Origin of the sequence: Paenisporosarcina sp. FSL H8-0542, assembly GCF_038632915.1 — a bacterium.
Lineage (GTDB): Bacteria > Bacillota > Bacilli > Bacillales_A > Planococcaceae > Paenisporosarcina.
Map to the genome: position 1 here is coordinate 1,833,226 of NZ_CP152050.1, position 115,343 is coordinate 1,948,568.

Genomic DNA, 115,343 nt, shown 5'->3' on the forward strand with positions numbered 1-115,343 from the left:
GAAGGCCATTGTTAAAACGTTGAAAGAAGGGAAAGTCACACCAAAAGTGATTATTCCTGTTGATTTATTTGGGTTACCTGCTGATCATCTTGAAATCGAGCGTATCGCAAAGAAATATCATTTACTTGTATTAGAAGACGCTGCCCAAGGCTTTGGGGGCAATATTCATGGGAAACGAGCATGCAGTTTTGGTGATGCCGCAACAACTTCTTTCTTCCCAGCGAAGCCTTTAGGTTGTTATGGAGATGGTGGGGCAATTTTTACGGATGATGATGAATTAGCAGAGTTGTTAAAGTCTTTGAAGGTTCATGGAAAAGGCGAAAGTAAGTACGACAATATTCGCATTGGGTTGAATTCGCGACTTGATACGATCCAAGCAGCCATTTTACAAGTCAAGCTTGACGCGTTCATCCAGCATGAATTGGATGACGTAAACCGAATTTATCAACTTTATAATGAAAAATTGAGCGGAATGGTTGATACACCTGCCATCCCCGATGGATTTTTTTCTAGCTTTGCCCAGTATACTATTAAGCTTAAGAATAGGGAGCAACGGGATCAGTTACAACAACATCTCAATAAGAACGGGATTCCAAGTATGGTGTATTACGTGAATCCAATGCATAAACAGAAAGCATTTGTACATTTACAATTTAATGAAGAAGATTTTCAAGTTACTAACGAGCATTGTGATTGTGTTCTGTCGTTACCAATGCATCCATATTTGAAGGAAACGGATGTAGAACTTGTGGCAAAAGTGGTTTCAGACTATATCAAGAAGAGCAACTTATAGAAGAGACAAATAGTGGAATATGTAATGAACGGATATTGGAGGGACCATCATCAAAAAAGTATGTCATATAACGAGTGCTCATGAACGTTATGATATTCGCATATTTGAAAAGGAATGTAAATCATTAGCAAGTCATGGCTATGATGTCTCCTTAATTGTAAATGATCAATTACCTAATGAAACAGTGGATCAAGTAAAGATCATCTCGACCAATTTTAAGCCAAAGAGCCGACTTGATCGGATGTTGAACTCCAAGAAAAAGATATTTAAAAAAGCTGTGGAAGTAGATGCCGATATCTATCATTATCATGATCCTGAATTAATGCCAATCGGGAATAAGTTAAAAAAACGAGGAAAGAAAGTCATCTTTGATTCCCACGAAAATTATCCGATGCAAATTAAAGAAAAAGAATATATTCCAAAGTTTTTACGGAAGGTCATCGCAAAAATATATTTCATGTATGAAACCTATTCGATTAAACGAATTGATGCGGTTGTCTTTCCATGTACGTATAGTTTGAAAAATCCTTTTGAAAACCGGGCGAAAAAAACGGCATTTATCGATAACTTTCCCATAGTACACGAATTGTACGATCGTTTTAATGAAAAGGAAGAAAAACTAAAAAATACGATTTGTCATATTGGCACGCTAACCCATGATCGGGGTATTACTTATAACATTCAAGCTGCCTATAAAGCGAAGGTTAACTTGATATTGGGGGGCGTCTTATCCCCTGATCGTTATCTTCAAGACGTTCGTGGAATGAAAGAGTTTGCGTGTGTGGATTATAGAGGTCATGTAAATCGAGAAGAAGTAACGGATATTTTGCGAAAAAGTAGGATTGGTCTATGTACAGTTTTAAATGTTGGCCAATATAACAAAGGCGATCATTTTGCAACAAAAGTCTATGAATATATGGCGATGGGATTGCCCGTCATTATAACCGATTTTCCATATGCCAGGGAAGAATTGAAAAGATACAAATTTGGCATCCCAGTTGACCCCGAAAATGTTGATGAAATCGCAGAGGCTATTTTGTATTTATTGAAAAACCCTGACATTGCAAAAGAAATGGGGAAAAATGGCCGCTTAGCGGTGAAAGAAAAATACAATTGGAGTATCGAAGAACAAAAATTAATCCGTTTATATAAGAATCTATAATACGTAAACCATCTGCCATCGAACACGTTAGTCTTGTGTGTACACACAAAAAAATGGTTAAGTAGGGAATGACTTCGTGGCTACAATCTAGAAAGCCGTTTTGGCACATCAATATTTAGTAGGGAGTACGCCATTTGAGTAAGAAAAAGTTTTTGATTGATTCACTATTAAATATTGTCGCTACAGCCATACCGATTATTATTCTTCAATTATTCACTTTACCGATTATTGGGGATCGATTAGGTGAAGAGCAATACGGTTTGGTCGTTACTTTAATCAGTCTCTTTACTGTATTGAGTTTTCCGTTCGGCAATGTGTTAAACAATATTCGATTATTAGTAGATGATGAATATAGTAAAAAGCGAATTTCTGGTGATTTCAATATTTTATTAATCAGCAGTATCGTGTTAAGCACGATTATGATGATCATTGGAACAATCTATTATGATGGTAAGTTTTCTTTCATCAGTATTAGTTTAATCGTCCTCATCTCCTGTTTAAATTTATTAAGAGAATATTTAGGCGCCAGTTTTCGGCTACAGTTAAACTATAAAAAGATTGTAATCAATAATGTGATCTTAACCATTGGCTATATTTTGGGCACTTTTTTATTTAGTTTGATGGGATACTGGCAATTCATCTTTATTTTTGGATACGGATTTAGTGTTCTCTATATCATCAAAAATTCAACTCTATTGAAAGAACCAGTTGTACGCACAGACATATTTAACTCCACTACTTATAAAAGTATCGTTCTCCTCGGCTCCTCTCTACTAACAAACGTAATAAATTATGCAGATAAACTATTAATTTTCCCATTACTTGGCCCAGCTGCGGTAACGATTTATTATACGGCGACCATCATCGGTAAAATCATGTCCATGGCCATCACGCCGATTAATGGGGTGATTTTGAGTTATATAGCGAGAATGGAAAAATTCAATCACAAAACATTCGGTTCGATTATGCTACTGACAGGGATTGTTTGCATCATTGGATATGTTTTTACGATTTGGATCAGTCCGTTTGTTCTAGGTTTTTTATATCCTGATTGGGCAAATGAGTCGTTAAAATATATTTATATTACAACCGCAACGGCTATTGTCGGTGTGATTAGTTCGGTCATCCAACCTTTTATTCTGAAATTTAACCATATCAATTGGCAGTTGATCATTAATGGCTCCAATGTGATTGTATATATGGTTTGTGCGTTTGTCTTGTATCAATTTTATGGATTAATGGGCTTTTGTATCGGGATTTTCATTTCAAGTGTGTATCAATTAATCCTCATGATTTGTATTTTTATTGTAAGTAATCGAAGAAATCACGAAGAACATGTAATGGGTGAATAATTCTTCAAAGGGTGGAAAACGGTGAGAAATCAAAGGTTGACGCATGATCACTTAGAAACACCTTATTTTTTAATCGATGAACAGGAATTACAGTCAAATCTCAAACAGCTAGAGGATGCACTTCACAAACATTGGGGTAACTCGATCATTGGCTATTCATTCAAAACGAACGGATTGCCTTGGTTATTGAATTACTTTAAAGAGCGCGGAATCTATGCAGAAGTGGTTTCAGACGATGAATATGAATTAGCGAAGAAGCTGGGGTATAAAAAAGAAAAAATCATTTATAACGGGGTCGCTAAATCAAAAGAAACGTTCATCGAAGCGGTTAAGAATGGATGTATTGTGAATGTTGATTCGCAAAGGGAGCTAGATTGGCTTAGGGAGTTGGATCGGTCTAGTGGGGAAATTTTTGAAGTTGGCATTCGCGTGAACTTTGATTTGGAGCGTGCCTGTCCTAATGAAACCGTTATGGGAGCAGAGGGTGGGCGATTTGGGTTTTGTTATGAAAATGGGGATTTGAAGAAAGCTATTGATACTGTCAATGCGCTAAAAACGATCAGCTTAACAGGCCTGCATTTACATTGCAGTACAAAGACAAGAAGTTTAAATATCTATCGAGCGATTTCGAAAATGGCCTGTGAAATTACACAAAAATATTCACTAAAGCTAAAGTATGTGGATGTCGGTGGAGGGTTTTTTGGAGGGCTTAAAGATAAACCCCAGTTTGATGAATATATCGAAGTAATATCTTCTGAATTAAGCAAAGTCTTTAACAACGAAGATACGCTCTTAATTGTAGAACCAGGAACGTCGATCGTTTCCTCTCCATTTAGTTTTGTCACAAGTGTCGTTGATGTGAAGCAAACGAGTGCGAATCATTTTGTCACAACGGATGGTAGTCACATTAATATCAATCCACTGAAAAATAAGGGGATCAAGTTTTTTAGGGTTCAGTATAAGAATAGTGAGTATAGAAAGCTTATCGACAAACAAGTCATCTCTGGATTTACCTGCATGGAGGATGACCGAATCATGGTGCTAGAGGACGCTCCTCAAGTTTTGGTTGGGGATCAAATCATTTATGAAAAAGTTGGCGCGTATTCCATGAGTCTATCTCCGTTATTTATTAAGTTCTTTCCTGCTGTCTATGTCGAGAAAGATGGCGTGATGATGGAAGCTCGTGAAAAATGGACAGCTGATCATTATTTGTGAAGATATTTCTTTGGCAATTTGGAGGAGGAAGGCGCGCTCATAACGGGGAAAGGTGCACATAGATACGTGCGGCGTGCTTATAACCGAGGAAAAGGCGCTCATAAACCGGAAATCGGCGTTCAAAAATGGGTGATGCGCTCATAACCGGGGAAAAGATGCTCAGAAATGACAGGTCGTTGCTCATAAACCCGAAATCGGTGCTCATAAGTAGTAGCACCGCTCAGCAACTAAAGGTTCGCGCTCAAAAGAAATGAGAGGAGCTTTTCAAATGAACATATTGATTCTTAGTTGTGGAACTAGGAATAAAATCGTTCAATACTTCAAAAAAGAGCTTGAAGGAATCGGCAAGGTCTACGCGACAGATTGTAGTCCTCTCGCACCAGCACTTTATGATGCGGACCAGTACTTCATCGTTCCAAGGATGGATCATCAAGATTATTTAAGTACGATTCTAGCAATTTGTAAAAATAATGATGTCAAGGCTGTGTTTACGTTAATCGACCCGGAAATCAGTTTGTTAGCAAAACATCGAGAAGAATTTTTAAACGTAGGCACCATCCCGATTGTGTCTGATTTAGAAAACGTTGAGATGTGCTTTGATAAGTTTTCGCTGAATACATTTCTAGTAAAAAACGGTTTTCATTCAATCAAAAGCTATATTGATAAAGAAGAATTTTATCGAAATGTGGATGCTGGGGTTGTAGATTTTCCCGTATTTGTTAAACCAGTAAAGGGCAGCGCAAGTATCAATATCAATAAAGTGACATCAAAAGAGGAAGTTGAATTATTATTTAAAAACTATAAGAATATGATGATTCAGGAATTTATAGATGGGGTTGAAATCGGCGCGGATGTGTATATAGATCTCCATTCAGGTGAACCCGTCGCCATTTTTACAAAAGAAAAGCTTGCGATGAGAGCAGGAGAAACGGATAAATCCATTTCTATCAAAGACGAAAAACTGTTTGATCTCATTAAAGATTTTGTGAAAGTGATTGGTTTTAGAGGAATCATTGACATCGACATTTTTAAAGTAAATGGGGAATATATCATTTCGGAAGTGAATCCACGTTTTGGTGGAGGTTACCCGCATGCCTATGAAAGTGGTGTCAACATACCGAAGATGATCGTCCATAATTTACACAATCAAGTGAATGAAAATGTCATTGGTCGGTACGAAGAACGTATTCGGATGATGAAATACAACGAAATCAAGATTATTAGATAACTAGATGTTGAGAATTCAGTGGTTTGGAACGAAGATGAAGGAGCTGTGGAATATGTACACAGTCAGTAATCTGAATCTGTTTTTTAAAAGACTGATTGATCTAGTTGGTAGTGGTTTAGGATTGCTATTGTTATCACCACTGATTGTTGTGATTGTCTTGCTTATGAAAATCACAATGCCTGGTCCCGTTTTTTTTAAGCAGGAAAGGGTGGGGAAAAGCGGGGTAGACTTCCATATATTTAAATTCCGAACGATGAAGGTTGACGTGGAAGCAGAGAGAAATTTAGATTTTTCAAAGGATGATAATCGAATTACTACATTAGGAAAATTTTTAAGAAGGACCAAAATAGACGAACTTCCGCAGCTTGTTAATGTTTTGGTAGGAGAGATGAGCTTAGTAGGACCTAGACCAACAGTTCATATACAAGTGGAGGAATATACACCGATTCAGATGCAACGCCTTCAGATGAAACCAGGAATGACAGGTCTTGCCCAAGTGAACGGAAACAATTCTATATCATGGGAACAACGAATTGAATACGATCTTTCATATATTCAAAATTATTCCATTTCACTCGATGTTAAAATCATCTGTAAAACAGTCGCGATTGTTTTATTTGGTGAAGAGAAATATAAAAGAGGTTAATTCTAAGAGCGCAATTCGACGATTAAATTGTTTTAAAACGGTAAGGAGATGGAAATGAAGACAATCCTAATTGGCTCTGTTGATTCAAGTAAAGTGGTACTTGAAGAAATGATTAGACTGAACTTTCCCGTGGATCTCGTATTTTCATTGGATGAAAAATATTCAAAAAATGTTTCTGGATATGAGCCAATTCATGAGTTGGCCGAAGCTCATCACATTCCATTTCGGAAGTTTAGAAATATAAACGAAGATCTCTATGTGAAAGAGATTACTGATCACCATCCAGATTATATTTTTGTGGTCGGATTGTCCCAACTCATAAAACCAGAAATTATTCATGCTGCAAGAATTGGAACAATCGGATTTCATCCCACTCCCCTTCCAAAATTCAGAGGAAGAGCCGCTTTAGTTTGGCAAGTCTTATTAGGCGTACGAGAAACAAAATGCTCTCTATTTTTTATAGATGAAGGCATGGACTCTGGCGATATTGTTGCACAGGAAGTGTATGTAATTGAAGATTCTGATTATGCGATTGATGTTCAAGAAAAGAGTAATGAAGCGCTTCAACGCATGATGCATCGGGTGCTACCTCAGATGTTGGATGGAACCGTTACATCGGTTAAACAGAATGAGGAAGAAGCGACCTATCTACTAAAGAGAACACCTGAAGATGGACGAATCGATTGGCAAGAACCTGTAGAAGCAATTCAACGATTAATAAGGGCGGTTTCAAAACCATACCCAGGTGCTTTTTCTCATTATAATGGTCAGCATAAATTGATCTTTTGGCGAGCGGATTATTTGGAAAATAAAAAATATGTCGGGATACCGGGGCAAATTGCACAAATTACGAGCGACTATATCGATATTGTTTGTAAAGGTGGGCTACTTCGAGTTACCGAGTTTGAGAATATTGATGTTGTGCAAATGAGAGCGGGCTATAAATTTAAGTGATATTTCCCTTGGAAAGTTAAGAAACAATCAGAGGTGAATGGATGAAGGTGTTGGTATTTGCACCACACAATGATGATGAGGTATTAGGTGTTGGCGGCACGATTGCGAAGTATGCAGCGCAAGGTCATGAAGTGTTTATTTGTGAGGTCACTAAAAGTAATACAGATGAAGAGATCAAAGAAGAACGTTCAGAAGCATTAGCTGCTCATCACCTATTAGGTGTTAAGGAAACAATCTTTTTAGATTTTCCCATTGTGACTTTAAGAGAAACTCCTTTAGTGAAAATAAATGCTGAATTTCTAAAAGTTGTGGAAGATATTCGACCAAACATTGCATTTATTCCTCATAAAGGTGATATGCATATGGACCATACAGTTGTCTCTCACAGTGCAATGGTTGCATTAAGACCAATTAATGGCATTAAGGTGGAGAATATTTATGCATATGAAACCCTTTCAGAAACAGAATGGAATCTTCCCACAGTAGACAATGCCTATATGCCAAATGTATGGAGTGATATCTCGAAATTCATCGACATAAAGAAAGAAGCAATGAACTGTTATCAATCACAACTAAAACAACCGCCTCATCCTCGAACACTTGAAATCATTGAAGCATTGGCAAAGCTTAGAGGCTCAACAGTTGGTGTACCATTTGCGGAAAGTTTTATGTTAGTTAGAAGATTAATTTAATTTTTTTTCTTAAACGGCTAAACCAGCACAATTGAATGGTATGATTTTTCAGGTATATTTATAGATCCACATAAAGAGCAAGAACAGAACATTAATGAGTTTAAAAGAAGCTTTGGTGGACAAGAAGTTGACGAGATAAAAGTGCTTAAAGCTCATAGTTTAAAAGGGGAAATATTCCTTCTATATGGAGGAATAAGCTTGAATATTTACGGGCAATAAAATCCACTTAATAGTTTGTAACACTTTTTTTCATTTATTAAGCTTGTCATATGTTAACTATGAAATCTTGAAAATGGGGAATAATAATTTAACTCTTGAAAGTGGATAAATTTGTTAATAAGAAAAGCTGAATGTAGAATCAGGACGCAAAAAGAAAGATCAATGACCAATGCCATGATCTGTATTAAATGCTGATTTAAAGCTTGTAGAAATATACACTTCAGTGACATATTCTATGCAAACAAAAGAGTTCTTTAAAGTAGCGATAAAAAGTTGAGGAAATAAAAAATATATCAAGAATGGTAAATTTTTTTAAAAATCATTCTCATAAAATACTTGTAAAATCAATTCTGTCTCACTGTTACAAGTATACTTGCTTAATGAGATGTAGCTTCCTATAATTTATATTATGTCAACTAAAATTAATTTCAAACTAAAGGAGTTCTCATTTTTCCCTGGGACTCCTCTTTTCAACATGCAATTCGATAAATTCCACACTATATTCAATTACGTCATTAATGAATACGTTATGATTCTTTGCGTACTCTTTTACATCCCTTATTAATTGAAGATCATACGTCGTTTTATACTGAATCCGATCTAGTGGTTTTATCAGTTTTGTCCAAAGTGATTTTGTCTTGTACCAGAACGTTTTTCAAACCATTTTCAATTAAATGATTCACATTTGTATCATGCTTTAACGCGTCTAAAACTGATTTACTGATATTTGTTCTGAATGAAACTCTATTCGTATTTGGCGTGTGAATGATTTTCCCATCGACAATTTTCCACATTGGAAACTTTCTATTGTCATCAACTACATATGGATTATCTGTATGCTGTGTCATATAGACTCGTTTATATATATGAAAGTTTTCAGAATCTGCATCTTTGTACAGTCTGTCAGAAAGTATTTGAAGACTGGTTTTTCCTCGTATCCAAATACGGTAAATCGTATGATTTTTTTGACTGGTGATAGTACTTATATCCGATTTTAAGCCCCAGGATTGAAATACCGCTAATAATCCTTCTGCAAAGGCTAAACTACCGGTTGTAACGTTCACTTGATATCCTTCATGACCTACCCAGCCATCGCCATCAATAACGCCACGTACAAATGATGGCAAAAACTTCTCTGAAACCTTTGGAAAAGGCACATTTAATGATTTCTTTGCTGTAATTCCGAGTGATTCAAGATCTTGTTTCATTTCTTCTGAATTAATGATTAATGTTGCTGCTGTCTTAGTTTTCCCAAATGGTGTTAGTACATAATCAGTTTCCATATAGTTGGCGATCAGTCGCAGTATACGTTCATCTTTTTGAGTAAAAAAAATACTATGAAATGAATTATGAATGTGTCCATCAGTAACCAATAAACCAAGTACCCATGCCATCATGCGTCCAAGCCTTATAGAAATTCTCATTCACTTGATGTTTTCTTGGTTGACCTGAATACTGTTCTCTATTCATGGGTATTCCATGTTTGTATAGAACATTACGAATTGCACGATCAGAAAGTCCGACAATTGAGTTCATTTCTTTGAAAGACATGTTATTTTTGTACAGTTTTATTATGGTTTCATCAGTTATTCCAGGATTTCGAGGCTTGCTATTGCTCCCTTCTTCTGAAAAACTATAGTTAAATGACTCTAAATCCATTATACGAACAAATGTTCTGTCACTTCTATTTTGGCATTTAAAATTGGAATTTCATTTTACACAAGGCAATGTCAGTATTTGATACACAGCTAAGAAATTGGTATACTGATTGTAAGATATGAGTAAAATAAAAAAGATCGCTGGTGCGCTAACACCAACGATCGACGTAATAGCAGGTTCCCATCAAGGGGATTGGCTACAAAATGGTAGGAATAACCCATCTGAGCGGCTAACTCAAGGATGGGTTATTTTTTATGGTTAAAAGACAGAATTGACACAATCAATGCTGCGAACGATAATGCAAACATTAATGCTTCAAATACTGACATGGCACCACCCCCTTTCTAACGGGAGTGAGCCAACCACCCTTGAGTACCTATTCTATTACCTTGCTATTATAACATACGTATGTTCGTAGTTAGAGGAGCCAATGGAACCTTTTTTAATACGTGATTTCCCACAATTTATTACTTACTATTTCTTCTTCCCTATATAAAGCAAATGCGAAGAAACGCCTAACATATGCGGATTACTCGCTGTTTCTTTCAGAAGCTCCAGCAATTGAGTGTACTCTTCATCCCCACGATTTCTCCAATAATCCCATTGTTCGCTCGTCAAAAGCGTTCCAATATTGGTCGATCCAATCAAATCCAAAGTCTCAAACCCTTGGGACTCCATAAATGGTTTAATATCCTCTACATTAAAGTAATATGCTCCCGTAAACCGGCCTTCATCGCTATGATTAAACTCACCGGTCTTCATGAATTCCACTATCGCATCCATCTTATCGTTTGGACTCCAGTTCCAAGGATTCATTAAAGAGGTCAGGACATGCTTGCTTCTTGGCATAAAGGCAACAAACACAATACCTTCCTGTTTGGTCACGCGGTACAGTTCCTGAATCGCTTTTTGTCGGTCATCTTCTTTTTGCAAATGGTACATAGGTCCAAGCGCAAGTGCAGCATCAAATTTCTCATCAGCCAAAACAGACAGATCTCTGGCGTCGGCCACGTGAAAACCTTTAAAGTGTGCATCTAGATCCATTTCTATTGCTTTATCTTGAGCAACTTCAACCAATCTAGGGACTAAATCCGTCAATGTCACTTCATACCCTTGGTGTGCCAACCTCATGGCATATTTTCCAGGTCCCGCTCCGTTATCCAGCACACTGCCTGTTGCCGGCATATATTTCTGAATGAAATGCCAATTAATCTGAAACTCTAATGGTTCTCGGTCAAGTCTTCCCCATTCATCAAACTTGGAATAGTACTCAATAATTTTACTCATTTTCAAATCCCCTTTTTTGATCACTTATATGTTTCCCCAACCATACCCTATTAAATTTAACTGTTTGCCGCCGATTGTAATGTCTTTTTGGTTTTCAATGACTTTGGCACCCATTGCTTCGTAGAAATATTTTGAAGGATTATCTTCCAATACCCATACGAGCGCGGATGTCATATTATTTTCCTTAAGCTTCAAAAAGACTTGTTGCAGCAATTGCCTGCCCATTCCTATGCCTTGAAATTCTTCCAAGATATATAGCGTCGTAATATCAGCCATATAACCTGGATATTCTCCTGACTTTTCTTTTCCACCATCAGTAAAACCAACGATTTTCCCGTCCAGTTCAGCTACGAACACATAATTAGTTTCGTTTGAAATATTTTGAATCCACAGCTGGGTACGATTTTCATAGGAGAGTTTATTCAAAAACACTTCCGGGACGATGTCTTTATAAGTAGTTCTCCAGCAATCCACATGCACACGTGCGATCCCTTCTGCATCCGTAACGTTAGCCTCTCTGATTATCATCTTCATCGTTCCTTCCCTTTTTTTAGACGCAAAAAAACCCATCGCTCAAAAGAGACGACAGGTTTACCCTTCGTGGTACCACTCTTATTGGTTTGCAAACTGAACAAACCTTCTTAAGACTTTATTACGGAAGTGAACCGTTCAGACCTACATGTCAGCCTGACCTCTCATAAGCGAGTTGGGGAGTTTATTGACTGTCTTTCACCGACCGACAGCTCTCTGAGCAATAAATATTCCTTAATACTCTTAATCTCTGAGTTTAATTTATGGGAAAATTTTCTTAATGATACAATTGTTGAAATATTTAGTCAAGAATTTTTTTTAGAAAATCAATAATTCCAAAACAACGAAACCTTCCAGTCTGTTCCTGCGTACACTTAAATAGGAGTTCGAAGGACGGTAAGAAAATAATGAAAATCAATAAAATTAAATCTCTACTGCCAGCAAGCCTTTTGGTCAGCACCTTTTTGTTTATATGGATGTCAGGTCTACTGGGCACATGGACAACAGGCATGCCGTTTATTGTTGGCGACACGAAGAAATATCATGATGAAAAAGGTCACACTGTCAAAGGTACCTACTCACTAACCGTAGATCTCACCAATTTGGAAAGTAATCTTGGCAAAGATTTGTACAATGATGGAACTCACCGCATTTATGTGACCCACATTCGAACGTCTGATCATGATGGTGTGTATGAAATTATTTTCAGATCAAGTGGAACATATTCGCAGAGTGGAGCTTCACTAATCTCAGGAATTCATCATGCCGGGATAAATGGAAATACATTTACATCCGAAATGTCTGCAAAAATGTCTACAGAAATTGATGGTAAGACCTATGAAAACTACCCTTTAAGTACGAGTGGGATCAATTTTAGAGACGGCGATGAATTTGGATTTTATACTGGCCCAACAGATGTCCAAGAAACTGATGGTAATATTCCGGGTGAAGTAGAATCGATGAAAATTACCGTAAGCAATCTTTATCAAAACCTCTGGAGCAAGAAGTAATCACGATTTAAAGACAATTAACATCTTTCTGCAACATGTTCTGCTTCATCGTGCAGCCCCATTGAAGTCAGCAATTCCTGTATCAATTCCCAGACCGCTTCATCATAACCAGATGTCACGATGTACCAATAATTTGCATTACGGATGAATGCCAGCTTTTCTAATTCATTGGCTTGACTCAAAAATAGACGCATTCGTTTCATTTCCTTTTCATCGCACTTTCGTTCTTCAGAAAAAGTGAAGCTCGCTTTTGAAGTCGTTTCCGAATTTTGATCCGTCACGCCGAGTCCATCCAAAGTAGCCATATGGATAGACTCAGCTCTTTCTTTTTTCACTTCATGTAAATAACTGACTACATCCACTTTCTTTGTCCCAAAAACTTCACGACAACGGGTAAGAATACGCTCTCGATCTTTTTTCCATTTTCTTGGCGCATCTTTCCCGAATTCTTTTGCCAGTTCTTGAGCTTGTTGTTCATTCTCATAACTCCATATGGTTTCCAACATCTCCACATAGGGTACTGAAAAAGCCAAATCTAAAAACTCTCGAATATTCCTTGCCATGTATCGAATCGGCGGATCATTGGTTGGCGTTACACATACAATTGGGGCTTCGGTTAAATCTGATAAGGAATGAAAATCAGTCAAAAACCCGAAATGAATTCCATCACCGCCAGTGCTAGCAAACGCAATTAAATCAGGAGGCGTAATCGCATAAGGATCAAATTGGTTGAATGGTTGAAAACCAATTTGACTAAGTGAAAGGCCTTTTTCCGCAAACTCTTCTTCCAGTTGGAACAATTGATGGATTTCACGTGGTATTTCATAGGAACCATATGATTCTTTCAATTCAACATTCCCCATTGAACTCTTCCCCCTATCTTCGTCCTTTTACATTTGTTCGATGAATTAACTGGTTAATCCTGCATTTTATGGAAAACAAAAAACAGGAAAGAATGGGTTATCTCTTTCCTGTTACATAAAATGTTCTTGTTGGGGTCCCTTCAGGAAAATGCAGATTTTCAACGTTAAGAAAATATAATGTGAAAAAGCCGCATTCCAATGGCTATGGAATCCGGCTTTCATGACGTTTTTTAATAAAACCCGTTATTCAACTATCGCGTGTTCGTTAGCTTAAGGTACTTCCGCGATATGAGTAAACAAAGCAAACGAGGTCATTATTTACTTTTATTTAAAGGAACGACTAATTCTAATTCCTTTATTTCTTCATTAAATCCTTGACTATTTGCTCGACTTGGCTTGAGTGTAAATGATTTTGGTATGGTATCCATTGGAGGCAAAGTCAGTACCATATGATGACCATAGTTCCCATCAGCCATGCCTTCCTGTAGTTTTAGTTTATCATATACATGACCATTATCATCGACTACAGAGAAATTAAACCATGGCCAACTATCGTTTTTATCCATTTCGGCAGGGTAATCAATCGTTAGGTCTATTCTTGTTGATAAAGGTGAGAATGTTACTTTGTCGGCTGTTAGTGTATACACTTCATCGACCGTTTGAGTTGTAACTTCTGGATAAAACTCAAATACATCACCTTTTATTTTTTCAAGTGGGAAAGCCACCTTCAACTTACCTTCATAGCCAAATAAATCTTCTCCATGGACCTCAATCTCAATGTTATCGCCATATTCATTATACTTAGAAAAGGTAAATTGATGATGTTCAATTATTGTTTTCGAGTTTACGTCATCTTGCCCTATTGAACCCATCGCTGGTTTAATTTCTTGTTGTCCATTAATTGTTATATAGCTAAAGCCGGCCTTTTCTTCTTTCATCGAAAGTTCTTTTTGACCTGTGTAAACAACTGTTACGATTATCCGGTTTCCATCATAAGCTGCTTCTTTTACAGTCATTGTTAAGCCGTTTTTACTATCTTGTTTATCAATTACTTTCGTAAGTTGATCGTGTTCAATTTTATCTGAGGCAATGTCTCTAAAGTCCTTATAAATTGGACCGATCACGGGGATATTTGATAATGCTTCTGCCATGCCTGTTGAAACAAATCCAGAACCAAGCAAAGATATACATAACCCACATGCAACCAAGATTGACCGTTTTGTGGTTCTTCCTATTTTTCTTTTTTTCTTGGCTTGAAAGATAGCCTCTTTCTCCCTTGCCATTAGCTTTTCAACAGGTAGATTTATATTGTCGATAGATCGATTGAATTTGTCCTTATTCATAAAGATACCCCTCCTTTAAAATGGGTCTTAGCTCTTTTTTCGCTCTATTTAAGTGTGATTTCACGGTTCCTTCCGGATAATTCATGATGGTGGCAATTTCCTTAATGGACAGATCGTGATAATACCTCAACAAAATAATGGTTTTAACAGTAGGATTTAAGAATTTAAAGGCTTCTGATAAATCCATAGAATGCATTATAAAATCAACATTTTCAGAAGCGATTAATTCAGTAAAGATTTCCTCATCATCTGTAGAAAAATGGCGGGATTCTTTGCGAATAAAATCAATCGCTTTAAAAACTAGAATTTTTGTAATCCAACTCGCAAAGCTTTCAGGTTTTTTTAATGTCTTTATTGAAATATAGGCTGTGTAAATAGTATCTTGATAGATATCAAGAGCATCTTGTTCATTTCTAACATATGCATAGGCTGTCCGATACAACTTTTGTCGAACAGAACTAATCAATTGTTCAAATGCTTCATCTTCCCCTTTTTTTGCTTTTTGTACTAATTTTGCTATATCCATTCTGGCTCTCCTCTCCGTTACACAATAAAGTCGAATGAGGAAGTAAATCGGTTGCAAAATAATTAAATGCATTAAAAATTGTTATACATTATCTTTTTCCAATTCCCTTATTCTACGATAAATTGCCGCCTGACTGATTCCTGTAATTGCACATAACTCCTTTACAGTTTTATCGGTAGTTTTACTTAATTCAATGGCATGATTCATAACTTGATGCTTATCAGTATATTTTTAACCATTCCGCGATATTTCCCCTTTGCTTGGCTAATTTAATTCCTGAACGCTGCTTCTCCTTAATCATTTCTCGATCTAGTTCATTAAAGGCTACCATTACCGTTAAAAGAGCTTTACCAGTTTGTGGTCATTCCCAAGTTTAAAATAACAAAGTGTATGTCTCTTTTCGAAGTTGTTCAACTAATTGCAGTAGCTGAACAGTATTTCGACCAAAACGACCCATTCGTTTCACAACTACCGTATCATTAGAAGCTATCTTGGAAAGAAGTTCTTCTAATAGTGGCTTTTGTTTAGAAACGCCACTTATTTTTTCCTTTACAAGTTCATCTACTCCATATTTTGTAAGTTGATCAATCTAGCTATCTAGATTTTGATCTTGTGTACTTACCCGAGCTAACCAAAGATCATTTTTATCCCTCTTTTAATCTATAATTTTGATAAGTGTTATTGAGAGTCTTTTAAGCTACAAATATCAATGAGCCAAATTCCTGCCCTTCGTGACTTTCATGAAAATAAGCGTTATTCAATATTAACCGTATATTTATTACATCTTACTCATGAGTTAACAGATACAGCAACATTTATCATTGCCTTGATTAAATTAGTCAGTCTATATGGATAAAACGCATAGTGGTATACTTACAATAGTGTTGGACTATTTTCAAAATATTAAAACACTATTAAAACTAGAGGAGTGACATGAATGGCTATTGAAGTTTATTTGAATTTTAAAGGGAATTGTCGGGAAGCTGTAGAGTATTATGCGCAGGTATTTAAAACAGAAGAACCAAAAATAATGACATTTGGTGAAATGCCGCCAAATGAAGAGTATCCATTGCCTGAAGAAGCTAAAAACCTTATTATGCACACACGTTTAAACATGTGTGGTAGCGTCGTCATGTTTTCTGATACATTCCCTGGTATGCCCTTCGTTGAAGGAAATAACATTAGCCTAGCAATAGTCAGTGAGGATCTGGACGAAATCAAATCACTGTTTGATCAACTGAAAACAGGCGGAACTGTAGGCATGGATTTACAGGAAACGTTCTGGAGTAAATGTTACGGCAGTGTGAAAGATAAGTTTGGAATCGAATGGCAGTTTAATTATGGCAATGGTGGCATGTAAATACCTCCTATCTAATAATTAAATACAAAAATCCAAATAGAAACCCCGTTGAATAATGTTCAACGGGGTTTCAACTCATTTCTAAATTCTGTTATGGTCTGCTTTCCAAGAAACAATTGCTTTCTTTATATCATCTGGGGACAGGTTTTCATTGACTGCACGTTCACAAAGAGTTGGAAACTCTTGTTCACCGGCAAAACGTAAGGCAATAATTTGACCGTTACTTAGATTTGAATCTAATAATTTACCTGTTAACACAAAATGGCGCAGGTTTTCTTCTGCTCGAATTGTTCGATCTTGGTTTTTTAATGGGCTCATTCTTACCAGAATTGCGACAATTATAATACACACAACCATAAGTAACAATAGAATAGATTGCAAGATGTTTTCCCCTGCATTAAATGAGCGGACCACATTAATGATCGACAAGACCAAAGTCGCAACTATTAATAACGACAATACATAATGATAAAGCGGGTCTACTTTTACATGTGTTTTGTAATTTTGATTTTCCATCAGTATCTCCTTCATAATCATTAATTCTTATTCCCATTTAAATGTATAACTAGCCATGATGAAAGCTCCAACTAACCAACAGCCTAATATTAGAGCATCCGCACCAAGTTCCATAAACGAAGTCCCAACATTCATCGTCTCCCGTAATGCATGGCTTAAATGAGAGATCGGTAAAACGTTAACAATCGGCTGAAGAAATTCTGGCATTTCGCGAATTGGGAAAAATACGCCTCCTAAAAACAACATGGGAAAGGATAAAAATCCTGCAATCGGTCCGGCACTTTCAGGTGTTTTAGCCACCCCTGCAATGATGAAGCCTATCGCCATAAAAGCAAGTGTCCCTAAAATAACGAATGTTATTAAACTAAGCCAAGACCCGTTTACTTGGGTTCCGTAAATAAGGTGAGCCACTCCTAATACGATAAGTGCTTGCATGCCGTTCAGCAGTAATCTCGCTGTAATTTGAGCAGCGATAAAAGTGGATGCTTTTAACGTGGTACCTTGCATTCTTCGCAAAATCCCGCGCTCTCTCCATGCGGCAATCTGACCTGCTACGCCATTCATGTTGTTGCTCATAATCATCATGGCCAGAATTCCTGGCACCAAGAAATCAATATACTTTAAGTCTAAGGCTTCAATACCACTTGCATGGGTCACAATGACTGGCGAGTACTTTGCTTTTTCCTTACTAATCCCATCCACGACACTATTGACAATAGTTAAACCTATTTGCGAAACCGCGACATCGGTTTCGTTGTAATATAATGGTAGCTCAAACGGCGTTGTGTTTGAAGCTGCCTTCATTTTTTTCTCATACCCTTGAGGTATCACAACAACGAGTTGAAGATTTCCATTTTTTACTTGTTCAAGTGCTTTATCTTTATTGTGGATAATTTCAAGGTTAACTGTTTCAATCTTACCCATCGTATTTGAGAATTCTTTTGAAAGTGGTGTTTTGTCCTGATCCACTACACCGATCGAGACTGAAACTCCATTGCCGTCTCCTAAAAAAGAACCAAGCATAACCATTAGAAAAATAGGGAATGCAAGCGTCCAGAAAAGAACTTGGCGATTGCGAAAAAATATTCGTAATTGTGATAACGTTAATTGCAAATAAGCTTTCATTCTTCTCTCAGACTCCTTCCTGTCATATGGATAAAGACATCTTCCAACGTTGAAGTTCTGGTCTGAAGATTGATCAATTGGATCTGTTTTTCAGATGTAAATTGAATCAAGTTAATCAAGGTCTTTTGCAGATTATCGGTATAAAGTACATAGGTATCCTTATGCTTCCCAACTTGCTTCACCCCATCGAGCGTTTCAAGCTCTTCTGTCAGGAAATTCCCTTCATACTGAAATTCTACTGCACTATCAGACTCTAAACCTTTTATGAGTCCTGAAGGAGTATCTAAAGCAATCAGATTCCCTTTATCCATAATGGCAATCCGATCACAAAGAACTTGCGCTTCATCCATGTAATGGGTGGTTAAAACAGTGGTCTTTCCTTTTTCTTTTAATTTCAATACGATATCCCAGAGCGTCCTTCTTGCCTGAGGATCAAGTCCAGTTGTCGGTTCATCCAAAAATAGAATCCAAGGATCATGTACAAGGGCAAGCGCAATTGCTAGTCGTTGTTTTTGCCCACCCGATAGAGTCTTGATACGACTCTTTGTTTTCTCTGTTAATACCATATCCTCTATCAACTCAGGAATCGAGACGTTTTTTTGATAAAAACTTGCATACAACCTCAAAATTTCTTCAACGGTAAGTAATTCAAACAATGTGGTTGATTGTAGCTGGATCCCGATGACTTCTTTCACTTTTAACAAGTCTTTTGCAATATCAAATCCTCCGATAATCGCTGTTCCCCCATCAGTTTTTCGAAGCCCAACCATCATTTCTAAAGTGGTCGATTTTCCTGCACCATTGGGTCCGAGAAGTCCGAAAATTTCCCCTTTTTTAACGGAAAAATCAATAGCATTAACAGCTGTAAAACTTCCATATTTCTTCACTAATTTGTTTACTTCGATCATCGTTTCCGTCTGATTTTGCATTGTTCACACCCCCATCGAGTTCGTATCCAATTTTGAATTTTGCTCATAAAATGCAAGATTCCCTCTCAACAGAACGTTCGTTCGTTGTTGGGGTGTTTTCAAGTGGATTCCTCCTTGATAACTGATTGATGATTCATCATAGATTCCTCACTTTCTGAAACATTGACGACTTATTTCACACTGATAAAAGCACAGCAATCGCTGTGCTTTTATCAATTTATATGCATTTAATGACTCAGTAATTCAATCAATTATTAAACCGATACTGCAACTTGCGCATGCCCCTTTTTATAGAAGAAGAGGAATGCTCCCATCGTTAAGATAGCAAAACCAATCAAGAAGAAGGACAGTACGAAGACATTTGCCAATAAGAAACTAGTATCCCCTTATGAAATGATGGACTTAAAGCCTGCATTAGAATACGTCAATGGCAAGAATCGGCTAAGTGCTTGTAAATTCACTGGTAACATAGGAATCGGTAAGTCAGAACCCGTTGTAGATAATTGCAATACCAGTAAGGCCAGGGCTACAAATCGCCCAACGTTACCTCCAACTGTTACTAAAAAGAACGCAATGGCCATGAAAGTCAAACTTGTAAAAACGGAAAATAATATAAAGGAAGGCATTCTTGCTACTTGAAGATGCAAGAATATTAATTGGTATATTCTGAATAAAGAGATGAAAATCCTGCATTATTTAGTTTCTAGCAAAAATAATTATTTTTCACATTAATCTAGCACTATAGTGATGAACATAAAAAAACCCTTTGAACTATTTTAAAGTTCAAAGGGGTAATGTCAATATGTCAAACTTGCTGCAACAAGCAATCCTACAACGATAGAAATCGAAAACAAACTGAATCCAATAGCTAAATTGCCATTTTCCACTTCTTTCGCCAAGTCAGTTTTTGGCGTGAGCCCATATTCCACAATCCAGTATGCGATTACTTGAGTCGCAATACCCACCAGACCCCAGATAAAGGCGTCAAGCAAATTCACGCTCCCAGCCCAGACGGTATAGATGACAATGCCCAGACCGATTGCTTTCCCCCACAATTTTAAAGCCACTGCAATATTGCCTTCTTTAATCAATTTTAATTCAGAAAACTTTGTGGTAAAAGCAAAAACAGTAAGCCCCAAAAGCATGAGCAAGACGCCAACTCCAAAGTGTGCTAAAAAGTTTCCAACAGTTTCTCCTGTAATATATTCCATCATCGTTATCATCCCTTCAATCTATCTTCTATGCCAATCGGTAAAAAATATGATAAGTTATTCGTTATTGCTCCACCTGCACGTATACCAATTGCTCCCGCTTGATCATTCAGCAAAAAGCAGCCATACATCAAATGGACCTGTTTTCTGCCAGAAGTCGTCTGGACCTCTGTTTCTGGCAATGGATAAAAAGCTTGATAGACTGGTAAATTATCGACGTAAGTTTTCTGGGGCTCTTCGTCAATGGTTTCGCCAGCTCCGTTGAATATCTCTACCGTATCGCCTTCACGTCCAAAAGAGGGCTTTCGGACATAGGGCATATTCATTTTTAAGAATTCATCAGGTTCCAAATAAGTTGGTAAAAAGTATTGCTCAATCACTTGATGTTCTTCAGCGGTGAAATACTGGTCATCCTCATGTAAGCCCCATATAAGTGCCTGGACTGCCTTTGATTGCAATAAAAAAGCAGAAGGAGGATTGATGACCATCACTTTTTTCTCAATAATGAGTTTGATCAGTTCCTGCCCAATGTTCTCGTCGGTCGTTGGGTCTTTGTCATTCACTAAATGTTCGACCGGGTACGTTTGTCGGTATAAAATATCGATCCGTTCCCCACTTGGCGTAAAAAGGCCAGAATCCGTGATAACCCCATTCACCTCCAAAGGTTCCGTCAGTACTTGAAGCTGGTCCAGACTAACGTATTCTGATGGCAAATCAAGGTGCTCCTGTAAGAAACGTGTTGTCCATAGATCTTCTATATTGTCACCATGGGAAGTGAAGACGATCTTAGGCGTACCAGGACGGTCTAAATGCTTCCAGGAAGCGGCAACAGCTTTCCTCATTTCTTTACGTAACAAGTCCACGCATGATTTATTCGGATTTTCAACTCCATAGTAATTACATACATACTCGTTCGCCTGAAAAGCTTCCTTGATAAACGTCGGGGTATCGGAATTGAATTCCATCAGTTTGATTCCAGAATGTGAAACTACAAAATCAAGACGGCCAATAATGGTTTCTTGGGGAATTGTTTTCAAGCGACAATATGCTAGAGCTTCACTCGGAAAACCAAGTTGTATGAGCGTATTATCATCTAGTTCCCTTAATAGAGGAACCGCTTTTCTGAATATTGCCCCAACTCGTTCCGCCGCAGTTCTGATTTCTTGTAATTCAGCATGTGAGTGTTTCCGAATATCCAATAAAGCATATTCTACTTCGTATAAGTCCGGGAAAAAGTAAGGAACTTGTTCATATACTTTTTGTCTATCCAAATGAAATAGTGGGTCACTCACCCGCCAAATCCTCCTTTGGAGCCACTGCCGATTCCTGATTTATAGCCACTTGTACTGCTTTGTGTGTTTTTGTAGTTATTGAAGTTAGTCGAATAATGTGGTGATTTTCTTAACGCAGATTTGTTACTGAACATGTTGCCGAAAAGATAATATGCACCAAAATGTGAGGATCTGCTATCGTCACAATAGTAGGTTGCTTCGTTTTCATCCCATTCCCAGTCATCGCAATCGTACTCAGTAGGTTCTGGTGGCAATGAGGAATTAGATTCGTATTCATCTTGGCCACAACCGGTCATCCCTAAGGCCATAACCGACGTCGCTACGCCTGCCATCAATTTTTTTGTCTTATTCATTTATTGAGTCCCTCCATTTTATATCCGGTCTCCATTAGGTAAAGAACATAGACACGACGATCTTCATCGATTTCCGCGGAATCTTTTTCCCACTCTTGACCATTTATATAGTGGTAAACGGAACCGATTCGGGAAAGAATGTCGATGTGGTGTTCGAACTCCAGCGTTTGCAGGAGTGGATAGTTTTCTCTTTCATTAAATCTACGCATTTCCAATTTCAACGTATTGTTAAGATTGAATTCTTCTTTGTCCTTTTCGCCTTCTTTGTGCTTTTCTACATAAATTACATGCCATTCGCCTTCTATAGCAGATGATGTCTGCTTATAGACTGTTCCTTCTTTCACATAAAAATCGCATTCTCTGCGCGCAAGAACTTGATGTAAATCTATCACTTCATAGTGAAATAAAGGTTTATATGAACTTGTACGGTCATATAAACGGTATTCAAGTGACGTATTCACTTTTTCATCCATCCTTTCACAAACCTATGAATACATATACGAATCTCATCTTCATTGGTTTCATTAAAACAAAAGTCGTCAGCTTCCATTGTATAACAGGAAAAAAGAAAAAAGCGAAATCCTTGAAAAAAAGGAGTTCGCTTACTTTATAAGCAATCAATCAATTACATACACTCAAGCCATAATTTCTGGTTTTCTTTGTTCTAAAACCGGTTCTTTGTAAGAGATTTCCTCACCAGTTTCAATATCAATAAACGAACTCGTTTCATTGAACCAGCGGTCTGGTGCTTCGTGTCCCCAAAATGTCTGACGAAGTGGATCATTCAAATCCCAGCGTTTCGGTTTCAAGTCTGGGTCGGTAGTTAAGTAATCACCAGTGTAGAGTTCAATACGATGGCCATCCGGATCTCTCAAGTATAGGAAGAAGGCATTTGATAAGCCATGACGTCCTGGACCGCGTTCAATGGATTGTGCATAGCCCATACTGGCAAGAACGTCACAACAATCAAGAATGCTGATTCGGTCTGTCAGAGAGTATGCAAAATGATGAAGTTTTGGTCCTGGACCACTCATGAATGCATGGTCATGAACGGTTGGCTTGCGGTAAAGCCACGCAGCCCACAAGTCGCCATTTTCAGTTTCCGTATATTCTGAACAGGAGAAGCCTAAGTGGTCAACGTAGAAATCATAAGCTCTTTGAACGTCAGGCACTGCGCAATTAACGTGGTCAATCCGCTGAATTTTCGCTCCGCGGTATAAGTCATAGCGTTGGAGCATGCGATCGGTTGTCTTCATTTCCGCAAAAAACTCCAATGGAATTCCAGAGTTATCATGCACACGAAGTGTTCTTCCGATCGCATGCTGCGTTCCGGAAGGCAGCCATTTTGTTTTCAATCCTTTGGATGTAAAGAGCTTTTCGATTTCGTCAAGATCCTGTTCTTTCGCCACCTTGTAACTGAGTACTTCCACCATTGCTTTTTCTGCTTGTTTTAATAAAAGACTATGATGAGCATGTTCTTCGAGACCTCTTAAGTAAATATGTTGGTCATCACTTTCTGTTTCAATCATGCCTAAACCATTGACGTAAAACTCACGGGAAGCATGTAAATTGGTTACATGAAGAACTGTCCTCGCGATTCGAATGATAGAAAAATCCATTGTGGTCACCCCCCTCTGCCGTTATTTTCCGAATTGTTGAATATGATGATCGGTTATGGAAACATGAATAATTTTTTGCTCGGTATAAAATTCGAAACCGTAATGTCCGCCTTCACGACCGATTCCCGAATACTTCGAGCCTCCAAATGGAGTTCTTAAATCACGCACATTTTGAGCGTTCACCCATAACATGCCAGCTTCCACTTTATGCGCTACACGGTGACCACGTTTGATGTCATTTGTCCATACATATCCTGCCAGCCCGTAATTGATTTCGTTAGCCAGTTTAATAGCTTCTTCCTCATCCTTAAATGTCATGACCGTCAGTACCGGCCCGAAAATTTCTTCCTGGGCGATGCGCATATGATTTTCTGCATTTAACAGTAGAGTCGGTGCAACAAAATTCCCTTTCGCCATTTCTTCAGGGATATCTGCCGTAATGACTTCCGCGCCTTCTTCTTTGGCAATATCCAAGTAGCTTTTCACTTTTTGATAATGACCTTTATCGATTAAGGGCCCCACTTCTGTGTCGGCTTCTAGTGGATCACCCATCTTGATTTTTGCTACACGTTTTTTCAGCGCTTCAATAAATTCATCTTTTATGGATTCCTGCACAAACAAGCGGGAGTTCGCGGTACATCTTTCCCCATTAAAGGAATAAATCCCCCAGACGCATGCATCCATTGCCCGCTCGAATTCAGCGTCGTCAAAGACGATAATCGGTGACTTCCCACCTAGTTCCATCGAACAGCTTTTCAAAGTATCAGCACTATTTTTAATAATAGTCGAGCCGGTTTTTGTCTCCCCTGTAAATGAAATCAGTTGAACTTCAGGATGCTTAACGAGCGCATCCCCCGCTGTCTCTCCATAGCCATGAACCACGTTGAAGACACCTTTTGGCAGGTCTGCTTTATGAATGATTTCAGCTAACAAGTTCGCCGACAGTGGCGACAGTTCTGCTGGCTTCAACACAACCGTGTTGCCGGTTGCCAGTGCTGGAGCCACTTTCCATGTTTCCAGCATAAATGGTGCATTCCACGGAGTGATTAACCCTGCTACACCAACAGGCGTGTTGATTGTATAATTGATAAATTCATCGTCCACTTGATAGGCATCGCCGACGAGGCGGCTTTCCACCATGCGTGCATAAAACCGGAAGTTTTCCGAAGCACGGCCAACCATTTTTTTGGTCTGGCTGATTGGAAGTCCCGTATCGAGCGCTTCCAAGTAAGCAATTCTCTCTACTTCTTCATCAATCAAGTCCGCTATCCGATAAATGTATTCCATTCTTTTTGTAAGTTTCATCGTCTTCCAAGGACCATGGTCAAAGGCATCACGTGCAGCAGCTACTGCTTTATAAATGTCTTCTGCTTGTCCTTCAGCAACTTCGTTGATTTGTTCATTTGTAAAAGGATTCATATTGATTATCGTATTGCCACTAGTAGCAGAAGTGAATTCCCCATTGATATAGAGTAGGATATTGTCTTGCGTTTCATGTTTAAACGCCACTTTTTCTCGTGAAGATACCATACTTATCACCTATATTCTTAAGTTTGTAGTGATCATCAACTAAGTTATTAGTTTACAGCCGCTTCCTTTGGAAGTTTCCCAAGGTCGACGAGTGTTTCGCGAACTTCTCTTTTTAGAGCCTCTGAAGGGAATCCTAAAGGCAGTCGAAGTTTCGGATTGATTTTCCCCATCATGCCAAGCGCTACTTTTGCAGGTCCTGGGTTGGTATCTTTAAACAACACATCGTTTAATGGCATTAATTCGAAGTGCAAATCCTGACATCTTGCTACGTCGCCCGCTTCCCATGCATTGTATAATTCGGCCACTTTGACCGGTTCAACGTTCGCTGTTGCGCTGATGAATCCGGCCCCACCAATTGCAAGCATCGGATAGCACAGCAGTTCGATTCCTGAATACAAAAGGAAGTCTCTGCCGCAGTTCAGCAATACACGGTTGACATGCTCGAAGTCTTTATTCGCTTCTTTTACACCGACGATATTCGGACAATCTTCCACTAAACGTTTCATCGTGCTTACTTCCATATTGACTGCAGAACGACCCGGGATATTGTAAATGATAATCGGTGTTGTCACTGAATCAGCGACTGTTTTAAAATGCTGGTAAAGGGCTTCCTGATTTGGCCTGTTGTAATAAGGCACAATTACCATCGCAGCATCAGCACCGATTTCTTCAGCGTACTTTGTCAATTCCATTGTTTCGTCATGGTTTGTCGACCCTGTTCCAGGCGCGAAAAAGACACGGCCGTCTATAGTTTCTTTTGCAAGGGCCATCACTCTTTTTCGTTCAGACATTGTCAAAGAGCTCGGTTCCCCGCTAGTTCCCGTAACGGAAATCCCATGACTGCCACTTTCAATTTGCCAGTTAATTAACTCAATAAATGCTTTTTCATCAATTGCGCCGTCTTCTGTAAACGGGGTAACGACAGGACAAATGGACCCTCTTAATTTTCTTTTCGCTTCTGTGTATGCCAAATTCATCTACTCCTTTAAGGAATTAATGTACGTCAATGTTATTCCTGAAGTTCTTTCAGTTCACGATATTTTCCCTGGCTGTAGAGCAACGGGTCATGTTGTTCCAGTTTGACGCCCGTTACTTGCCCGATAAAAATGGTATGATCGCCAGCTACATATTCGCTATGCAGTTTACACGTCACAACTGCCAGTGAATCCGGAAGAACAGGAAGTCCTTTATATGAAGAGAACGTTATATCATCCTCTAAATTTAACTGACCGGAGAATTGCTTGGACTCATTTACTTGTTTGGTTGTCAGGATATTGACAGCAAATTGTTTTGCTTCTTTGATATGTTGCAGCATTCTAGCTCTTTCACCAATACTGACGGCGATAAGTTTCGGGTTTAATGAAATCGACATGAACGCATTTGCGGTCATGCCATGTACCTCACCAGCGACTTCGGTCGTTATGACTGTGACACCGGTTGCGAAACTTCCCATTGCATTGCGAAACAATCGATCATCCACTTCATGTTCATCGTTGTGCATATTCTAATCTCCCTTCCACTAACTTAACGAGACTATTATTTGATTAAGATAAAATACCCGCTTCTTTTTTCGCTCTGTTCAGGAAGTCTTTCACCATGTTTTTATATGGTTGCTTGTCGAATTGATCGTAATAAGCATTTGACATCCGCACTGGATCTCCGAAGAAATAGTACTCATACAGTGCTTGGCGGTTACCGAAGGCACTGATTGAAATATCCCAAGCTAAGCGGAATAATTGAACTTTTTCCTCACCATTGATGTTGGCACCTTGCGTGTAACGATGAACTAATGTTCCGACATCCGTACTACTGAAGTCTGCTTCTGTTGGCAATGCCATCAAGCCGGATGCGCCAAGAATTTTAATGATTTCATTCATCCGTTGGTACATTTTCGGGTACCAGTTACGGGCTGCGTTCAACGGTTCAAAGTCAGGTGTCATATTGCCATATTGATCGATTTTGGCGTTGTGTTCGGCGCGGTATAGGTGAGAACGCATCACTTCCAAAATGACCATGATTTCGCTCGCTTTTTCTTTTACATGCATGAACTGATCAATTCCGATTGCTTCCATCATGTTGACGACCACACCTAGAATGAACTCTGTTTTCACCGTGTTTTTGGCGATGACTTGATGCGTCATATGTATGACCGCATTCGTTTCCGTATACGTACGATTACAGATGTTTGTACTTTCGCTTACAAATACTCTTTCCCATGGAACAAACACGTCTTCAAACGAGATAATCGCATCACTTTCGTCAAAACGGGCACCGAGCGGATGATCCCATTTGCTCTTCCCATAGTCGAATGACTCACGAGACAAGAATTTCAGCCCTGCCGTATTATTTGGAATAGCGAATGCGAAAGCATACGGATCGTCCGTCGTTCCTGGAGTCCGATTGATAGTGGAAGGGAAAACGACCAGTTCGTCAGTGATACCACCTAAAGTGGCCAACAGGCGGCAACCGTTCACGATAATTCCGTCTGGAGTCTTTTTGGTTATACGTGCGGATAGTGTAGGATCTTTTTGATCCGATTGAGTCAATGTCGATCGGTTCACTTGTGGATGGATTAATGTATGAGTTAAGCTGATGTCATTTTCACGTGCATATTCATAATAGTCTCTGGCATTTTTGGCAAATTGCTTACTGCCGCCACCTTCTTGTGCGAAGAATTCACTGGCAGTACCAAAAGCCATAATGCTTGTATTTAAATAGTCTGGAGAACGTCCCATCATGCCGCCGGAAAAACCAGCCCATTCGGAATGCATTTCACGTCTTCTAAATAAATCTTCTTTGGTTTTCGGTGCAATAAAGGAAAGCCCAACTTTTTTGCCTGAAGTCGGTGAAGTATAAAGCATCTTCTCTGGCTTCTCATGTTGCAGATCATATAGTCCAGCTACACTTTCCACAACGTTTTTAAAGGCAGGGTGTGTCGTGACGTCTTCCACTTTCTCCCCGTGAATCCACACTTCAGTGTTCCGTTTTTTTATGCCTTCGATATATTCTTTTCCTGTACGAGCGCCCATTTAATTCCCTCCTATTTCGGTTCTATCTATACTGACTTTGATAGTAATTTTTATTTTCAGATTTTCGCATCTAAAACGATGCATAAATCAGAGCATAGTCTTCTATTTAAATCGTGCATGGATATTATTTTGCTTATATGTGCCGGCCTCACTGAATTCGATCAGTTCCATCGACAATGCCAAGTAACGTTTGGACATGAGTTCCGAAAAATGATTTTTCAATACGGCAAATAATGCATCGCAAGCTTCTTTTTTAACTTCTGCCGAACGTCCTGCTCCTATTTTCAACACGGCATGGACAAAAGCATCGTCTTCAGCCCCGTCAGCAACCCGGTAATCTTTTAATACAATTGCCCTTGAACGGATGCCCCCTATAGGGAAAACGGAGTCCCGTGAAATGAGGACTTTATGAACTTCTTCAAATAGCAGCGCGATATTCGCCTCATTTTTGATATTATCCGTATATTCCACTGTAAAATGCGGCATGCGGTTTCCTCCTGTTCACGTTACCGGTTCGAGAACGCTTCATCCCCGATAATGGTATTGACCAATCGTCCGATTCCTTCAATTTCTGTCACGACTTCATCACCGACAGCAGTATCGACGGACCCTTTAGGAGTGCCTGTAAGAATGACATCATTCTCACTCAATGTCATGAAGCTGCTTAAATATTCTATGAGCGTCGGAATATCAAAAATCATATCCGCTGTCGTTCCTTCTTGAACAAGCTTGTTATTGACATGGGTAGTCAACTTAAGTTCCATCGGATTGGCCACATCATTCGCATCGATGAGCCAAGGACCAAATGGTGTACACGTATCGCGGTTTTTGACACGCAAATTCGGACGGTAATAGTTTTCAAGATAATCTCGAATCGCATAATCATTTGCTACACTGTAACCTTTGACATACTGATAAGCCTCTTCTTTTTTTACATTGCGAGCAGTCTTTCCGATAATGACGGCCAACTCACATTCATAATGCATGTACGTGACGTCAGAAGGGCGACGGGTATATGCATTATGGCCGATAAACGTATTCGGTCCCTTCAGAAAAACCAATGGTTCTGATGGTGCATCAAATGCCAGTTCGGCTGCGTGATCCGCGTAGTTAAGCCCTAAAGCAAATACGGTACGCGGGACGATTGGCGTCAACCATACAACATCACGTTCTTCTACAATCCGTCCGTCATCAAGCTTCAGGCGGCCTTCCCATTCAATCGCTTTGTGGATTGCGCCTTCACAGGATATCCGTGCTGTTCTCATTGCGACCACCTCCGGTTGAAAGATTCTTCGTCAACCAGTTCATTTTCTAGTTTGCCGACACCCTCTATCTCAATCCGGACTTTATCTCCGACTATTGCAAGTGGCGCATCTTCTGGTACCCCTACGAGCAATACGTCTCCTGGACTCAATGTCATAAATTCAGTCACGTCAGCAAGTAAACGGGCAACGGGGCGAATTAAATTCTTTGTTGAATTTTCCTGTCGCAGTTCATTGTTGATGAACACACGGATGGTTACATCATCCGGATTTTTCATTTCGTCCCTATCAATAACCCATGGTCCGATTGGACAAAATCCATCGCGGCATTTTTGTTGTACAGCTGGACGGAATAGGCTTGTATGCGGAACGCTCACGTCGTTAACGATCGTATAGCCTGCCACATAATCCATTGCTGTTTCTTCCGTTACCGCAACTGCTGTTTTGCCGATGACAATTCCAAGTGAAGCACCCATTTCAAGTTTCGATTCGCTTTTAGGAACTGGTATGCCTGCTCCATATCGATTCAATGTATTTTCAGGTTTAATGTATAAAACAGGAGCAACTGGAGGCGAAAGGTATGGTTTATCATTGACCTTATCACCAAGTCTTTCAAGGCCACCATGAAAGTTCAATAATGTACCATAAACCGTTCCAGTAACGGGGTTGTCCAAGGGTATATCGTTTATACCAAACTCATTACCTTCAAATTCGATTGAATTTGTTTCTGTATTCACAGATACGGAAGATAATTCTCTTGAATCAGTTCTTTTGATCTTTGCATTAAGCATTCGAATCACTCCTTAAGTTATTAAACTAGTTGTTTATCGGTTCAATAACTACAAGTATATAAAATTGAACATGTTTAAGAATGAGACTCATTCAGAACTCACTTTGAAAAGGCATCCTGAATCAAACAGACAATAAGGCTTTATCACTGGTAAGTTTTTCGCCACGTATACGTTGGAATTCATCCATTAGTTTAGGAATGGTCAAATTCTTCTTCTCTTGTGCGTCAAATTCCAAAATAAATTGTCCTTTGTCCATCATGATTAATCTATTTCCTAAGTCCAAAGCTTGTTGCATATTATGCGTGATCATCAGCGTGGTTAGTTGATCCTTTTCAACCAGTTGTTTTGTTAAATTGGTAATCAGTTCCGCACGGGAAGGATCCAGTGCCGCTGTATGTTCATCCAATAGTAAAATCGACGGTTGTGTAAAGGTTGCCATTAATAGAGAAAGAGCTTGTCTTTCACCACCTGAAAGCAAACCCACTTTCGCATTCAAGCGGTTTTCAAGATTTAAATGAAGTGTTTCAAGAGATGTACGAAATAATTCCCGTCGTTTCCTGTCAACACCGATTCTTAATAAACGTTTCTTATTGCGTGAATAGGCCATTGCTAGATTTTCTTCGATTGTCATCGAAGGTGCTGTACCAGCCATCGGGTCTTGAAATACACGTCCAATCATCTGCGAACGCTTATACTCCGGCATTCTTGTAACATTTTTATTGGAGATTTCTATTTCACCAAAATCAGGAGACAAAGCGCCGGAAATCATATTCAACATAGTGGATTTCCCTGCGCCATTGCTTCCGATAACCGTCATGAAATCACCTGGATTTAAATGGAGATTAATCTGGTCCAAAGCGATTTTTTCATCTGGTGTGGCTTCATTGAATAATTTGTTAATCTGGACGAGTTTCAGCAACTGCAGCTCCCCCTTTTGAACGCGATTGAAACTCCATTAACCGTTCCGCATGCCGTTTGGCTTTTCTGCTTTTCTCTCTTCGTTTATCAAAGTATTGAGGGAGGATCAATGCGCCGATTACAATAACCGCTGTAATCAATTTCATGTCTCCCGTATCAAGAAAGTCCACTCTCAGTGCCCATCCGAGTACAATTCGATAAATAATAGCTCCTGCTATAACGGCAAATGTCGTACGGACAATGGTTTTCGTCCCGAATATTGCTTCACCGATAATTACGGAAGCTAGACCAATGATGATCATTCCTATTCCCATCCCAATATCGGCAAACTTCGCATATTGAGCAATCAATGCACCTGAGAATGCCACCAGAGCATTGGAGAAACCAAGTCCTACAATAATGAGTGTGTCAGTATTGGCTGACAGGCTACGGATCATTTTCTTATTATCGCCGGTCGCTCTAATCGCTAAGCCAATTTCGGTTCTTAAGAACCAATCAACCACAAATTTAATGAGCAACACGATGATGGTCATAATGAATAATGTACCCCAGGTAGCTGGCAAATGCTGTATCCCCAGCATGCTGAGGAAATTATTCACCGCGGTGTCGATTCCTAGAGGTCCCCAAAAAGATTGGAATTGATTGAACATTGACTCTGCATTTAGTAAAGGGATATTCGGACGACCTATGGAATTTTCCGAGGTCAGTCCCATTATTCGAAGATTAAGGGAATACAACGCAATCATCATCAAAATCCCGGAAAGTAGAGCATTGATTTTCCCTTTCGTATGTAGAAGGCCGGTGACACAGCCTGCAAGAAAACCGACAATGACGGCAAGCGCCGTCGCTGCCACTGGATGATATCCTAAGGTGATCATCGTGGCAGCAACCGCAGCTCCTGATACAAAACTTCCGTCAACGGTTAAATCCGGAAAATCCAAAACACGAAATGAAATATATACACCAAGTGCCATGATTGCATAGATGATTCCTTGCTCCACAGAGCCAAATACTGCTGAAAACATGTAGAATCACCTCCTGATTTATTTGCTGAATTCAGCTTTCCACTCGTCTTTTATCTCAAGTCCGATTGTTTCTGCTGTATCTTTGTTCATGATGAATTTTAACTTTTGTGGAATGTCTACTGGAATTTCGGCTGGCTTACTTTCACCTTTAAGGATTTTCACAGCTTTTTGACCAGCTTCGTACCCGATGTCATAGTATTCAAATCCATATGCAGCTAAACCGCCTCGTTTAACAGAATCGAATTCACCGACCATCATCGGCAATTTATTTTCATTTGCGACGGCAATGACCGATTCAAGCGCAGAAACAACAGTATTATCTGTAATGATGTACAAAGAGTCTACTTTGCCGATCAATGATTCTGTTGCTTGTTTTACATCTGCAGACGTTGCAACCGATGCCTCTACAACTGTCATATCCATATCTTTTAGCATCGCCTTGACCGCATCCACTTGGGCACGTGAATTTTGCTCTCCTGAGTTGAAAACCATCCCAACTTTTTTAGCTCCTAATTCCTCTTTCAGGAACTTCATCGTATTGGAAATCGCATCAGGATGACTATCAATCGTTCCAGTTACATTGCCGCCCGGTTTTTCCATCGATTCGACAAGCTCAGCCCCAACTGCATCTGTTACTGAAGTGAAGACAATTGGAATATCGCTTGTTTTACTCAAAGCAGCCTGTGCACTTGGTGTTGAATTTGCAAAAATTAAATCAACATTCGCACTGACAAGGTTGTCTGCTATAGTCGTGTTGATACTTGAATCACCTTGTGCAATTTGAACATCGTACTCTGCTTCAATCCCTGCATCTTCCAAAGCTTTTTTGAAGCCATCGTAAGCTGCATTTAAGGAAGGGTGCTCGACAATTTGTGTTACACCAATCTTAAATGTCTTATTTTCACTTGATGAATTCGTCTTTTCCCCATCTCCACATGCCCCTAGAAGCAATGCTGAACCGAGTAGTACAACTCCGATTTTTTTCAGACCATACTTCATTACAATTCCCCCTACTAGATTAGTTATATTTTCAAACTTGAAACCAAAGAAATGAATGCTACTGTGAAAAATTGTTTCTCGATTCAAATGATTAATAAATCTTTCTTCTTAGCAGGTGCGGCATGGATGGCTTGTCCGATTAGTCCTTCCACCGCTTCAAGCATGCTCTCACCCATTCCCGGATGAGCATAATGAGGGAATTTGACGTCTTCTTCTTTTGCGGCCATTTCTAGTAATTGCACAAAGGAACTGGACATTTCGATAGCCCCTTCTCCGATCATATGAATCCCGCTAATAATTTCTGTTGCGGGATCGGAAATCACTTTGATGAAACCATCCTTTTTTCCAGTTAGGGCTGCGTAGCCGTTGCCGCCAAGAGGGAATTGACTGACCCGAACATCAATCCCAAAGTTGCGGGCGTTCACTTCAGTAAGACCAACCGAAACAACAGGTGGAATGGTATGTGCCACAACTGGCATGAAAGTCATGTCGACTTCAGGTTTATGTCCGACAATCGCTTCAACCGCAGCTTTTCCTTGTTTAATTGCTTTAATTGCCATCAAAGGACCTTCGGTTACGTCTCCTATTGCGTAAATGGATGGAATCGATGAACGCATGGATGCGTCGACGTGAATGTAGCCTTCCTCCGTTTGTGCAACACCAATGCGTCCTATGCCAAGAGGTTTAATATTTGGTGTTCGGTATCCCGTTACAAAAAGATGTGAGCCTTGAATCGTTTCTTCGACGTTTTTGTCATTTTTAAACGTAACAGCAATTTCATGATTATGATCTTCAGTAGAGAGCAAATGAGCATCTTTATAGATATTTATTTTTCTACGTTTAAATAAACGCAGCAATTCTTTATAGATGGATTCATCAAAAGCAAAATTTGCTTTGTCCTCAAATAGAATGCTCACTTTTGCACCAAGTGCCGCAAAACTAGAAGCCACTTCAAGGGCAATATAATCCTGTCCTGAAACGACCAAGTGCTCTGGCATTTCATTGAGTTCAAATATTTCGTGTGATAACAGTATTCGTTTACTTTTTACTTTGATGGAGTCTGGCAGAATCGGAGAACTCCCGGTTGCAATGATCGCCTGCTCGAATTCAAAAATATCGAACTGATGACCATTTTCTACACCGATTTTGTCTGCTCCGAGAAAAGTAGCTTTGCCTTGAATCACTTCAATTTTATTGTTTTTACAGAGACTTTCGACGCCTGTTCTAAGACCATTAATTGCTTTGTCTTTATAACTCAGCAGCTTAGTCAAATTGAAAGTATCATCACCTTCACCAATCCCAAGTTCGTGTAAATGGTCCGTTTCTTCCCGTTTCTTTGCCGCGTGGGTAAAGATTTTTGATGGGATACAGCCTTTGTTCAGACAAACCCCGCCCATGTAGGACTGTTCAATCAAAGTAACCGACAAGCCAAGCTGCGCACCTCGTATCGCTGCAGAATATCCACCCGGCCCCCCGCCGATGATGATGAGATTTCGTTGTTGACTGATTTCACCGACAACCATATTAAATCATCTCCATCATCAATTTATGTGGGTGTTCAATAAGGCTCGCAAAGCGGTTTGTAAATGCTACAGCGGTTGCACCATCTGCGACTCTGTGGTCAAAAGCCATGGAGAGTGTCATGATATGACCGATGACAATTTCATCCAGCTCATTGACAATTGGTTGTTTTTTAGTTTTATGGAAAGCAATCAATGCCGTTTCCGGATAGTTGATAATAGGTGTAGCGCCTGTACTGCCAAGCGGACCGACATTACTTACAGTAAATGTGCTGTTCTGCATTTCAAACGGTTGTAGTTTCCCGGCGACCGCTCTTTCTGTCAAACCTTTTACATCTGAATGGATCGTTTTAATCGATTTCTTATCCGCATCGTGAACGACCGGAACAATCAAGCCGCTATCTGTGTTTGTAGCGATTCCGATATGATAATTTTTCTTAAGAAGAATCCGATTATTTTCTTCATCAAGTTCGGCATTGAAAATTGGGAAGTCTTTTAATGAAATGACTAGAGCTTTAATGAGGAAAGCAGAGACGCTGACCGATTCACCGGACGCTTTCAATTCTTCTCTCATTTTAAATAAGTTCGTCATGTTCACTTCATCAAAATGGGTAACATGCGGAATTGTGAATAATGATTTCGTCATCTTTTCCGCGATTTTTTTGCGTATGCCTTTAAACGGAATTTCATCAGGTGTTTCCTGACGAACTGCTGACTGAGGGACCGCCATAACTGATTCTTGATAAGTTTCAGTTTGATGACCTTTCAGGAATCGATAAACATCTTCCTCCGTCACTCTTCCAGATGGATCAGATGCTTGGACATCTTCTATATTAATGTTATGTTCACGCGCAATTTTACGAGTGTATGGCGCTGCCAAGACACGGGTGAAAGTCGTCTGCATATTCTTCTCTTTAAAGACAGTTGGAGTAATCATTTCGTTTTTTACTTCCTGTTTCATTTCAGGGGATGTTTTTTGTACTGTTTTTACTGATTCATCCGCTTCGATATAAATCAGGCTAGTTCCGACTCTAACCGTTTCGCCGGCATCGATAATGATTTTTTTTACGATACCTGAGCAGGGAGAAGTAAGTTCTGCAACCATTTTATCGGTCTGTACTTCAACAAGTGGTTGATCCGTACGTACGGAGTCCCCAACTTTAACCAAGTAATGGACAATCTCTCCTTCGGTCATCCCTTCTCCAATGTCATGTAGTTTTACTTCGAGCATGGCATTTCCCCCTTAAAAATGAACCACTTTTTCAATCCCTTCAACAATACGGGCAGGTGTAGGAAGGTAATGTTCTTCCAAAGTGAAGAAAGGAACAGGAACATCAAAGCCCGTAACTCTTTCGATTGGAGCACGTAAATATAGGAACGACGTGTCATTGATTATGGACACAATATCATTACCGAGCCCTCCGGTATGATGCGCTTCATGAATAATAACCGCTCTTGTCGTCTTTTGGACGGACTGTGCAATAATGTCCCGATCAATCGGATAGAGTGTACGAAGATCGATAATTTCACAACTGATGCCTTTTTTCTCTGCCTGTACGGCCGCTTTTTCAGCGATTGCAACCATGGCACCCCATGCAATCAAAGTGACATCCGTACCTTCACGGACGACTTTTCCTTTGCCAATTTCCACCGTATATTTTCCAACAGGTACTTCTTCTCTTTGCGAACGATAGTTTTTCATCGTTTCCAGGACCAGTACCGGGTCTGGATCTTCCATAGCTGCAATCAGTAACCCTTTTGCATCATACGGATTTGAAGGGCAGACAACTTTTATTCCCGGCATATGAGTGAACAAAGTTTCTGTACTATCGGAATGGATTTCAGGTGCACGAATTCCCGCTCCGTATGGGGCCCTGATGACCATAGGTACCGTAAAATGTGACATTGAACGCATACGGATACGGGAAACATGGGTCATGATTTGTTCGTATGCGGGATAGATAAAACCAAGGAACTGTATTTCCGCAATCGGTTTGAATCCGTTAACAGCAAGACCAATGGACGTTCCAATGATGCCGGATTCAGCTAGTGGGGTATCCACTACACGGTCGGCTCCGAACTTTTCCTGAAGCCCTTCTGTCGCACGGAACACTCCTCCATTTTTCCCGATGTCTTCACCCAGGATGATGGTACGATCATCCTCTTCGAGCAATAATCGCATGCCATCATTAATTGCCTGGATCATCGTCATCTGGGTTGTCTGTGCCTCTTCATGATTTGATTCTTTCATTGTCGTCATCCTGTCACCGCCTCCCCAAATGTGCAAGATATGCTTCTTTCTGTTCAGCGAGTTGAACGGGCAATACTGCGAATACATGATTGAAAACATCTTCCACGTTTGGCGGTGGGTAGTTTTCCATTTCATCGACAGCCGCTTCGACTTCATTCGCTGTTTTTTCTGTCATTTCCTTAATCCACTGTTCATCCCAGTAGCCATAGTTTTTCATGAACAATTCCATTCGTTCCATAGGGTCAACAATATGCTGGCCTTGTTCCGCAGGGCGATATTTCGATGGATCATCCGCAGTCGTGTGAGCACCTTTTCGCCATGTAACTGCTTCTATTAATGTCGGTCCATCTCCATTACGTGCACGGTCAAATGCTTTTTTCGTTTCAAAGTAGACCGCCAGACAATCATTTCCGTCAATACGGACACCTGGTATTCCATAAGCAACTGACTTTTGTGCAATCGTCTTGGAATTCATTTGTTTTTCCATCGGAACTGAAATCGCATAGCCGTTATTTTGATTGAAGAAAACGACTGGAACTTTGAATACGCTCGCAAAATTCAGTCCTTCATGAAAGTCACCTTCTGAAGTGGCTCCGTCCCCGAAATAAGCAATGGAGGCATTTTTTGTTCCTTTCAGCTTTTCTGCCCAAGCTGCACCCGCAGCATGAGGCAGTTGAGTAGCAATCGGTACAGCCGGAGGAAAGATATTTCTACCTTCAGGTGGTACACACCCTTCTACTCTTCCATTCCAATACAAAAATGTTCTAGTCATGCTTTTTCCAAAAGTCAGAGTCGCACCATGGTCACGATAAGTCGGGAAGACCCAGTCATTCTCCTCAAGCGCTAACGCACTTCCTACCTGTGCTGCTTCTTGCCCTTCGAAAGGCGCATATGTACCAAGTCGCCCTTGTCGTTGCAAGTTAATAGATTTTCTGTCATAAGTGCGGATACGCAGCATGTTGTAATACAATTCTTTTACCAATTTTTCATCAATCGTATTTTTATAACTTTCATCAACGAGAACGCCTTGATCGTCTATTATTCTTTTGATCGGATAGTTTTGTTCCACTTAACTTGCCTCCATTCAGGATAAGTTGCGTATGGACCACTTTGGTTTAGCTGGTGCTGTGTAGAAGCTATTTCGCTTCGATCTTTCCACAATTCGTTTTTCACACATCTCATTTGCGGATTCTTCTGTTGTTTTGCCGCTGCTGCTCGCTTCCTTGAACACTTCCAAAATCGCATCATAAATATGTTTTGTTTTGGCAAGTACACGTTCATGATTAATCCCGTACAATTCATCAGCTACTTGAATAAGGCCGCCGGAATTGACGATATAATCAGGAGCGTATAAAATTCCTTTTTCGTGTAACATTTTCCCGTGAGTGTCATTCAATAGTTGATTGTTAGCTGCACCAACGATTGCTTTTACTTTAAACTGAGCGATTGTATTGTCATTGATGATTCCACCAAATGCACAAGGAACGAATATATCTGCCTGCTGTGAATAAATATCTTCTTTTGCTATCACGGTCACTTTGCCGGCAGTTGTTGCTGCTTTCGCTTTAATGGCATCTATACTATCCTGATGGATATCTGTTACGAAAATTTCAGCACCAGCTTCAAGCAATCCGCATGCAACTTTAAATCCAACCTTTCCAAGGCCTTGAATGGCATAGGTGTGTCCGCCCAATTCATCGTTTCCAAAGAGCATATGATTGGTCGCTTTAATGCCGTATAGGACACCTGCTGCCGTCGGAATAGATGAATCCCCGCCACCACCATATTCGACCGGAAGGCCGTTGATAAAATTGGTTTCTTTTGAAGCGTGTATGAAATCATCCATTGCCGTACCCATATCTGTTCCAGTATAAAAACGGCCACCTAAAGAATTGACAAATTGACCGAATGCACGGAACAGTTCAGGTGACTTATCTGTTTTCGGATCCCCGATTATGACTGCTTTTCCGCCTCCAAAATCAACATCAGCGGCAGCGCATTTGTAAGTCATCCCTTTTGACAATCGCAGAACATCTTCCAGTGCCTCGTCCATACTGTTATAAGGTTGCATACGGCATCCGCCGAGTGCAGGACCGAGAGTTGTATTATGGATTGCAATGATGGCACGCAAACCAGTGGAAGGATCGTTACAAAAAACCACTTGTTCATGTGCACTCATTTTATCGAAGAGTTCAAATTCTTTAGCCATTGATGTTCTTTCTGCAACTTTCATTCGAAAAGCCTCCTTAAAATCTATCACTTGAATTTGCTAAATTTAGACTGACGCTTCTTTTAACTTATTGGCTATTGTTTCTTTTGATAGGATGACTTGCATGACTTCACCTTTCCCAATTACACCTAAATGGTTTCGTGCCGTTACTTTTGTCTTAACAAAATTGTCGCGAAGTTCGATCACATTAGCTGTCAAAGACACGACTGAACCAAGAGGTGATGCAGCAATATGTTTCAGTTGGACTGATGCACCCATTCCCTCTTCATGCTCTTCCAAAAAAGGAAGAATGATTTTTCTTGAAACCCACTCCATATGGTATGTCATTGCTACTGTTGAATAGACAGGGTGAACGACTTCACCTTCAAATGCAGCATACATATCCTCTGTCACAATGATTTCGATCGATTCTTCTCTGCCTAACTCCAGTCCTCGTTTCATGATCTATCTCCTACTTACTATTTAGTTTATGTACATGTTATGAACGAAATCGTAGATTAATAGAAAAAAGTTTATATTCCAGAAAGATTTTCAAATAATCAACACATAAATGTAAACGTTTACAAAGCGATTTTGAAAATCATTTGCGGAATGCCCACTTTGGTTTCATTGCTGTAGTGAAAAAGCCATTTCTATTCCTTTTGTTTTCAATTCTTTTGTCACACATCATATTTGCAGCTTCCATCGTCGAAATCCCATTTTTTATAGCCATCTCGTATACTTCTAAAATGGCATCATAGATATGCCTTGTTTTAGCAAGGACTCTTGCGTGATTAATGCCATACAATTCATCAGCCACCTGAATCAGTCCGCCTGAATTGATAATATAATCTGGTGCGTACAGAATGCCCTTTTGCTGAAGTCTTCTGCCATGCGTTTCATTTAGCAATTGATTGTTTGCAGATCCTGCTATTGCTTTCACCTGGAACTGTTCAATTGTCTGATCGTTAATGATTCCTCCAAGTGCACAAGGGACAAATACATCCGCTTCCTGTGAATAGATATCTTCACTTCCAACAACCTTCACTGTTCCCGATGTAGTTGAGGCTAATTCTTCTATTATTCTCAGACTTTCATGACTGATATCGGTAACATAGAGATGTGCCCCTTCTTCAAGTAAACCGATGGCAACTTTAGATCCTACTTTTCCTAAACCTTGAATGGCGTATGTTCTTCCACCCAAGTCTGGCTTGCCAAAAAGAGATTGATTCGTTGCCTTTATGCCATAAAGAACACCCGCTGCCGTAGGAACAGAGGAATCGCCCCCACCTCCATATGCCACTGGTAGACCTACAATGTAATGTGTCTCTTTTGAAGCGTGTATGAAATCTTCCATGGTCGTACCCATATCCGTCCCAGTATAAAATCTGCCGCCTAATGAATTTATAAATTGACCGAATGCCCGAAACAACTCAGGTGATTTATCTGATTTCGGATCCCCGATAATAACTGCTTTTCCACCACCAAAATCCACACCTGCAGCCGCACATTTATAGCTCATTCCTTTGGATAATCTGAGGGCATCTTCGAGTGCCTCTTCGACGCTTCGATATGGATGCATCCGACACCCCCCTAAAGCGGGTCCTACCGTTGTGTTATGGATGGCAATAATCGCACGGAGACCGGTTGAAGGATCATTACAAAAAACTACTTGTTCATGCTCTGCCATCCTTTCAAAGAGTTCAAATTCGCCAGACAATGGAATGCTTTTAGCAGTTTCCATCCATCAATCCCCCTCTTAAGCCAAAGATGTAACATTCACTTTACTTTACATAATAAAATTATCGACATTTATATTCATTTATTTCTTTAATCCATTGTATGATGCACTTCATCGTATAACACTATTTCAACGTAATATTATCAAAATGTAATATTATAGTCAATACAATAATCGGAAAACTCTATATTTTTGGAATTAATAGATACTTATTTTTAACAAGTCATCTTTTGCATTTTCAATTCGTTCAACAAGTGCTTATTGTACGTAGTTTTATAATGTTAAAGGAACAATTAGATAGAGAAAGAGCCCTTCCTTTGTTAGCGACTTGGAAGGGCTTTTGATTTACGGTGTACGACTCACGATTCATCTGGATCTGTGAGAAATACTGGAACAAATAACAAATATGATGTGTTCCCATTATTCATATTTTCTATTAAGCATTTGATTCAATTCTTTTGAAGTTCGGTTGATTTGATGGTTTGCTTCATCCAACATGCTCTCTACCAATTCCTTGACACTCGGGATATGGTCAATCAAACCAGCTATCTGACCGCTATTGATAAAACCGTTTTCCAAATCACCATCCATTGCACCTTTGACGTGATGCTTTTCGGTAGTCATTTCACCGTATTGTGCAAAGGTCATGCCTTGTTGTTCATGTTCGTCCAGTTTCTGTGAATAAGGTGTCTTCAAGATTCTTCTCAGCATTCCTACACTGCGTCCTACAATAATCGTTGCTGTATCACTCGCATTCACTAAACTGTTCTTATAGTTGTCGTGGAATGGTGCTTCTTTGGTGGCAATCAATCGTGTTCCAATTTGAACACCGCTCGCCCCCAGCATCAGTGCAGCCGCGAGTCCTTTACCGTCTCCGATACCACCAGCTGCAATAACGGGGAGTTGGACATTTTTCACAATCTGAGGAATGAGTGTGAATGTCGTCAATTCAAGATTGGAATTGATACCCGCAGCTTCAAATCCTTCCGCCACTAGAAGATCGGCACCTGCCGCTTCCGCTTTTTGTGCATGTTTTACGGAAGCTACAAGAACAATCACTTTCACACCATGCTCATGTAAAGTCTGAATAAAAGGAACTGGGTTTCCAGCTGATAAAGAAACAATCGGAATGCCATGTTTAATAACGAGCTCAATTAATTCTTTTGTATATGGAGAGACATTAATGGCGATGTTGATCGCGAAGTTTCGTTTCGTCTGTTGTTTCGTTTGAAGGATAATTTGTTCCACTTCGTCAGGTGTCATCGTTCCACACCCGATCGTTCCTAATCCACCAGCTTCGGACACAGCAGAAGTTAACGGGGCATTGCTTATATTCCCCATCCCCCCCTGTATAATTGGGTAGTCAATTTGCAACATCTCACAAACATATTTCATTTTCCATTCACCTCTACTAGAATATGTTATAGTAATTGTAGTTGAAAGACAATTGCGTGAATTTGAATTGGGGGTAATAATGTTGATTATTTCATTTAAAGGAAATACACCTAAACTAGCTTCAACGGTATTCGTTGCGCCAGGAGCGAAAATTATCGGAGAAGTAATAGTAGGGGAAGAATCAACTATTTGGTTCAACGCCGTTTTACGTGGAGATGAAGGACTTATTTCGATTGGAAAAAGATGCAGTATTCAAGACAATTCTACGATTCATTTGTATGAAGATGCACCTGTTATAGTTGAAGACGAAGTAACAGTTGGCCATAATGTCATCTTACACGGCTGTAAAATTGGAAAACGTTCGATCATCGGCATGGGTTCCACCATACTGGATCATGCTGAAATCGGGGAAGAATGCATCATCGGTGCCAATACATTAATTCCTCCCGGCAAAAAATTCCCACCGCGTTCATTAGTTGTGGGATCGCCAGGAAAAGTAGTTAGGGAACTGAGCGATAAAGACTTTGAAATTATCCAGCTTTCCATTGATACGTATGTTCAAAAAGGATACGACTACCGAGAAATTCTTCAAAGCAAAGAAACTGAATAAGTAAAAACTGGGAACTGGGCCAACGGGTAACTTGTTCCGGTTTACATTAAAAATGATCAGCAAAATGCACCGTATTTTTCTAAAGGGTTCTATTGAGAGGTGTATCATCTCAATAGAACCCTGTTTTCTTCATCTAATTATCCCCCTTTAATTAGACAGTAAAGTTTCAATACTTTTTCTTCAAAAATACATATTTTATTCCACATATCACTTCTTGTAACCTAATACCTTTCCTTTCACATTTTCAATCGGTAAGACTCCAAAATCTTTACTATCAGTACTTCTCCACCAGTTATCTCCCAAGACAAATACAGTGTTCGCTTCAACTTTTACAGGCTCCATAGTTGTTGCAAAGTATTCTTTCCAATATTCATCGTCACTTCTAGTAGCAAGGTCGGATTCTTTGAAAAATCCCTCTTCATTCTGACCTCTTCTCAACACTTTAGAATAAAAAGTATCTAGTTTCTTGCCATCTATAAATACTTGACCCTTCTTAATCTCTACGGTTTCGCCCTCTAGCCCAACTACTCTTGAAATGTAATACTCAGGCATATTGAAGTCTGGATTGCTTTCTATTGTGAAGTCGGGTGATTTGAAGTAAATAACATCTCCGCGTTTAATTTCCTTGTCTTCAGGATCAACAACTAAACGGGGATGAGCCGATGTTTCATAATCGTGGTCACCTCTATCCATATTGTCGTAATCCCATTCCAATAACAACGAATTTTCAAGAGGTTCTACCAATTCGACTTCTGGTTTTGTGTCTTTGTCTGTAATCGTTTCCATATCATTCGAAGCAACCTCTGGTGAACACGCAGTCAATAATACTGCCACTCCAATCAGTAAATACTTTTTCAACTCAACCATCTCCTTCATTTATGTTATACCAAAAATATCCATTTAATCATTAAAAATAATGAATATTCCGTGAACAATAAAAATAAAAAAACGCTGAACTTTAATCAGCGTCTGTCTAACATTTATAAATAATATCTTCCCAAGAATACACTTTGTCAGTGATTCAAAGAAGATTAATGAATATCTTTCTTTTTGAACCTACCGCCACTAACTTCCACCACTTCATATATCGTTACAAATGCATTGACGTCAATTTCCTGTATGATTTCTTTCATTTTACTTTCTTCCAAGCGATTAATTACACAAGTGATTTCTTTAAATTGCTCATTTGAGTAGCCGCCTTCAACGATGCTATATGTGGCTCCACGGCCTAAGCGGTCACGAATTGTCTCTACCATGATTTCGGGTTGATTCGTAATAATTTTAAAGGTTTTAGAACCACTTAAACCTTCTTCAACAATGTGAATAACTTTAGAAGCAATAAAGTAAGCGATTGCCGATAAGATAGCCCCTTGAAAACCGAAAACTAACGAAACAACAATAAAGACAAAGACGTTTAAAAATAAGATAAGATCGCTTGTTCCAAAAGGTAATTTTCTGGATAGTAATACGGCTAACATATCAATTCCATCTAAGGCGCCACCATTTCGTAAGGCTAAACCCATACCGAAACCAATTATAATACCGCCGACAACGGTTACTAACAAAGTATCGCCATGAATGATGGTTGATACTCCGTGCATAAGGATCGTGCCAACTGCTAAGGATGCTATCCCGATTACTGAGTATATAGCAAAACGCTTACCGATTTGCTTATAACCTAAAAATACGAACGGGAGATTCAGTATTGCAATAAGTGCTCCTAAAGGCAAATCGAACAATTCTGACCCAACAATACTTAGGCCTGTCACACCACCATCTGAGACATTGTTCGGGATTAATACCGCTTCTAGTCCATATGCAGTAATAAAGCCCCCAATAATGACCAATAGTGCTCGCAAAATAATTTTAAGATTTTTTTGCTTTGCGATTGTTTTCTTTTTAATTTTCTCGTTTAATGTCTCTTTCATCAAATTTCCCCTTACATAAATTACACGGATTGATAACATATTTTTTACCTTGTTTTAGTTATTTTAACATACCAATAAAGTAAAGAACCGTATTTTCACCTTAATAACACCTGATTCAAGCTTTCAATCATCCATTATTATCGTCCTCATTTAGATTATTATTTTCATGGGAGTTATATAAGGATGAGTCCCTCCGAACTTTAAAACAATTGTAATTTCGTATTAAATTCCTCGTAATTATATTTAAATTCTTCTTCAGTTACTGCATCGACATTTTTTGCTCGGTCGTCCGAAACGACAAGGTATCCACCTAGCATTATTTAGGTGAGAACTGTACGACGACCATTAGACCCCCCCCTAAAAGGGGAACCCGATTACAGCATTTTTTTGGATATCCATTCATATTGAATATCAGGTAAATTCTCTTCATTTTCATGTCCTCTGCCGATGATTTCAAATCCATGTTTTTCATAAAATCGTTGTGCATTCTCATTTACTTCAAATGTGTATAATGTTAATCTCCCACTTGATTGTGCTTTTACTTTATCTAGTAATGAATGACCTATACCAATTCCTTGGTAATCTATATGAATATATAATTGGCTTATTTCCATTTCATTATAGACAATCATTCCAACTACGTTTTCATCAATTAACGCTAAATCTATTTGAAACTGTTCAGGTAATATATGATTTAAAAAATATACGTGATTTTCAAAGCTGTGAATTTCTTTCTGACCAATAGCCTGTTCCTTACTTTCTCGCCACATATCCACTGTTTGTTCAGCATATTTAGCGTTGTACTGAGTAATTATCAATTTATGATGGTTCATTACAAAATCTCCTTTAGTTTTGTTAACTGCTCTATATGTTGTTTTATGTTAGTAAGTCGGATTAGAAAAAGAGCTGACTATGCAGCTCACTGATTTAAATTGATTATTTAACGAGTGGAGATGTCTGTTTTTCCCATTCGGTAGGTCCTTCGTTAGTTTCAATAAATTTTCTCCAATAATCTCCACTTTGTTTATCAAAAATAATAATATTGCTGTCGTTTGGTGAAATTAATTCATATCTGTTTTGCTCTTCATCCTTAGTTGTTCCATTGGTTGAAGTATCTCTTATTGCTCCTGAAATTTGAAATGATGAATAAAGAATGGAAATACTTAAAACTACAATTGCCCCTGTTAAAGCTAATCTCGTCGTTTTCTCGTTCAATATGTAACCCCCATTTATTTTTGAATAAACTTCAGTAACCTAATTTTGGTTTTACATGAACATTCTACATAGTTGATTAGTTATCCTGTTTTTTATATTCTTCAACTAATCAAGCTCCACACAATGGCTATTATTTTAGTTTTCATATAAATAAAAAATGACCAACAAATCAATTTAAAATTTGTTGGTAGTCTTTATTACATATTTATTGTTTGAGAGGAATGGTTTAGTTGGTCAGCGATGTTTCTAATTTGTTAATTAAAAATTCCTTTTGACTCATTCACTCATTAAAGGATGGTCATCCGCATCATATGATTTGTCTTTCCACCGCATATCATTGTCTTCTTGGAAGACCTCTTCGAAGAATTGACTTGCTGATTGAGCAAGCAATTTATAGTATTGTTCGAACAACAGTGCCGCATGATGACCATTCCATATTTCCGGAAGCAACTCTTTTGGAAGTCCAGGATCTGCGAAGAGAAATTTTCGGTATTCATGAACAAGCTTCGTGCGTTCCACAAAACATTCGGCATCCGACATCTGGCCTTTGCTCATCATGCTTTGATGGACGATGAACTGTTTGCTGTAGGTCGAAATGAATTCCTGATATTTCATTTCTATCTCTTGAAGGGGCCAGCTTTTTTCGACGAGTGATCGATCTGCTTGCGGTCCTTTATATGAGGACACGAAGAAATCTGCATAATCTTGAATCTCGTACTTTTCAATTAGAAGATTCACTTCTTTTTCTAGATTGTTCGGTGAAATCCAGCAACCGTTTGAAAAGCTGCCAAACCCGCTCCATAACAGTTCTTTACGAAGTTCATCGCGAATCTGTCTCTTTTCTTCAGGAATCGTATACATCAGCATACGCCATTTTCCATCCCACTCGTCTGGTGTTAATTTGAATATGCGGACTGCCGCTTCTTCCATACGGGCTTCACCACGTGGGGTCAAGAAATAATAACTCTTATTGCCTTTTTTTTCAGACTCAATCCATCCTTGCTTCATCATTCTGGAAACCGCTACGCGCACGGATTGTTCATTATGTCCAAATTCTTTTAACAGGCGAATTAAACTACCAATCCATATTTTGTTTCCGTAATGCCGGATGTAATCACCATAAATTGTAAAAATCATGGATTGTGTGTTTGCCAATTCATTTCACTCTTTCTTTTTTGCTATTCAACATATATCAAGATTTATTCCATTTTTCATTATATCGTTATATTACTAAAATGAACATTAAATCCCAGTGAATATTGGACGACGTTTTTCACTAAATGCGTTTAAAGCTTCGATACGATCAGTAGTCGGAATCACCAACTCATAAGCTTTCGACTCAATAGCTAACCCTGTCTGCAAGTCTGTATTCATTCCAGTTGAAATAGCGTACTTTGCCTGTTTAATCGCAACAGGACCATTTTTCATCATATTTAAAGCGAACTGCTCGCATGTTTCTAGCAACTGTTTTTTCTCTACGACTTTTAATACGATGCCAAGTTCGACACCTTCCTCAGCTGTGAACTTTCTAGCCGTGAAAATCAGTTCTTTTGCTTTCATTTCTCCTACAAGTCTTGGAAGTCGTTGAGTACCCCCAGCACCTGGGATGATGGCCCAGCTTGTTTCGGTTAATCCCATCTGAACATCTTTTGCTGCAATTGAAAAATCACAGGCAATCATCAATTCAAAACCCCCACCAAAAGCATAGCCATTTACGGCAGCAATCGTGGGCTGAGGAAGATTTGCGATGCTATTAAATACATCTCTAATAGCTCTCACATTTCTTCGAACTTCGGTTTCAGTCAGCGTCTTGCGTTCTTTTAAATCGGCTCCGGCACTGAATGCTTTATCCCCAGCTCCAGTGAAAATAACAACACGAACATCTGGATCAAGAGAGATTGAATCTGTCACCGATTGCAGTTCCTGAAGCGTTTCGAAATTAAAGCAGTTCAAAGCTTGTTCTCTATTAATGGTCACATACCCGATATGGTTTTCTTTTCTATATAGAACAGTTGACATACTGCTCCTCCCTCCAAATAATAAGTGCAGCAGTTTTAAATCATTCAAGTCTTGCTTTATTCAATCTCGGAAATCGTTACAGAACTATTAGCATTATAAGTAAATGCTGGTGAATACCCCGTTTTCTCTGTGATATGTTGCCATTTTTATAACTGAGGGGCAGCCTTATTTGGACATTTGAACTTATTCCGATATATTCTCGATAATTGTTGCGATTCCCTGACCGACTCCGATACACATCGTAGCCAGGCCATATTGAACGTTCTCTCTTTTCATTTCATATAAAAGTGTGGTTAATATTCTTGCGCCACTGGCACCAAGAGGGTGACCAAAAGCAATCGCACCACCATTAACATTCACTTTTTTATCGTCCAGCTCTAATTGCTTTATACACTCTAGCGACTGTGAGGCAAAAGCTTCATTTAATTCAACCAATCCAATATCATTTGCAGTCAGACCGGTTCGTTCCAATACTTTTCTCGTCGCGTAAATAGGACCTAGCCCCATCACATTTGGTTCGAGGCCAGCTGTAGCACCGGCCACGTATTTCGCCAGAGGTGTTAAGTTCAATTCTTTCGCTTTTTCTGCACTCATCAGCAACAAAGCAGACGCACCGTCATTCACCCCTGAAGCGTTCCCTGCCGTAACCGTACCATCTTTAAAAATCGGTTTCAGCTGACTGAGTTTCTCAAAAGTAGTATCCGGACGAGGATGCTCATCCTGCTTCACCACTACGTTATTTCCTTTTCGGTCCACATAAACAACCGGAACAATCTCATCAGCAAAACGGTTTTCTTCCAATGCTTTTTTAGCTCGTTGCTGACTTTCAAAAGCAAATTGATCCTGACTCGCTCGTGTAATTTTGAATCGCTGAGCTACATTTTCCGCAGTCTCGGGCATCGAGTCCGTTCCGTACATCTCTTTTAACTTACTATTGGTAAAGCGCCAACCAATTGTAGTATCCTGCAATTCCATATTGCCTCTGGGGAATGCTTGAGTTGGTTTTGCCATGACCAGTGGTGCGCGCGTCATGCTTTCAGTTCCACCAGCGATGTAAACATCTCCATCTCCCACTGCAATGGCTCTCGCCGCATACATAACAGCGTCAAGACCTGAACCGCACAGACGATTTATCGTGGTGCCTGCCACTTCAACCGGAAGTCCTGCTAATAATGCAGACATACGTGCAACATTGCGGTTATCTTCTCCTGCCTGATTGGCATTCCCTAAAACAACTTCTTCAATTTGTGAAGTTATCAGACCTGGATTACGCTCAATCAATGCCTTGATCACGACTGCCCCCAAGTCATCAGGTCGCACATCTTTTAATGCACCGTTATATCTTCCAATAGGTGTTCTTACTGCGTCTACGATGACCACTTCTCTCATTTCTTGACCCACTCTTCTTCTATTGTATAGTCGTATACACCCTTGCCGGTTTTTCGTCCGAGACGACCCGCTTTGACATATTGTTCAAGGAGCGGTGCCGGGCGGTATTTCTCCCCGAGCTTTGCATGTAAATAGTTTAAGTTGTTTAGGCGAGTGTCGAGTCCTACCAAATCTACAAGTTCGAATGGACCCATTGGATAATTTAAGCCGAGCTTAATTGCTTTATCAATTTCTTCAGGTGTGCCAAGTCCTTCCTGAAGCATGTAGAAGGCTTCGTTACCAACGAGGGCACTAATCCTACTAGTAACAAATCCCGGGAATTCATTGATAACAACCGTTTCTTTGCCCATCTTTTCTGCAACTTCTTTGATTGTTTTGGCAGTTTCATCACTGGTTTCCAAGCCACGGACAATTTCAACAAGCGGCATCTTATGTACAGGATTGAAAAAATGCATCGCTATCGTTTTATCAGGTCGTTTTGCAAATGAAGCAATTTCTGTCGGACTCATCGTTGACGTATTCGTCGCGAAATAACAATGAGCAGGTGCGTGTTCTTCCATTGTTTCAAACACTCGTTTTTTTATAGTAATCTCTTCAGGAACCGCTTCAATAATCAAATCCGCTTCTCGTGCAGCTTCGGATAAGTTTGGTTGAAAACTTAAGTTCCGCAATGCATTTGAAGCATGATCAGAAGATAATTTCCCAAGCGCTACCCCTTTTTCAAACATTCGTTCAATTTCCTTTTTTGCATTTTCCAATGCATGTTCATGTATGTCGACTACAGTTACATCATAACCACCAACTGCGCCAACATAAGCAATTCCTCTGCCCATCAAACCTGAACCGACAACAACCATACGGTTAATCACGAGATATTCCTCCTTTTGAGGTGAAAGAATACGGACAGGGGGTTGGATAACTCCCTGTCCGTCATTCAAAAGATTTTATAGACCGAACGGATTTAAAGGACGGCTACCATAGTACGATAAAATACTTTTCGTTTCTGTATAAAGGTCCAATGTTTCTATGCATAGTTCGCGCCCGAATCCGGATTGTTTATAGCCGCCAAAAGGCGTTCCAGGGAAAGCAGAGAACGGACAGTTGACCATAACGATTCCAGCTTGAATCTGATTGGCAACGCGAGTAGCACGTGCTCCATCTTTAGACCAGACAGCCGAACCTAATCCGAACTCAGTATCGTTTGCTAGGCGGATCGCTTCTTTTTCATCTTTGAATTTCATCACAACGACAACTGGTCCGAAGATTTCATCTGTTACAGCCTTCATGTCGTGATTTACGTTTGCGATGATTGTCGGCTCATACCAGAAACCATTTTCATAGCCTTCTGGTTTCGCGATATTTCCTCCGACAAGGATTTCCGCTCCTTCTTTTTTAGCGGATTGGACATAGCCATCAATTGTTTCAAGTTGTGCTTGATCAATAATGGCCCCCACATGAGTTGCTTTATCAAACGGATTGCCCATCTGTAATTTCTTCGCTTTTTCTACAAACTTGTTCATGAATTCATCGTAAATGTCTTCATGGACGTATAAACGAGAACGTGCCTCACATGATTGGCCCGAATTATAGAATATGCCAAATAATGATCCATCAACCGCAGCATCAATATCTGCATCTTCAAATACTAGACTTGGAGATTTACCGCCAAGCTCCAATGTCACGCGTTTTAATGTTTCAGATGCTTTACCCATAATGTCTTTACCGATTGGTGTAGAACCTGTAAAGGCAACTTTATTTACTCGTGGATGCTCCACTAAGAAGTTTCCGACTTCCGCTCCCGAACCTGGAATCACGTTCACTACACCTGCAGGAACCCCTGCTTCAAGACAGATTTCTCCAAGGATAATTGCAGTGAGTGGAGTAAGTGATGCCGGTTTGACAATTACTGAACATCCTACAGCTATTGCAGGTGCGATTTTCCATGCCGCCATCATTAACGGATAGTTCCATGGAATGATTTGAGCGCAAACTCCAACGGGCTCTTTCTCAGTATAATTGTGGAATTGACCCGGAACGTTATTTACTGTGCCGCGATGCCCAACGATTGCGCCTGCGTAAAACTCAAAATCTTCGATAGCTTGAGACACTTGCCCTTGTGCTGCATGAAGCGATTTACCAGTATCAAGCATTTCCAATTCCACTAGCTCATTGAAACGAGAGCGCATGATTCCTGCAATTTTATTCAATACCTGCGCTCGGCGACCAATCGGATAGAGCTTCCACTTTCCATGGTCAAAAGAATTACGTGCCGCTTCAACTGCTTTTTCAGCATCTTCTTTAGAAGCTTTTGCCACTTCCGCAATCAATTCACCAGTAGCCGGATTGAAAGTTTTAATCGTATCACCATTGCTACTGTTCACTTTTTCACCATTAATAATTAAATGATAAAAATCACGTTTCATTGATTCTTGCTCAAGTTGATTTTCTTTGATCGTTGCCATGTCATTACTCCCCCTATTGTCCTGAAAAGACAGGTTTTCGTTTTTCCATAAATGCATTGACACCTTCACGGTGATCTTTTGTAAGTCCTGCTATTCGTTGCCCTTGAGCTTCATGTTCAAGGTAATCTTCAAACGAAAGTTCTGGAACCGCTTTCAAATACCGTTTAATCAATCCGACTGCTTTCGTCGGTAAAGAGGCAATGCGTTTTGCAAAAGCAGTTACATCTTCTTCCCAACTTTCCGCTGAGATAAGTTGTGTTGCCAGTCCCATATTAAATGCATCTTCTGCTTTCACTTTTTCACCCAATATTGAAAGTTCTATAGCCTTCGCTTCACCCACCAGGCGTGTTAAATAATAGAGATTCCCTGAATCGGGAATGAGACCAACATGGATAAACGCATTAATAAAACTTGCGCGCTCTGAGACAAGCCTGAAATCACAAGCAAGTGCTAAACTGAATCCAGCTCCCGCCGCAACTCCATTTACAGCTGCGATAAGTGGTTTTTCACACTGCCTGATTTGCTTCATCATCGGACCATAATGGTCACGCAAGACTTGACCGTGATCCATCTTTTCATCGACTTCCGATAAATCCTGTCCAGAACAAAATGCCCGTCCTTCTCCTGATATGACAATGCAGCGAACATGTTCATCGTTGGATGCAGTTTTGATTGCGTCTTTTACTTCACGGTTCATTTGAGCGACAAATGCATTCAAACTGTCCGGTCTATTTAAATAGAGCCATGCAATACCGTCTTTGACGTCGTAACGGATTGTCTCAAACATCCTACACACTCCCTACTTCCCTTTATAATCGGGTTTTCTCTTTTCAACAAACGCATTCATGCCTTCTTTTTGGTCCTGTGTTGAGAACAGCAGATAGAAGTTTTTCCGTTCATACTGCATGCCTTCAAATAAGGAAGAATCAACTGCCTTGTTTACAGAATCTTTGATAAGACGTAAGGATAGGGGCGGTTGCTTGGCAAGTTTGTTTGCGAACTTCATACACTCTTCCATTAGAAGTTCTGGTGCTACGATTTTATTAATGACTCCATATTTTAAAGCTTCATTCGCTGAAATACGCTCGCCCGTCCATAGCCACTCCAAAGCTTTTGTCCGTCCGGCAAGTTTCGTCAAGCGCTGTGTTCCACCTGCTCCGGGCATGACACCAAGACCTACTTCAGGGAATGAAAACTCTGTCCCACTGGCTGTAATTAGAACGTCACAACATAGTGCAAGCTCGAATCCTCCGCCGAAAACAAATCCTTTTACAGCACCAATAATCGGCTTCTTAATGAGGGCCAACCGATCCCAATCGGCAAATTGATTCAGCAGTTCCAGACTGATTGAATCATCATTCGTCATTTCGTCGATGTCCGCACCTGCCGAGAAAGCTCTGCCCTTACCAGTCAACACGATCACACGCACCTGGTCATCTCGATCAAAACCTTCCATCGCCTCGACCAGTTCCCTTACCATTTTCCTGTTCAAGGAATTCAACTGACGCGGGCGATTCAGCTCGATTAACGCCACGTTTCCTTCAATGGAAGTTTCAATGAATTCAAACGCGTTCATTACGCATCTTCACCAATCATCAATGTAACTAGATTCCCTGCAAATCCCATTAGGTCTTTACCAGAAGCTTTTCCTTCAGCAGAACGTATACCTTGTTGCATCGATTCCATATCATCGTAGATCATCTCGCACATAAGGTAATATTTACTTTCTCCTCCCATTGGAGAACCAGTGAATTTGGTCACTTTCATTTCGCGCAGACCAGGAATTTTTGCTGTCAGCGGTCCATGGACATTGAAGTAATGATCATCGAAAGCCTCTTTGTTTTCAGGGTGTTTGTATAATGCGATTAATTTAGCCATTATTTTCTCCTCACTTTACATGTTGGTAGAGACCGGTTTCATGGCCTCGAATACGTTTTTGCAACTCTTGCAATATAGAATACTTCGACATGCGGTTGGTCCAAAGATATTGTCCATGGTCACGTAGGTGGACCCGCAATAGGCGCAATCAACATGCCAACTTCCATCTTCTTTAAAATGACGCGGAGGTGGTGCAATTCCAAACGCCCTCAAATTCTTATGCCCTTTTTCTGTGATACGATCTGATGTCCATGGTGGATGTAATGCGAATTCCACTTCAACTTCACCGACATCTAGTAATTCTTTTATAGCACTTATGGTATTTTTCTTGATAATTTCTAGTGCGGGACAACCTAAAAAGGTTGGCAGAAGAACAACTTTCACATGATTTCCATCCGTTGTAACTTCACCGATCATGCCGAGATCAAAGATGCTGACCGTGTCTATTTCTGGATCTTTCACGTTCAGCAGAGCTTCATAAATCCGCTCAACCGACACTTCTGTAAATGCAGTCATGTTGCCTCCTCCTTTCCCGATCTTTTACCAGACGGCGGCTGTATCGAGCTTGTAAACTTCTGAAAGAGTTGTTAGAGCCTCCTCCAGATCTTTTGTGTGTTGTCCATTTCGTCCGTTTTTTACTGGATGATCAGGAATTTTCAACATTTGCATGTGAACCGCTAGCATCATTGGTTCGATGCTTATTTGCCATTTTTGTTTCAATTCTTCCTCACTGCCTATAAGCCCACTAGATTCGATCGCTTGTTTTTGATCACCGTAAGAGAAAACATCTCCGAAATCATCCATCACACGGGAGATTGCGTCATTCATTTTCTTTTTTGCTACATCTGTAGAATTCATCAATTGCTTGAACCACGTATCCCAGTGCAGGCGGTGATAATAAAGTTCCATCCTCACTTTTACAGCTACTTCCGCAAGAGGTTGGTAGGAGCTTTCGCATAAAGAGTCGATTTTCACTTTTTTCGCTTGTGTATATAAATAACTTCGTGCAACCGCATATGCCCAATCATAATGGGGAGTTTCCAAATAATATCCTTGCCCGTTCACGCGTTCTGTTAAAATACTGTTTTTTCTATCCGCTACCAGGCGAAAATGAGCCAGAGCATCAGCTTTTCCTGCACCCAGATTTTCAAGAAGTGAGTAATACATTGCCGCATGCCCCATCGTATCCTGGCTGATTGAAGAATAAGCGATATCAGCTTCGATATGAGGAGCAAGTCCTAACCATTCCGATCCACGAAACGAGTATAAAAAGTCATCATCAGCCAACTGGAATAACAAACTTTTTACAGCTTCTGTATATTCCGGGCTCATCACTGAGTCAGCATTGTTCATTTTCTATCGCCTCCCCATGACAAGATTTCTTTTTCATCCAGCATTTCCTGTTCATATTGACGCCATTTCTTTTTCAAGTAACCATACCCTTTGGTCGTGCGGTATTCTTTGTTTTCAAGCCGGTTAAGTGTCAATTTTTCTTCAGCATTCATTCGTTTAATGTGCTTACGGTTGACGATCCAAATGTCAGCAACAGGCTCACGTCGCATAAAGTTTTCCTGCGCTAAAATTAGCGCCATATCTTCATTCGGAGCCAGTAAACTGAATTGGTGCTGGAAAGCTGAGCTCGGTGTTCGTTTGCTAAAAATTTCATATTCCTGATAAAATGTTTTCTCTTCTCCCACTTCACCTGACTCCTTTCATTAACTTATATTCGCACTAAGTGCATCCCGTACCCATGAATTATATTCATAAGAATGTCTGCGTAAATTCAGTCGCGCTTCCGAACGTTGCCCCTGATTTTTAATGATTTTCTTAAATTCATTCCAATCCGGCTGCTGATAGGACCATAAATTGCCATCTTTGTCGAAATGGAAGGTCGGATCCGGTATGGTCAATCCCAGTGAAAGTATTCGTGGCATGTATTTATCAAAAAAGATTTGCCTGAATTCTTCATTTGTTTTCGTCCGGATTTTATATTTAATTGTTAAATCTTGTTTGGATGAACCGGTCGTTTCCTTACTAGCTGGCCCGAAGAACATAAGAAGTGGTTCCCACCAACGATTCAGTGCCTCCTGAACCATCGCTTTTTGTTCATCTGTTCCTTCAGCTAACGCTAAGATGATGGATTCACCATGTTGAGCATGAAATACTTCTTCTGCACAGATTCGTTGCAGTGCTCTTGCGTACGGACCATATGAAGCTTTGAGCATATCTGTTTGGGTAATAATCGCGGCACCGTCAACTAGCCATCCAATAATCCCTGCATCCGCCCATGTTTTCGTTTCCATATGAAAAACATTATGAAACTTCAAATCTCCATTAAATAGATCCTGCATTAAGTCTGCACGGGTTTTGTTATATGGTGCCAGTAAGTCCTCCGTTACACGAAGCAGAAGCTGCCCATGCCCCATCTCGTCCTGTACCTTAGCCATAATTCCGAGTTTTCGGTTCAAAGAAGGAGCTTTAGGTACCCATTCTTTTTCAGGTAAAGCTCCCATAATTTCGCTCATGCCATGCATCGAAATTAGCTTTATGAGTGTCTGTCTATATTCTTCCGGCATCCAGTCATCCGCTTCAATTTTGTCACCAGCTTCAATGCGTTTCATAAAATGTGCATACTGTTTTTCTTCATTTGTGGTGTTTACATTTGTCATATTGAACCCTCCTTGTCTAAAGATATGCGTAGTTGACCTTTCCCATAACGTTATATATACGTTAATTAATTACTTTGTTACATTGAATCGAATGCCTATTTTAAATGTTTATTATTTCACCAATTCTGCAGTTTCAGAATTCACCTTTTCCATAACTGACGTACTATGAAGTGGCTGAACTTTTGAAGATGGATCAATATAAACTTTTGCATTGCTAATTGCTGTTGGAGCCTCTCCAAAACCTGAAGCAATCAGTTTTACTTTGCCTTCATATGTGCAAATATCTCCCGCAGCGAAAATGCCAGGAATACCAGTTTCCATTCTTGAATTTACGACAATGCTGTTTTTCTCAAGAGTCATGCCCCAGTTCTTGATGGGACCAAGTGACGATACAAATCCATAATTGACTAGTACAGCATCTACATCAATGATAGTTCTTTCGTTGCTTTTTACTTCTTTCAATACAACCTGTGTAATGCGGTCTTCTCCACTTAACTCTGCAGGGACGAAGGGAGTCAGCACTGTTACAGAGGAGTTTTTCATCTTTTCCACTGTGTTTTCATGTGCTCGGAATTTATCGCGACGGTGAGCAATGGATACTTTCTGTGCGATTGGCTCCAGCATGAGTGCCCAGTCAACTGCAGAATCTCCCCCACCAAAAACATGTACTTTTTTCCCGGCAAATTGTTGTAAATCATTGATCAAATAATGAAGATTGCTTTCTTCAAATTTCAATGTATCTTCCAAATCCAGTTTCTTCGGATGGAATGCTCCATTACCTGCTGTTATCAATATGGTTTTTGAATAATGGATGCCCTTACTCGTTATAAGCTTAAATGTGCCATCGGCTTGTCTTTCAAGTGCCTCCACCTCTTGATTCAAACAAATCGTTTGTTCAAATTGACCCATTTGTTCTAGTAAGTTATCAATAAGTTTTTGTGCAGATATTTTCGGAAAACCGGCAACATCATAAATATATTTTTCTGGATACAACGCAGACAATTGCCCTCCAAGTTGCGGGAGGCTTTCAATAATTTTGCAGGACATATTACGGAGTCCAGCATAAAAGGCGGAGAATAAACCGATGGGTCCTCCCCCAATAATCGTTACGTCATACACTTCCCGATCATGAGACATTATCATTTCCCCCTACATTATCGTTCGTTCTTTAATAGCACAGTTAAAAAAACATTTCGTTTTTATATATAACACTTTATATACGTTTTGCTATAATTCTGTAATACTTACTTTAGATTAATAGCGGGAGAGTTAGATGTCAATAATAATTTCAGAAAATTCCAAATGGAATACTCCTTCATCTTTCATCGCAATTCCTAACCCCGTTCCAAGAATAGGGTTAATAATAGAAAATATTAAAATGAAGCCAAAATAAAAAGCCCCGCCAAATTTGGCGAGGCCTTGTCTCTTTTCTAGCTTTGTTAATCGATGTTGTTGGTTGCTTATCGTACATTTGCGCACATCATTAAACAGCCCTTAAAGTGCTTTATCGTCAATTGAATTTAACCATTGTTCAATTGGGCCGATTACGGATTCAACGCAACCATCTTCGAATGGTGAAATCAAATTGGCTTCTTTTACAAGTCCTGTAAACGACAGACTTCCTCCAATTTTACATAAGTGTACATAATCTGCCCAAGCTTGCTCACGGTCTTCTAACGTTCGTTTGAAGAACTGGAATGCACAGATTTGAGCCAATGTATAATCAATATAATAGAACGGACTTTGATAAATATGGCCTTGTCGTTGCCAGAACCCACCTCTGTTTAAGTAGTCATTACCGTCATAATCACGGTGTGGCAAATATTTTTCCTCAAGCTCACTCCAAGCCTTTTTACGTTCAGCTGGCGATGCCTCCGGATTTTCATAAACAAAGTGTTGGAATTCATCCACAGCCACCCCATATGGCAAGAATTCAAGCGAACTGCTTAAATGGGAAAATTTGTATTTATCCGTATCCTCCTTAAAGAAGTTTTCCATCCATGGCCAAGTAAGAAATTCCATACTCATAGAATGAATTTCACACGCTTCGTATGTTGGCCAATTATATTCAGGGATTTCAAAATGACGACTTGAATACACTTGGAATGCGTGTCCCGCTTCATGTGTGAGAACATCTATATCTCCAGATGTACCGTTAAAGTTAGAAAAAATGAAAGGTGCTTTGTAATCTTCGATATACGAACAGTACCCACCGCTTGCTTTCCCTTTTTTCGCGACAAGATCCATCAAGTTATTGTCTATCATGAAATCAAAGAATTCACTTGTTTCCTTCGACAATTCATCATACATTTTTTTGCCACCATCTATGATCCACTCCGGTGAACCTTTTGGTGTGGCATTTCCGGTTTTGTAATTGATTGATTCATCGTAGTATTTGAAATCATCTACCCCGATGCGAGCCTGCTGACGTTCTTTTAACTTGGATGCCAACGGAACAATGAAATCCTTGACCTGATCACGGAAGTTCATGACCATTTTCGCGTCATAATCTGTGCGAATCATACGATAATAGCCCAGTTCCACAAAGTTTTTGTATCCTAATGTACGGGCAATTTCCGTTCGAACTTTTACCAAATCATCAAAAATCCGATCGAGTTGCTGCTCGTTTTCTGCGAAAAAGCTAAAGTAGGCGTCTTTTGCCCGTTTCCTCATGTCACGGTCTGTAGATTCAGTGAATGGCTGCATCTGTGCCAAGGTACGCTCTTCATTTTCAAAATTGATTTTGGCAGACGCAATCAATTGTTGATATTCTGATGAGAGTTTATTCTCTTTTTGCATCATTGGAATGACTTCAGAAGAAAAAGATTTAATCTGTGCTTCCGCAATGGCAAATAATTGAGTGCCCCACTTTTCTTCCAACTCGTTACGGAAAGATGAGCTCACCAGTGACTTATAATATTTTGTAATTAAATCATCTACTTTTGGACTTAGTTCATCGAAGTAGTCCCGTTCCGCTTTGTAAAACTCGTCATTCGTGTCAATTGAATTTCTGATGTAGACAATGTTCATCATCGTTCCCACATGGTTTCTGATATCATTGATTTGCTTCATTACTTCACTTTGTACTTCAACAGTTTCGGAGTCATTAAACTCAGTTAATGCTTCATTAAACTGCGTTTCAATCTGTTCGAATTCAGGTCGTGTATACGCAAATTCTTCAAATTTTGTTACCATCCTAAACATCCCCTATTATTTTCAAATCGCAATCTAAGAATTTTTAATCATTTGATTACGTCTACTCATAAATAGTTTACTATTAATTCATTTATGACAACAAGAAAAATTATTTTATTTAGAATGTTAGGTATATTTATTCTGACCACTGGTTTTGTTGTTCTTCTGTCGCTACTAACTGTAAGTCGTCAGCTGTTATTGTAATGATTTGATAGTCATGACGTTCTGCATATTTCATGGCCAGTTCTTTCATAAACTTTGGTGAACCTTCATTTTCCTCATCATAAATGATCAGTAGACCGTCAGAATTTCGTATTATGAATTTATTCTTTTCGATAAATTGCCAAGGTCCTTCATAAGGTTTTTTCGTCACACTTGTTTGAAAATCAGCATTTGAACAAATCGTTTGATACATTTCTTTTTTGCTGTCATTCCAGTTCTTTTCTTGCTCAAGAAAAGGCGTAATGACTGCGTATTTTAAATGCGGGAATGATTGCTTGAAATCAATAACCAATTGCGCTGCCCACGTTTCGACCCCTAACTGCCCGCTGACAATAACCCATTCCAGTCCATCGTCAATTAGTTCAAGAAGACGATTTTCTAATGCCTTCTTTATAAAACCTACGCCTGGATGTTTATCGTCGAAAACACCAATCTCGTGCTGTTTATAACCTGTAATCACTAATCTTTTAATCATTTTAAAACCTCCGTGTCACTAACGTATCTATATAGTATTTTAGCATTTAATAGAAACAACAGTTTGGAGAACAACGTCCAGGTTATCAAAAAATAAAGACCCTCCAATTTCAGAGGGTCCGGATATCATAGATTATATTAAAAACATGGCTACGATTGTTGTAACAACCAACCCGATTGTCACTGGAAGAAGGTTTCTTCTCGCAAGTTCAAATGGATCGACACCACAGATAGCTGCCGCTGGAATAAGAGCCCATGGAACCAACGTCCCTCCACCAACCCATATGGCTGCAATTTGACCAAGAGCGGTCAAAGTAGCTGCACCGGCACCGATTGCATTAGCAAAGATAGTGGCAACAGAACCTACCAGAGAAATACCCGAGAACCCCGAGCCATCCAAGCCAGTTATTGCGCCAACAATCGTCAAAGTAACTGCTCCGACTTCTTTACTTAACGGAACGAGTGATGCAAGAGCTACACCAAGGTCGTTGACGATGCCATGTGAAGTCTTCGGCAATAGTTCACCGATTATTTTATTGAACCCTGCATCTCCCAGATAAAAGAATGCAGCAATCGGAATGACTGCACCGAACACTTTAAAACCGAATTGGAAACCTTCGATAAAGTAACTTGTAGCTTTTTCAAGCCCTTTATTTTTATGGCTGACCATTGTAATGAATAAGAGGATGAAAACAGATGTACCACCTATCAATGCGGTTGCATCGCCACCCTGTAAATCAAGAATGGACATCGCAATCACGTCAAGTGCAAACAGGACAGGGATCAAGAGTGCAAAGAAGCGCTTTTGTCCTGCGGATAGCAACGTTAATTGATGTTCAGTCGGTTCCGTTGTTGGCATGGCTGATATTCCTGTAGTTGCCATTAACAATCCGGATTTTAAGTCTCGTTTCAAGAAATAAAACGCGGTAATGGTGGTCACGAGCCCCATCACAATAACTAGGGGAATACTTGCACTGATGACATCACCAACTGGAAGCCCCGCAGCATCCGCGGTCAGTTTTGGTGCTCCTTGAATAATGAAATCTCCTGATAACGCAATTCCGTGCCCGAATAAGTTCATTGCCATAGCAACCCCAAGTGCAGGCAAGCCTACTCGGAGTGCGATTGGAAGTAATACAGCGCCCATCAATGCTACCGCTGGAGACGGCCAGAAAAACCATGAAATGACCATCATTAAGATTCCGATTGTCCAATAAGCTAATGCAGGGGTCTTAATGAGTTTCGAAAACGGTGAAATCATCACATCATTGATTCCGGTCGTTGTCAGAACTTTACTCATCGCGACAATGATTGAGATAACAAGTATCGTTGGCAATAATTCTGTAATCGCGAAAATGAAGCTGTTAAAAATACTACTGATTGAGCCACTCAATGATCCAGTGGCAGTAATGGCAATTAGAAAAATACCGACGATACTTACAATGGTTGTATCACGTCTCATCACCATAAAGCCGATGATTAAAAAGATAAAAACAACATAAATCCAATGCAACGCTGTTAATTCAACACCCATCAGATTTCTTCTCCTTTCTTGCATCCTTTTGTTTGAAGAGGGTATCCCTACTTCAAGATGTTCTATAGGATATGTGCAGCAAGAAAAGTGGTGTGAGGAATGCCCAAGAAATTGAGAGACAAAAAACACCGCTCAATCAAGTGAGCGGTGTGATAAGTACTATTAAAAATCAAAGTTATCTGGATCTGGACCTACACGTTTGTTTTCATTGAGTGAAGAAATTTTCTCCATTTCTTCTGCCGAAAGCTCAAAGTCAAAAATAGCTGCATTTTCAACAATACGATGTTCATTGATTGATTTTGGAATGGTCACAACATCATTTTGAAGATCCCAGCGCAAGATGATTTGTGCCACGGATTTTCCATGTATCTCAGCAATTTCTTTAAGTTTCACATCATCAAGTAATTGCCCTTGCATAAGGGGTGACCAAGCTTCAAGTTGAATATTGTTTTGTTGGCAAAAAGCACGCAGGTCTTCCTGAGTCAATTTAGGATGGAATTCAACTTGATTGACCATCGGAACGATTGTTGCATCTTTCATTACATCTTTTAGGTGATGAATATGAAAATTACTTACTCCAATTGCTTTTACACGGTTTTCAGTATAAATAGTTTCAAGTGCTCGCCAAGTATCTTTATACTTTCCTTCTACTGGCCAGTGAATTAAGTATAAATCTAAGTAATCCAAGCCTAATTTTTTTAGGCTTGTTTCATAAGCGTCCAAAGTAGTTTCGTATCCGAAATCTGCATTCCACACTTTAGAAGTGATAAATAATTCTTCTCGTGAAATTCCGGTTTCTATCATTCCCTGACGGATTCCTTCACCCACTCCTTCTTCATTTTGATACACTGCAGCAGTATCAATGCTGCGGTATCCCTTTAAGATAGCAGTCTTCACAGCTTCTATTACCTCTGTTCCTTCTTCAACTTTAAAAACGCCTAATCCGAACCAAGGCATTTTGATTCCATTATGTAAAGTTGTACATGCTTGCAAGTTATTTTTCATTTTTGTTATTCCTCCAGTGTCTACATATTTTACACTTTCCCATTCTCTCTTTTTTCATTTAACACTTCAATTAATTGACCTTACCAATATAATTTCCATGAATAATAAACGCTCTTTTCCTTGAAAACACTGATTTGTTATACACTTGCATTATGCAAATTAATATAATGTAATATACTTGCATTTTACAACAATAATACAATACTTGTTAAACTCAAGTAACTTACAATGAATATGTTTGTATTCCACAGCTATTACACATAAGAAAAACCATCCCCTGTTTGTTGGGAATGGCTTACTTCTTAACCTAAATCTTTACCGTAAACAATTTCATCTTCATCCTGCACATCCACCGCATTAATGATATGTACTGATGTGCGTAAATACATTTTTGCGGTTTCATCTGTTAACACCCAGCGTTCATCTGGCATCAATTCAAAAGGCACCATACGGGTTTCTTTTGATTTTACTGAGCCTACCATTTCAATGGTGTGTTTCGCCACACACTCTTCAGTTACATCAAAATCACTGTCTTCCCGATGCCCTTCTTTTCTCAACAATACTTCTAGTTTAATGAACTCAATAACTTGTTCGCTTTGACCACCATTAATATAAATTTTACCTGATAGTGATTCTCCGTGCGCAATTTCAGGTTTGTCTACAACAGTATCTACTTTCATTGAACCAATACCGATTGTAGACAAAAACTTTTTCAACATCATGTCTTCCTCCCTGTCATAGAAACCATTCCATCCATTCCAATTGATTCACTTATCTCATGTCCATTATCAATAATGATGATCAAGCTCTGTTTCATGTCGATTGTATCTACGCTTAAATAACTTATAAATATGCGTGACCAATACTTTAAGTAAAGCATACCCTGGAATCCCTAAAATTACGCCTGGAACTCCAAACAATGAACCCGCAGTCAATAAAACAAAAATAATGGTAATTGGATGTATATGTAGTGATTTACCCATAATCTGGGGAGAAATAAACTTCCCTTCTACTAATTGTACGACTGTCCATACAATAGCCAATTTAAACAGCATGAATGGGGATGTGACGATAGCAATTACAGCTGCTGGTGCGATTGCAATAATCGGTCCTAAATAGGGCACTACACTAGTAACCATGGCTAAAACCCCTAGAAGCAAAGCATAGTCCATACCAATAATAAGGAAACCGATGAACACCATAGATCCAATGCAGAACGCGATCAAAATTTGACCTTGAATATAGGCACTGATTTGTTTGTCTGCATCTTTCATTACCTGACGCGTATCTTCTCTCATGCGTGGAGGCAATAAATTCAGAATATATTGCGGTAACTTTTCGCCGTCTTTCAACAAGTAAAACAAAATAAATGGTACGGTTACAATCGCCAATATTAAACCTGTCAAAGTGGAGATTACTTTCCCAATCCCACTAGCAACTCCACCCACAGCATCCTGGAGGGTATTTCCAATATCCTCAGGTAGTTGCTGAAGTATTATATTTACATCAAATTCAAGATTAGCATAGTAACTCGAAAAGATTGATGTTTTAAGAAAGGCATCAATAGATATGACAAGTTCCATGAAATATCCAGGGAAATCTTGAATCAAATTCGTTAACTGCGTTTTTAGGAACGGAAACACAAGTAAGATTAATAAGGTGATGAGGCCGATTAACCCTAAGAAAATAATAAGAATGCCCCAGATTTTCGGTATTTTCAACCGTATCAGAAGCCGAAGTAAAGGACGTAAAAGGTAATACCCAATGGTTGCTAAAATGACAGGCAATACGACATTAGCCAAAAACACTTGCATGGGATAAAAAACAAACGAAACGACATCAAAGATCCATATAATCAAACCCAATAATAAGATCAATAACATTAAATATAGTGTATTCCTCCCACCTAGAAACTGAATGAATCTAGTAGAAAAAAAGGATGTTTTTTCTGGTTGCATATCATGTCCCCACTTTCGAATTCTCATAATCTTAAGAATGATTACGATAAAACTAATTTTACAGGAAAATTGCGCTGATAATCAATTTATCAACGCAATCGCATTCCTAGGAATTCGCTTAAAGCCTGCTTATTTTCATCTAGATTTATTTCAATGACAGATCCTACACCCGGATAAGACCCAAAATCATAACTATGTTCCACAGGGATGGTCATTTTATTAATGTCTACTCCCCCGCTGAACGCCAGGCTTAGTACTCGTTTGACTTCATCTGTAGATGAGTAATCAGACTGGACATAACCATGTATGGCCCCTGCAAATTTCGGGTAATGAGCAGCATTGGAAGGACTCATGATTTCATCTTTTAATGCTTCCATAACTTTTTGCTGTCTCTCAACTCGTCCGAAATCCCCTTCAGCATCTGCGCGGAACCGTGCATATCCTAAAAGTTCCTTCCCATTCAACTGTTGAACTCCAGGTTCAAGTGAAACCCCAATTTTCTCGGACATCGCTTTTTCGACATCTATTTCGACACCGTCTGGTGCAACAATATCAACCAACGATTCAAAGCTTTTAAAATCTATCAGCGCATAATGGTGGATTGGCACGCCGAACATACTTGAAATCGTATCCTTGACAAGTTGTACGTCACCTAAGTAGTATGCAGTATTCAGCTTATAGGATTTGTATCCTGGAATTTGAGCGTAAATATCTCGCATGAACGACACAACATTCACTTCGTCGGTTTCTTTATTCCACGAAACCAGCATCATTGTATCAGAACGGGATTGTTCTTCTCCCCGAGTATCTACACCAAGAACCAAAACATTCTCAATGGATGGGTTTTTCACATCCATCGGATCACCTGTGAACTCAATATCATTTTTCCCTTTATTGGAAGCCAGCTCTTGACCAGCTTTAAATTGAACGAATGAATATATAGCTACTCCTATTGCAGCCAAAAATAGAAGAGTCATAAAAAATCTACCGAAACGAAACTTTCTTTTCCTTCTCATGGAACGACGATTTGGAACTTGTTCTTCCAAAACGCTCCCCCCTTTCATATCTTTCATATAATAGAACGAAATAAGTCCAAAAAAGTTGCTTTTTTTCCTCTTCAATCATAGTTGTTGAGCACAGAGGATGCAAGTGCTACAATACGGTCTATGCAGGTTTGAGAGGAGTTTTATAAATGGAAATAGCTACATTTGCAGGCGGTTGTTTTTGGTGTATGGTCAAGCCCTTTGATCAATGGGATGGAATAGAGTCCGTCATTTCAGGTTATATGGGTGGACATGTTGAGAATCCTACATATGAAGACGTGAAAAAGGGAGATTCAGGGCATCTTGAGGTCGTACAAATTCAGTTTGACCCATCTGTTTTTACATATAAACAATTACTTGAAATTTTTTGGCAGCAAATTGATCCAACGGATGACGGAGGTCAATTCCAGGACCGCGGAGAATCTTATAAAACAGCGATTTTCACACATTCCGATGAACAAGTGGAAATAGCGAACGAATCAAAACAAGCACTCGCTGAGAGCGGACGTTTCTCCAAACCAATCGTCACACCAATCCATCCTGCGGAAACATTTTATATCGCAGAAGACTATCATCAAGATTACTATAAAAAAGAACCGGATCATTACGCAGAAGATCGCGCTATGTCCGGCCGTGATGAATTCATCCAAGAGAATTGGAAGAAGTAATTCGATTTCTAGCCTTGCGATTGCAAGGCTTTTTTATTTAGGCACGCTTATCGCACATTTGCGCTAGTCGCATGTTCCGCAAGAACTCACAAATATCAAATGCTTTCTTTAACATGACCTTTATTTAAAAGGACCGTGACTATAAACATTCCTATAATTAAAGCGAGCAAGACAAAGAACGTCATTTGATGTGTTCCGCTCCAATCGTATAAAATACCGATTGCCAAAGGAACAAGCCCTCCCATGATAAAACCGCCTGTCTGAACCATTGCCGTCCATGCGTTCGCTTCTATTGCATCTGTCGTTTCATCGAGTGGTAGCAGTAATGCAAGCGGGAACAATACACCAAGTGTAAATCCAAGGAGAATCGCTGCCGGCCAAATCAGTGTCATATTCCCTGTCAATAACAAAACAATTCCAATGGTCCCGATAATGAGCGCGGAATAAATCCAAAATGATCGGATCGGAAATTTCTCAAGTAGTAAAGGGATGAAAATGTTTGTTACTATTTGTGCGACTGTCAAAACACTGATAACTGAACCAGCTTCAACCACATTAAATCCTAGTTCACTCGCTGCAGATGCAAGCCATGTCGTCAATGAGAAAAACAATGAAGCTTGAAAACCAAAAAACAATAAAATAAGCCATGCTCTCGTATTTGTCCACGGCGAACGGAATGATGCTGTCACATTTTCTCGTTCAATCGGAACAGCGATTTCTTTTTCTGGCTTCATGGCAACGACCCAAACCAAGTATGCCAACAATGCTAACGAAGACCAGAAAGCTAGGGCATACTCCCATTCTTCACCGATCTTGACATATAATATACCGGTTAAACCAGCACTCAATGTTGCACCAGCACCCATACCTAGTGAATAGATTCCTATAGCTGAAGCAGTACGAGTAGGGAATTTTTCTTTAATTAATGATGATAAAATAGGTCCGATAATTGCAATGGCAACACCTATTACAAAAGCAGTCACCAATAGTGATACATAGTCATTTAACCATGCACGTAATAAAGTAAGCACACCTATTAAGACGATTAATAAAGAAATGCCTCTTCTTTGTCCGAACTTATTCAGCCAGTGAACAGCCAATGGAGCGAATAATCCCATACAGATTACGGGAACCGCCGTTAACAAACTTACTTCACTGTTCGTCAAATTTAAATCATTACGGATTGTGTCCAGTAATGGCCCGATTGATGTAATAGCAGGTCGTAAATTTAAGGCAATCAAAAAGATGGCAATTAATAATGATGTCATTGATTTTTGGGAATTCATAATCTCCGCCCTCTATAATTAAAATAGTTCTCCACCAAGTAAATCATATCAGACGTCCGACCACAACTATGAAACTTTGTATCTAGCATGCAAACTTGTGTTCCCTTTTGATAATTTGTACAATAAATGATGAAAGGGTGAATAAATTGAAACTCATTCAATGGAGTTACACGAAAAGATACCAAGTGAAAGCTATTTTTGATGAATTTCCAAATATGATTCTCGTATTCAGGACGATAGGGTCCTATTATTTTATATTTACTACAAAAGGATCGATAGACAATCGATATCCAACTAGAAAAGATTATGTTGAAATGGAACTGTTGGTAAATGAGCAGCTGCAAACGCTGCAATCCTACATAAATCGCAAGTCACCACTCGAAATGAAGTGGGTTGACGAATGGTTGCAAAAAAAAGAACTTCCACTTACACAATTGGAAGTCCTTTCTCATAAAGAATAATTTGCTTGCGTCCAAGCGATTTTGCGATGTAAAGCGCTTGGTCTGCACGTTTCAATAAATCTTCCAGTGATTGCTGGATATCATATTCATGCACACCAGCCGAAAATGATAACGGTACTGGATCCATTCGGTATTTCAACAATTCTTCATTGCAGCAATCTTGTATTGAAAGTAATTGACGGTGAATTTCCTGCGTGTTGCTGTTTTGAAAAAGAATAATAAATTCTTCTCCCCCCCACCTCGCAACGACATTCAGATCATGAATTTCCCGTCTTAATAGGCTGGCAAAAGTTTGGAGGGCAATATCCCCAAATGTATGCCCGTATTGATCGTTGATGTTCTTGAAATGATCCAGATCCAATATCGCCAAAGTAAAAGACTGTCCGCTCACTTCAAAACGATTTTGAGCCTTACGGATTTCCTCCACCATTTTCCGTCGATTAAATAGTGACGTTAAGTGATCGGTAATGGAAAGCTCCTTTACTTGTTCGACCAAACGTTCCAACTCCTCATGGCTCCTATGAAGCAAAATCTCAATTTCTTTTCGCTCGGTAATATCGATATGTGTCCAATCATGCGCTTTGCGAATCCTCGATTGTCACGCTCCACCGATTTTCCACGACCCAAAACCCAACGATTTTGGAGATATATGTTCTACTTCTTGTTTTCCGTTATCCAATACCCGGTGCATAAAAATTATTGGTCCATTCCAAGTCATTTCATGAAAAAGCGTTTCAAACACTTTTTCCATATTACCCATAATACACCAACTATCTAATACACTTATTATAACTGAAAGCAAAAATTAAGGCTACCTAATTAAGGTATACCAATCACGTGCATCCTGTATTTCCTTCATTGTCAATTGGTGTCCGTTGTTATACCATTTTTCCTGAACTTTAGCTCCTTGAACACGTAATACATCAATTAACTCCTGCGTTTCTTTTTGAGGAATAATGGGATCGTTCGTTCCTGCCCCAATAAAAATATGTGCATTCTGTATTTCTTTAACTGTGTTGTTTCGATATGGCACCATTGCATGGAATAAAATCGCTCGATCGACAATTTTCTCATGTTTCATCAGCAATGTTGCTGCAATATTTGCTCCATTGGAATAGCCAATAACTGTGACTAGGTCAGTGTTCGGTGCATAATGAGATAAAGCTTCCTTTAGGAACGTATGGAGTTCTTCTGCACGGTCAAACAAATCTTTCTCGTCAAAAATACCTTCTGCTAGACGTCGGAAGTATCGTGGCATGCCCCCCTCCAAAACATTTCCACGAACTCCAAGTAAGGATGCTGTCGGATCGATATGTTTTCCCACATTAATCAAATCATGTTCATTTCCACCTGTACCGTGTAGCAATATCAAGACGTTTTTTTTATTTGTTCCTTCAATAAATATGTGTTGATGTGTTTCATTCATCGTTATCCCCTCCTTCTTTTTATTTTATCTTGAATTCAAGATATATTCCACTCTTAAAGTTTGAGCATTCTTATACCCTTTCATGATATAATAGAAGCATTGTGAAAAATAAGGAGGTTCAAACATGATTGCTGTAAGTAATGTAAGTTTACGCTTCGGAGATCGTAAGCTTTTCGAAGACGTCAATATAAAATTCAACCCAGGTAACTGTTACGGATTAATTGGTGCTAACGGTGCGGGGAAATCAACTTTTATTAAAATCTTATCAGGTGACATTGATACACAAGAAGGTAATGTCATCATGAACCCGAACGAACGTATGGCTGTCCTAAAACAAAATCACTTCGAATATGAAGAGTATCCTGTTTTGGAAACAGTTATGATGGGTCATAAACGTTTGTATGAAGTCATGAATGAAAAGAATGCCATCTATATGAAAGAAGATTTCTCTGATGAAGATGGCATGCGTGCTGCTGAACTTGAAGGTGAGTTTGCTGACATGAACGGATGGGAAGCTGAATCTGAAGCGGCTATCCTTCTTCAAGGTTTGGGAATTGGTGAAGAATTCCACACGAAAAAAATGGCAGATTTAACTGGTTCTGAAAAAGTGAAAGTGCTATTGGCACAAGCTCTATTCGGCAAACCTGATGTACTTTTACTCGATGAGCCTACTAACCATCTGGACTTAAAAGCGATTCAATGGTTGGAAGAATTCCTAATCAACTTTGAAAACACTGTTATCGTCGTTTCCCATGACCGTCACTTCCTTAATAAAGTTTGTACACATATTGCCGATCTTGATTTCGGTAAAATTCAAGTGTATGTCGGAAACTATGATTTCTGGTATGAGTCAAGCCAATTGGCATTAAAAATGTCTCAAGATCAGAACAGTAAAAAAGAAGAGAAAATCAAAGAACTTCAAGCGTTCATTGCACGATTTAGTGCCAATGCCTCGAAGTCTAAGCAAGCTACTTCTCGTAAAAAAATGTTGGATAAAATCGAATTGGACGATATCCGACCTTCATCACGTAAGTATCCATATGTAAACTTCCAAATGGGCCGTGACATCGGAAATGATGTATTGTCCGTTCAAGATATTACAATGGAACATGAAGGCCAAACATTATTTAAAAACATTCATTTCTCCGTAAATAAAGATGACAAAATCATCTTGATCGGTGATCCAATTGCAAAATCTTCTTTACTACGTGTATTGGCTGAAGAAGTGCAACCTGTTGAAGGTTCAATTCGTTGGGGTGTCACAACTACTCGTTCATACTTCCCTATCGACTACAGTGAATACTTCACTGGAAAAGAAAATTCTTTAGTTGATTGGTTACGCCAATATTCTCCAGATGACGAAAGCGAAACTTTCTTACGAGGGTTCCTTGGACGCATGTTGTTCTCTGGCGAAGAAGTAAAGAAAAAACCTGCTGTACTATCAGGTGGAGAAAAAGTTCGTTGTATGCTTTCTAAAATGATGTTAGCCAACGCTAACGTTTTACTGTTGGATGAACCGACTAACCACTTAGACTTGGAATCAATTCAAGCACTGAACAATGGATTAATTGCTTTCAAAGGCGCAATGATTTTCACTTCTCATGACCATCAGTTCATTCAAACAATTGCTAATCGTGTAATTGAAATCATGCCTGATGGATCAATTTTGGATAAACAATTATCATTTGATGAATTTTTAGAGTGGAAAGAAGCACAAGGAATTAAATCATAATACAGATAAAAGTGCGAAGGAATTTCTCCTTCGCACTTTTTAATTTGATTTTTTTATAAATCGACCAAGTAATGATCGTGCAGGTAATTTACCGAGCAGTCCATCGCTGGTTTCGGAAATTTTTTTCAAGGCATCCAGTAACTTTTGATCACCAACCCAGTGCTCTTCCAGTATTTCAGGAGAAAATTTATTCAATAGTAAATTTACAACGAACGTGGCCACTATGATGTCATCAATAAATCCACCTGGCCCAATCAAACCTTCAGGTATTACATCAATTGGTGCAATAAAATACAAAATCCCACTTCCGATTAAAGCTTTGCTTTTCCCGTCAATGCGTTGATCCAGCATGGATTTTGTGAGCAAATGAAACAAATCAGGTGCAAATAATAAATACGGCGCAAATTTACTCGCACCACCTGAGCGTGTTGCTAAAAATGTGGTAATTTTTTCGCGTAATTTTTCATAAAAGTCCTGTTGTTTTCTTGGTGTAGGCAGTTCATGTTTCAGTTCATATTGTGTCATGATCATTCTCCTTCCATACCAGTTACTATACCAAAAAAACAGAAGGTTGAAACGTTTCGACCCTTTCAAACGTCTACTGTATAAATTACTTAGAGGAGGTCCATGATATGTCAGCATTCAAATTTCCCATAGTTTTGGTGTTAATGCTCCTATTAAGTGCTTGTAGTGAAAAATCTACAGATGACTCCCCTATTGTCACCGGTACTCCATCAGACGAAATTCGAGAAGAAGTTCCTCAGACCGAAGATTCTGCTGAAGAAAAAATCGATCTAAAACGATTTTTCATGAAGGATGGATCTGTTGCAAAATATTTAGGTGACGGCAACGAATATGCCAGTTATCAGGCACGCACTCAATGGCACAATGATAATACAGTATCAATATATGAGGATAACGGTGGCACAGTCGTAATCCGCACTTATCGAATTACAGAGGATTCGATTCATTTAATTAAAGAGCAGGCTGAGTATTATGAAACATACTCTCCTACCGATGAAGAACTGCAGTCGTTACCAATCATTTCCACAATTCTTCAAACACCAATTGAACCAGGAACAACGTTTGATGAATGGACAGTCGTAAGTATTGACCAAACACTTGAGACGCCATACACAACGTTTGACGATGTCATTGTGTTAGAGAAAACGGACGAAAGTGGTGCGGTCCAACGTAAATATTTTGTTCAAGATTTCGGTGAAATCAAACGGGAATTTATCATGCAGGACAACGATACAGAATTCAGCGTGACTTCTACGCTTGAGTCTATAGACTGATTCATGCTGGATTTTATATAAGGCTTTGTTAAATGTTATGGTTGTTTATCGTACATTTGCGCTTGCCGCATGAGCCAACAAGTATGAAAACCACATACTTGCAGTCTCATTCTTCGAAAGATCTGATCCAGCGGTTACTCGTCGCAAATGAAATCTTCGTTTTATTTTAATATCGACAACATTAATTAATATGGTGTTCGATAATCTGTTAATCATATTGTTAATAGTAAAGGAGTGCCACTACTGCGGTAAAACCCCGCAGTGAGTACAAAGGAACGAAGGCTAATAACGCCACCTCCCTGCTCCTGCGGTTACTCGTCGCAAAGAATAAGACTGCTCCTGCGGTTACTCGTCGCAAAGAATAAGACTGCTCCTGCGGTTACTCGTCAGAAAATGCAATTTTGTGGCAACGCCTTCGCGACCAACATCCTGTTGGCCCGAGGAGGCTTGCTAGTTCGTCCGCGGAAAGGGCACAGATTCCATTTTTTAAGAAATCAACCGTGAAAGTTATCAAAGACATAAACAAAAAAAGAAGAGGCAATCCGATTTCGGAAGCCTCTTTTACATTGTTAAATTAAACTTTAGTTACATTAGCAGCTTGTGGTCCGCGGTTGCCATCGACAACTTCGAACTCAACTTTTTGGCCTTCATCAAGTGTTTTGAAGCCATCTCCTTGGATTGCTGAGAAATGAACGAACACATCGTTTTCTCCCTCAATTTCAATGAAACCGAAACCTTTTTCTGAATTGAACCATTTTACTGTACCTTGTTTCATGAACAAAACCTCCAAAAAAATAAAGTTAACAATCGTGATTATTTGTTGTAAACCTAAAAAACCACACATTCAACAGTACCAGCAAACGCCAATCACTACTGAAAATATGTGAGTTCAGGTCTCCGGTAAAACAATTTCAATTGTTAAGAATATTATATCATTTGCCCAACATCTGTCAATTTTATTCTTTGTATTTTCATAGCTTTTTATGTCATTTACATTTGTTTAGGAATCCCATTAATGAGCCACAAAACGCCATGATACACTTGTAAATCATCATCACACGCTTCGCAAAATTCCTGTTCGTCTTCTGTCCAGAAAGCCCAACAAGCTCCTTTTTGACTCGCTTCATTTGGATAAGATTTCCTGAGTTTTTCAAGCAGGGAAATCAAAAAAATACTCGCTTCCGCTTCATTCACAAACACCTTTTTTTCAATGATGGTTGCTTCCCAGCCTGAGAACATCCACCATGGTTCGTAGCCAGCTTTCATATAGATGATTTCATTCATGATTAATCCATCCTTTTCTTTCAATCCTTAATCTCATTTTAGCAAACGATTTTCTAACGTCTAGTCATTCGCTCGTTTCTCTTTTCACCCTTTCATTTTTCAATAAACCTTATAACAATTCGAAATGATTGATAACTGGATAAAATTAATATAAGTTTAGTCATAACAAGGATGAAACCTTTTGTTGCGCCAACCGTATGTAATAGATAAGAACTCTTAAGGAGGGTCTCAACATGAACGATATAAAATATTTTATAACTCGACAATTTATCGGTTTCCCTATATTTATAGGTAGCTGGATCGCATTTCAGTCAGGACTAAATTTAAACTTCATGCTTTCTGGCTTATTGGCGATTGGAACATATGCTGTCTCCAATCAAATAATCAAAGTCGTTCAATCAAGGTTGATTGTTTCCAAATATGGTTTAACCTTTGCTGAATATCGACATATCAGAATGCAATTAAAGGAAGCGAAATTTAAACTTAATCAATTAAATGGATACTTCCTGAAAGTTCGCTCCATAAGAGCATTTAAGCAACTTTTTGAAATGAATCGTTTGGCGAAGCGTATTTTTCAAATTGTCAAAACCAATCCAAAAAAGTTTTATCAAGCAGAGCCATTTTTCTATGCACATCTGGACACTGCAGTGGAACTCACTTCTAAATATACTTTACTTGTTTCACAACCAGTTAAAGCAGCAGATGTTCAAATAGCCCTTCAGGACACACGGGCAACTTTGCTGGAACTTAATCAGGTAATGGAACAAGACCTTCGACAAGTGTTGTCTTCCGATATTGAACAATTAAAAATGGAACTAGATTTCGCCAAAATCTCACTGAAGAATCATGCATCACCTTTACTATTGAAAGGAGAATCACCAGATGACTCAAAATCCATCGACTTCTAACCAAACGAAAACTATAGATGATTTACTTCATTCACCTTTTGATATGCAACCTCAAAAGATGGCACAAGATCCTATTAACGAAAAGCTTCCAGTAAAGATTTTGGATCGATTGTCCGAAGAAGAAAAGCAAAAAGCATTGGCTCTTGCTACTCAAATACCTGCAGGAAATTATGAAGCCATTCTCACATATGGAGCGAATGCACAAACGGAATTGTCTTCGTTTTCTCACCAGATGCTGGATCATGTGCAAAAGAAAGATATCGGTCCTGTAGGCGATATTTTGAAAGATTTGATGGACAAGCTAGGGCAATTAAATCCTGAAGAATTATCTAACCAAAAAAAGTCTGGAATTAAACGGTTATTCGGCAAAGTCTCCCGTTCTGTTCAAGAATTAATGACAAAATATCAAAAACTGAGCACTCAAATCGATCGAATCGGCATCCAACTCGAACACTCCAAACGTGGACTGATTGAAGATGTTCAAATGCTTGATAAATTGTATGACCAAAATAAAGCGTATTTTCAAGCATTGAATATTTATATTGCAGCGGCTGAAATCAAACGGGATGAAATTCTAAATGAAACAATCCCTGCCCTGCGTCAAAAAGCGGAAGCCTCTTCTGACCAAATGGCATATCAAGAAGTCAATGATATGGCTCAATTTTTAGATCGTCTAGAAAAGCGCCTATATGATTTGCAACTTTCTCGTCAAATCACGATTCAAAGCGCTCCGCAGATCCGAATGATCCAACAAACAAATCAGACGTTAGCTGAGAAAATTCAATCATCTGTTATGACGTCCATTCCATTATGGAAAAATCAGATTGCCATTGCTTTGACACTTAACCGTCAAATGAAGGCTGTAGAAGCTCAAAAACAAGTAACCAAAACAACAAATGATTTATTACTGAAAAACTCCGAAATGTTGAAAATCAACAGTATTGAAACCGCTAAAGAAAACGAACGCGGTATCGTAGAAATTGAGACGTTGAAACAAACGCAGGAAAACTTGCTGCAAACGATTGAAGAAACACTGCGTATTCAAGCTGATGGTCGTGTGAAACGTAAAGCGGCTGAAGTAGAAATTGCACGTATGGAAGAACAATTGAAACAGAGATTGTTAATCGTCCATCAAGAACAAGAAAACCGTCCTCGCTAATGAGGACGGTTTTTTATTGTGTCACTTTACTACGAGATATAACATTCGTCGTAACAGTCTTAATGTCTGTGTTGTGAACTCATCGACATTTCTGGCAGTTGCAGTTCTTGGCCCGAACATCATTTGAAATAATTGCATTTGTTCTTCCACAGGTTGCTCTGCACTTAAATACAAATGAAGCATATGAATCCCTTTTTTCTCGATTTCAATGACTGCTTCTGCTGTATCGATAATACCATTTGCGGCATATCCATAAGCCGAAGGTTCTCCATCGGAAAAAAGCAAAAGAAATTTATGCTTCTCAGAGCGTTTCTGAAGTCTTTCCGCCATCCAGCGAATAGCCAAGCCATCCCGATTATCTTCGTGCGCTTCAAGCGATAGAACTTCAGCTGCATGATCCTTCAAACCGTCCTCCACTTGATGACAAAACAAAAATGTATTAGGTTGATTTAGTTCTGAGGCTTCATAAGCATCTTCATAGTAGGAAACTATATCATGCCGAATACCTAAATCCCGCAATACATCATGAAATAAAAGTACGGCTTTTTTCGTATCTTCCATTTTATCAATCATTGAAGCTGAGCTATCTACCAATAGGCCAAAAACCGCATCCAAAGGTAACGATGGATTATTTTTTTTATAGAATGGTTTTGGACGCTGTTCAGTTAACAATGAGGTTAGGTTCGGCATTAACCTACCTTTTGATAAATTTGTCCGTTTACTCTCTAGCTTTTGATCAATCCGTTTTCGCATTTCTTTTGTAAAAGCTTTCACAAACGGCTTTTGTTCTGCACGAATGGTTGAAATTTTGCTTTTCATCGAAGAAACTTCTTGAAGATCTATTCTTTTTTCCTCAATTGTCACGAATTGATGCTCATCACCGAATCGCTTGCCTGATTGTTTCGAGTATTTCTTTTCAGCACTACCATCTATTGTGGCATCTTGTTTCGATTTTTTATTGGAATTGGAAAAACCGACCCCTTCGCTTTGAATTTCATTGGAATCTTCCCCTTCTTCAAATCGGCCATTGTCTGTCTTCCCTTTATTTCCTTTTGATAAATCAAATTCTAAATGCGGCCCAGCCTGTTTCTCACTTTCACGATGCCACGACCTGAACATTTCTTCAATGGATTCCTTTGCAGTTTGATTGTCCGAATTTTGCTGATCGATTTCATGCTGACCTTTGGTTTCAAAAGCAGGTTCCATTAAGTTTTCATGTAGTGTCATGAACGTATGAGTCAAGTCCTTAGTCGACTCTTCTTCCAAGACATAGAGAATCTCCAGACAGATTTTGCAGCAGTCAGCTGTTGATTTTGCATCGTAAATAAATTCCCATTTTGCAAGGACTCTTTGGTAGTAGTCAGGATAATCTCCCGTTAACGCTGTGGCTTGCGAACCTTTACGAAGTGCTATATACAAATAATTAAATAGACTATCACTGATAAACCCTTTGTTGAAATTGACACTCATTTGCTGTTCATGGTAGGTCGTATAGACATCTTCCCTTACAGTAAATGCCTTGTCGGTACCGGGACGTTCTTGTCGGATCAAGTTGGAAAGTCTGAATTCTTCAGCACTCAAAGCGAGCTGCAAAGCAAATTCTTTTAGTGGAAAGTGCTCGACTTCTTTCTTGTACCGATCCCATGAAGGAAGATCAAAATGGCTCCAAAAACCAGCAGTCAGTAAATACAAATCGGACAGTTGTCCATTCTGCACAATATCAGGTTCCCGATGTTGCCAAAAATAGCTCATTGAAATCGCGCCTTCTTTCGGACGAAATTCCATCAATTTACGAACGGTCAATGTTAAATACGGTGCACGGCTTAATGCTCTCGCTAAATGTTCCAATTGAATCATTCGTCTTGCATTTACCGTTTCATTGTTAAATTGAATAAATCGATTGACTGATGACAATTAATATCCCTCATTTCACCCAAGTATTCGCGAGTTCCATGACTAATTCTTTTTCACTATCATCATCTAACTTCTCCGCAATGGCATAACGGATTGCACGAAGTGGATCGATGTGTTGAGCAAGCTCTGTCGCATCAAGTAAACTGCGAATGGAAGCAGCTTCTTCACTTAATAAACCATTCTGAACTTGAATGAACATATCTTCAGAGAGATGAAGCATTGTTTTTATCAGGTTATGTGATGCTAGAGGATATTCACGAACGAATAATTCTCGAAGGGGTTCACCGGTTAAATATGGGATGGCAAAAGAAATAAAACGATTTTTCAATGCTTCATTTAAAGGTGAAGTTCCGATATATCCCTCATTTATTGCGGCTATTACGGTAAAGTCTTTGTGTGCTTTCAACACTTCACCAGTATAAGGATTTGTCAGCATACGTCGGTGATCAAGGACACTATGCAGAATTGGCAAAGTTTCAGGTTTCGCCATATTAATTTCATCTATATATAAAATATGTCCATATCTCATCGCCTGAATTACGGGACCTTCTACAAAATCAATATTAGTTTGTCCATTAGCCTGCACCAACGTTTTAAAGCCAAGAAGTGCTTCTGCATCCAAGTCAACAGAACAGTTGATACTGTGCATCGGTTGAGCGAAATACGATGAAATTGACTCAGCTAATTTCGTTTTCCCAGATCCTGAAGGTCCTTTCAGTAAAACGTTTTTTTGTAGTACAACACTCAGTAAAAGATCCTCCCATAAATGCGGTAAAGGTGACATATATCCTCCTTGACCGATCAATGTTGAATGATCTTCTGAATGTGTTCTCTGCTTCCGAGAAGTTTGTGATTGTAAAATCAGTGATTGTGCATCCAATTATTATTCCTCCTAAAGAAAAGCGTACGGCTCCCCTCTTCATAAACTAAGCTCTGTCCTACTTTTTCTATTGGTTATCGTACATTTGCGGTAGCCGCATGTTCCTCAGTGGCCCAAATGAATTGTTGTTGCGTGGTGTTTTTAACCTTCGTTCCTTTGCATGCTAGGCGCAAATGCACTCATATTATTGTTATTTATTATGAACATTGTTTTACAGATGTTTAATGTCATTAACATAATGGGAATAAGCGCCACTCCTGCGGAAAAACGGGCATGCGAGACCCCACAGTGAGGCACGAGTGAGGAGGCTCGTCAGTTCGTCCGCGGAAAGGGCGCAGATTCCGAATTTTTTATATAAATCAATTGAAAAAGTTAGCATAGCTAAAAACAAAAAAACCGATGAAAGACTCATCGGTTATTCAAAATATTCTTTATAAAAGCCACCGATGTGACCACTATTATCTACAACGAAAATGAACTCTTCTGTTTCATTTTTTACTTCATATGATTTTCCGACAGTCAGTACATTCGATACAGAGAATTTTGCTGCGTTTGTATGAACGCAAGTGACTGTTTTAAGTGTAGGTGTCTCTTTCCAAACATTATGTAACATAATTCATCTCCTCAATTCTTACTCTCTCTAGTATAAGCATGCACTTAAAGATTATCAACAATCCATCATTCATAATTCGTTCAGTAGCTGTGAAAAGAATTGGCCAGGTAGACAGAATCGCTTTCCAGGTTGCACAAAATCATATATATGATTGAATCTCCTCCAGTTTGCACAAATCGAATCAAAAAAGCAGCTTCGCATAAGTATGCGAAGCTGCTTCCTATTTCTTAAGACTCCAACAACAAGTCTTCTGGGTTTTCGATTAATTCTTTAACAGTTTTAAGGAATCCAACTGAGTCTTTTCCATCGATTACACGGTGGTCATAAGATAGAGCCACGTACATCATCGGACGGATTTGAACTTCGTCACCGATAGCTACTGGGCGTTTTTGGATTGTATGCATTCCAAGAATACCTACTTGAGTACCGTTCAAAATTGGCGTAGACATTAGAGAACCGAATACTCCACCATTTGTGATAGTGAATGATCCACCTGTCATATCAGAAATTTGAAGCTTCTTGTCACGAGCTTTTTTAGCTAACTCGCCGATTGTCGCTTCGATTTCCGCGAAGTTTTTACGGTCTGTATCGCGAACGATTGGCACAACTAATCCTTCTTCAGTTGATACCGCAATACCTACATCATAGAACTGTTTCAATAGGATTTCGTCCCCATCAAGCTCTGCGTTGACATACGGGTATTTCTTAAGCGCAGAAGTAACAGCTTTCGTGAAGAATGACATGAATCCTAAACGGACATCATGATCTTCAAAGAATTTATCTTTCTTGCGAGAACGTAAAGCCATAACATTTGTCATATCGATTTCGTTGAAAGTAGTTAACATAGCAGTTGATTGCTTAACTTCCAACAAACGGTTAGCGATTGTTTGACGGCGACGAGACATTTTCTCGCGTTTCACACGGCTATCGTCTGCTTTTGGTGCAGCAGCTGCTTTTGGAGCCGCTGGTGCTGCTGGTGCTTGTTTAGGAGCATTTGAGTGTGCTTCCACATCTTGTACGCGAACGCGACCCATTGGATCTACAGTTGAAACTGCTTGTAAATCAATTCCTTTTTCACGAGCAAGTTTACGTGCAGCTGGACTTGCAATTGTGCGGTCTGTTGAAGAAGATTCTTCTTTAGCAACTGGTGCCGCTTGTTGTTTAGGAGCTGCTTCAACATCTTTTACTGGTGCGTCAGCTTCTGCAGGATCAGCTTCAACCGGGCTCTTAGTCGTGCTACCAGAACCTGAACCTTCACCAACAACAGCAATCACTTGGCCAACTTCGACTGTATCGCCTTCAGCAAAAAGTAGTTCTTGGACTACTCCTGCTTCTTCTGAAATGACTTCAACGTTTACTTTATCTGTTTCAAGCTCAACGATGAATTCACCTTTTTCAACTGTATCGCCTGGTTGTTTCAACCATTGTGCGATTGTTCCTTCTGTAATTGACTCTGCTAATTCGGGTACTTTAATTTCTGCCACTATATATTCCTCCTCTAATCAATACGTTCTAAAGTGAAACCGCTTCTTCAATAATGCGGGATTGTTCTGTTTTATGTGTTTCACCATCGCCCTCAGCTGGACTTGAACGTTTAACACGTCCAATATATCTAACACTCTTCGTTCCAGCTAAATCACGTAAGTATGGATCTGCAAATGTCCAAGAGCCCATGTTTTGTGGTTCTTCTTGTACCCAAGCGATTTCTTTCGCATTTGGATAACGTTCAACAATTGCTTGAATTTTTTCAGAAGGGAATGGATATAATTGTTCAACTTTAATCAAGTGAAGATGGTCGAAATCCTTGCCATCTTTTACTTTATCAGCTAAATCAATCGCCATTTTCCCACTTGCCAATAAAATTCTTTCCACTTTATCTGTTTGCTCACCAAGACCTCGTTGTTCCAGAACAGTGTCAAACTGGCCAGTTGTAAGGTCTGCTACTTCAGCACCCACAAGTGGATGACGAAGCAATGATTTAGGCGAAACAATAATTAAAGGTCTCATCGTTTCTTCTCCAAGCATTTTCGCTTGTCGACGTAAAATATGGAAATAGTTCGCAGCACTTGATAGATTTGCAATTGTCCAGTTATTTTCTCCGGCCATTTGTAAATAACGCTCTAAACGAGCACTTGAATGCTCTGGGCCTTGACCTTCATACGCATGTGGAAGTAACATGACCAATCCGGATTTTTGACCCCATTTTGAACGGCTAGCAGAGATAAATTGATCAAACATAACTTGCGCCATGTTTGCGAAATCCCCGTATTGTGCTTCCCAAATGACTAATGCTTTTTCGTTTTCTAAGTTATATCCAAATTCATAACCGACAACCGCTGCTTCAGTCAATGGACTGTTGTATACCACAAATGATGCTTTTGCATCTGAAATATGGTGTAAAGGAACAAGTTCTGCTCCAGTTTTTTCATCGTGTAAAACAAGATGTCTGTGTGCAAAAGTTCCACGCTGAGCATCTTGACCAGTCAATCGAATCGGATTACCTTCTTGGATAATCGAACCAAATGCTAATGTTTCTGCATGCGCCCAATCGATTTTTCCTTTTCCTTTAAAAGGTTCTTCACGACGTTTAAGAATTTTTTCAAGTTTCTTAAATGCCGAGAATTCTGAAGGCCATGATAATAATTCAGCATTCATTTTTACAAGTGTTTCTTCTTTCACACCTGTAGGAACTTCCGGATATCCATTCAATACAACTTCAGGGATGACAATATCCTGATGTACTGCTTCAGGCACTTCTCTTACACGATCATAAGCAGCTTGCATTGTTTTTTGAACGTCAGTAGCAAGTTTTTTCACATCTGTATCTGCCACAACTTTATCAGCAACCAATTGCTTGCCGTATAGTTCACGTACAGTTGGATGTTTGTGAATAGCATGATACATTGTTGGGTTTGTTACCAACGGCTCATCCATTTCATTGTGACCGAAACGACGGTAACCGATTAAATCGATTAGGATGTCTTTACCGAACTGTTCACGATATTCAAATGCCAGACGTGCGACTGCAATTACTGCTTCAACATCGTCAGCATTAACATGGACAACCGGTACTTCATATCCCTTGGCAGGGTCAGAAGAATAATGAGTTGAACGTGAATCGTAATATTCTGTTGTGAAACCAATCATGTTGTTGGCAATGATATGAATTGATCCACCAGTTTGGAATCCACGAATACGGCTATAGTTTAACGTTTCCGTTACGATACCTTGACCTGGGAATGCTGCATCTCCATGAATCAACACGGAATAAGCTGCTTTTGGATTTTGAACAGGTACACCTGTTTTTGTCGTTTTTTCTTGCGCTGCGCGAGTTTGTCCAGTAACGATTGGACTAACTACTTCCAAGTGAGAAGGATTATAAGCAAGTTTTACTTTTAGACCAGATTTAGCAGTATGCGTTGCACCCATGTGGTATTTCACGTCGCCAAACCAGCCAGTCGTAATTTTCAATGAATCATCTTTTGGCAAGAACGATTCATTTGGAACATGTGCAAAATCTGCAAACATCATGTCGTATGGCTTGTTAATAATGTGTGTTAAGACATTTAAGCGTCCACGGTGAGCCATACCGATTAGAATTTGTTCCGTTTGATATTTTTCGGATTGTCGAACTAATTCATCAAGCAAGACGACTAAGGTATCCAACCCTTCAATCGAGAATCGTTTAGCACCGACAAAAGTACGATGGATGAATTTTTCAAATCCTTCAATTTCCGAAAGACGTTTAAGCAACGCTTGACGTTCTTCAGTCGATAAAGTTAATTTCATAGAAGAAGATTCGATTTTTGATTGAATCCACTGACGTTCTTGTGGATTGATAATATGAGCGAATTCATAAGCAATCTTATCCGTATAGAAAGATTTCAAATGCTCAATTACTTGCAAGCCATTTTGAATATCTTTTGGAGCATTTTTCATTAATAAAGAAGCTGGAATCTCGATAAGATCAGCATCTGTCAATCCATATGAAGAAGGATCCAATCTTGTTGAATCTTTTGGTCGATCATTTAACGGATAAATATCCGCAGCTAAATGACCATGTGCGCGAATAGCGTCAGCTAATTGTACAGCTGCCAATACTTTGCCTACATGGTTCGGATCAACTTGCCCAGCTGCAGAGAAATCGACAAGATTTTCATCTGTAGATGGAGCCCCATACTGTTTAAAAAGTTCACCTAGTTCTGCGTCAACAGATTCTGGTGATTGCATGAACGTATCGTACATTTCCAATACATAACCTAAATTCGGACCAGAAAGTTTAGTCCATGGTGACCCGTTCGGTGACCCGTTTTTTGACATTTAGAAAACCCTCCAACTTTTGCCAAGCGGCATTTCCTATTTCTATTTAATAATCTACATTATTTTATCACGTTAGTTCTTGATATCAAAGGAATCGAACGCAATGCAAATGGCAGAACATTTTTTCCATTTCAATCTTACTACTCTCATAGGAAAATACAATGCTTTTTAGTAAATTAAGCAAACTTTTTCGTTAAGTCGAAATAACCCGTCATTTAGACAAGGATTCATCATTCTATTAGAGGAAGAACGAGTGAAAAAGTTGAGCCTTTTCCTAGTTCGCTTTTTACGGTTATAGATCCTCTCGCATTTTCCACAAGCATCTTTACAATACTTAATCCTAAACCGCTTCCGCCTAAATCGCGGGAACGGGCCATATCGACCCGATAAAATCGGTCGAATATTTTTGTCTCATGCTGTGGATCTATACCAATCCCCTGATCTTGTACATGGACAATAATATATTTTGTCTTGCGTTCATATGAGATATGAACTCGAGCAGGCTCTGTACTATACCGGATTGCATTGATTAACAGGTTTCGCATAATTTGTTGGTAAGCATTTGAGGAAATGAGTACATGCAATGACCGATCTATGGGAATTTTATGTTCAATGTATGCCGTTGGATAAACTTGAACTAGTTCTTCTATCACTTCTTCGGTTTGCTCGAGAATATTTGTTGGTGGTTGAGCTTTCATTTGTTCCCCACGCGCAAGTTCCAACATTTCATCAATCAACGTTTTCATTTGATGTACTTCTCGTAAAGATATTCCTAGTGACTCTTCCAAAATTTCCGGGTCATCTTTTCCCCACCGGTTCAATAAGGATAAATGCCCTTCCACTACTTGTATGGGAGTGCGTAATTCATGAGAAGCATCTGCCATGAACTGCTGCTGCTGTTCAAATGAATACTTCAATTTGGCCATCATGCTTTCATATACAATGATTAACTCGCCAATTTCATCTTTTGCGTCGTAGGAAATCGTTAATTCTTTTTCAAAACCATGAGCAACTACGTCATCCATAGTCATTTTCAAATCCTTGAGTGGCTTTAATAAGTAAGAAGCCAGAATGTACCCGATCCACCCAGACAACAGCAAAGCGCATACACTGAATAACAGCATCGCTGTCAAAATGTACGTCTTAGTGGATTGAAATGACTTTAACGGGTGCTCGAGTTGTATATACCCTTTAAATCGGCCGAGTCTAACGTTCCCGATTGCAGAAATGGATGAATTATCATAATCATTGAGAGCATAACCTTCTTCAGGAACATCGATATCTTTAAATGCTTTGAAAGTAGAAGTGTTATTGATTTGAAGCACTTCAATTCCATCAGCATTCAACAATCTCACGGTCTGGTCTTTATCGACAATTGATTTCATTAACCCTGTATTGGACTGAATGTCCTGAACGGTCAAAAAAGGACCTTGAGATTCAAAAAATGCCGTTAAATCCTGCATCGTTCGATTCACTTCTTGTTCTTCCTGTTGATACAACCAACCTTTTAATGCCACATATAAGATTATGCTCATAGTAGCGAAACTTAAAAAGATTACGGCTGCAGAACTGATTGCCCATTTTTTCTTCAACGATTGAGAAGCGATTTTCTGATTCAACTTTTTCCACTCATTCATTCACGCATCACATATCCGACCCCTCTGACCGTTTCGATATAGCTGGTTGCATGCTGGGGTAACTTTGAGCGTAAATGACGAATATAAACATCCACAACATTCGTTTCGATATCGGCTAAATATCCCCATACATTTTCTAGAATCAAATCTCTTGTTACCACACGATTTTTTTGTTGCATCAAATAAACCAATAAATCATATTCAGTTTTGGTCAGTTCAATATTTTGTTCGGCGACTTTTACAGTATGGGCATCCGTGTCGACTATAATATCTTTTATTTGCAGGCGCGCGGTCTCATGATTTAACTTGCTGGCTCTTCTTAAAACCGAGCGTATTCGAGCGAGTAATTCTTCAATCGCAAACGGTTTAACAATATAATCATCCGCACCCGCATCTAGCCCAGCTACACGGTCAATTACAGCATCCCGAGCTGTAATTAACAATATAGGTATTTGAGAAAATGAACGGATGCGCCGGCACACTTCAATTCCGTTCAGTTCAGGTAGCATTACATCCAGCAGGACAACGTCAAAATCATGAGTTTTGGCTGCCTCCAAACCTTCTCTTCCAGATATAACATGGACAACATCAAAATTCTCATGTCGCAACTCGAGCTCGATAAACCGAGCAATGTTTTTTTCATCTTCAACTAGTAGGACGCGGCTGTTCATCATCTTACCCTCTTCCATATTTTCAAAAGAACCGCTCCAATTATCGGACCGGTTCCCTAAGATTCATTCTGAATAATAAAGGTATTGATTTTTCCCCATACCTTTCACCTCGTATAAAGCTTTATCCGCTTTTTTCAACAATTCATCAATAGTGTTTCCACATTCAGGGAAGTAGACAATACCGATTGAAGTTGTAGGATGAAACGCCTGTTGTTTTATTAACCATCCTTTTTTCAAGGACGACTTGATGTTATGTATAATCTGATTGGTTAGTTCTATACGTTTATCCATGTCCATACACAAATCTGTTAATACAATAACGAACTCATCACCACCAATTCGTGCAACCAAGTCCTGTTGACGTACATTCTTTAATAAAGCTTCTCCAAACTTCCGAATGAATTCATCACCAACATCATGCCCGTAAGAGTCATTGATTGATTTGAAATCATCTCCATCCAAATAAAGGACGGCAATCGAAGTTTTCTTACATTCAGCACTATGGACTAATTTAGGAAATGCTTTCATTAAAAAACTACGATTGGGTAATTGCGTTAGGCTATCATGATAGGCCATAAACGTTAGATGTTCTTCAAGATTTTTACGTTCCGTAATATCTCTGGATACTATGACGTGTTGTAGTTTATCTTGATGTTCACGATTTTTCACCGCAACGATCGAGGTTTCAGTCCAAAGTTTAGATTCGTCTTTTCGGACGAACTGCAATTCCAAACGAATTTCATCATCCTCATTTACTCGTTTTGTAATGTCATCATCCCAAGTATCTTGAAATGGGTACGGCAACATATCACTGAACTTCTTGTTTGCCATGTCTTCTTTGGAAAAACCCAAAATACGACAGTGAGAAGGCGAAGTATATAAAATGTAGCCATTTTCATCCGTAATCGCGATTAAGTCATTTGTATTTTCAGTAATCAGATTAAACGTTTTTTCAATTGATTGAAGTTCAATCATCACATTCTTTTTTTCAGTAATATCAAATTGAATGATTAATACATTTTCTATGTTTTGCTGTTTATTATATAGCGGAATAACCGTTGTATCTCCCCAGTAAAACGTACCATCTACTGCTCGGTGCCGAAGTTCGCCGCGCCAAATTTTATCTTTAAAAACATCTCGCCACATGCGTTTCAATTGGAAGTCATTGTACTGATCTACCTGTAAAACCGTGATATGTTTACCTTTGATGTCTTTTCTCGCATTACCTGAAATATCTTCGAACAATTCATTAACATATTCAATGTAACCCTTTCGATTGGTCATTAATACCATGGCTGCCTTACTGATGGCACGTTTATAGCTCTCCAAAACATGTCTAGTATTACGCAGGCTTTCTTTTAAGACCACTTCGTCTGTAACTTCCTGAAGCAAAATATACATCGCTACATTTTCTCCGTTTTTCATAATCGGAGAGTAACTGACTAAGAATGTCCCTTTGTCTCCTGTCGATTTCATTCGTTTTACAAGAACTGAAGATTTTCCTTCGCCACGTAAATTGGAATAAAAGTGATGTTCCACTGAACTGCGTTCTTTGATAGGAACGAAAGGCAAGTTAAGGAAATGTTTACCTCGCCATTCCTTGAGTCGATAGCCAAACACTTCTTCGAATTTAGGGTTCATATCGAAAATCTTGCCTTCATTCGTTACGACAATGGTCGGATCTACATTCATATTCAGGAGTGATTGCATAAATAAATATTTTTCTTCAATTTCTTTCTGAAACGATACTTCCTTTGTAATCGCCAGTATATATGTACCTGAATCTGTGATTATTGGCTTTACAATTGTCTCATTAACCAACTCTAAATCTGAAAACAAAAAGAAATCTTGATAAGTTATGACTTTATTTTCATTAATCGCTTGCATGTAGTGCGTCTGAATTGATTCACAATGGGAAGCGGACACCATTTCGTGCAACTTTGATTGAATTGGGTTTTCTTTGAAAATGAGTCTAGCACTATGATTGACAAATAAGTATTCAAACGAGTGTTCCTTTTGAATTAAAAAGAACACTAAATCTGTAGAATCTCCATATAATAAATCAAACTGTGCTTGAGTGAAAAAATATTCCATTACATTTCATCTCCTACATGTCCGATTCGCTAGACCATCCATCTTTTACTTTTTGTTTTGCCAGTTGTTCTAATTCTTTATATTCCTCTATTTCATCATCATGAAGGATCTTGGAGTTCCAGTTGAACTCCCCATCGTCAGATAGTATTCCGGTATAGGTAGCAAAAAACGTTGCATTTCCTATCAGTGAAAGCTGCGAAGAAGTATCGCTTTGTTCAATCGCACACTTAACAAATCCTCCTGGATTATAGACCGTTGTTTCCCCATAAGGAACGAGTTTAATTGTGGCAGCTACTAAAGCAGAAGCTGTCATGGCTGTTCCACAAGCATTTGTAAATCCTACACCACGTTCATAAGTCCGCACAAAAATACTAGTATCATCTACTGGGTGAACAAAGCTTACATTTACACCATCAGGGAAAAAGATATTTTCTCTATTAAATGATGCAGCAAGTTGTTCTTGAAAATGGGTATCTTCAATATACTGAATAGGAACTATACCTATTAAGTGAGGATTCGGAACCGACACTGCGGTAAAGTGAATATCGGAAGAAAACTCGGGCATTATCTCATTGATGATTTGATGGCTATTTTTATAGATCATTGGTAGTGAAGACAGCTCAAATGATACCGGTGAAATTTCTACTGAATATGTATCTATACTGTTGAAAATAGAATCTACTTTTCGTACAGTCAAGTCTGCTTTCATTGTTTCTATTGTTGCAGTCTGTTTACCAGTCTTGTTTAATACAAATCTCGCCACACATCTTAATCCATTGCCACACATGGATGCTTCTGAACCATCCGCATTATAGACGCGCATTCTCGCATCCACACGGGTCGATGGCGAAATAATCAATAAACCGTCCGCTCCATTTTCTTTTGAAGGATCGCACATCTTCTGTGCAGTTAAGGTCCAATTGTATGTTGTGTTTTCTACTTCTTCATGTAAATAGAACGTATTGCCTGAACCGTGGACTTTATGAAATATTAAGGTCATGATAATCCCTCCAGATACTCTATCTTTTCATCATAAATCTAAACGAAAACGGTTACAACTATTCGTTCAAATTAAAGGCATAATCTTGTAACAAAACTTACACATTTTTAACGTATTTTTTTCTTTGCATTTTGAAAAAAAATTAGTATAGTAAGAATGCAAACAAACAATTTCATAAAGCGATTTTATTCACCATAAATCGTGAGGGAAGGCAAATGGTGCGCCACCAGCAAATATGACTGGTTCTAGTGGGTTCGATTCCCACCCCGAAATTTTTTATGCAACACAAAATGAAAAATTTCGAGGGGTTAGAACCAGACATCTGTCTTGATCTACCCTGGTACGGAGGCGTTAATTATGATTAAACGACGAGAATTACACGAATGCACTACTTTATTCGAGTATTTATCACACCCATCTGTCTTCCCTTTTGTTCGTCACAAAGCGACTTCTGCTGATGAATTTATGTTCATGACGAAACAGATAATGGAAGAAGAAGAGCGTGGAGAAGTAATTTCACGCACAATTACTGACGATTACGGAATGCCAATTGGGACCATTAATTTATATGATATTCAAGATCATGCAGGTTTTCTTGGGACATGGATTGGTCACCCTTTCCAAGGAAAAGGTTTTAATCAAAAAGCAAAAAACTTATTTTTGGAAGAGCTGTTTTATCAGCACAATATCAATACCGTATTCCTACGGATTAAAAAGCATAACGAAAAATCCATTCGTGCTGCTGAAAAATTGCCTTACACGATGAATGCAAAAGAAAGTCACCCTGCTTTATTGGAAGAAATCAATGCAGGTGCACATCAATATGAGTTATATCAAATCCCTAAAGATTTATTCTACATGGCAACGGCTGCTTCTAGGTTCACTGGAGAAGAAGAAGAACAAGCGATGTAAGAATAAAAGCGGAAAGCGTCTCTCTAGCCTGGTGCTGGAAGCAGACATAGAATTCCTCTAAAAAATGAATATATCTGTTAATGCCTTTGCTTGATTAAATAAAAAAATACCGTCCACACACGTTTATGGTGTATGGACGGTATTTTATTTTGCGTATGAAGTAATAAGACTGACCATTTCATTCGGCGTTTTTGGAAATTCTGAACTTTCCATTACTTGTTGGATATGTTCTGTGCGTTCTTTAACATCTTCCAACGCAGCCATAAATGATGCTGGGGTTACTTCTTCTTCTTCAATTACAGATGCCCACCCATGTTTCTTAAATATCTGGGCATTTAAAAGTTGATCTCCACGACTTTGTAGTTTTGTTAATGGGATTAACAACATCGGTTTGCGCAAGGCTAAAAATTCAAAAATGGAATTTGACCCTGCTCGGGAGATAATAATATTAGCGGCATGCAACAAATCAGGCAATTCGTGTGTCACATATTCAAATTGTTTATACCCTCTTATGTTGTTTAATGATTCATCCAATTTGCCTTTTCCACACAAGTGAATGACATCATATTTTTTAAGCAACTTAGGAAGATTACTTCGAATGGCATCATTCACTACTGCTGAGCCTTGACTCCCACCCATAATGAGGAGAACGGGTTTAAAGCCTTCAAAACCACACAGACGCATTCCCGTTTCTTTTCTCCCTTCAAACAATTCCGAGCGAATAATGGAGCCAGAACAACTGGACTTTTCTGATGGTAAGTGCTTTAACGTTTCCTGGAAGACTGTAAAAATATGATGGGCAAATGGCATCGCGATTTTATTTGCCAGTCCTGGAGTTACGTCAGATTCGTGAATTACAACTGGAATGTTAGCTATTTTACCTGCCATTACGACAGGAACGGATACAAATCCACCTTTTGAGAAAATTACGGAAGGTTTTACTTTTTTTAATATGAATAAAGCTTCCAGTAATCCTTTCATGACTCTTAGTGGATCCGTGAAGTTTTTGACGGAGGCATAACGTCTTAATTTGCCACTTGAAATGGCATGATACGTAATATGAGGAAAAGCATCGCGAATCAATTCCAATTCAATGCCATCTTTGGAACCGATGTAATGTATTTCAAATGATTGCTCTTCTAATGTCGGGATAATTGCCTGGTTCAATGAAACATGACCAGCAGTTCCCCCTCCTGTTAATACAATGGTTTTTTTCTTCATGTGTAAAGCTCCTATCTAATAAGCCACTCGATCGTTATAAAAATCATGAGGCAATTTGGCAAAATCAAGCTGCTCTTATAATCTACCCTTTACATAATATACACCATTTAAAGCTTTAACATGAACGTTATCTTCAAAACGATGGAATCCATTCACATAATGTAAAAGTGAATAATACGACTATTTCCATATCCACGAACCCTTAGAAAAATATGATATACTGGGGAAAATTTGTAGAAATTCAAGGTGATCACATATGTATGAAACTTCAAATCTAAAAGAAAAATGGTCACGGATGCTTAAAATTATTTTTCCGATTTTAGTGACTCAAGTGGCATTATACTTAATTACTTTTTTTGATATTTTAATGTCAAGCAGGTATGGGAGTGAGGACTTGGCTGGAGTAGCGGTAGGCTCCTCATTATGGATACCTGTTTATACCGGACTGGCAGGTATATTATTGGCAATTACCCCTATTGTCGCTCAACTAGTTGGAGCGAAAAAAAAGGAAGAAGTCCGACTGGTTGTCCAACAAGGTTTATTTCTGTCTCTTGGGTTGTCCGTCCTTACCTTAATTGTCTTATTTTTTGTTTTAGAACCGATCTTGCAATCTATGACATTGGAGAACCGTGTAGAAGAAGTTGCCAGTTCGTTTATAAAAGCGATTAGCATCGGCATTATCCCATTATTTGCTTACAATGTTTTGCGTTCGTACATGGACGCGCTTGGAAAAACAAGAGTTTCCATGATTATCACCTTATTATCTGCACCTATAAACGTGTTTTTTAATTATTTATTGATTTTCGGAAATTTTGGCTTTCCGGAACTGGGAGGGGCCGGAGCTGGTTATGCTTCTGCCATTACCTACTGGCTCATTTTTCTTATAGCAGTTGGAGTGGTACATAAACAAAAACCTTTTCAGCAATATGAGCTTTTCAGAAATTGGCAACGTGTACAGTATTCAAAATGGCGCGATATCAGTAAAATTGGTGTTCCTATTGGTTTGTCAATCTTTGCGGAAACAAGTATCTTTTCTGCAGTTACGTTGATGATGAGTACGTATAGTACGGCAGTTATATCCGCCCATCAGATTGCTTTGAACTTTACCTCATTAATGTATATGGTTCCATTAAGCATTTCTATTGGTACTACTGTCCTGGTTGGATATGAAGTTGGAGCGAAGCGCTTTAAAGATGCAAAAATTTATAGCTGGTTAAGTGTTAGTACTGCAGTAATGTTCAGTTTCCTCTCAGCATGTATTTTGTTCTTTTTCAAGGAACAAATTGCCGAATTGTATACTACAGACGAAACGGTCATCCAATTAACCATACAATTCTTTATTTTTGCAGCACTATTTCAATTATCCGATGCGATACAAGCACCAGTGCAAGGAGCTTTGCGAGGTTATAAGGATGTAAATGTTACATTCATCATGGCCATTATTTCCTATTGGATCATTGGTTTGCCAGTAGGCTATCTCCTATCGAAGTTCACTGAATTGGGACCGTTTGGATATTGGATTGGTTTAATTGTTGGTTTATCTGCCGGTGCCATCACTTTATCCTTAAGACTCATCCGTATTCAGCGCAAAAAAGATGTCGCGTCCCTTTAGGACTGCGTCATCTTTTTTTTCGTATGAATAACCTTTATTATGGGTTGCACAAAAAGAACGGTTTTCAGAAATTCGAAAACGGTTCTTTTTTTGTCTCTGTTAAGTTTTATGGTTGATTTTTTTAAAAAGATTAAAGGGAATCTGCTTGCTTTCCGCGGACGAACAGGATGTTGGTCACGAAGGCGTTGTCGAAAAATGAGACCCACAAGTATGTGATTTTCATACTCGTTGGCTCATGCGGAACTTTCGGCTAGCGCAAATGTACGATTAACTACCATATCGTTTAACAGAGCCTATATTTTTAAGATTTCAGGAGTTCCCGATAGATTTTGAGATATTGCTGCGAAGATGATGACCAGCTAAAATCAAGATCCATTGCGTGCCCTACTAAGTTTCTCCATTTGTTAGGCTGGAAGCGGAAAAGTGCAACCGCTCGCTCAATCGTATATAGCAATTCGTGGGCATTATAATTAGCAAAGCTGAATCCATTTCCTTCTTCGGTTATTTCATTATAAGGAATAACGGTATCCTTCAGCCCACCTGTTTCTCGGACGAGCGGCAAGGTTCCATAGCGAAGTGCGAGCAACTGTCCTATGCCGCACGGCTCAAATTGGGATGGCATCAGAAAAAGATCGGAACCGGCATAAATTTTTCGTGCCAATGCTTCATCAAAATATAGGTTTGCTGAAACTTTATCGGGATAAACTTCTTCAAAATACCTGAATGACTCTTCATACTGCTGATCGCCAGTACCTAATAACACAATCTGGACATTCAAACCGATGATTTCATGGAAGACATGTAGAATCAGATCTATGCCTTTTTGATCAACTAGTCTGGTAACCATAGAAATTACTGGTATATCAGCGTTTATAGGAAGCCCGAGTGATTCCTGAAGGTGCTTTTTATTTACAGACTTCCCCTTATAATCGTCGAATGGAAGGAATAAATTTTCATCACGTTTAGGATCATAGGAGTCATTGTCAATTCCGTTCACGATTCCACGAATATCGGCGCCTCTCTTTCGTAAAAACCCATCAAGTCTTTCTCCATAAAAGGGAGACTGTATTTCGTATGCATAGGTTGAACTTACAGTAGTCAAGCGATCAGCAAAGGCCAGTCCTCCTTTAAGGTAACTGACATCCCCATAAAACTCTAAGCCATCCATGTGAAAATAAAGTTCGCTTAAATCCAGTAAATCGGAAAGCACTGATTTAGCATATACACCTTGGTAACGTAAATTATGAATGGTAAACACGGTTTTGATTTCCTGATAATATGGATTATTTTCATAATGGGCCTTTAAAAGAACAGGAATCAAGCCTGTTTGCCAATCATGGCAATGGATGATATCTGGTCGTTCCTCTAAGAATGGCAAAGCCTCCAGCACGGCTCGAGAAAAGAAGGCGAAACGCTCACCATCATCCCCAAAGCCATAACTGCCATGCCTTTTAAAATAATATTCGTTATCGAGAAAGTATACTGTTATCCCCTGATAATGCAGTTTTTCAATACCACAAAATTGACGTCTCCACCCTAAAGGCACTTCAATGCTTTTGATCCATTGCATTTGTTCTTGAAAATGTAACGGAAGATCGCCATACTTCGGTAATATAACACTGACGTTGGTTCCCTTTTCATGTAAAGATAGAGGCAAGGCGCCTATGACATCACCAAGTCCCCCGGTCTTAATAAATGGGACGCACTCTGAGGCTGCAAATAAAACATTCATGCTGGGTCCCTCCAGTTTAAACTACTTCTTCTTTTTTGATTACCGTCGGCTTATTTCTCGCTGTAATGATTTGATTCCTTGTTATGATTACTTGTTTATCAGTAATAACATTTTCGATATGGGCTCCGTCTTCAATCTCACCTCTTTGCATAATGATACTGTTTTTAACGACAGCACCTTTCCTTACTTTTACGCCACGGAAAATAATACTATTTTCGACGGTTCCTTCAATAATACATCCATTGGCAATTAAGGAATTAGAAACCTTTGAGGAATTTGCATATTCGGCAGGTGCTTCATGTTTAATTTTAGTGAAAACTTCCCATGAATCATAAAAATAGTTACGAAGAATTTCTGGGTTAAGAAATTCCATACTACTAGCATGGTATGTTTCTAAGGAGTGAATAAACGGCATATTACCAGTGAATTCATATCCTTGCACTTTAAGATTTATCAAATTTGCTTTTACAATATCTTTCAAAAAATCATATTCATCATACTCAATACAATTCTTAATTAAATCTATTAATAATTGCTTTTTAATCACATATGTTTCCAAACATATATGGTCACCTTTCTTAGGTGACGTATAAAGGTTTATATCACGGACTTCGCCGTTTGAATCTAGTGAACATTGATGATAAAGAGGTCTTTTCACTGACTCCCCATCATAATCCTTATACAGAACTGTAATATCAGCTTCATTACTTTCGTGTTCTTTAATCACTTCGTTAAAGTCTATTTTACAAATATGATGACCAGGAGCAATAATTACTGTATCTGCAGTTGCCCGTTGGAAAAATTCTAAATGATCGTAGAACTGCTGTAAATCTCCTTTAATTTTTTCATCGGGATGAATTGAAGGAAGAATGAATAAACCTTGTGAACGGTGATCAAGATCCCATTCCTTTCCAGAACCTAGATGATCCATCAACGATCGATATTTATCTTTTGTGAATATCGCAACCTTGCTGACGCTAACATTCATAAAGTTAGACATTGTGAAATCTATCATACGATAGCGTCCTCCAAATGGTACGGAAGCCAGACAACGATGCTGGGTCAGTTCTTTTAAAATAGGCCTTTCATTTACGAGATTAATTACACCTAATACATTCCTCATTTAAGGCTACCTCCTATTATAAAGATTGCAGCAAAGCACTTTCCGAAGAAATCCGCTGATTTTCACCAATTAAGGTAAGCCCTTGTTTAGAGTCAAAGACTATTGCTCCATCTTCGATAGTTGTACCGCTACCGATTATAGCCCTTTCGATTATTACATTTTTCCCGATTTTCACATTTGGCATTATTACGGAATCCTTTACGATAGAGCCGCTTCCAACTTGGACATTATAGGAAAGAACAGAATGATCGACCTTCCCAAATACCAAACACCCTTCATTGACTAATGATTGTGTCACATCAGCATCCTCAGATATATATTGTGGAGGGTGGTTGGCATTCCCTGCATATATTTGCCAATTCGGGTCTCCTAGCTTGAATACAGATGGTTCTTCCAATAAATCCATATGCGCTTCCCACAGGCTTTCAATCGTACCGACATCTTTCCAATAGCCTTCAAATCGATACGCTTGTAAATTTGCTTCATCATTCAGCATCTTTGGAATAATGTCTTTTCCAAAGTCATTAGTCGAACTGCTATCCTGTTCGTCTTCTGTTAAATACTTTTTGAGATGATTCCAGTTAAAGAGATACACACCCATCGAAGCCAAATTACTTTTTGGATGTTTAGGTTTTTCATCAAATTCAATAATTTTATCAGTTTCGTTTGTATTCATTATGCCAAAGCGATTTGCTTCTTCCCAAGGTACCTCTATGACAGCAATGGTCGCATGTGCACCCTTATTAATATGATCTTCAAGCATTTTATTATAATCCATCTTGTAAATATGATCTCCTGAGATAACAAGTACATATTCCGGGTCATTATGATCAATAAAATGGAAATTTTGATATACAGCATTTGCAGTTCCTTTGTACCATACACCACCGTCTTTCCCCTGATAAGGTGGAAGTATAGAAACCCCGCCGTTATTACGGTCAAGATCCCACGGGCGGCCGTTACCAATATATGAATTCAAAATATGCGGACGATATTGGGTAAGTATGCCGACTGTATCAATACCTGAATGTGTACAGTTGCTTAAGGTAAAATCGATAATCCGGTATTTGCCTCCAAAGGGTACTGCGGGTTTAGCTAAGTCACTCGTCAATTCCCCGAGTCTTGAACCCTGACCACCTGCTAAAAGCATTGCAACCCATTTTTTAGATGCCATTTGTATTGAATCCCCTTTGCCTTGTTTTTGTTTCTTTCATGAATATAGCAATCCCTAGCGGCGGTACGGTTATTTCCAGGCTGCAGGGCTGATTATGAAGCGGGATCTTACTGGCATGCATCGGGGTGGAGTTCAGCTGTCCCGATCCGCCAAATGATGCGGCATCACTATTAAATGCTTCAAAATATTTCCCATTGGACGGAACCCCAATTTGATAGTTATAGTAAACATCGGCTGAAAAATTACAAACAACAATGCAATAATCCCCCTTCCGTTTTCCTTTTCTCATAAAAGTAATCACGCTTTGTTCTGCATTGTCTGCATCAATCCATTGAAAGCCAGCTTGCTCATGATCCAGACGCCATAGGGAATTGGTTTCCTGATAAAATTTATTTAATTCTTTATAGTATCGATAAAAAGTGGAGTGAGCGTCAAAATCTAAAAGCTTCCAATCCATTTCTTGTCGGTATTTCCATTCGTCAAACTGCCCAAATTCACTACCCATAAATAAAAGTTTTTTTCCTGGATGCGCGAATAAATAGCCAAATAAGAGGCGTAAATTTGCGAATTTTTGCCAATAGTCGCCTGGCATTTTATTTACTAATGACCTTTTTCCATGAACCATTTCATCATGTGAAAATGGAAGGACAAAATTTTCCGAAAATGCATAGAAAAATGAAAACGTTAAAAGGTGATGATGCTTTGGTCGTTCGTTTATATCAAGCTTCATATATTTAAGTAAGTCATTTGACCAGCCCATATTCCATTTATAATTGAATCCAAGACCGCCTGTACTAGTGGGACTCGTAACCAGCGGCCATTCGGTAGCTTCCTCTGCCATCATAAGGGCACCAGGATACTTCTGGAAAATAGTTTCATTTAACTTTTTCAAGAATTCGATTGCTTCAAGATTTTCTCCGCCACCATACTGATTCTTCAATTTTACAGGAAGTGGATTATCATGATTAAGATAAATCATTGACGAAACGGCATCAATCCGAAATCCATCAACATGATAGATATCCATCCAAAACATTGCGTTTGAGATTAGGAAGCTGATGACTTCGGGCTTGCTATAGTCAAAGCTATACGTTCCCCAGATTGGCCTCTCGGCGCGCATGGGATCTGCTGATTCGAAGAGAGGCGTTCCGTCGAACCTCCCAAGACCATGGCCATCTTTGCAAAAATGGGCAGGCACCCAATCAAGAATTACACCAAGGCCCTTCTGATGGCATTTGTCTATAAAATACATTAATTGCTCAGGTGTACCGTATCTGCTAGTTACTGAATAATATCCAGTTATCTGGTAACCCCATGAACCATCGTACGGATGCTCCATGACAGGCATCAACTCAATATGTGTAAAGCCATTATCAATTGCATAATCGACTAATTCGTCTGCAAGTTCTTGATAACTATAAAACTCACCATTTTCTTTTTGTTTCCATGAAGCCAAGTGAACTTCGTAAATCATCATCGGTTTGTTGTAAATATCTTTCTTTATTCGCTGTGTCATCCATTTTTGATCTTGCCATTCAAATGTAGTTAAATTGTAGATGATAGATGCTGTAGCAGGTCGCTGCTCCGAATAAAAGGCATACGGGTCTGCTTTTAATTCCTTCCGCCCATCCGGTCCTGTAACCTCATATTTATAAATGTCTCCATGTGCAAGCTCGGGAATAAATAGTACCCATATTCCAGAATTAGATAAACGGTCCATTCGGTTCTGGGTACCATTCCAATTATTAAAATTACCCACGACGGATACCTGCTTTGCATGTGGAGCCCAAACCGCAAAACGCACACCTTGAAAATCGTTCTCATGAATGATATGAGCGCCGAGCATTTTATAGCTTTCAAACAGTGTTCCTTCATGGAAAAGATATACATCAAAATCACTTGGGTATGGCCGGTTATTCAACTCAATAATTCCTTCCATTTCAACACCTCTTTCATCCTATGATTATTTCTATTTATTTACCATTTCTTCTCTTTAATTATTCGCCATCTATCAAAAAACACCTTTAAATTGTTTAGATTTTTGTAATAATTAAGAATTTTAGACAAAATAAAAAATCCTTCATGGATTGGAGGATTTTTTATAACATTCTATTTTCGTGAACTCTTCTTATATTCGGGTAGCTGTACATTAGTTATTAGCTGAGTTCCCACACACCATACTTTTTCAAATTTTGAGAATGACTGATGTCAAAAGTGGATAAAAAATATATTATTTCTGTTCCAAAAGAAACTTTAAGTTTAAACCTGTATGTTAATCTCAATCATTTCCTGTCAATTGTGAAGTAGGCATACTTATCATACGGTTTAAAAACAGATAGGAGAGGGAGACGGACCAAGCTAGTGGTGTGTTGCCATTTGGCACATTTTTCCCGCCAATATATAATTCAGGAACTGCCCAATTATTTGGTACGATTCGTTCCGTTTTATTTACATATTCATAAGCCTTATCATACATGCCCAGTTCAAAATAGCACAATCCTAGCCAAGGTAGTCCGAAGCACCATTCAGCTTCGCTTCCTTCGTTGTAATACTGATCGTTCTGATATCGAATACAGCCATATGTCCGCTCAAGGCGTTCGGAGACCAACTCGACTATCTTAAGCGCCGTTTTCCTTTCAACTATCCGATACGGATAGATAAGTGAAAGCAGCGATAAGTCTGTTTCTTTCGTTTCACTTTCCCGTGGTAAAAGAAACCGCAGCGTCTCCTCACCTTTTTGAATCAGTTCATCCTTAACATTAACGAGCATTTTCACCGCACGCAGGCCTGCCACGCATGCACCTACACTTGAAGCATGCAGTTCCATATTCTCTTCCCACATTCCATTATCCTTTGCCTGCCAGTATTGAAGACACTCTAGATAGTCAACAAGTTTCTGGACAATAGCGAGATCTTTGTCATCACGGATAACCTTTTGCCCGTGGCTCACACCCACCCCTACTCCCCATAAGAACGCTCCAATTGCATCATTCTGAGCATGCCCCCATTCTTGGCTCATTTCCTTTAATTCTGTGGAATACCGTGAGTGAATATATTCAAAAAGATAAACCGGTTTTTGTTCACGGTGAATGTCGATTTTCCATTCATAGGTTTTAAATAGATCAAATAATGCATGATATGCTTTTTCATACCGCTCAGATTGGCTTTGCAAAAAAGGCAACACCGTATATACGACATCACGTATCCAAACAAAATTGTAGTCCTTTGAAATACTGGCAGTGTAAGCACCGTTCGATAAGCGCATCCGATCTAAAACCTCAATTGCATTGTTGATTTTCATATATTAAAACCTCCTATTAAATTCTACCTTTATGGTGATTGTTCACCATTTGCGTTTATTCTAGACAAACTTTTCCACCCAATATATAAAAGCGTTTCCATTATGCATTTAATAAGCCCACAAAAGAAGTTTAAATATTTATATTTTATGTAGTAGAATGTTAATTGGATAAGCAAGCAGACCAAATTCATCGAATAAACCGACTCAAATTTAACGTGCTCCTCCGGAATTTGGGACATGCGCAAATGTACGATAAACATCTAGAACGTTAAAGAAGACCAATTCAAAAAAGAGCAGAATCTGCTCCCTTTCCGTGGACGAACTGGCAATCCTTCTCGCTCGTCCCTCACTGTGGGGTCTTGCCTGCCCGTGATTCTGCCGGAGTGTCGCAGATTCCCTTTCAAGTTCCAAGAAACTTGTTTCATAAGCTATAGAAAAGCCCTGTTAAAGATTGCTTCTATTGATTAACGAGAGAGTGGATTTGCGCCTAGCGTAAATGTACGATAATCGGAAAGTAAGATTAGAGCCTAAAAAAATAGAACAAAAAAAGCCATCTCAACGTATTGAGATGGCTTTTTGTATTATTTTTGAATGAATTGTTGTGTCCAGTAATTACCGTTTGCATCGTATCCAATACCAATATGAGTATAAGTACCGTTCATGATATTTGCGCGATGTCCTGGTGATTCCATCCATCCTTTAACGACTTCAGCTGCCGTTTTTTGACCCATTGCGATATTTTCAGCAGCAGCCTTGTATTGAATGCCTTTAGCTTTCATTTGATCGAATGGGGATCCCATTGTTGGACTTGTATGTGAGAAATAGTTATTCTTGCTCATATCTGCTGATTTTGCACGAGCAGAGTCCATCAAAGCAGCATCAGTTGCTAGTGGTTTCAATCCTTCTTTTGCACGTTCTTGATTCGTCAATGTAAGAACTTGTTGTTCAATTGAAGAAACATTACCTGATGCTTGTGCTGCAGGAGCTGCCGGAGCTGCCGGTTTTTCAGCAGTTTGTGTATTTGTTGCTGGCTTTTGAGCCACCGGTTTTGCAGCAGGTGCTGCAGGTGTTGCTTTTTGTGCAGCAGGCTTAGCTGTTTCAGCTGGTTTCTGTGCAACTGGGTTTTCTTGAGTAGTTTTAAACCCTGCAGCATATAGCTGCGTATAAAGTTGATCTAACAACTGTTTTTCTATATTTGAAGACTCCACCGGTTTTGCTAGAGTACGTGCTGACCAGTTATTAGTATTCTGAGTCTGACACGTGGGGTTATTTGATGAAAATGAAGCTTCTGCGGTCGTACCTTGACTGAATGAGAACACCATAGCTCCCATTGTTAAACCTAGTAACATTTTTTTCATTTGTTATTCCCTCCTCTGCCACCTAGTCTATCGGCTAAAACTATGAAAAAAATACCCATTCATTTCCACTGTTGCCAGAAGAAATGAAAAGGTACTCTTCAAGCGGTTTACACGACATCAATATTGAGTGGTTTTAGGGAAATTACCATATCTTTCATTGAATTAACTATTGACGGACTGATAAACAGCCTCATAAACCTTCTTTAACCCCTCTTTTTCTACAGAAATGAGGCTACTTCTATCGATTCTATCAAAAGTAATATGTAATTATACAACTGTGCTTGGGTGAGTGAGCTCTTCTGATAATTGATTCATTTTCAATCAACTTAGTTCCTTGACGATATGGGAACAATGATTGAAAAGCTTGTATCATTTCATTCATGGCCGATCACACACTTCCTGGAACTTGCCATTGCACAATTTGTTCTCCAATTTGCTCTTTACATGCCGCAAGAAAGAGTAGGGTCAAAGGTAGTTTGACCCTATTCTTTGCGACGAGTAACCACAGGAGCAACCTTTTAGGCGACGAGTAACCGCAGGAGAAGCACTTTGGAAGTGTGAGATCCACAACTATATGATTTTCAAACTTGTTGGCTCATGAGGAATGTGATGCTAGCGCAAATGTACGATATAAGCAGTAAAGTTTAATAGAGCCTTTAAGCACAAAAAAAGCCATCTCAACGAATTGAGATGGCTTTGTGTATTATTTTTGAATGAATTGTTGTGTCCAGTAATTACCGTTTGCATTGTATCCAATACCAATATGAGTATAAGAACCATTCATGATATTTGCGCGATGTCCTGGTGATTCCATCCATCCTTTAACGACTTCAGCAGCCGTTCTTTGACCCATTGCGATATTTTCAGCAGCAGCCTTGTATTGAATGCCTTTAGCTTTCATTTGATCGAATGGAGATCCCATTGTTGGACTTGTATGAGAGAAATAGTTATTCTTGCTCATATCTGCTGATTTTGCACGAGCAGTGTCCATCAAAGCAGCATCAGTAGCAAGGGGTTTTAATCCGCCTTTAGCACGCTCTTGATTCGTCAATGTAAGAACTTGTTGTTCAATTGACGAAATATTACCTGTTGAAGGTGGTGTTATTGGGGCAGCTGGTTTTGCTGGGACTGCCGGTTTTGCTGGGACAGCCGGTTTTGCTGGGACAGCTGGTTTTGCTGGGACAGCTGGTTTTGCTGGGACAGCTGGTTTTGCTGGGACAGCTGGTTTTACTGGGACAGCTGGTTTTGCTGGGACAGCTGGTTTTGCTGGGACAGCTGGTTTTTGTGTTGGAACTTTAAATCCTGCAGCAAATAGCTGTGCATAAAGTTGATCTATCAATTGTTTTTCCATGGCTGAGTTCGCCACCGGTTTTACTAGAGTACGTGTTGACCAGTCATAACTTGTATTAGTTAGACACGTGGGTTGATTTGATGAAAATGAAGCTTCTGCGGTCGTACCTTGACTGAATGAGAACACCATAGCTCCCATTGTTAAACCTAGTAACATTTTTTTCATTTGTTATTCCCTCCTCTGCCACCTAGTCTATCGGCTAAAACTATGAAAAAAATACCCATTCATTTCCACTGTTGCCAGAAGAAATGAAAAGGTACTCTTCAAGCGGTTTACACGACATCAATATTGAGTGGTTTTAGGGAAATTACCATATCTTTCATTGAATTAACTATTGACGGACTGATAAACAGCCTCATAAACCTTCTTTAACCCCTCTTTTTCTACAGAAATGAGGCTACTTCTATCGATTCTATCAAAAGCAATTTGTAATTTTTCATCAGCGCTTTTCCTAACACGTGGGTGGGTGAGCTCATCTAATAATTCGATTCTTATGCTGTCTGATAATTGATCCATCGTTTCAATCAACTTAGTTCCTTGACGATATGGGAACAATGATTGATAAGCTAGTATCGTTTCATTCATGACTTAATCACTCGCTTCCTGGAACTTGCAGTTGTGCAATTTGTTCACCAATGACTATAATTGATGGCTCCATTTTCACATACTCAGGCAACCACTGCACCATTCCATACGAATATTGGAAAAGCATAGGGTTTTTCATGCCAATGATAGGAACGTAACCTTTCATGCGATATACGGAAGACGGCAATGTACGTAACCATTCTTCAAACTCTTCTTTATCAATCGATTGTTTAAATGTAACTAGTCTTGTGGACAAGGCAAGTTCTTCACCGATACGGGCTTGATTAACATCTGTCTTTTGCACAGTGCCTTTCATTCTTTCTAACATGGCAAACGGACATTTTCCGTGAGATGTTTGAATAATTGTCGCAGAAGGATTGAAACTTTGTAATTCATATGTAATTTTCGCCTGTTGTGCATCAGACAGCAAATCCATTTTATTGGCTAACAATAAGTGCGCATGACGAATTTGTTCCAAAAAGAGAGCACGAATTTGTGGACGTAATGCTTGACGATCTAACCAAAGCAAGCTGTCAACCACTGTCACGATTCCTTTGACATTTAATTGTTTCGCAAATAATGGTGAATAGACAGCATCCAGCGCTTCAACAGGATGTGCTGCACCGGTTGTTTCAATAATCAGTACATCGAATGCTTCGCCTGCCAACAATGTTTGTAATTGAGCCTCTGTCTGTTCAGAGCCTGTACAGCAGATGCATCCTTCCAACATTTCCTTCAATGGAATGTCTTCATCTACTGCCTGAGAATCAAATGGAAGTTTTCCTAGTTCATTCATCAATATCGCGGGTTTTAATCCTTTTTCTTTCAACTGTCGAATCGTATCTGTTAATAATGAGGTTTTTCCGCTTCCCAAAAAACCGCTGAATAAATAAACGTCTTTCATCGTGTACGCCCTTTCTGGTGAAAAAAGCTGGCCTCAAGTTGCAGGCCAGCTTTTGTTTATTTTGCTAGTTCTTCTAATACCAAATCTTTTGCTTTCAAAAGTTGTGGATCATCCTTTTTGATTTTCACACGTAAACGGTCCATTAAGGCAAACGTAGAATCACCCGTCAAGACGCCCGTTTCTTCAAGTTTTGCTTCTTTTTGAACTTGTTTTACAGCAGCTTCCGTTTGATCATCAAACAGTCCATCCACTTTTCCTGTATCAATGCCAATTGCAGTAAGCATTTCTTCTGCAGCTTTCACTTGATCAGATAAAACGCCATTTTTCATTTCGATAGACGCATCCAAAAACGCAAGCTGCGTATAAGCTGGATATTCTACTTTCACGTCAGGGGCAATCCCTTTTTCGTGAATCCAATTGCCTTCAGGAGTTAACCATTTCGCAGTTGTGAATTTCATATTAGATCCATCTTTTAATTCATTTGCTGTTTGTACCGTTCCTTTACCGAATGAATTTAAGCCTACCAATTTTGTACCGGCCGATTCACTCATTGCAGCTGCAAGAATTTCTGAAGCAGAAGCACTACCTTCATCTATTAATAAAGAAACAGGTACTTTAACTTTCGTTCCATTCGTTGCATAGTAAATTTCTGCTTCCTTCCCTTTTTCCTGGGTCTGGAATAAAGGTTTGCCATCATCAACAAACAAATTGGAGATATCAATAGCTGAAGTCAACAAGCCACCTGGATTTTGGCGTACGTCCAGCACTAATGCTTTCATTCCCGCTTCCTCCATATCAGTTATGGCTGCAAGCAGTTCATCATACGTATTGGTTGAGAAACTTGTAATTTGAATGTGTGCAACTTTACCTTCCAATAGCTCTGCATAAACAGTTTCAATCGGAATTTCGTCACGCACAATTTCAATTTCAAGCGGTTCTTTCATTTCACCACGTTGAATAGTCAACGAAACGGATGTGCCTTTTTCTCCACGAATCAGCAATACGGCTTCTGAAGCACTCATACCATGAATGTTTTTCCCATCAACAGCAATGATTTTGTCATTTGGCAAAATCCCTGCTTTTTCAGCTGGTGAATTTTTTATGGGCGACACTACAGAGATAACTCCATTGCGTTCTTGTATTTCAGCACCGATACCCTGGAAACTTGAAGAAATACTTTCTTCGAATTGAGCAGCCTCTTCTTGGTTCATATAATCGGAGTAAGGATCCCCCAGGGCTTCAATCATTCCATTGATTGCTCCGTTGACAATAGCGTCTTGGTCAATATCAGCGTAGTAGCCAGCCTTCAATTCATCATACGCCTGGTATAACTTTGTAAACTCTCTTCTTTCAGGAGCTCCGACTTCGACTACCTTCTCATCGCCAAATGTTAAAGCAAAAATCGTTAATCCTGCTGTACTCAAAATTAATGTGAAAATCAGCATGATGAAAAAGAAAGGTTTCAAGCGTATATACTTTCCTGCTGGTCCATCATGTTGTACATGTTCCGGTTGTTCAGGTTGTCCTGCTGTTTGTTCCGTATTGTTTTTCATTTCATCCAAGTCATTCACCACTTTCAAATCGAAACCATTAAAATACATGCTTCAATAGTTATGTATAGTTTATCAGTTACTTCAAGTAAACGGAAAGAAAAAGGCTGCCAAAAAATGATATGACAGCCTTTTAAAATATTCTAATTAATCTTGAATTGCAGCATCCAATGCTACTTCAATCATGTCGTTAAATGTCAATTGACGTTCTTCAGAAGATGTTACTTCCCCTGTTAACAAGTGATCACTTACTGTTAGGATTGAAAGAGCTTGACGGCCAAATTTAGCTGCTAATGTATACAGGGCAGCTGACTCCATTTCAAGTGCCAAAATTCCATATTGAGCCCATTTTTCATGCTCAGCATGCTCGTTGTAGAATACATCCTCAGTGAATACATTACCTACTTTTAGATTCAAGCCTTTTTCTTTACCAGCATTGTAAGCTTTTAATAGTAAATCGAAATCTGCTGTCGGTGCAAAGGTAACGCCGTTGAAAATGATATCGTTCATTTTGGAATCCGTTGAAGCACTTTGTGCAATGATTACATCACGGAGTTTAACGTCTTGGTGAATTGAACCACAAGTCCCTACACGAATTAATTTTTGAACATCATATTCAGCCATTAATTCTGTAACGTAAATCGAAATTGAAGGTACGCCCATTCCTGTTCCTTGTACAGAAATACGTTTCCCTTTGTAAGTTCCAGTGTATCCGAACATATTGCGTACTTCATTGTACTGAACAACGTCTTCCAAAAACGTTTCTGCAATGTATTTAGCACGTAGTGGATCTCCCGGTAATAAAATCGTATCAGCGATATCGCCTTTTTTAGCATTAATATGAACACTCATCTTTGTAACCTCACTTTATAAACATTTCCGTACTATCATACTGTTTTTTGTGTCGATATGCAAACTGTGTTAAACGTAACGAGCAATTTCCTGATTTAATCGGGACTCAAGAGATGATAAATCAGTTTTTGACAAAGTCATGCGGATATATGACTCATCCATATTCAGTGCTTCCGAGAACAAGCTACCCAAGCCTCGCACTTTACGATCGACTTGGATAAGTAATTCAACCTGATCCAGTCCTTTTGGAATAAACGTAAGTTCAATTTCATCAAATTTCCCTCTAAATGGTCCAGATGCTGCAAAAAACTCGAATTCCTGAACGAAAGGAGTAATACCTCTGTATGCACGCGGTGCTTCTTCACAATCCACTTTACGTAATTTAAGACCTAAATTTTGAGCAGCAGTCAACCCAGCCTGTACAAAAGCATTCGGTCGGATTTCAATCATATCTTTATCTCCAGGATCCACTGCATTTTTAATGTCAAGACCGGTTTGTAACCAAACTCTCGTTCTTCCCATGGTGACTGGAGTAATGAGCGGAAGATTGAATGAAAATGGAAATGCCTTTTTCTCTCCTTTTTCAATCGTGAATGGTTCGTTTAATTTGTGAGAATAAATTGCGACTGAATCTGTGTATTTATTGTCGTTCGATTCGCGTTCGTACGTGGTATAAACTTTAATATAAATACTATCCACGTTTTGAGATATGTTTCCCCCAACCACTTCAGTGACTCCTGAGATCAATTCACCTGCAACAAAAGCAGAATCGTTCAGTTTTGTATCTACTCTTGCATTACCCACACCTACAGATGCTAGTACTTTATTGAAAATCGACATATACATTCCTCCTAATTAGTTTCTATACATATTTACGATTGAGAAAGGACATTTGTTTCATATAACGACCAAATTTCATCAAAAATACTTGCGCTCATATCGGGGTGCGCCAATTCTTCAATGTAACGGGAAATTTCTTCAAAATCGGAAGATTGCTTTGGGAAAGGCAAATCCTGAAACATAACTTCCGCAAACATAGCCTTAAGATCCGATTTTGGTCCTCCTCTGAAAGTCAGGGTGTATTTATAGAATGTATGATTCATATTAACCTCCAAAGAAAGTGTTCTTATATTCTATATATACAGGTTTTCCAACATAAAGTAAAAGTCTAAGCAGAGGAAAAAGCTAAACTCTTAGTTATTCGAGTTTAGCTTTTTCTTTAAAAGTAACTTAAATATTCACTGTATCCTTCTTCTTGCAACTTCTCTTTCGGAATGAATTTCAATGCCGCTGAATTAATGCAATAACGTAAACCTTCAGGACCTGGCCCATCCGGAAAAACGTGCCCTAAATGCGAATTGGCTGTTTTACTTCTTACTTCAGTCCTGGTCATGCCGTGAGAAACATCTGTATGTTCTGTTACTTCCGGACCATCGATAGGCTTAGTGAAACTTGGCCATCCGCAGCCAGCATCATATTTATCTTTTGAACTGAACAAGGGTATTCCGGAAACAATATCAACATAAATACCTTCATTAAAATGTTGATCAAATTCATTGCGATGTGGCGGCTCTGTTCCATTTTCTTGAGTTACGTGATATTGCATAGGTGTCAGTTTATTTTTTAAATCTTCTTTAGTCATTTTTGATCACCCCACATTTTTTGTTTAAATCCTGCTCTTCCGGATCCTACCTGATAACGTTCGTAGTGTGTTGGATTTTTTTTATAGTAGTCCTGATGATACTGTTCTGCTGGATAAAATGCTTTCACTTCCACAATTGGGGTGACAATTGGATGCGAGAATTTTCCGCTGTCTTGTAATTCTTGTTTGGTTTTTTCAGCAATCTGTCTTTGTTCTTCACTATGGTAAAAAATTGCGGTCTCATAAGAAGATCCGCGATCAAAAAATTGACCCCCAGGATCTGTCGGATCAATTTGCATCCAAAACAGTTCAACAAGTTGTTCGTAAGGAAACACATTTGAATCAAAGGTAATCTGTACAGCTTCTTTATGTCCAGTAGAATTCGTGCATACTTGTTCGTACGTCGGATTCTCTACATCTCCACCTGTATATCCTGAAATAACTGAATGGATGCCTTCATACGAGTCAAATGGCTTCACCATGCACCAGAAACATCCACCTGCAAATGTTGCTTTTTCAATGGTCATGAGTAGACCTCCTTTAGTTACTCGGAACAAGTATCTCGAGAGTGATTTCATCTTTTTGTAGATTAAATTCTTTTGCTTTAACTTTCACATTGGATTTCATCGGAATACGGGATAGATCGATATACACATCTTCTTCATCCGGTCGTACAATCATCCATTCAGGCAAAGTTACGGAATCCTTCAGTAAGTTTAACACGTATTTTGGATCAAGCTCTAATGGACCGACTTCTACTCCTGTTTGAACCAGTCTCAAGTTGCCATTCGGCTCGACCAGCGGATCAAATTTCATGATGACGGGAAGTTTGGTTGAAAAAATAGTAAGTTCAGTAGACAGGAGTATTTGATCCTCCACACTTAGAACGACTGGCATCGGCTTTATATTTATCGCTTCACTTATGTACGAATTAGCAATGCCTTCAAAATCTTCTTTGGTGGTCTTTAGCGTCAACACGTTTCCATCGGAAGTTGCCTGTGGTTCAGGAATAATCGTTTTTTCAGAAGGTGAAGTCATCCAAATAACAAAAACAACTACAGAAGTAATTATTAGTGCAATTAATAGTAAAAAAGCAACTTTCCATCCATTCATTAATATGTCAACTCCTTAAAAATCCTTTTCCCCTTTTGCTAAGTGTTTTAAACCGCAAGATTCAAGGGATTCCAGTATGCGGTCTTTCATTTGTTCATAGCCTTTACTATTTGGATGAAAAAAATCCGTATGATAAACCATGTTTTCGTTCGAGTTGAATAAATCGCTTACAGGTACAAAACAAGCATTTACGTCGGTGTAAGAAGTGTTAAGAATTGCTTCGTTCCAATTCATCATGATTTGATCAAACTCATTTTTTTCATTTGTCACAACCGTAAACGGATTGTATAAGCCAACCATGAGAATGGGTGAATTCGGGTTGGTTTTTCTGATTTCCATGAGAATTTCCGAATAGCGCTCAGAGAATTTCACTAACTCTTTCTGAAAAGCAGCAATTCGCAATTGAAATAAATCTTGCTTGACGATGCGCATGATGTCGTTTCCACCGATTGTCACAATAATTAAATCAGCTTCCTGAATGGGTTCGTTAATGTCACCAGATTTCAGTTGCTTCAATAATTGGTCACTTCGCTTTCCCCTCTTCGCTTCGTTCCTTAAGTCAACTTCACGGATTCCTTGAAAATTTTCCATTTCAGACGCCAGGCGTCCCAAATACCCTCCCATTTTCCGTTCATCCCCTACTCCTTGTGTTAAAGAATCACCTAAACCAACTAGCATGATATCATCTGGAAAAAACGTTTCACTTATAAAGAAATCTTTCATTGCAAATGGTTGTCTTGATGAAAAATCAGGGCTGCTTATTTGGCCAAATTGACATCCTGTCAAGATGAATACGCTCACCAAGATGACAAGTATCAATCGTTTTATCATTTTCCCTCTCCCTCTCATTAGAAAAGCAGGGATCTCTCCCTGCTCGTTTCCTTCTTTATTCGACGGTGTACATAAAACCAATAGCTCCAATACCAGTATGGGTACTAACAATTGGCGTCGTAAATCCTATTGAAACATCATGAAAACTGGATTCCTCAATTAATTTTTTCAATGGATCTGCCATCGCAAAGCCGTTAGCTTGGGAGATGCCCACAGCTTTCACTTTTTTACCTTTAGTGTCTTCTAAAAACTGCTTATATAAATATTGAACCACTTGTTTATGGCTTCTTGCTTTATGGACGGGAGTGTATTCTCCTCCTTCTAGCGAGGCAATTGGTTTAATTGACAACAATGAGCCTACTAATGCTTTCCCTTTGCCAATACGGCCACCTTTAACCAAATTTTCCAACGTATCAACAACAACAAAAAGATTTGTGTTCTCACGTATGATGTCAAGCTTCTTTACAATTTCCTCAACTGTCGCACCTTGTTGTGCCAATTGTGCTGCTTCTAAAACTTGAAATGATAAAGCATATGAAATAAATCGTGAGTCAATCACTGTTACGTCAGAATTGGTCATTTCAGCAGCTGCTTGTGCAGATTTAACCGTTCCACTCATACCACCAGTCATGTGTATGGAAATGATTTGATCCCCATTCTTCCCTAACTCATCGTAGAGTTCCTGGAATACGCCAACTGCCGGCTGTGAACTTTTTGGCAGTTCCTTTGATGTCTTCATCATTTCCAAAAACGAATCTCCCTGGATGTCCACTCTATCAATGTATGTCTTTCCATCGATGTGTATCGTTAAGGGTACAACATGGATTGAATGCTGAGTAATTTGTTCAGTCGTTAAATCTGCTGTTGAATCGGTTACGATATGTATTTTCGCCAATCCGGTCACACCTTTCTCTTCATATAGTTATTATAAAAAAGATTTGAAGGAAATGTAAACTATTAGAGCTGTCCAATATGAGCCATGTACTAACAAAGCAGATGATTAGGTATTAGCATCAAATTTTTAAGTGTTGTAACAGCTCTACTTCATTTGAAATTTTTTGTTGAACAAGATCAATCAATTCTTTTAATGACAGAGTTTGAATTGTTTCAATCGAAATAGGTGCTATAACGCGAATGTTTACATGGGCCGGTTTTATTTTATTATTGTTCTTTTCCATAATTTCTGACGTACCTGTAATGGCAATCGGTACAATCGTGACATGAGCTTCTTTTGCGATTCTGGCAAAACCAGACTTGAATTCCCGAACTGGTTTTCCTTTACTACGGGTACCTTCAGGGAAAATAATCATGGAATGCCCATTTTTCAATGTTTCGATCATATCCGTAATTGACTGCATGGCACTTCTTCGATTAGAACGGTCAATGAACACGCAATTCATTGCTTCCATCCAGTCTTTAATAATAGGTAGTTTCTTCACTTCTATTTTTGACATAAAAGCAAATGGCTTAGGAATATGGGCAATGAGCGATGGAATATCGAAATTGCCTTCATGATTACTGACAAAGAGGACCGGACCTTCTGGTATGAGCTCCAACCCTTTTACATCGAAGGTGCTTTTCGTCCGCTTTAAAATACCGTCAGCCCATTTCTTAGGCTGACGGTGTACAAGTACATCATAATCTTCTGTTGACAAAAGATGGCGTTGATTTTGCACTTTACGTAAATCTTTCAAACTAAAGGGTAAATAACCAAATAAAAATGAAAAAGTCCGTACAGAATTAAACAAGCTCCTGCACCCTGTTATTCTTTTTATAAATCATGTATTGGTATTGTAACCCGCTATCTGTTGTAATGGTTTCTGAAGTAGATGCAACATCCCAGCCGTCTTCATAAGGTGGGAAAAACGTATCTCCTTCAAACTCATTCTGAATAAGCGTGACATAAATCAAGTCTGTATATGGTAGGACTTCCTTAAAAATTTGCTCCCCACCAATGACCATGACTTCTTCATGATGCTTTCTTGCAATCTCAATCGCTTCTTCAATCGAATGGACAACGGTTACTCCTTCAGGATTATAAGAAGTATTCCGTGTAATCACTATGTTCAAACGGCCAGGCAAAGGACGTCCAATGGATTCAAACGTATTGCGTCCCATCACAATGGCCTTCCCCATCGTTTTTTCCTTAAAATAAGCCAGTTCATTTGGAATATGCCATGGCATTTTATTATCCTTGCCAATTACGCGATTCATATCATGTGCAACGATTAATGAAATCATAAAACTCCTTCTCTCTACACCGCAATCGGTGCTTTAATTCGTGGATGTGGATTGTATCCTTCTACTGAAATATCCGAGGTTTCCAAATCTAATATGGACTTCTTATCACTTGAAATCGACAATGTGGGCAAATCACGAGGCTCCCTCGCAAGTTGTTCATTCACTTGATCCATATGATTTGAATAAATGTGCGCGTCGCCTAGTGTATGGACAAATTCGCCGACTTCCAGATTGCATTCCCTTGCAATCAAATGGGTCAATAAAGCGTAAGAAGCAATGTTAAAAGGTACACCCAAGAACACATCAGCACTGCGCTGATACAATTGACATGACAGCTTGTTGTCGGCAACATAAAACTGGAAAAATGTATGACACGGAGGCAAGGCCATTTGATCGACTTCAGATGGATTCCATGCAGTGACAATATGTCGTCTAGAATCTGGATTGTTTTTTAGTGACGTGATGAGATTCTTCAACTGATCAATTGATGTCCCATCAGCCGATGGCCATGAACGCCATTGACGGCCATACACAGGACCTAGGTCCCCATAGTTTTTCGCAAACTCATCATCGGACAGAATTTTCTCTCTGAAAACGGTCATTTGTTCATCCACAATTTGCTGAAATGCTTCATCTTGGGCTGCACGCAAACCAAAGTCCGTCATATCCGGACCATTATAGTCTTCGCTATTTACCCATTTTTCAAAAGCCCATTCATCCCAAATATGGTTGTTTTCAGCGATTAACGTTTTTACATTGGTATCCCCTTTTAAAAACCAAAGCAATTCAGAAACAATCAATCTCATTGCTGTCCTTTTTGTTGTCATTAAAGGAAATCCTTTCGTTAAATCGAAACGCATTTGATAGCCAAAAATACTTTTTGTACCGGTTCCCGTACGGTCATCTTTTACTGCACCATTAGCCAGAATTGTTTTACAAAGTTGCAAATACTGATCCATATATATAACCTCCAGAAATTTAGATGTGAAAAAACCTTTTTCAGCGACATGCATTGAAAAAGGTCTTATGCATTATGATAACCACTTTGGTGGCATGTTTTTCGACCAATAAATATCACCTAACATGTAGTGTTTGGCGAATTCATCTGACGATGTATGGTAATGAAAATTAAAATAATAACCGTCTTGAGGTCGGTTCTCCGTTCTTACATGAAAACGGATTACATCGGATTTCGTTGTTGTATCAAAAATGTGGAAAATCTTTTCACTGTGATCCCCGGATGGGTTTTCACTAATTGCCAATGAGTTGAGTGTTTTGTTGTCCATTTCAAATAAAGTCATTTCAATCGCTTCTTGAATTTTCGGGAAGATGACTTCGTCAAATTCATTGGTGATAACGGGACCAATACGTGAGCCGAACTTAACTAATGATTGCTCTTTTGCTTGAACAATGGCATCTTCAAGAAAAGTAGATGGTGCTTCTTCAGACCATTCCACAGCATATGTAGGTTGCGTATTGTGGGAAGAAATCGATTTTTGGTTCGCTTTTTCATCCAGTAAGTTTTCCCAAATTACATGGTTAGGCGATATTACACCAAATGTCAGAAGTGCAACTGCAATTACTAACGTTTTCTGAATCCAATTTTTCATCCATTATCACCTTCAAGTTTGTACAATTTTTAACAAGATTCTATAAGTTATACGAATTGAATCACGAAAAGGTTTCATCTTTCTATAATTCATTGTACAATAAAAATGTAGAAATCGCTTCGTTTTTTAAGTAGGAGGAATTATTATGGACATGCATACAGTGATTGGAATTGGAATGTTACTTTTGCTCGCGTACTTGACTTCTTTAAACTTTACAGACTGAACATGAAAAGCTGCAACTCATTCATTGAGTTGCAGCTTTTTCTATGAATCCATAATGAAATTTTGTATTTGGCCGTTTGATTTGTTCAAAACCAAACTGTTCGAACCAAGGTGAGCCAAAATGCGCCTTTAACACTACTCGCTTTTTAGCAACGCGTTTTGCTTCCTCTACCCATTCTTCGTTTAAAGCATCCTGAATCCCCAATGCCCGCAACGGACTTATATTTACTGACTCCGTAATCGAAGTTTCAAACATAGGGTCCATATAAATGACATCAACAGATTTGTCTGCTAGCTGCTTCAAATAAGTAACAGCATCAGAAGAAATCACTTGAATACGATTCATGAGGCTTTGATATTCCGTATGATCAGTTCGCCCTCTATGAAAAGCTTCTTTTAAAATAAACGCAAGCACAGGATTAGCTTCGCAGCCATGAATGGTGCCAGTCTCCCCTACTGCATACGCGGCCAACAAACTATCTGATGCATAACCAAGTGTACA

The 115,343-nt window shown here is 39.1% G+C and carries 118 protein-coding genes, 1 pseudogene and 1 other annotated feature (2 of these 120 only partly in view); of the genes and pseudogenes, 19 read left to right on the top strand and 100 right to left on the bottom strand.

The window, feature by feature from the left end:
- From MHH33_RS09560 to MHH33_RS09595, 8 genes are all read left to right on the top strand, one after another.
- Positions 1-793, top strand: partial view of a DegT/DnrJ/EryC1/StrS family aminotransferase gene (locus tag MHH33_RS09560; protein ID WP_342541584.1) — the 3' portion only. 365 nt of this gene lie to the left of the window's left edge; only the last 793 of its 1,158 coding nucleotides appear in the window; its start codon lies off the left edge, out of view; the stop codon is at positions 791-793.
- Positions 794-893: 100 nt separating this feature from the next.
- On the top strand, positions 894-1,955 hold the full coding sequence (locus MHH33_RS09565) for a glycosyltransferase family 4 protein (RefSeq protein WP_342543755.1): 1,062 nt from the start codon (positions 894-896) through the stop codon (positions 1,953-1,955).
- A 134-nt stretch (positions 1,956-2,089) separates the two neighbouring features.
- Positions 2,090-3,307 carry a hypothetical protein gene (locus tag MHH33_RS09570; protein ID WP_342541585.1) on the top strand — a complete coding sequence of 406 codons (1,218 nt, stop codon included), beginning with the start codon at positions 2,090-2,092 and terminating at the stop codon, positions 3,305-3,307.
- 21 nt (positions 3,308-3,328) lie between these two features.
- Positions 3,329-4,522: a pyridoxal-dependent decarboxylase gene (locus MHH33_RS09575; RefSeq protein ID WP_342541586.1), complete on the top strand. Its 1,194-nt coding sequence runs from the start codon at positions 3,329-3,331 to the stop codon at positions 4,520-4,522.
- Between the two features lie 268 nt (positions 4,523-4,790).
- The gene (locus tag MHH33_RS09580) at positions 4,791-5,750 is read left to right on the top strand and encodes an ATP-grasp domain-containing protein (RefSeq protein WP_342541587.1); all 960 of its coding nucleotides are present in this window, start codon (positions 4,791-4,793) and stop codon (positions 5,748-5,750) included.
- A 52-nt stretch (positions 5,751-5,802) separates the two neighbouring features.
- Positions 5,803-6,396, top strand: coding sequence for a sugar transferase (locus MHH33_RS09585; protein WP_342541588.1), 594 nt, complete (start codon positions 5,803-5,805; stop codon positions 6,394-6,396).
- Positions 6,397-6,450: 54 nt separating this feature from the next.
- The gene (locus tag MHH33_RS09590) at positions 6,451-7,350 is read left to right on the top strand and encodes a methionyl-tRNA formyltransferase (RefSeq protein WP_342541589.1); all 900 of its coding nucleotides are present in this window, start codon (positions 6,451-6,453) and stop codon (positions 7,348-7,350) included.
- A 41-nt stretch (positions 7,351-7,391) separates the two neighbouring features.
- Complete coding sequence (locus MHH33_RS09595) at positions 7,392-8,042, top strand: PIG-L deacetylase family protein (protein WP_342541590.1); 651 nt, start codon at positions 7,392-7,394, stop codon at positions 8,040-8,042.
- Between the two features lie 803 nt (positions 8,043-8,845).
- Here MHH33_RS09595 and MHH33_RS09600 read toward each other — a convergent pair.
- The 4 genes from MHH33_RS09600 to MHH33_RS09615 all read right to left on the bottom strand — a co-directional run bounded on the left by MHH33_RS09600 (position 8,846) and on the right by MHH33_RS09615 (position 11,735).
- Positions 8,846-9,658 (bottom strand): LAGLIDADG family homing endonuclease, encoded by an 813-nt coding sequence (locus tag MHH33_RS09600; RefSeq protein WP_342541591.1) that lies wholly within the window; start codon positions 9,656-9,658, stop codon positions 8,846-8,848.
- Positions 9,624-9,812 (bottom strand): hypothetical protein, encoded by a 189-nt coding sequence (locus tag MHH33_RS09605; RefSeq protein ID WP_342541592.1) that lies wholly within the window; start codon positions 9,810-9,812, stop codon positions 9,624-9,626. Before MHH33_RS09605 ends, MHH33_RS09600 begins: the two co-directional genes overlap by 35 nt.
- A 582-nt stretch (positions 9,813-10,394) precedes the next feature.
- Positions 10,395-11,207 carry a class I SAM-dependent methyltransferase gene (locus MHH33_RS09610; RefSeq protein WP_342541593.1) on the bottom strand — a complete coding sequence of 271 codons (813 nt, stop codon included), beginning with the start codon at positions 11,205-11,207 and terminating at the stop codon, positions 10,395-10,397.
- Positions 11,208-11,231: 24 nt separating this feature from the next.
- Positions 11,232-11,735: a GNAT family N-acetyltransferase gene (locus tag MHH33_RS09615; protein ID WP_342543756.1), complete on the bottom strand. Its 504-nt coding sequence runs from the start codon at positions 11,733-11,735 to the stop codon at positions 11,232-11,234.
- A gap of 47 nt (positions 11,736-11,782) precedes the next feature.
- Positions 11,783-11,998 (bottom strand) — a binding site (T-box leader).
- A 147-nt stretch (positions 11,999-12,145) separates the two neighbouring features.
- On the opposite strand from MHH33_RS09615, the gene MHH33_RS09620 reads away from it, so the two are divergent.
- Positions 12,146-12,748 (top strand): hypothetical protein, encoded by a 603-nt coding sequence (locus MHH33_RS09620; RefSeq protein ID WP_342541594.1) that lies wholly within the window; start codon positions 12,146-12,148, stop codon positions 12,746-12,748.
- 17 nt (positions 12,749-12,765) lie between these two features.
- Here the strand turns inward: MHH33_RS09620 and MHH33_RS09625 are convergent, their stop codons facing one another.
- From MHH33_RS09625 to MHH33_RS09645, 5 genes and pseudogenes are all read right to left on the bottom strand, one after another.
- Positions 12,766-13,611 (bottom strand): hypothetical protein, encoded by an 846-nt coding sequence (locus tag MHH33_RS09625; RefSeq protein ID WP_342541595.1) that lies wholly within the window; start codon positions 13,609-13,611, stop codon positions 12,766-12,768.
- Positions 13,612-13,925: 314 nt separating this feature from the next.
- A complete protein-coding gene (locus MHH33_RS09630) occupies positions 13,926-14,954 on the bottom strand; it encodes a DUF4179 domain-containing protein (protein ID WP_342541596.1) in 1,029 nt (342 codons plus the stop codon).
- The gene (locus MHH33_RS09635; protein ID WP_016427240.1) at positions 14,947-15,480 is read right to left on the bottom strand and encodes a sigma-70 family RNA polymerase sigma factor; all 534 of its coding nucleotides are present in this window, start codon (positions 15,478-15,480) and stop codon (positions 14,947-14,949) included. The genes MHH33_RS09630 and MHH33_RS09635 overlap by 8 nt, the downstream gene beginning before the upstream one ends.
- An 81-nt stretch (positions 15,481-15,561) precedes the next feature.
- Positions 15,562-15,687 (bottom strand): winged helix-turn-helix transcriptional regulator, encoded by a 126-nt coding sequence (locus MHH33_RS09640; protein WP_342541597.1) that lies wholly within the window; start codon positions 15,685-15,687, stop codon positions 15,562-15,564.
- A gap of 13 nt (positions 15,688-15,700) precedes the next feature.
- Positions 15,701-16,069: pseudogene (locus MHH33_RS09645) on the bottom strand (recombinase family protein).
- A 348-nt stretch (positions 16,070-16,417) separates the two neighbouring features.
- Here MHH33_RS09645 and MHH33_RS09650 point away from each other — a divergent pair.
- A complete protein-coding gene (locus MHH33_RS09650; protein WP_016427242.1) occupies positions 16,418-16,840 on the top strand; it encodes a VOC family protein in 423 nt (140 codons plus the stop codon).
- Positions 16,841-16,921: 81 nt separating this feature from the next.
- Here MHH33_RS09650 and MHH33_RS09655 read toward each other — a convergent pair whose 3' ends face one another.
- The 27 genes from MHH33_RS09655 to MHH33_RS09785 all read right to left on the bottom strand — a co-directional run bounded on the left by MHH33_RS09655 (position 16,922) and on the right by MHH33_RS09785 (position 42,555).
- The gene (locus MHH33_RS09655) at positions 16,922-17,356 is read right to left on the bottom strand and encodes a DUF6526 family protein (RefSeq protein WP_342541598.1); all 435 of its coding nucleotides are present in this window, start codon (positions 17,354-17,356) and stop codon (positions 16,922-16,924) included.
- A gap of 27 nt (positions 17,357-17,383) precedes the next feature.
- Positions 17,384-18,481 (bottom strand): ABC transporter permease, encoded by a 1,098-nt coding sequence (locus MHH33_RS09660; RefSeq protein ID WP_342541599.1) that lies wholly within the window; start codon positions 18,479-18,481, stop codon positions 17,384-17,386.
- Positions 18,478-19,410 (bottom strand): ABC transporter ATP-binding protein, encoded by a 933-nt coding sequence (locus MHH33_RS09665; protein WP_342541600.1) that lies wholly within the window; start codon positions 19,408-19,410, stop codon positions 18,478-18,480. Before MHH33_RS09665 ends, MHH33_RS09660 begins: the two co-directional genes overlap by 4 nt.
- A 386-nt stretch (positions 19,411-19,796) precedes the next feature.
- A complete protein-coding gene (locus MHH33_RS09670) occupies positions 19,797-20,036 on the bottom strand; it encodes a hypothetical protein (protein ID WP_342541601.1) in 240 nt (79 codons plus the stop codon).
- Positions 20,037-20,207: 171 nt separating this feature from the next.
- Positions 20,208-20,624 (bottom strand): DUF350 domain-containing protein, encoded by a 417-nt coding sequence (locus MHH33_RS09675; RefSeq protein WP_196930495.1) that lies wholly within the window; start codon positions 20,622-20,624, stop codon positions 20,208-20,210.
- Between the two features lie 5 nt (positions 20,625-20,629).
- Positions 20,630-21,913 carry a glutathionylspermidine synthase family protein gene (locus tag MHH33_RS09680; protein WP_342541602.1) on the bottom strand — a complete coding sequence of 428 codons (1,284 nt, stop codon included), beginning with the start codon at positions 21,911-21,913 and terminating at the stop codon, positions 20,630-20,632.
- Positions 21,910-22,266, bottom strand: a complete 357-nt coding sequence (locus MHH33_RS09685; RefSeq protein WP_342541603.1) for a hypothetical protein — start codon at positions 22,264-22,266, stop codon at positions 21,910-21,912. Before MHH33_RS09685 ends, MHH33_RS09680 begins: the two co-directional genes overlap by 4 nt.
- On the bottom strand, positions 22,263-22,739 hold the full coding sequence (locus MHH33_RS09690) for a hypothetical protein (protein ID WP_342541604.1): 477 nt from the start codon (positions 22,737-22,739) through the stop codon (positions 22,263-22,265). Before MHH33_RS09690 ends, MHH33_RS09685 begins: the two co-directional genes overlap by 4 nt.
- A gap of 162 nt (positions 22,740-22,901) precedes the next feature.
- A complete protein-coding gene (gene hpaD, locus MHH33_RS09695) occupies positions 22,902-23,885 on the bottom strand; it encodes a 3,4-dihydroxyphenylacetate 2,3-dioxygenase (RefSeq protein ID WP_342541605.1) in 984 nt (327 codons plus the stop codon).
- A 21-nt stretch (positions 23,886-23,906) separates the two neighbouring features.
- On the bottom strand, positions 23,907-25,415 hold the full coding sequence (gene hpaE / locus MHH33_RS09700) for a 5-carboxymethyl-2-hydroxymuconate semialdehyde dehydrogenase (RefSeq protein WP_342541606.1): 1,509 nt from the start codon (positions 25,413-25,415) through the stop codon (positions 23,907-23,909).
- Positions 25,416-25,462: 47 nt separating this feature from the next.
- Complete coding sequence (gene hpaI, locus MHH33_RS09705; RefSeq protein ID WP_342541607.1) at positions 25,463-26,386, bottom strand: 2,4-dihydroxyhept-2-ene-1,7-dioic acid aldolase; 924 nt, start codon at positions 26,384-26,386, stop codon at positions 25,463-25,465.
- Between the two features lie 38 nt (positions 26,387-26,424).
- A complete protein-coding gene (locus MHH33_RS09710) occupies positions 26,425-26,895 on the bottom strand; it encodes a flavin reductase family protein (protein WP_342543757.1) in 471 nt (156 codons plus the stop codon).
- 64 nt (positions 26,896-26,959) lie between these two features.
- Positions 26,960-28,444, bottom strand: coding sequence for a 4-hydroxyphenylacetate 3-monooxygenase, oxygenase component (hpaB, locus tag MHH33_RS09715; protein ID WP_342541608.1), 1,485 nt, complete (start codon positions 28,442-28,444; stop codon positions 26,960-26,962).
- Positions 28,445-28,546: 102 nt separating this feature from the next.
- Positions 28,547-28,930: a 5-carboxymethyl-2-hydroxymuconate Delta-isomerase gene (locus MHH33_RS09720; protein ID WP_342541609.1), complete on the bottom strand. Its 384-nt coding sequence runs from the start codon at positions 28,928-28,930 to the stop codon at positions 28,547-28,549.
- Positions 28,931-28,950: 20 nt separating this feature from the next.
- Positions 28,951-29,709, bottom strand: a complete 759-nt coding sequence (locus MHH33_RS09725; protein ID WP_016427256.1) for a fumarylacetoacetate hydrolase family protein — start codon at positions 29,707-29,709, stop codon at positions 28,951-28,953.
- The gene (locus MHH33_RS09730) at positions 29,706-30,497 is read right to left on the bottom strand and encodes a fumarylacetoacetate hydrolase family protein (protein ID WP_342541610.1); all 792 of its coding nucleotides are present in this window, start codon (positions 30,495-30,497) and stop codon (positions 29,706-29,708) included. The genes MHH33_RS09725 and MHH33_RS09730 overlap by 4 nt, the downstream gene beginning before the upstream one ends.
- A gap of 121 nt (positions 30,498-30,618) precedes the next feature.
- Positions 30,619-31,416: an ABC transporter ATP-binding protein gene (locus tag MHH33_RS09735; RefSeq protein ID WP_342541611.1), complete on the bottom strand. Its 798-nt coding sequence runs from the start codon at positions 31,414-31,416 to the stop codon at positions 30,619-30,621.
- A complete protein-coding gene (locus MHH33_RS09740; protein WP_342541612.1) occupies positions 31,394-32,440 on the bottom strand; it encodes an ABC transporter permease in 1,047 nt (348 codons plus the stop codon). Before MHH33_RS09740 ends, MHH33_RS09735 begins: the two co-directional genes overlap by 23 nt.
- Positions 32,441-32,458: 18 nt before the next feature.
- A complete protein-coding gene (locus tag MHH33_RS09745) occupies positions 32,459-33,439 on the bottom strand; it encodes an ABC transporter substrate-binding protein (RefSeq protein WP_342541613.1) in 981 nt (326 codons plus the stop codon).
- An 83-nt stretch (positions 33,440-33,522) separates the two neighbouring features.
- The gene (locus MHH33_RS09750) at positions 33,523-34,962 is read right to left on the bottom strand and encodes an FAD-dependent oxidoreductase (protein WP_342541614.1); all 1,440 of its coding nucleotides are present in this window, start codon (positions 34,960-34,962) and stop codon (positions 33,523-33,525) included.
- 1 nt (position 34,963) lies between these two features.
- Positions 34,964-36,190, bottom strand: coding sequence for a dihydrolipoamide acetyltransferase family protein (locus tag MHH33_RS09755; RefSeq protein ID WP_342541616.1), 1,227 nt, complete (start codon positions 36,188-36,190; stop codon positions 34,964-34,966).
- A 12-nt stretch (positions 36,191-36,202) separates the two neighbouring features.
- Positions 36,203-37,219: an alpha-ketoacid dehydrogenase subunit beta gene (locus MHH33_RS09760; protein ID WP_016427263.1), complete on the bottom strand. Its 1,017-nt coding sequence runs from the start codon at positions 37,217-37,219 to the stop codon at positions 36,203-36,205.
- A gap of 4 nt (positions 37,220-37,223) precedes the next feature.
- Positions 37,224-38,279: a pyruvate dehydrogenase (acetyl-transferring) E1 component subunit alpha gene (pdhA, locus tag MHH33_RS09765; protein WP_342541617.1), complete on the bottom strand. Its 1,056-nt coding sequence runs from the start codon at positions 38,277-38,279 to the stop codon at positions 37,224-37,226.
- Between the two features lie 15 nt (positions 38,280-38,294).
- Complete coding sequence (locus MHH33_RS09770; RefSeq protein WP_016427265.1) at positions 38,295-39,443, bottom strand: Glu/Leu/Phe/Val dehydrogenase; 1,149 nt, start codon at positions 39,441-39,443, stop codon at positions 38,295-38,297.
- Between the two features lie 42 nt (positions 39,444-39,485).
- Positions 39,486-39,881: a hypothetical protein gene (locus MHH33_RS09775; RefSeq protein ID WP_016427266.1), complete on the bottom strand. Its 396-nt coding sequence runs from the start codon at positions 39,879-39,881 to the stop codon at positions 39,486-39,488.
- Between the two features lie 139 nt (positions 39,882-40,020).
- On the bottom strand, positions 40,021-41,163 hold the full coding sequence (locus MHH33_RS09780; RefSeq protein WP_342541618.1) for a Glu/Leu/Phe/Val dehydrogenase: 1,143 nt from the start codon (positions 41,161-41,163) through the stop codon (positions 40,021-40,023).
- Positions 41,164-41,580: 417 nt separating this feature from the next.
- Positions 41,581-42,555, bottom strand: a complete 975-nt coding sequence (locus MHH33_RS09785) for a DUF561 domain-containing protein (protein ID WP_342541619.1) — start codon at positions 42,553-42,555, stop codon at positions 41,581-41,583.
- Between the two features lie 82 nt (positions 42,556-42,637).
- On the opposite strand from MHH33_RS09785, the gene MHH33_RS09790 reads away from it, so the two are divergent.
- Positions 42,638-43,165, top strand: a complete 528-nt coding sequence (locus tag MHH33_RS09790; RefSeq protein WP_036659350.1) for a gamma carbonic anhydrase family protein — start codon at positions 42,638-42,640, stop codon at positions 43,163-43,165.
- A gap of 207 nt (positions 43,166-43,372) precedes the next feature.
- Here the strand turns inward: MHH33_RS09790 and lepB are convergent, their stop codons facing one another.
- The 24 genes from lepB to MHH33_RS09910 all read right to left on the bottom strand — a co-directional run bounded on the left by lepB (position 43,373) and on the right by MHH33_RS09910 (position 66,159).
- The gene (lepB, locus tag MHH33_RS09795) at positions 43,373-44,023 is read right to left on the bottom strand and encodes a signal peptidase I (protein WP_342541620.1); all 651 of its coding nucleotides are present in this window, start codon (positions 44,021-44,023) and stop codon (positions 43,373-43,375) included.
- 173 nt (positions 44,024-44,196) lie between these two features.
- Positions 44,197-45,093, bottom strand: coding sequence for a YitT family protein (locus tag MHH33_RS09800; protein WP_342541621.1), 897 nt, complete (start codon positions 45,091-45,093; stop codon positions 44,197-44,199).
- A 374-nt stretch (positions 45,094-45,467) separates the two neighbouring features.
- Positions 45,468-45,926 (bottom strand): GNAT family N-acetyltransferase, encoded by a 459-nt coding sequence (locus MHH33_RS09805; RefSeq protein WP_342541622.1) that lies wholly within the window; start codon positions 45,924-45,926, stop codon positions 45,468-45,470.
- Between the two features lie 103 nt (positions 45,927-46,029).
- Positions 46,030-46,308 carry a hypothetical protein gene (locus MHH33_RS09810; RefSeq protein ID WP_342541623.1) on the bottom strand — a complete coding sequence of 93 codons (279 nt, stop codon included), beginning with the start codon at positions 46,306-46,308 and terminating at the stop codon, positions 46,030-46,032.
- A gap of 276 nt (positions 46,309-46,584) precedes the next feature.
- Positions 46,585-47,445 (bottom strand): phenylacetic acid degradation operon negative regulatory protein PaaX, encoded by an 861-nt coding sequence (gene paaX / locus MHH33_RS09815; protein ID WP_036659697.1) that lies wholly within the window; start codon positions 47,443-47,445, stop codon positions 46,585-46,587.
- Between the two features lie 105 nt (positions 47,446-47,550).
- The gene (locus tag MHH33_RS09820; RefSeq protein WP_016427275.1) at positions 47,551-48,327 is read right to left on the bottom strand and encodes an enoyl-CoA hydratase-related protein; all 777 of its coding nucleotides are present in this window, start codon (positions 48,325-48,327) and stop codon (positions 47,551-47,553) included.
- 183 nt (positions 48,328-48,510) lie between these two features.
- A complete protein-coding gene (locus MHH33_RS09825) occupies positions 48,511-49,716 on the bottom strand; it encodes an acetyl-CoA C-acyltransferase (RefSeq protein WP_342543758.1) in 1,206 nt (401 codons plus the stop codon).
- On the bottom strand, positions 49,713-50,585 hold the full coding sequence (locus MHH33_RS09830; protein WP_342541624.1) for a 3-hydroxyacyl-CoA dehydrogenase: 873 nt from the start codon (positions 50,583-50,585) through the stop codon (positions 49,713-49,715). The genes MHH33_RS09825 and MHH33_RS09830 overlap by 4 nt, the downstream gene beginning before the upstream one ends.
- A 75-nt stretch (positions 50,586-50,660) precedes the next feature.
- Positions 50,661-52,178 carry an aldehyde dehydrogenase family protein gene (locus tag MHH33_RS09835; protein WP_342541625.1) on the bottom strand — a complete coding sequence of 506 codons (1,518 nt, stop codon included), beginning with the start codon at positions 52,176-52,178 and terminating at the stop codon, positions 50,661-50,663.
- A 13-nt stretch (positions 52,179-52,191) separates the two neighbouring features.
- Positions 52,192-52,965, bottom strand: coding sequence for an enoyl-CoA hydratase-related protein (locus tag MHH33_RS09840; protein WP_342541626.1), 774 nt, complete (start codon positions 52,963-52,965; stop codon positions 52,192-52,194).
- 12 nt (positions 52,966-52,977) lie between these two features.
- The gene (locus MHH33_RS09845; RefSeq protein ID WP_342541628.1) at positions 52,978-53,754 is read right to left on the bottom strand and encodes an enoyl-CoA hydratase-related protein; all 777 of its coding nucleotides are present in this window, start codon (positions 53,752-53,754) and stop codon (positions 52,978-52,980) included.
- Positions 53,754-54,056 (bottom strand): EthD family reductase, encoded by a 303-nt coding sequence (locus MHH33_RS09850; protein WP_342541629.1) that lies wholly within the window; start codon positions 54,054-54,056, stop codon positions 53,754-53,756. The genes MHH33_RS09845 and MHH33_RS09850 overlap by 1 nt, the downstream gene beginning before the upstream one ends.
- A gap of 15 nt (positions 54,057-54,071) precedes the next feature.
- Positions 54,072-54,572: a 1,2-phenylacetyl-CoA epoxidase subunit PaaD gene (gene paaD / locus MHH33_RS09855; RefSeq protein WP_342541630.1), complete on the bottom strand. Its 501-nt coding sequence runs from the start codon at positions 54,570-54,572 to the stop codon at positions 54,072-54,074.
- A 24-nt stretch (positions 54,573-54,596) separates the two neighbouring features.
- On the bottom strand, positions 54,597-55,409 hold the full coding sequence (paaC, locus tag MHH33_RS09860; protein ID WP_342541631.1) for a 1,2-phenylacetyl-CoA epoxidase subunit PaaC: 813 nt from the start codon (positions 55,407-55,409) through the stop codon (positions 54,597-54,599).
- Positions 55,406-55,753, bottom strand: a complete 348-nt coding sequence (gene paaB, locus MHH33_RS09865; RefSeq protein WP_342541632.1) for a 1,2-phenylacetyl-CoA epoxidase subunit PaaB — start codon at positions 55,751-55,753, stop codon at positions 55,406-55,408. Before paaB ends, paaC begins: the two co-directional genes overlap by 4 nt.
- A gap of 18 nt (positions 55,754-55,771) precedes the next feature.
- Positions 55,772-56,725 carry a 1,2-phenylacetyl-CoA epoxidase subunit PaaA gene (gene paaA, locus MHH33_RS09870; protein WP_342541633.1) on the bottom strand — a complete coding sequence of 318 codons (954 nt, stop codon included), beginning with the start codon at positions 56,723-56,725 and terminating at the stop codon, positions 55,772-55,774.
- Between the two features lie 111 nt (positions 56,726-56,836).
- Positions 56,837-57,862 carry an NAD(P)/FAD-dependent oxidoreductase gene (locus tag MHH33_RS09875; RefSeq protein ID WP_342541634.1) on the bottom strand — a complete coding sequence of 342 codons (1,026 nt, stop codon included), beginning with the start codon at positions 57,860-57,862 and terminating at the stop codon, positions 56,837-56,839.
- Positions 57,863-58,219: 357 nt separating this feature from the next.
- Positions 58,220-59,920, bottom strand: a complete 1,701-nt coding sequence (locus MHH33_RS09880) for a M3 family oligoendopeptidase (RefSeq protein WP_016427287.1) — start codon at positions 59,918-59,920, stop codon at positions 58,220-58,222.
- A 136-nt stretch (positions 59,921-60,056) separates the two neighbouring features.
- Positions 60,057-60,617: a DUF1273 domain-containing protein gene (locus MHH33_RS09885; protein WP_342541635.1), complete on the bottom strand. Its 561-nt coding sequence runs from the start codon at positions 60,615-60,617 to the stop codon at positions 60,057-60,059.
- Between the two features lie 132 nt (positions 60,618-60,749).
- Positions 60,750-62,150, bottom strand: coding sequence for a hypothetical protein (locus MHH33_RS09890; RefSeq protein WP_342541636.1), 1,401 nt, complete (start codon positions 62,148-62,150; stop codon positions 60,750-60,752).
- 162 nt (positions 62,151-62,312) lie between these two features.
- Complete coding sequence (locus tag MHH33_RS09895) at positions 62,313-63,155, bottom strand: aldo/keto reductase (protein WP_342541637.1); 843 nt, start codon at positions 63,153-63,155, stop codon at positions 62,313-62,315.
- A 302-nt stretch (positions 63,156-63,457) separates the two neighbouring features.
- Positions 63,458-63,877, bottom strand: coding sequence for a sporulation protein (locus tag MHH33_RS09900; protein WP_342541638.1), 420 nt, complete (start codon positions 63,875-63,877; stop codon positions 63,458-63,460).
- Between the two features lie 66 nt (positions 63,878-63,943).
- On the bottom strand, positions 63,944-65,113 hold the full coding sequence (locus tag MHH33_RS09905) for an AI-2E family transporter (protein ID WP_342541639.1): 1,170 nt from the start codon (positions 65,111-65,113) through the stop codon (positions 63,944-63,946).
- Positions 65,114-65,202: 89 nt separating this feature from the next.
- The gene (locus tag MHH33_RS09910; protein WP_016427294.1) at positions 65,203-66,159 is read right to left on the bottom strand and encodes an LCP family protein; all 957 of its coding nucleotides are present in this window, start codon (positions 66,157-66,159) and stop codon (positions 65,203-65,205) included.
- A 146-nt stretch (positions 66,160-66,305) separates the two neighbouring features.
- On the opposite strand from MHH33_RS09910, the gene msrA (MHH33_RS09915) reads away from it, so the two are divergent.
- Complete coding sequence (gene msrA / locus MHH33_RS09915) at positions 66,306-66,824, top strand: peptide-methionine (S)-S-oxide reductase MsrA (protein ID WP_016427295.1); 519 nt, start codon at positions 66,306-66,308, stop codon at positions 66,822-66,824.
- A gap of 95 nt (positions 66,825-66,919) precedes the next feature.
- On the opposite strand, the gene MHH33_RS09920 is transcribed toward msrA (MHH33_RS09915), so the two are convergent.
- Complete coding sequence (locus MHH33_RS09920; protein ID WP_342541640.1) at positions 66,920-68,092, bottom strand: MFS transporter; 1,173 nt, start codon at positions 68,090-68,092, stop codon at positions 66,920-66,922.
- Positions 68,093-68,256: 164 nt separating this feature from the next.
- On the opposite strand from MHH33_RS09920, the gene MHH33_RS09925 reads away from it, so the two are divergent.
- Positions 68,257-68,571 carry a hypothetical protein gene (locus MHH33_RS09925; RefSeq protein WP_016427297.1) on the top strand — a complete coding sequence of 105 codons (315 nt, stop codon included), beginning with the start codon at positions 68,257-68,259 and terminating at the stop codon, positions 68,569-68,571.
- Here MHH33_RS09925 and MHH33_RS09930 read toward each other — a convergent pair.
- The 3 genes from MHH33_RS09930 to MHH33_RS09940 all read right to left on the bottom strand — a co-directional run bounded on the left by MHH33_RS09930 (position 68,537) and on the right by MHH33_RS09940 (position 69,997).
- Positions 68,537-69,076, bottom strand: coding sequence for a GGDEF domain-containing protein (locus tag MHH33_RS09930; RefSeq protein ID WP_342541641.1), 540 nt, complete (start codon positions 69,074-69,076; stop codon positions 68,537-68,539). The genes MHH33_RS09925 and MHH33_RS09930 overlap by 35 nt on opposite strands.
- 93 nt (positions 69,077-69,169) lie before the next feature.
- Positions 69,170-69,331 (bottom strand): hypothetical protein, encoded by a 162-nt coding sequence (locus MHH33_RS09935; protein ID WP_342541642.1) that lies wholly within the window; start codon positions 69,329-69,331, stop codon positions 69,170-69,172.
- Positions 69,332-69,382: 51 nt separating this feature from the next.
- A complete protein-coding gene (locus tag MHH33_RS09940) occupies positions 69,383-69,997 on the bottom strand; it encodes an alpha/beta hydrolase (RefSeq protein WP_342541643.1) in 615 nt (204 codons plus the stop codon).
- Between the two features lie 124 nt (positions 69,998-70,121).
- On the opposite strand from MHH33_RS09940, the gene MHH33_RS09945 reads away from it, so the two are divergent.
- Positions 70,122-71,729 (top strand): ATP-binding cassette domain-containing protein, encoded by a 1,608-nt coding sequence (locus tag MHH33_RS09945; RefSeq protein WP_016427300.1) that lies wholly within the window; start codon positions 70,122-70,124, stop codon positions 71,727-71,729.
- A 39-nt stretch (positions 71,730-71,768) separates the two neighbouring features.
- Here the strand turns inward: MHH33_RS09945 and MHH33_RS09950 are convergent, their stop codons facing one another.
- Entirely contained in the window at positions 71,769-72,254 is a 486-nt protein-coding gene (locus MHH33_RS09950) for a DUF1232 domain-containing protein (RefSeq protein ID WP_016427301.1), read from the bottom strand.
- Between the two features lie 107 nt (positions 72,255-72,361).
- On the opposite strand from MHH33_RS09950, the gene MHH33_RS09955 reads away from it, so the two are divergent.
- The gene (locus tag MHH33_RS09955; protein ID WP_342541644.1) at positions 72,362-73,027 is read left to right on the top strand and encodes a hypothetical protein; all 666 of its coding nucleotides are present in this window, start codon (positions 72,362-72,364) and stop codon (positions 73,025-73,027) included.
- 574 nt (positions 73,028-73,601) lie between these two features.
- On the opposite strand, the gene MHH33_RS09960 is transcribed toward MHH33_RS09955, so the two are convergent.
- Positions 73,602-73,802: a cold-shock protein gene (locus tag MHH33_RS09960; RefSeq protein WP_016427303.1), complete on the bottom strand. Its 201-nt coding sequence runs from the start codon at positions 73,800-73,802 to the stop codon at positions 73,602-73,604.
- Between the two features lie 215 nt (positions 73,803-74,017).
- Complete coding sequence (locus MHH33_RS09965; RefSeq protein WP_342541645.1) at positions 74,018-74,311, bottom strand: DUF1033 family protein; 294 nt, start codon at positions 74,309-74,311, stop codon at positions 74,018-74,020.
- 233 nt (positions 74,312-74,544) lie between these two features.
- Between MHH33_RS09965 and MHH33_RS09970 the strand changes: the two genes are divergently transcribed.
- Together MHH33_RS09970 and MHH33_RS09975 are read left to right on the top strand one after the other, a co-directional pair.
- Positions 74,545-75,219 (top strand): 5-bromo-4-chloroindolyl phosphate hydrolysis family protein, encoded by a 675-nt coding sequence (locus MHH33_RS09970; protein ID WP_342541646.1) that lies wholly within the window; start codon positions 74,545-74,547, stop codon positions 75,217-75,219.
- On the top strand, positions 75,194-76,378 hold the full coding sequence (locus MHH33_RS09975) for a toxic anion resistance protein (protein WP_342541647.1): 1,185 nt from the start codon (positions 75,194-75,196) through the stop codon (positions 76,376-76,378). The genes MHH33_RS09970 and MHH33_RS09975 overlap by 26 nt, the downstream gene beginning before the upstream one ends.
- Before the next feature lie 21 nt (positions 76,379-76,399).
- On the opposite strand, the gene MHH33_RS09980 is transcribed toward MHH33_RS09975, so the two are convergent.
- The 9 genes from MHH33_RS09980 to dapF form a co-directional block, all read right to left on the bottom strand.
- Complete coding sequence (locus MHH33_RS09980; protein WP_342541648.1) at positions 76,400-78,292, bottom strand: hypothetical protein; 1,893 nt, start codon at positions 78,290-78,292, stop codon at positions 76,400-76,402.
- Positions 78,293-78,302: 10 nt separating this feature from the next.
- Positions 78,303-79,172 carry a MoxR family ATPase gene (locus tag MHH33_RS09985; RefSeq protein WP_342541649.1) on the bottom strand — a complete coding sequence of 290 codons (870 nt, stop codon included), beginning with the start codon at positions 79,170-79,172 and terminating at the stop codon, positions 78,303-78,305.
- Between the two features lie 415 nt (positions 79,173-79,587).
- The gene (locus tag MHH33_RS09990) at positions 79,588-79,785 is read right to left on the bottom strand and encodes a DUF6501 family protein (RefSeq protein WP_016427309.1); all 198 of its coding nucleotides are present in this window, start codon (positions 79,783-79,785) and stop codon (positions 79,588-79,590) included.
- A gap of 227 nt (positions 79,786-80,012) precedes the next feature.
- Positions 80,013-81,269 carry a 2-oxoglutarate dehydrogenase complex dihydrolipoyllysine-residue succinyltransferase gene (odhB, locus tag MHH33_RS09995; protein WP_342541650.1) on the bottom strand — a complete coding sequence of 419 codons (1,257 nt, stop codon included), beginning with the start codon at positions 81,267-81,269 and terminating at the stop codon, positions 80,013-80,015.
- A 28-nt stretch (positions 81,270-81,297) separates the two neighbouring features.
- On the bottom strand, positions 81,298-84,105 hold the full coding sequence (locus MHH33_RS10000; RefSeq protein WP_016427311.1) for a 2-oxoglutarate dehydrogenase E1 component: 2,808 nt from the start codon (positions 84,103-84,105) through the stop codon (positions 81,298-81,300).
- A 230-nt stretch (positions 84,106-84,335) separates the two neighbouring features.
- Positions 84,336-85,742, bottom strand: a complete 1,407-nt coding sequence (locus MHH33_RS10005) for a HAMP domain-containing histidine kinase (protein ID WP_342541651.1) — start codon at positions 85,740-85,742, stop codon at positions 84,336-84,338.
- On the bottom strand, positions 85,739-86,413 hold the full coding sequence (locus MHH33_RS10010; protein ID WP_342543759.1) for a response regulator transcription factor: 675 nt from the start codon (positions 86,411-86,413) through the stop codon (positions 85,739-85,741). Before MHH33_RS10010 ends, MHH33_RS10005 begins: the two co-directional genes overlap by 4 nt.
- A 63-nt stretch (positions 86,414-86,476) precedes the next feature.
- Positions 86,477-88,507, bottom strand: coding sequence for a PAS domain S-box protein (locus MHH33_RS10015; protein ID WP_342541652.1), 2,031 nt, complete (start codon positions 88,505-88,507; stop codon positions 86,477-86,479).
- Positions 88,508-88,520: 13 nt separating this feature from the next.
- Positions 88,521-89,507, bottom strand: coding sequence for a diaminopimelate epimerase (dapF, locus tag MHH33_RS10020; protein ID WP_342541653.1), 987 nt, complete (start codon positions 89,505-89,507; stop codon positions 88,521-88,523).
- A 357-nt stretch (positions 89,508-89,864) separates the two neighbouring features.
- Between dapF and MHH33_RS10025 the strand changes: the two genes are divergently transcribed.
- On the top strand, positions 89,865-90,419 hold the full coding sequence (locus MHH33_RS10025; RefSeq protein ID WP_342541655.1) for a GNAT family N-acetyltransferase: 555 nt from the start codon (positions 89,865-89,867) through the stop codon (positions 90,417-90,419).
- 144 nt (positions 90,420-90,563) lie between these two features.
- Here the strand turns inward: MHH33_RS10025 and MHH33_RS10030 are convergent, their stop codons facing one another.
- Positions 90,564-91,640, bottom strand: a complete 1,077-nt coding sequence (locus MHH33_RS10030; protein ID WP_342541656.1) for an undecaprenyldiphospho-muramoylpentapeptide beta-N-acetylglucosaminyltransferase — start codon at positions 91,638-91,640, stop codon at positions 90,564-90,566.
- A 256-nt stretch (positions 91,641-91,896) separates the two neighbouring features.
- On the opposite strand from MHH33_RS10030, the gene MHH33_RS10035 reads away from it, so the two are divergent.
- Positions 91,897-93,252 (top strand): MATE family efflux transporter, encoded by a 1,356-nt coding sequence (locus MHH33_RS10035; RefSeq protein ID WP_342541657.1) that lies wholly within the window; start codon positions 91,897-91,899, stop codon positions 93,250-93,252.
- Positions 93,253-93,553: 301 nt separating this feature from the next.
- Here MHH33_RS10035 and glgA read toward each other — a convergent pair whose 3' ends face one another.
- From glgA to MHH33_RS10150, 23 genes are all read right to left on the bottom strand, one after another.
- Entirely contained in the window at positions 93,554-94,984 is a 1,431-nt protein-coding gene (gene glgA / locus MHH33_RS10040; protein WP_016427319.1) for a glycogen synthase GlgA, read from the bottom strand.
- A gap of 16 nt (positions 94,985-95,000) precedes the next feature.
- The gene (glgD, locus tag MHH33_RS10045; RefSeq protein WP_342541658.1) at positions 95,001-96,107 is read right to left on the bottom strand and encodes a glucose-1-phosphate adenylyltransferase subunit GlgD; all 1,107 of its coding nucleotides are present in this window, start codon (positions 96,105-96,107) and stop codon (positions 95,001-95,003) included.
- 16 nt (positions 96,108-96,123) lie between these two features.
- Positions 96,124-97,281 carry a glucose-1-phosphate adenylyltransferase gene (locus tag MHH33_RS10050; protein ID WP_016427321.1) on the bottom strand — a complete coding sequence of 386 codons (1,158 nt, stop codon included), beginning with the start codon at positions 97,279-97,281 and terminating at the stop codon, positions 96,124-96,126.
- Positions 97,271-99,220, bottom strand: a complete 1,950-nt coding sequence (gene glgB / locus MHH33_RS10055; RefSeq protein ID WP_342541659.1) for a 1,4-alpha-glucan branching protein GlgB — start codon at positions 99,218-99,220, stop codon at positions 97,271-97,273. Before glgB ends, MHH33_RS10050 begins: the two co-directional genes overlap by 11 nt.
- Before the next feature lie 339 nt (positions 99,221-99,559).
- On the bottom strand, positions 99,560-100,582 hold the full coding sequence (locus MHH33_RS10060; RefSeq protein ID WP_016427323.1) for a glycoside hydrolase family 15 protein: 1,023 nt from the start codon (positions 100,580-100,582) through the stop codon (positions 99,560-99,562).
- Between the two features lie 581 nt (positions 100,583-101,163).
- Positions 101,164-101,940, bottom strand: a complete 777-nt coding sequence (locus tag MHH33_RS10065; protein ID WP_016427324.1) for a CAP domain-containing protein — start codon at positions 101,938-101,940, stop codon at positions 101,164-101,166.
- Positions 101,941-102,643: 703 nt separating this feature from the next.
- Positions 102,644-103,456 carry a CAP domain-containing protein gene (locus MHH33_RS10070; protein WP_342541660.1) on the bottom strand — a complete coding sequence of 271 codons (813 nt, stop codon included), beginning with the start codon at positions 103,454-103,456 and terminating at the stop codon, positions 102,644-102,646.
- A gap of 162 nt (positions 103,457-103,618) precedes the next feature.
- Entirely contained in the window at positions 103,619-103,876 is a 258-nt protein-coding gene (locus MHH33_RS10075; RefSeq protein WP_016427327.1) for a hypothetical protein, read from the bottom strand.
- Between the two features lie 7 nt (positions 103,877-103,883).
- The gene (locus MHH33_RS10080) at positions 103,884-104,780 is read right to left on the bottom strand and encodes a GTP-binding protein (RefSeq protein WP_016427328.1); all 897 of its coding nucleotides are present in this window, start codon (positions 104,778-104,780) and stop codon (positions 103,884-103,886) included.
- Positions 104,781-104,836: 56 nt separating this feature from the next.
- Positions 104,837-106,381 carry a S41 family peptidase gene (locus MHH33_RS10085; protein ID WP_342541661.1) on the bottom strand — a complete coding sequence of 515 codons (1,545 nt, stop codon included), beginning with the start codon at positions 106,379-106,381 and terminating at the stop codon, positions 104,837-104,839.
- Between the two features lie 96 nt (positions 106,382-106,477).
- The gene (gene deoD, locus MHH33_RS10090) at positions 106,478-107,182 is read right to left on the bottom strand and encodes a purine-nucleoside phosphorylase (protein WP_016427330.1); all 705 of its coding nucleotides are present in this window, start codon (positions 107,180-107,182) and stop codon (positions 106,478-106,480) included.
- Positions 107,183-107,251: 69 nt separating this feature from the next.
- Positions 107,252-108,022 (bottom strand): sporulation protein, encoded by a 771-nt coding sequence (locus MHH33_RS10095; protein ID WP_342541662.1) that lies wholly within the window; start codon positions 108,020-108,022, stop codon positions 107,252-107,254.
- A 32-nt stretch (positions 108,023-108,054) separates the two neighbouring features.
- The gene (locus MHH33_RS10100) at positions 108,055-108,285 is read right to left on the bottom strand and encodes a YozE family protein (protein WP_016427332.1); all 231 of its coding nucleotides are present in this window, start codon (positions 108,283-108,285) and stop codon (positions 108,055-108,057) included.
- 116 nt (positions 108,286-108,401) lie between these two features.
- Positions 108,402-108,824, bottom strand: a complete 423-nt coding sequence (gene msrB / locus MHH33_RS10105; RefSeq protein WP_016427333.1) for a peptide-methionine (R)-S-oxide reductase MsrB — start codon at positions 108,822-108,824, stop codon at positions 108,402-108,404.
- A complete protein-coding gene (gene msrA / locus MHH33_RS10110; RefSeq protein WP_342541663.1) occupies positions 108,821-109,351 on the bottom strand; it encodes a peptide-methionine (S)-S-oxide reductase MsrA in 531 nt (176 codons plus the stop codon). Before msrA (MHH33_RS10110) ends, msrB begins: the two co-directional genes overlap by 4 nt.
- Before the next feature lie 13 nt (positions 109,352-109,364).
- Positions 109,365-109,937, bottom strand: a complete 573-nt coding sequence (locus MHH33_RS10115; protein WP_016427335.1) for a YpmS family protein — start codon at positions 109,935-109,937, stop codon at positions 109,365-109,367.
- A gap of 15 nt (positions 109,938-109,952) precedes the next feature.
- A complete protein-coding gene (locus MHH33_RS10120; RefSeq protein WP_342541664.1) occupies positions 109,953-110,768 on the bottom strand; it encodes a GDSL-type esterase/lipase family protein in 816 nt (271 codons plus the stop codon).
- A 55-nt stretch (positions 110,769-110,823) separates the two neighbouring features.
- Complete coding sequence (locus MHH33_RS10125; RefSeq protein WP_342541665.1) at positions 110,824-111,663, bottom strand: DegV family protein; 840 nt, start codon at positions 111,661-111,663, stop codon at positions 110,824-110,826.
- A gap of 118 nt (positions 111,664-111,781) precedes the next feature.
- On the bottom strand, positions 111,782-112,516 hold the full coding sequence (locus MHH33_RS10130; RefSeq protein ID WP_342541666.1) for a lysophospholipid acyltransferase family protein: 735 nt from the start codon (positions 112,514-112,516) through the stop codon (positions 111,782-111,784).
- Positions 112,509-113,009, bottom strand: a complete 501-nt coding sequence (locus MHH33_RS10135) for a dihydrofolate reductase (protein WP_342541667.1) — start codon at positions 113,007-113,009, stop codon at positions 112,509-112,511. The genes MHH33_RS10130 and MHH33_RS10135 overlap by 8 nt, the downstream gene beginning before the upstream one ends.
- 14 nt (positions 113,010-113,023) lie before the next feature.
- Positions 113,024-113,968 carry a thymidylate synthase gene (locus tag MHH33_RS10140; RefSeq protein ID WP_342541668.1) on the bottom strand — a complete coding sequence of 315 codons (945 nt, stop codon included), beginning with the start codon at positions 113,966-113,968 and terminating at the stop codon, positions 113,024-113,026.
- 72 nt (positions 113,969-114,040) lie between these two features.
- Positions 114,041-114,619: a YpjP family protein gene (locus tag MHH33_RS10145; RefSeq protein ID WP_016427341.1), complete on the bottom strand. Its 579-nt coding sequence runs from the start codon at positions 114,617-114,619 to the stop codon at positions 114,041-114,043.
- 244 nt (positions 114,620-114,863) lie between these two features.
- On the bottom strand, positions 114,864-115,343 hold the 3' portion of the coding sequence (locus tag MHH33_RS10150) for a class I SAM-dependent methyltransferase (RefSeq protein ID WP_342541669.1). 312 nt of this gene lie beyond the right edge of the window; the window shows 480 of its 792 coding nt (coding positions 313-792); its start codon lies off the right edge, out of view; it ends in the stop codon at positions 114,864-114,866.

Bases quoted from the DNA above. Each gene is read 5' to 3' on its own strand.
- MHH33_RS09580 (WP_342541587.1), top strand. From the start codon at position 4,791: ATGAACATATTGATTCTTAGTTGTGGAACTAGGAATAAAATCGTTCAA.
- MHH33_RS09585 (WP_342541588.1), top strand. From the start codon at position 5,803: ATGTACACAGTCAGTAATCTGAATCTGTTTTTTAAAAGACTGATTGAT.
- MHH33_RS09590 (WP_342541589.1), top strand. From the start codon at position 6,451: ATGAAGACAATCCTAATTGGCTCTGTTGATTCAAGTAAAGTGGTACTT.
- MHH33_RS09595 (WP_342541590.1), top strand. From the start codon at position 7,392: ATGAAGGTGTTGGTATTTGCACCACACAATGATGATGAGGTATTAGGT.
- MHH33_RS09600 (WP_342541591.1), bottom strand. From the start codon at position 9,658: ATGATGGCATGGGTACTTGGTTTATTGGTTACTGATGGACACATTCAT.
- MHH33_RS09605 (WP_342541592.1), bottom strand. From the start codon at position 9,812: ATGTCTTTCAAAGAAATGAACTCAATTGTCGGACTTTCTGATCGTGCA.
- MHH33_RS09610 (WP_342541593.1), bottom strand. From the start codon at position 11,207: ATGAGTAAAATTATTGAGTACTATTCCAAGTTTGATGAATGGGGAAGA.
- MHH33_RS09615 (WP_342543756.1), bottom strand. From the start codon at position 11,735: ATGATAATCAGAGAGGCTAACGTTACGGATGCAGAAGGGATCGCACGT.
- MHH33_RS09620 (WP_342541594.1), top strand. From the start codon at position 12,146: ATGAAAATCAATAAAATTAAATCTCTACTGCCAGCAAGCCTTTTGGTC.
- MHH33_RS09625 (WP_342541595.1), bottom strand. From the start codon at position 13,611: ATGGGGAATGTTGAATTGAAAGAATCATATGGTTCCTATGAAATACCA.
- MHH33_RS09630 (WP_342541596.1), bottom strand. From the start codon at position 14,954: ATGAATAAGGACAAATTCAATCGATCTATCGACAATATAAATCTACCT.
- MHH33_RS09635 (WP_016427240.1), bottom strand. From the start codon at position 15,480: ATGGATATAGCAAAATTAGTACAAAAAGCAAAAAAAGGGGAAGATGAA.
- MHH33_RS09640 (WP_342541597.1), bottom strand. From the start codon at position 15,687: ATGAATCATGCCATTGAATTAAGTAAAACTACCGATAAAACTGTAAAG.
- MHH33_RS09650 (WP_016427242.1), top strand. From the start codon at position 16,418: ATGGCTATTGAAGTTTATTTGAATTTTAAAGGGAATTGTCGGGAAGCT.
- MHH33_RS09655 (WP_342541598.1), bottom strand. From the start codon at position 17,356: ATGGAAAATCAAAATTACAAAACACATGTAAAAGTAGACCCGCTTTAT.
- MHH33_RS09660 (WP_342541599.1), bottom strand. From the start codon at position 18,481: ATGAAAGCTTATTTGCAATTAACGTTATCACAATTACGAATATTTTTT.
- MHH33_RS09665 (WP_342541600.1), bottom strand. From the start codon at position 19,410: ATGCAAAATCAGACGGAAACGATGATCGAAGTAAACAAATTAGTGAAG.
- MHH33_RS09670 (WP_342541601.1), bottom strand. From the start codon at position 20,036: ATGCCTTCCTTTATATTATTTTCCGTTTTTACAAGTTTGACTTTCATG.
- MHH33_RS09675 (WP_196930495.1), bottom strand. From the start codon at position 20,624: ATGATGGAATATATTACAGGAGAAACTGTTGGAAACTTTTTAGCACAC.
- MHH33_RS09685 (WP_342541603.1), bottom strand. From the start codon at position 22,266: ATGAATAAGACAAAAAAATTGATGGCAGGCGTAGCGACGTCGGTTATG.
- MHH33_RS09690 (WP_342541604.1), bottom strand. From the start codon at position 22,739: ATGGATGAAAAAGTGAATACGTCACTTGAATACCGTTTATATGACCGT.
- hpaD (WP_342541605.1), bottom strand. From the start codon at position 23,885: ATGGATTTTTCTATCATTCGAATCGCGAGGACAGTTCTTCATGTAACC.
- hpaE (WP_342541606.1), bottom strand. From the start codon at position 25,415: ATGGTATCTTCACGAGAAAAAGTGGCGTTTAAACATGAAACGCAAGAC.
- hpaB (WP_342541608.1), bottom strand. From the start codon at position 28,444: ATGGGCGCTCGTACAGGAAAAGAATATATCGAAGGCATAAAAAAACGG.
- MHH33_RS09720 (WP_342541609.1), bottom strand. From the start codon at position 28,930: ATGCCGCATTTTACAGTGGAATATACGGATAATATCAAAAATGAGGCG.
- MHH33_RS09725 (WP_016427256.1), bottom strand. From the start codon at position 29,709: ATGAGAACAGCACGGATATCCTGTGAAGGCGCAATCCACAAAGCGATT.
- MHH33_RS09730 (WP_342541610.1), bottom strand. From the start codon at position 30,497: ATGCTTAATGCAAAGATCAAAAGAACTGATTCAAGAGAATTATCTTCC.
- MHH33_RS09740 (WP_342541612.1), bottom strand. From the start codon at position 32,440: ATGTTTTCAGCAGTATTTGGCTCTGTGGAGCAAGGAATCATCTATGCA.
- MHH33_RS09745 (WP_342541613.1), bottom strand. From the start codon at position 33,439: ATGAAGTATGGTCTGAAAAAAATCGGAGTTGTACTACTCGGTTCAGCA.
- MHH33_RS09750 (WP_342541614.1), bottom strand. From the start codon at position 34,962: ATGGTTGTCGGTGAAATCAGTCAACAACGAAATCTCATCATCATCGGC.
- MHH33_RS09755 (WP_342541616.1), bottom strand. From the start codon at position 36,190: ATGCTCGAAGTAAAACTACATGACATTGGAGAAGGGATGACCGAAGGA.
- MHH33_RS09760 (WP_016427263.1), bottom strand. From the start codon at position 37,219: ATGACGACAATGAAAGAATCAAATCATGAAGAGGCACAGACAACCCAG.
- MHH33_RS09770 (WP_016427265.1), bottom strand. From the start codon at position 39,443: ATGAAAGTTGCAGAAAGAACATCAATGGCTAAAGAATTTGAACTCTTC.
- MHH33_RS09775 (WP_016427266.1), bottom strand. From the start codon at position 39,881: ATGAAACGAGGACTGGAGTTAGGCAGAGAAGAATCGATCGAAATCATT.
- MHH33_RS09780 (WP_342541618.1), bottom strand. From the start codon at position 41,163: ATGGAAACTGCTAAAAGCATTCCATTGTCTGGCGAATTTGAACTCTTT.
- MHH33_RS09785 (WP_342541619.1), bottom strand. From the start codon at position 42,555: ATGAAATATGTTTGTGAGATGTTGCAAATTGACTACCCAATTATACAG.
- MHH33_RS09800 (WP_342541621.1), bottom strand. From the start codon at position 45,093: ATGAAAGAGACATTAAACGAGAAAATTAAAAAGAAAACAATCGCAAAG.
- MHH33_RS09805 (WP_342541622.1), bottom strand. From the start codon at position 45,926: ATGAACCATCATAAATTGATAATTACTCAGTACAACGCTAAATATGCT.
- paaX (WP_036659697.1), bottom strand. From the start codon at position 47,445: ATGATTTTTACAATTTATGGTGATTACATCCGGCATTACGGAAACAAA.
- MHH33_RS09820 (WP_016427275.1), bottom strand. From the start codon at position 48,327: ATGTCAACTGTTCTATATAGAAAAGAAAACCATATCGGGTATGTGACC.
- MHH33_RS09825 (WP_342543758.1), bottom strand. From the start codon at position 49,716: ATGAGAGAAGTGGTCATCGTAGACGCAGTAAGAACACCTATTGGAAGA.
- MHH33_RS09835 (WP_342541625.1), bottom strand. From the start codon at position 52,178: ATGGCAACGATCAAAGAAAATCAACTTGAGCAAGAATCAATGAAACGT.
- MHH33_RS09840 (WP_342541626.1), bottom strand. From the start codon at position 52,965: ATGTTTGAGACAATCCGTTACGACGTCAAAGACGGTATTGCATGGCTC.
- MHH33_RS09845 (WP_342541628.1), bottom strand. From the start codon at position 53,754: ATGAACGCGTTTGAATTCATTGAAACTTCCATTGAAGGAAACGTGGCG.
- MHH33_RS09850 (WP_342541629.1), bottom strand. From the start codon at position 54,056: ATGGCTAAATTAATCGCATTATACAAACACCCTGAAAACAAAGAGGCT.
- paaD (WP_342541630.1), bottom strand. From the start codon at position 54,572: ATGACTGCATTTACAGAAGTGTCGGTTGAGCGGATTTATGAAGCTCTG.
- paaC (WP_342541631.1), bottom strand. From the start codon at position 55,409: ATGAACAATGCTGACTCAGTGATGAGCCCGGAATATACAGAAGCTGTA.
- paaA (WP_342541633.1), bottom strand. From the start codon at position 56,725: ATGACAAATGTAAACACCACAAATGAAGAAAAACAGTATGCACATTTT.
- MHH33_RS09875 (WP_342541634.1), bottom strand. From the start codon at position 57,862: ATGTCTCATGATCGGGAAGTGTATGACGTAACGATTATTGGGGGAGGA.
- MHH33_RS09880 (WP_016427287.1), bottom strand. From the start codon at position 59,920: ATGGTAACAAAATTTGAAGAATTTGCGTATACACGACCTGAATTCGAA.
- MHH33_RS09885 (WP_342541635.1), bottom strand. From the start codon at position 60,617: ATGATTAAAAGATTAGTGATTACAGGTTATAAACAGCACGAGATTGGT.
- MHH33_RS09890 (WP_342541636.1), bottom strand. From the start codon at position 62,150: ATGGGTGTTGAATTAACAGCGTTGCATTGGATTTATGTTGTTTTTATC.
- MHH33_RS09895 (WP_342541637.1), bottom strand. From the start codon at position 63,155: ATGAAAAATAACTTGCAAGCATGTACAACTTTACATAATGGAATCAAA.
- MHH33_RS09900 (WP_342541638.1), bottom strand. From the start codon at position 63,877: ATGATGTTGAAAAAGTTTTTGTCTACAATCGGTATTGGTTCAATGAAA.
- MHH33_RS09905 (WP_342541639.1), bottom strand. From the start codon at position 65,113: ATGCAACCAGAAAAAACATCCTTTTTTTCTACTAGATTCATTCAGTTT.
- msrA (WP_016427295.1), top strand. From the start codon at position 66,306: ATGGAAATAGCTACATTTGCAGGCGGTTGTTTTTGGTGTATGGTCAAG.
- MHH33_RS09920 (WP_342541640.1), bottom strand. From the start codon at position 68,092: ATGACATCATTATTAATTGCCATCTTTTTGATTGCCTTAAATTTACGA.
- MHH33_RS09935 (WP_342541642.1), bottom strand. From the start codon at position 69,331: ATGGGTAATATGGAAAAAGTGTTTGAAACGCTTTTTCATGAAATGACT.
- MHH33_RS09940 (WP_342541643.1), bottom strand. From the start codon at position 69,997: ATGAATGAAACACATCAACACATATTTATTGAAGGAACAAATAAAAAA.
- MHH33_RS09945 (WP_016427300.1), top strand. From the start codon at position 70,122: ATGATTGCTGTAAGTAATGTAAGTTTACGCTTCGGAGATCGTAAGCTT.
- MHH33_RS09950 (WP_016427301.1), bottom strand. From the start codon at position 72,254: ATGACACAATATGAACTGAAACATGAACTGCCTACACCAAGAAAACAA.
- MHH33_RS09955 (WP_342541644.1), top strand. From the start codon at position 72,362: ATGTCAGCATTCAAATTTCCCATAGTTTTGGTGTTAATGCTCCTATTA.
- MHH33_RS09960 (WP_016427303.1), bottom strand. From the start codon at position 73,802: ATGAAACAAGGTACAGTAAAATGGTTCAATTCAGAAAAAGGTTTCGGT.
- MHH33_RS09965 (WP_342541645.1), bottom strand. From the start codon at position 74,311: ATGAATGAAATCATCTATATGAAAGCTGGCTACGAACCATGGTGGATG.
- MHH33_RS09970 (WP_342541646.1), top strand. From the start codon at position 74,545: ATGAACGATATAAAATATTTTATAACTCGACAATTTATCGGTTTCCCT.
- MHH33_RS09975 (WP_342541647.1), top strand. From the start codon at position 75,194: ATGACTCAAAATCCATCGACTTCTAACCAAACGAAAACTATAGATGAT.
- MHH33_RS09990 (WP_016427309.1), bottom strand. From the start codon at position 79,785: ATGTTACATAATGTTTGGAAAGAGACACCTACACTTAAAACAGTCACT.
- MHH33_RS10000 (WP_016427311.1), bottom strand. From the start codon at position 84,105: ATGTCAAAAAACGGGTCACCGAACGGGTCACCATGGACTAAACTTTCT.
- MHH33_RS10005 (WP_342541651.1), bottom strand. From the start codon at position 85,742: ATGAATGAGTGGAAAAAGTTGAATCAGAAAATCGCTTCTCAATCGTTG.
- MHH33_RS10010 (WP_342543759.1), bottom strand. From the start codon at position 86,413: ATGAACAGCCGCGTCCTACTAGTTGAAGATGAAAAAAACATTGCTCGG.
- MHH33_RS10015 (WP_342541652.1), bottom strand. From the start codon at position 88,507: ATGGAATATTTTTTCACTCAAGCACAGTTTGATTTATTATATGGAGAT.
- dapF (WP_342541653.1), bottom strand. From the start codon at position 89,507: ATGACCTTAATATTTCATAAAGTCCACGGTTCAGGCAATACGTTCTAT.
- MHH33_RS10025 (WP_342541655.1), top strand. From the start codon at position 89,865: ATGATTAAACGACGAGAATTACACGAATGCACTACTTTATTCGAGTAT.
- MHH33_RS10030 (WP_342541656.1), bottom strand. From the start codon at position 91,640: ATGAAGAAAAAAACCATTGTATTAACAGGAGGGGGAACTGCTGGTCAT.
- MHH33_RS10035 (WP_342541657.1), top strand. From the start codon at position 91,897: ATGTATGAAACTTCAAATCTAAAAGAAAAATGGTCACGGATGCTTAAA.
- glgA (WP_016427319.1), bottom strand. From the start codon at position 94,984: ATGAATGTTTTATTTGCAGCCTCAGAGTGCGTCCCATTTATTAAGACC.
- glgD (WP_342541658.1), bottom strand. From the start codon at position 96,107: ATGAGGAATGTATTAGGTGTAATTAATCTCGTAAATGAAAGGCCTATT.
- MHH33_RS10050 (WP_016427321.1), bottom strand. From the start codon at position 97,281: ATGGCATCTAAAAAATGGGTTGCAATGCTTTTAGCAGGTGGTCAGGGT.
- glgB (WP_342541659.1), bottom strand. From the start codon at position 99,220: ATGGAAGGAATTATTGAGTTGAATAACCGGCCATACCCAAGTGATTTT.
- MHH33_RS10060 (WP_016427323.1), bottom strand. From the start codon at position 100,582: ATGAAAATCAACAATGCAATTGAGGTTTTAGATCGGATGCGCTTATCG.
- MHH33_RS10065 (WP_016427324.1), bottom strand. From the start codon at position 101,940: ATGAAAAAAATGTTACTAGGTTTAACAATGGGAGCTATGGTGTTCTCA.
- MHH33_RS10070 (WP_342541660.1), bottom strand. From the start codon at position 103,456: ATGAAAAAAATGTTACTAGGTTTAACAATGGGAGCTATGGTGTTCTCA.
- MHH33_RS10075 (WP_016427327.1), bottom strand. From the start codon at position 103,876: ATGAATGAAACGATACTAGCTTATCAATCATTGTTCCCATATCGTCAA.
- MHH33_RS10080 (WP_016427328.1), bottom strand. From the start codon at position 104,780: ATGAAAGACGTTTATTTATTCAGCGGTTTTTTGGGAAGCGGAAAAACC.
- MHH33_RS10085 (WP_342541661.1), bottom strand. From the start codon at position 106,381: ATGTATTTTAATGGTTTCGATTTGAAAGTGGTGAATGACTTGGATGAA.
- deoD (WP_016427330.1), bottom strand. From the start codon at position 107,182: ATGAGTGTTCATATTAATGCTAAAAAAGGCGATATCGCTGATACGATT.
- MHH33_RS10095 (WP_342541662.1), bottom strand. From the start codon at position 108,022: ATGTCGATTTTCAATAAAGTACTAGCATCTGTAGGTGTGGGTAATGCA.
- MHH33_RS10100 (WP_016427332.1), bottom strand. From the start codon at position 108,285: ATGAATCATACATTCTATAAATACACCCTGACTTTCAGAGGAGGACCA.
- msrB (WP_016427333.1), bottom strand. From the start codon at position 108,824: ATGACTAAAGAAGATTTAAAAAATAAACTGACACCTATGCAATATCAC.
- msrA (WP_342541663.1), bottom strand. From the start codon at position 109,351: ATGACCATTGAAAAAGCAACATTTGCAGGTGGATGTTTCTGGTGCATG.
- MHH33_RS10115 (WP_016427335.1), bottom strand. From the start codon at position 109,937: ATGAATGGATGGAAAGTTGCTTTTTTACTATTAATTGCACTAATAATT.
- MHH33_RS10120 (WP_342541664.1), bottom strand. From the start codon at position 110,768: ATGATAAAACGATTGATACTTGTCATCTTGGTGAGCGTATTCATCTTG.
- MHH33_RS10135 (WP_342541667.1), bottom strand. From the start codon at position 113,009: ATGATTTCATTAATCGTTGCACATGATATGAATCGCGTAATTGGCAAG.
- MHH33_RS10140 (WP_342541668.1), bottom strand. From the start codon at position 113,968: ATGGATCAGTATTTGCAACTTTGTAAAACAATTCTGGCTAATGGTGCA.
- MHH33_RS10145 (WP_016427341.1), bottom strand. From the start codon at position 114,619: ATGAAAAATTGGATTCAGAAAACGTTAGTAATTGCAGTTGCACTTCTG.